General features: G+C 62.1%; 108 protein-coding genes, 1 pseudogene and 1 riboswitch (1 of these 110 running past the window's edge). Of the genes and pseudogenes, 59 read left to right on the forward strand and 50 right to left on the reverse strand.

Annotated features, from left to right (window positions below):
- The 8 genes from cobD to BHD07_RS24845 all read left to right on the forward strand — a co-directional run.
- Positions 1 to 331, forward strand: partial view of a threonine-phosphate decarboxylase CobD gene (gene cobD, locus BHD07_RS24810; protein ID WP_100673736.1) — the end only. Its footprint begins 671 nt before the window's first position; the window shows 331 of its 1,002 coding nt (coding positions 672-1,002); its start codon lies off the left edge, out of view; its stop codon occupies positions 329 to 331.
- Positions 331 to 1,317, forward strand: coding sequence for an adenosylcobinamide-phosphate synthase CbiB (cbiB, locus tag BHD07_RS24815; protein WP_338283539.1), 987 nt, complete (start codon positions 331 to 333; stop codon positions 1,315 to 1,317). The genes cobD and cbiB overlap by 1 nt, the downstream gene beginning before the upstream one ends.
- A 126-nt stretch (positions 1,318 to 1,443) precedes the next feature.
- Positions 1,444 to 1,731, forward strand: a complete 288-nt coding sequence (locus BHD07_RS24820) for an acyl carrier protein (RefSeq protein WP_010969581.1) — start codon at positions 1,444 to 1,446, stop codon at positions 1,729 to 1,731.
- Between the two features lie 170 nt (positions 1,732 to 1,901).
- Positions 1,902 to 2,378: a 3-hydroxyacyl-ACP dehydratase FabZ family protein gene (locus tag BHD07_RS24825; protein WP_338283540.1), complete on the forward strand. Its 477-nt coding sequence runs from the start codon at positions 1,902 to 1,904 to the stop codon at positions 2,376 to 2,378.
- Between the two features lie 2 nt (positions 2,379 to 2,380).
- Positions 2,381 to 3,583: a beta-ketoacyl-ACP synthase gene (locus BHD07_RS24830; protein ID WP_018095237.1), complete on the forward strand. Its 1,203-nt coding sequence runs from the start codon at positions 2,381 to 2,383 to the stop codon at positions 3,581 to 3,583.
- A 12-nt stretch (positions 3,584 to 3,595) separates the two neighbouring features.
- Complete coding sequence (locus BHD07_RS24835) at positions 3,596 to 4,879, forward strand: beta-ketoacyl-ACP synthase (RefSeq protein WP_127711084.1); 1,284 nt, start codon at positions 3,596 to 3,598, stop codon at positions 4,877 to 4,879.
- A 43-nt stretch (positions 4,880 to 4,922) separates the two neighbouring features.
- Positions 4,923 to 5,951 carry a zinc-binding dehydrogenase gene (locus BHD07_RS24840; RefSeq protein WP_338283542.1) on the forward strand — a complete coding sequence of 343 codons (1,029 nt, stop codon included), beginning with the start codon at positions 4,923 to 4,925 and terminating at the stop codon, positions 5,949 to 5,951.
- 11 nt (positions 5,952 to 5,962) lie between these two features.
- Positions 5,963 to 6,886, forward strand: a complete 924-nt coding sequence (locus BHD07_RS24845) for a lipid A biosynthesis lauroyl acyltransferase (RefSeq protein ID WP_338283629.1) — start codon at positions 5,963 to 5,965, stop codon at positions 6,884 to 6,886.
- 234 nt (positions 6,887 to 7,120) lie between these two features.
- Here BHD07_RS24845 and BHD07_RS24850 read toward each other — a convergent pair whose 3' ends face one another.
- The 4 genes from BHD07_RS24850 to BHD07_RS24865 all read right to left on the reverse strand — a co-directional run bounded on the left by BHD07_RS24850 (position 7,121) and on the right by BHD07_RS24865 (position 10,421).
- Positions 7,121 to 7,474 carry a VOC family protein gene (locus BHD07_RS24850; protein WP_338283544.1) on the reverse strand — a complete coding sequence of 118 codons (354 nt, stop codon included), beginning with the start codon at positions 7,472 to 7,474 and terminating at the stop codon, positions 7,121 to 7,123.
- On the reverse strand, positions 7,458 to 7,901 hold the full coding sequence (locus BHD07_RS24855; protein WP_338283545.1) for an SRPBCC family protein: 444 nt from the start codon (positions 7,899 to 7,901) through the stop codon (positions 7,458 to 7,460). Before BHD07_RS24855 ends, BHD07_RS24850 begins: the two co-directional genes overlap by 17 nt.
- A 112-nt stretch (positions 7,902 to 8,013) precedes the next feature.
- Positions 8,014 to 8,922, reverse strand: a complete 909-nt coding sequence (locus tag BHD07_RS24860) for an AraC family transcriptional regulator (RefSeq protein ID WP_338283547.1) — start codon at positions 8,920 to 8,922, stop codon at positions 8,014 to 8,016.
- A gap of 80 nt (positions 8,923 to 9,002) precedes the next feature.
- Positions 9,003 to 10,421, reverse strand: coding sequence for an alanine/glycine:cation symporter family protein (locus BHD07_RS24865; protein ID WP_102761299.1), 1,419 nt, complete (start codon positions 10,419 to 10,421; stop codon positions 9,003 to 9,005).
- 432 nt (positions 10,422 to 10,853) lie between these two features.
- Here BHD07_RS24865 and gndA point away from each other — a divergent pair, with 432 nt between their 5' ends.
- The gene (gene gndA / locus BHD07_RS24870) at positions 10,854 to 12,284 is read left to right on the forward strand and encodes an NADP-dependent phosphogluconate dehydrogenase (RefSeq protein WP_275597779.1); all 1,431 of its coding nucleotides are present in this window, start codon (positions 10,854 to 10,856) and stop codon (positions 12,282 to 12,284) included.
- 216 nt (positions 12,285 to 12,500) lie between these two features.
- Complete coding sequence (locus BHD07_RS24875; RefSeq protein WP_338283549.1) at positions 12,501 to 12,767, forward strand: hypothetical protein; 267 nt, start codon at positions 12,501 to 12,503, stop codon at positions 12,765 to 12,767.
- Between the two features lie 108 nt (positions 12,768 to 12,875).
- Here the strand turns inward: BHD07_RS24875 and BHD07_RS24880 are convergent, their stop codons facing one another.
- Complete coding sequence (locus BHD07_RS24880; protein WP_338283631.1) at positions 12,876 to 13,937, reverse strand: LacI family transcriptional regulator; 1,062 nt, start codon at positions 13,935 to 13,937, stop codon at positions 12,876 to 12,878.
- A 473-nt stretch (positions 13,938 to 14,410) separates the two neighbouring features.
- On the opposite strand from BHD07_RS24880, the gene BHD07_RS24885 reads away from it, so the two are divergent.
- The 9 genes from BHD07_RS24885 to BHD07_RS24925 all read left to right on the forward strand — a co-directional run bounded on the left by BHD07_RS24885 (position 14,411) and on the right by BHD07_RS24925 (position 25,908).
- Positions 14,411 to 15,646 carry an ABC transporter substrate-binding protein gene (locus BHD07_RS24885; RefSeq protein WP_018095225.1) on the forward strand — a complete coding sequence of 412 codons (1,236 nt, stop codon included), beginning with the start codon at positions 14,411 to 14,413 and terminating at the stop codon, positions 15,644 to 15,646.
- A 191-nt stretch (positions 15,647 to 15,837) separates the two neighbouring features.
- The gene (locus BHD07_RS24890) at positions 15,838 to 16,746 is read left to right on the forward strand and encodes a carbohydrate ABC transporter permease (RefSeq protein ID WP_100673725.1); all 909 of its coding nucleotides are present in this window, start codon (positions 15,838 to 15,840) and stop codon (positions 16,744 to 16,746) included.
- Positions 16,739 to 17,677 (forward strand): carbohydrate ABC transporter permease, encoded by a 939-nt coding sequence (locus tag BHD07_RS24895; protein ID WP_100673724.1) that lies wholly within the window; start codon positions 16,739 to 16,741, stop codon positions 17,675 to 17,677. The genes BHD07_RS24890 and BHD07_RS24895 overlap by 8 nt, the downstream gene beginning before the upstream one ends.
- Positions 17,678 to 17,683: 6 nt before the next feature.
- Positions 17,684 to 18,769, forward strand: a complete 1,086-nt coding sequence (locus BHD07_RS24900; protein WP_018095222.1) for an ABC transporter ATP-binding protein — start codon at positions 17,684 to 17,686, stop codon at positions 18,767 to 18,769.
- Positions 18,770 to 18,861: 92 nt separating this feature from the next.
- Positions 18,862 to 21,336 carry a beta-mannosidase gene (locus BHD07_RS24905; protein WP_338283550.1) on the forward strand — a complete coding sequence of 825 codons (2,475 nt, stop codon included), beginning with the start codon at positions 18,862 to 18,864 and terminating at the stop codon, positions 21,334 to 21,336.
- 56 nt (positions 21,337 to 21,392) lie between these two features.
- The gene (locus BHD07_RS24910) at positions 21,393 to 22,154 is read left to right on the forward strand and encodes a sugar phosphate isomerase/epimerase family protein (RefSeq protein ID WP_275599852.1); all 762 of its coding nucleotides are present in this window, start codon (positions 21,393 to 21,395) and stop codon (positions 22,152 to 22,154) included.
- A 16-nt stretch (positions 22,155 to 22,170) separates the two neighbouring features.
- Positions 22,171 to 23,304 (forward strand): Gfo/Idh/MocA family protein, encoded by a 1,134-nt coding sequence (locus tag BHD07_RS24915; protein WP_338283552.1) that lies wholly within the window; start codon positions 22,171 to 22,173, stop codon positions 23,302 to 23,304.
- A 178-nt stretch (positions 23,305 to 23,482) separates the two neighbouring features.
- Positions 23,483 to 24,511, forward strand: a complete 1,029-nt coding sequence (mgrA, locus tag BHD07_RS24920) for an L-glyceraldehyde 3-phosphate reductase (RefSeq protein ID WP_275597783.1) — start codon at positions 23,483 to 23,485, stop codon at positions 24,509 to 24,511.
- A 290-nt stretch (positions 24,512 to 24,801) separates the two neighbouring features.
- Positions 24,802 to 25,908: a TRAP transporter substrate-binding protein gene (locus BHD07_RS24925; protein ID WP_100673719.1), complete on the forward strand. Its 1,107-nt coding sequence runs from the start codon at positions 24,802 to 24,804 to the stop codon at positions 25,906 to 25,908.
- A 206-nt stretch (positions 25,909 to 26,114) separates the two neighbouring features.
- On the opposite strand, the gene BHD07_RS24930 is transcribed toward BHD07_RS24925, so the two are convergent.
- The 5 genes from BHD07_RS24930 to BHD07_RS24950 form a co-directional block, all read right to left on the reverse strand.
- On the reverse strand, positions 26,115 to 26,900 hold the full coding sequence (locus tag BHD07_RS24930; RefSeq protein ID WP_338283554.1) for an ABC transporter permease: 786 nt from the start codon (positions 26,898 to 26,900) through the stop codon (positions 26,115 to 26,117).
- On the reverse strand, positions 26,897 to 28,078 hold the full coding sequence (locus BHD07_RS24935; protein ID WP_338283555.1) for an ABC transporter permease: 1,182 nt from the start codon (positions 28,076 to 28,078) through the stop codon (positions 26,897 to 26,899). The genes BHD07_RS24930 and BHD07_RS24935 overlap by 4 nt, the downstream gene beginning before the upstream one ends.
- Positions 28,075 to 29,139: an ABC transporter ATP-binding protein gene (locus tag BHD07_RS24940; RefSeq protein ID WP_100673717.1), complete on the reverse strand. Its 1,065-nt coding sequence runs from the start codon at positions 29,137 to 29,139 to the stop codon at positions 28,075 to 28,077. The genes BHD07_RS24935 and BHD07_RS24940 overlap by 4 nt, the downstream gene beginning before the upstream one ends.
- 107 nt (positions 29,140 to 29,246) lie before the next feature.
- Complete coding sequence (locus BHD07_RS24945; RefSeq protein ID WP_338283557.1) at positions 29,247 to 30,287, reverse strand: ABC transporter substrate-binding protein; 1,041 nt, start codon at positions 30,285 to 30,287, stop codon at positions 29,247 to 29,249.
- A 117-nt stretch (positions 30,288 to 30,404) separates the two neighbouring features.
- Positions 30,405 to 30,953 (reverse strand): cupin domain-containing protein, encoded by a 549-nt coding sequence (locus BHD07_RS24950; protein ID WP_338283558.1) that lies wholly within the window; start codon positions 30,951 to 30,953, stop codon positions 30,405 to 30,407.
- 179 nt (positions 30,954 to 31,132) lie between these two features.
- On the opposite strand from BHD07_RS24950, the gene hisD reads away from it, so the two are divergent.
- The gene (gene hisD / locus BHD07_RS24955; RefSeq protein ID WP_338283560.1) at positions 31,133 to 32,431 is read left to right on the forward strand and encodes a histidinol dehydrogenase; all 1,299 of its coding nucleotides are present in this window, start codon (positions 31,133 to 31,135) and stop codon (positions 32,429 to 32,431) included.
- Positions 32,432 to 32,537: 106 nt separating this feature from the next.
- On the opposite strand, the gene BHD07_RS24960 is transcribed toward hisD, so the two are convergent.
- Together BHD07_RS24960 and BHD07_RS24965 are read right to left on the reverse strand one after the other, a co-directional pair.
- Positions 32,538 to 34,331, reverse strand: coding sequence for a TRAP transporter large permease (locus BHD07_RS24960; protein ID WP_100673714.1), 1,794 nt, complete (start codon positions 34,329 to 34,331; stop codon positions 32,538 to 32,540).
- Complete coding sequence (locus tag BHD07_RS24965) at positions 34,328 to 34,903, reverse strand: TRAP transporter small permease subunit (RefSeq protein WP_100673713.1); 576 nt, start codon at positions 34,901 to 34,903, stop codon at positions 34,328 to 34,330. Before BHD07_RS24965 ends, BHD07_RS24960 begins: the two co-directional genes overlap by 4 nt.
- Positions 34,904 to 35,251: 348 nt before the next feature.
- On the opposite strand from BHD07_RS24965, the gene BHD07_RS24970 reads away from it, so the two are divergent.
- Positions 35,252 to 36,877 carry a glycoside hydrolase family 43 protein gene (locus BHD07_RS24970; RefSeq protein ID WP_338283563.1) on the forward strand — a complete coding sequence of 542 codons (1,626 nt, stop codon included), beginning with the start codon at positions 35,252 to 35,254 and terminating at the stop codon, positions 36,875 to 36,877.
- 128 nt (positions 36,878 to 37,005) lie between these two features.
- Positions 37,006 to 37,386 carry an RcnB family protein gene (locus BHD07_RS24975; RefSeq protein WP_275597788.1) on the forward strand — a complete coding sequence of 127 codons (381 nt, stop codon included), beginning with the start codon at positions 37,006 to 37,008 and terminating at the stop codon, positions 37,384 to 37,386.
- Between the two features lie 108 nt (positions 37,387 to 37,494).
- On the opposite strand, the gene znuA is transcribed toward BHD07_RS24975, so the two are convergent.
- On the reverse strand, positions 37,495 to 38,508 hold the full coding sequence (znuA, locus tag BHD07_RS24980; RefSeq protein ID WP_338283564.1) for a zinc ABC transporter substrate-binding protein ZnuA: 1,014 nt from the start codon (positions 38,506 to 38,508) through the stop codon (positions 37,495 to 37,497).
- Positions 38,509 to 38,651: 143 nt separating this feature from the next.
- Between znuA and BHD07_RS24985 the strand changes: the two genes are divergently transcribed.
- Genes BHD07_RS24985 through BHD07_RS24995 form a run of 3 tightly spaced genes read left to right on the forward strand, consistent with a single transcriptional unit; the run spans position 38,652 to position 40,772 of the window.
- Entirely contained in the window at positions 38,652 to 39,557 is a 906-nt protein-coding gene (locus tag BHD07_RS24985) for a metal ABC transporter ATP-binding protein (RefSeq protein WP_018095205.1), read from the forward strand.
- Positions 39,550 to 40,377, forward strand: a complete 828-nt coding sequence (gene znuB, locus BHD07_RS24990; RefSeq protein ID WP_338283565.1) for a zinc ABC transporter permease subunit ZnuB — start codon at positions 39,550 to 39,552, stop codon at positions 40,375 to 40,377. The genes BHD07_RS24985 and znuB overlap by 8 nt, the downstream gene beginning before the upstream one ends.
- Positions 40,377 to 40,772, forward strand: a complete 396-nt coding sequence (locus BHD07_RS24995) for a Fur family transcriptional regulator (protein ID WP_003536852.1) — start codon at positions 40,377 to 40,379, stop codon at positions 40,770 to 40,772. The genes znuB and BHD07_RS24995 overlap by 1 nt, the downstream gene beginning before the upstream one ends.
- 9 nt (positions 40,773 to 40,781) lie before the next feature.
- Here BHD07_RS24995 and BHD07_RS25000 read toward each other — a convergent pair whose 3' ends face one another.
- From BHD07_RS25000 to BHD07_RS25015, 4 genes are all read right to left on the reverse strand, one after another.
- On the reverse strand, positions 40,782 to 41,312 hold the full coding sequence (locus BHD07_RS25000; protein ID WP_127712763.1) for a gamma carbonic anhydrase family protein: 531 nt from the start codon (positions 41,310 to 41,312) through the stop codon (positions 40,782 to 40,784).
- Positions 41,313 to 41,361: 49 nt separating this feature from the next.
- Positions 41,362 to 42,048 (reverse strand): fumarylacetoacetate hydrolase family protein, encoded by a 687-nt coding sequence (locus tag BHD07_RS25005; RefSeq protein ID WP_102761302.1) that lies wholly within the window; start codon positions 42,046 to 42,048, stop codon positions 41,362 to 41,364.
- A 187-nt stretch (positions 42,049 to 42,235) separates the two neighbouring features.
- A complete protein-coding gene (locus tag BHD07_RS25010; protein ID WP_100673707.1) occupies positions 42,236 to 42,445 on the reverse strand; it encodes a hypothetical protein in 210 nt (69 codons plus the stop codon).
- A gap of 989 nt (positions 42,446 to 43,434) precedes the next feature.
- Complete coding sequence (locus BHD07_RS25015; protein WP_003536844.1) at positions 43,435 to 43,671, reverse strand: DUF982 domain-containing protein; 237 nt, start codon at positions 43,669 to 43,671, stop codon at positions 43,435 to 43,437.
- Between the two features lie 427 nt (positions 43,672 to 44,098).
- On the opposite strand from BHD07_RS25015, the gene BHD07_RS25020 reads away from it, so the two are divergent.
- The gene (locus BHD07_RS25020; RefSeq protein WP_100673706.1) at positions 44,099 to 44,347 is read left to right on the forward strand and encodes a hypothetical protein; all 249 of its coding nucleotides are present in this window, start codon (positions 44,099 to 44,101) and stop codon (positions 44,345 to 44,347) included.
- 158 nt (positions 44,348 to 44,505) lie between these two features.
- Here BHD07_RS25020 and BHD07_RS25025 read toward each other — a convergent pair whose 3' ends face one another.
- From BHD07_RS25025 to BHD07_RS25045, 5 genes are all read right to left on the reverse strand, one after another.
- Positions 44,506 to 45,084 (reverse strand): hypothetical protein, encoded by a 579-nt coding sequence (locus BHD07_RS25025; RefSeq protein WP_338283570.1) that lies wholly within the window; start codon positions 45,082 to 45,084, stop codon positions 44,506 to 44,508.
- 485 nt (positions 45,085 to 45,569) lie between these two features.
- Positions 45,570 to 46,487, reverse strand: coding sequence for an NADP-dependent oxidoreductase (locus BHD07_RS25030; protein WP_338283571.1), 918 nt, complete (start codon positions 46,485 to 46,487; stop codon positions 45,570 to 45,572).
- Positions 46,488 to 46,678: 191 nt separating this feature from the next.
- Positions 46,679 to 47,224, reverse strand: a complete 546-nt coding sequence (locus BHD07_RS25035) for a carboxymuconolactone decarboxylase family protein (protein WP_338283573.1) — start codon at positions 47,222 to 47,224, stop codon at positions 46,679 to 46,681.
- A 34-nt stretch (positions 47,225 to 47,258) separates the two neighbouring features.
- On the reverse strand, positions 47,259 to 48,002 hold the full coding sequence (locus BHD07_RS25040) for a nitroreductase family protein (RefSeq protein ID WP_338283632.1): 744 nt from the start codon (positions 48,000 to 48,002) through the stop codon (positions 47,259 to 47,261).
- A 113-nt stretch (positions 48,003 to 48,115) separates the two neighbouring features.
- The gene (locus BHD07_RS25045) at positions 48,116 to 49,072 is read right to left on the reverse strand and encodes a cupin domain-containing protein (RefSeq protein ID WP_338283575.1); all 957 of its coding nucleotides are present in this window, start codon (positions 49,070 to 49,072) and stop codon (positions 48,116 to 48,118) included.
- Between the two features lie 210 nt (positions 49,073 to 49,282).
- On the opposite strand from BHD07_RS25045, the gene dusA reads away from it, so the two are divergent.
- Positions 49,283 to 50,440: a tRNA dihydrouridine(20/20a) synthase DusA gene (gene dusA / locus BHD07_RS25050; RefSeq protein WP_338283576.1), complete on the forward strand. Its 1,158-nt coding sequence runs from the start codon at positions 49,283 to 49,285 to the stop codon at positions 50,438 to 50,440.
- A 128-nt stretch (positions 50,441 to 50,568) separates the two neighbouring features.
- Here dusA and BHD07_RS25055 read toward each other — a convergent pair whose 3' ends face one another.
- Positions 50,569 to 50,781 (reverse strand): cold-shock protein, encoded by a 213-nt coding sequence (locus tag BHD07_RS25055; RefSeq protein ID WP_003535347.1) that lies wholly within the window; start codon positions 50,779 to 50,781, stop codon positions 50,569 to 50,571.
- Positions 50,782 to 51,282: 501 nt separating this feature from the next.
- On the opposite strand from BHD07_RS25055, the gene BHD07_RS25060 reads away from it, so the two are divergent.
- Positions 51,283 to 51,900, forward strand: coding sequence for a J domain-containing protein (locus BHD07_RS25060; protein WP_018095192.1), 618 nt, complete (start codon positions 51,283 to 51,285; stop codon positions 51,898 to 51,900).
- A 237-nt stretch (positions 51,901 to 52,137) separates the two neighbouring features.
- Here BHD07_RS25060 and BHD07_RS25065 read toward each other — a convergent pair whose 3' ends face one another.
- Both BHD07_RS25065 and uvrB read right to left on the reverse strand, forming a co-directional pair.
- Positions 52,138 to 52,740, reverse strand: a complete 603-nt coding sequence (locus BHD07_RS25065) for a hypothetical protein (RefSeq protein WP_445190499.1) — start codon at positions 52,738 to 52,740, stop codon at positions 52,138 to 52,140.
- 254 nt (positions 52,741 to 52,994) lie between these two features.
- Positions 52,995 to 55,988, reverse strand: coding sequence for an excinuclease ABC subunit UvrB (uvrB, locus tag BHD07_RS25070; RefSeq protein ID WP_338283579.1), 2,994 nt, complete (start codon positions 55,986 to 55,988; stop codon positions 52,995 to 52,997).
- 212 nt (positions 55,989 to 56,200) lie between these two features.
- On the opposite strand from uvrB, the gene BHD07_RS25075 reads away from it, so the two are divergent.
- Positions 56,201 to 56,554 carry a DMT family protein gene (locus BHD07_RS25075; RefSeq protein WP_100673067.1) on the forward strand — a complete coding sequence of 118 codons (354 nt, stop codon included), beginning with the start codon at positions 56,201 to 56,203 and terminating at the stop codon, positions 56,552 to 56,554.
- Between the two features lie 29 nt (positions 56,555 to 56,583).
- Here BHD07_RS25075 and BHD07_RS25080 read toward each other — a convergent pair whose 3' ends face one another.
- Both BHD07_RS25080 and BHD07_RS25085 read right to left on the reverse strand, forming a co-directional pair.
- Positions 56,584 to 57,174, reverse strand: a complete 591-nt coding sequence (locus BHD07_RS25080) for a hypothetical protein (protein ID WP_275597798.1) — start codon at positions 57,172 to 57,174, stop codon at positions 56,584 to 56,586.
- Positions 57,175 to 57,185: 11 nt separating this feature from the next.
- On the reverse strand, positions 57,186 to 57,575 hold the full coding sequence (locus BHD07_RS25085; protein ID WP_029956838.1) for an acyl-CoA thioesterase: 390 nt from the start codon (positions 57,573 to 57,575) through the stop codon (positions 57,186 to 57,188).
- Between the two features lie 210 nt (positions 57,576 to 57,785).
- On the opposite strand from BHD07_RS25085, the gene BHD07_RS25090 reads away from it, so the two are divergent.
- From BHD07_RS25090 to BHD07_RS25110, 5 genes are all read left to right on the forward strand, one after another.
- A complete protein-coding gene (locus BHD07_RS25090) occupies positions 57,786 to 59,600 on the forward strand; it encodes a methyl-accepting chemotaxis protein (protein WP_338283580.1) in 1,815 nt (604 codons plus the stop codon).
- A 421-nt stretch (positions 59,601 to 60,021) separates the two neighbouring features.
- Positions 60,022 to 60,576, forward strand: coding sequence for a Kazal-type serine protease inhibitor domain-containing protein (locus BHD07_RS25095; protein WP_338283581.1), 555 nt, complete (start codon positions 60,022 to 60,024; stop codon positions 60,574 to 60,576).
- Between the two features lie 249 nt (positions 60,577 to 60,825).
- Positions 60,826 to 62,022: an extensin-like domain-containing protein gene (locus BHD07_RS25100; RefSeq protein WP_338283583.1), complete on the forward strand. Its 1,197-nt coding sequence runs from the start codon at positions 60,826 to 60,828 to the stop codon at positions 62,020 to 62,022.
- A 347-nt stretch (positions 62,023 to 62,369) separates the two neighbouring features.
- Positions 62,370 to 63,296, forward strand: coding sequence for an ABC transporter ATP-binding protein (locus BHD07_RS25105; protein WP_275597802.1), 927 nt, complete (start codon positions 62,370 to 62,372; stop codon positions 63,294 to 63,296).
- Positions 63,293 to 64,054, forward strand: coding sequence for an ABC transporter permease (locus BHD07_RS25110; RefSeq protein ID WP_338283585.1), 762 nt, complete (start codon positions 63,293 to 63,295; stop codon positions 64,052 to 64,054). Before BHD07_RS25105 ends, BHD07_RS25110 begins: the two co-directional genes overlap by 4 nt.
- A gap of 18 nt (positions 64,055 to 64,072) precedes the next feature.
- Here the strand turns inward: BHD07_RS25110 and BHD07_RS25115 are convergent, their stop codons facing one another.
- From BHD07_RS25115 to BHD07_RS25125, 3 genes are read right to left on the reverse strand one after another with little or no spacing between them, the layout of a single operon-like run.
- Positions 64,073 to 64,774, reverse strand: coding sequence for a TIGR02281 family clan AA aspartic protease (locus BHD07_RS25115; RefSeq protein WP_338283587.1), 702 nt, complete (start codon positions 64,772 to 64,774; stop codon positions 64,073 to 64,075).
- Entirely contained in the window at positions 64,771 to 64,992 is a 222-nt protein-coding gene (locus BHD07_RS25120; protein WP_020487477.1) for a DUF1289 domain-containing protein, read from the reverse strand. Before BHD07_RS25120 ends, BHD07_RS25115 begins: the two co-directional genes overlap by 4 nt.
- 47 nt (positions 64,993 to 65,039) lie before the next feature.
- Positions 65,040 to 65,828, reverse strand: a complete 789-nt coding sequence (locus BHD07_RS25125) for an adenosylcobinamide-GDP ribazoletransferase (RefSeq protein ID WP_338283589.1) — start codon at positions 65,826 to 65,828, stop codon at positions 65,040 to 65,042.
- 139 nt (positions 65,829 to 65,967) lie between these two features.
- Here BHD07_RS25125 and cobT point away from each other — a divergent pair, with 139 nt between their 5' ends.
- Together cobT and BHD07_RS25135 are read left to right on the forward strand one after the other, a co-directional pair.
- The gene (gene cobT / locus BHD07_RS25130) at positions 65,968 to 66,984 is read left to right on the forward strand and encodes a nicotinate-nucleotide--dimethylbenzimidazole phosphoribosyltransferase (RefSeq protein ID WP_018095176.1); all 1,017 of its coding nucleotides are present in this window, start codon (positions 65,968 to 65,970) and stop codon (positions 66,982 to 66,984) included.
- Positions 66,985 to 67,215: 231 nt separating this feature from the next.
- Positions 67,216 to 67,629: a diacylglycerol kinase gene (locus tag BHD07_RS25135; RefSeq protein WP_100673072.1), complete on the forward strand. Its 414-nt coding sequence runs from the start codon at positions 67,216 to 67,218 to the stop codon at positions 67,627 to 67,629.
- A gap of 74 nt (positions 67,630 to 67,703) precedes the next feature.
- Here BHD07_RS25135 and BHD07_RS25140 read toward each other — a convergent pair whose 3' ends face one another.
- Entirely contained in the window at positions 67,704 to 69,239 is a 1,536-nt protein-coding gene (locus BHD07_RS25140) for a sensor histidine kinase (RefSeq protein WP_338283591.1), read from the reverse strand.
- Between the two features lie 150 nt (positions 69,240 to 69,389).
- Between BHD07_RS25140 and BHD07_RS25145 the strand changes: the two genes are divergently transcribed.
- The 6 genes from BHD07_RS25145 (at position 69,390) to BHD07_RS25170 (ending at position 72,273) form a co-directional block, all read left to right on the forward strand.
- The gene (locus tag BHD07_RS25145; protein ID WP_338283592.1) at positions 69,390 to 70,109 is read left to right on the forward strand and encodes a thermonuclease family protein; all 720 of its coding nucleotides are present in this window, start codon (positions 69,390 to 69,392) and stop codon (positions 70,107 to 70,109) included.
- On the forward strand, positions 70,102 to 70,731 hold the full coding sequence (locus tag BHD07_RS25150; protein WP_338283593.1) for a uracil-DNA glycosylase family protein: 630 nt from the start codon (positions 70,102 to 70,104) through the stop codon (positions 70,729 to 70,731). The genes BHD07_RS25145 and BHD07_RS25150 overlap by 8 nt, the downstream gene beginning before the upstream one ends.
- 64 nt (positions 70,732 to 70,795) lie before the next feature.
- Complete coding sequence (locus BHD07_RS25155) at positions 70,796 to 71,284, forward strand: Lrp/AsnC family transcriptional regulator (RefSeq protein ID WP_003535303.1); 489 nt, start codon at positions 70,796 to 70,798, stop codon at positions 71,282 to 71,284.
- A 307-nt stretch (positions 71,285 to 71,591) separates the two neighbouring features.
- The gene (locus tag BHD07_RS25160) at positions 71,592 to 71,864 is read left to right on the forward strand and encodes a type II toxin-antitoxin system VapB family antitoxin (RefSeq protein WP_275597807.1); all 273 of its coding nucleotides are present in this window, start codon (positions 71,592 to 71,594) and stop codon (positions 71,862 to 71,864) included.
- Entirely contained in the window at positions 71,864 to 71,971 is a 108-nt protein-coding gene (locus BHD07_RS25165) for a type II toxin-antitoxin system VapC family toxin (RefSeq protein ID WP_338283595.1), read from the forward strand. The genes BHD07_RS25160 and BHD07_RS25165 overlap by 1 nt, the downstream gene beginning before the upstream one ends.
- A gap of 23 nt (positions 71,972 to 71,994) precedes the next feature.
- Entirely contained in the window at positions 71,995 to 72,273 is a 279-nt protein-coding gene (locus BHD07_RS25170) for a type II toxin-antitoxin system VapC family toxin (RefSeq protein WP_338283597.1), read from the forward strand.
- A gap of 95 nt (positions 72,274 to 72,368) precedes the next feature.
- Here the strand turns inward: BHD07_RS25170 and BHD07_RS25175 are convergent, their stop codons facing one another.
- From BHD07_RS25175 to BHD07_RS25185, 3 genes are all read right to left on the reverse strand, one after another.
- A complete protein-coding gene (locus BHD07_RS25175; RefSeq protein WP_338283598.1) occupies positions 72,369 to 73,067 on the reverse strand; it encodes a DNA alkylation repair protein in 699 nt (232 codons plus the stop codon).
- Positions 73,064 to 73,933, reverse strand: a complete 870-nt coding sequence (locus BHD07_RS25180) for an NAD(P)-dependent oxidoreductase (protein ID WP_018095168.1) — start codon at positions 73,931 to 73,933, stop codon at positions 73,064 to 73,066. The genes BHD07_RS25175 and BHD07_RS25180 overlap by 4 nt, the downstream gene beginning before the upstream one ends.
- 68 nt (positions 73,934 to 74,001) lie before the next feature.
- On the reverse strand, positions 74,002 to 74,829 hold the full coding sequence (locus BHD07_RS25185) for a class I SAM-dependent methyltransferase (RefSeq protein ID WP_338283600.1): 828 nt from the start codon (positions 74,827 to 74,829) through the stop codon (positions 74,002 to 74,004).
- Positions 74,830 to 75,115: 286 nt separating this feature from the next.
- Between BHD07_RS25185 and BHD07_RS25190 the strand changes: the two genes are divergently transcribed.
- The gene (locus BHD07_RS25190) at positions 75,116 to 75,841 is read left to right on the forward strand and encodes a DUF2270 domain-containing protein (protein WP_018095166.1); all 726 of its coding nucleotides are present in this window, start codon (positions 75,116 to 75,118) and stop codon (positions 75,839 to 75,841) included.
- Positions 75,842 to 75,959: 118 nt separating this feature from the next.
- Positions 75,960 to 76,664, forward strand: coding sequence for an SDR family oxidoreductase (locus BHD07_RS25195; RefSeq protein ID WP_018095165.1), 705 nt, complete (start codon positions 75,960 to 75,962; stop codon positions 76,662 to 76,664).
- Positions 76,665 to 76,692: 28 nt separating this feature from the next.
- On the opposite strand, the gene BHD07_RS25200 is transcribed toward BHD07_RS25195, so the two are convergent.
- The 4 genes from BHD07_RS25200 to BHD07_RS25215 all read right to left on the reverse strand — a co-directional run bounded on the left by BHD07_RS25200 (position 76,693) and on the right by BHD07_RS25215 (position 79,745).
- A complete protein-coding gene (locus BHD07_RS25200) occupies positions 76,693 to 76,959 on the reverse strand; it encodes an usg protein (protein WP_026168618.1) in 267 nt (88 codons plus the stop codon).
- A gap of 177 nt (positions 76,960 to 77,136) precedes the next feature.
- Positions 77,137 to 77,967 (reverse strand): ABC transporter permease, encoded by an 831-nt coding sequence (locus BHD07_RS25205; RefSeq protein ID WP_018095163.1) that lies wholly within the window; start codon positions 77,965 to 77,967, stop codon positions 77,137 to 77,139.
- Complete coding sequence (locus BHD07_RS25210) at positions 77,964 to 78,767, reverse strand: ABC transporter permease (protein ID WP_100673080.1); 804 nt, start codon at positions 78,765 to 78,767, stop codon at positions 77,964 to 77,966. The genes BHD07_RS25205 and BHD07_RS25210 overlap by 4 nt, the downstream gene beginning before the upstream one ends.
- Positions 78,768 to 78,962: 195 nt before the next feature.
- The gene (locus BHD07_RS25215) at positions 78,963 to 79,745 is read right to left on the reverse strand and encodes an ABC transporter substrate-binding protein (protein ID WP_275597814.1); all 783 of its coding nucleotides are present in this window, start codon (positions 79,743 to 79,745) and stop codon (positions 78,963 to 78,965) included.
- Between the two features lie 406 nt (positions 79,746 to 80,151).
- Here BHD07_RS25215 and BHD07_RS25220 point away from each other — a divergent pair, with 406 nt between their 5' ends.
- The gene (locus BHD07_RS25220; RefSeq protein WP_338283602.1) at positions 80,152 to 82,404 is read left to right on the forward strand and encodes an OmpA family protein; all 2,253 of its coding nucleotides are present in this window, start codon (positions 80,152 to 80,154) and stop codon (positions 82,402 to 82,404) included.
- A 106-nt stretch (positions 82,405 to 82,510) separates the two neighbouring features.
- Here the strand turns inward: BHD07_RS25220 and mobB are convergent, their stop codons facing one another.
- The 4 genes and pseudogenes from mobB to moaA all read right to left on the reverse strand — a co-directional run bounded on the left by mobB (position 82,511) and on the right by moaA (position 85,379).
- On the reverse strand, positions 82,511 to 83,035 hold the full coding sequence (gene mobB, locus BHD07_RS25225) for a molybdopterin-guanine dinucleotide biosynthesis protein B (protein ID WP_100673083.1): 525 nt from the start codon (positions 83,033 to 83,035) through the stop codon (positions 82,511 to 82,513).
- Positions 83,032 to 83,112, reverse strand: a pseudogene (locus tag BHD07_RS25230) (molybdenum cofactor guanylyltransferase MobA); the annotation flags it as partial. The pseudogene BHD07_RS25230 and the gene mobB, both read right to left, overlap by 4 nt.
- A gap of 48 nt (positions 83,113 to 83,160) precedes the next feature.
- Positions 83,161 to 84,069 (reverse strand): DMT family transporter, encoded by a 909-nt coding sequence (locus BHD07_RS25235; protein ID WP_338283603.1) that lies wholly within the window; start codon positions 84,067 to 84,069, stop codon positions 83,161 to 83,163.
- A gap of 260 nt (positions 84,070 to 84,329) precedes the next feature.
- Positions 84,330 to 85,379, reverse strand: a complete 1,050-nt coding sequence (gene moaA, locus BHD07_RS25240) for a GTP 3',8-cyclase MoaA (protein ID WP_100673085.1) — start codon at positions 85,377 to 85,379, stop codon at positions 84,330 to 84,332.
- Between the two features lie 158 nt (positions 85,380 to 85,537).
- Here moaA and BHD07_RS25245 point away from each other — a divergent pair, with 158 nt between their 5' ends.
- A complete protein-coding gene (locus BHD07_RS25245) occupies positions 85,538 to 85,912 on the forward strand; it encodes a gamma-butyrobetaine hydroxylase-like domain-containing protein (protein ID WP_100673234.1) in 375 nt (124 codons plus the stop codon).
- Positions 85,913 to 85,953: 41 nt separating this feature from the next.
- Here BHD07_RS25245 and BHD07_RS25250 read toward each other — a convergent pair whose 3' ends face one another.
- On the reverse strand, positions 85,954 to 86,445 hold the full coding sequence (locus tag BHD07_RS25250; RefSeq protein ID WP_338283604.1) for a MarR family winged helix-turn-helix transcriptional regulator: 492 nt from the start codon (positions 86,443 to 86,445) through the stop codon (positions 85,954 to 85,956).
- Positions 86,446 to 86,489: 44 nt separating this feature from the next.
- On the opposite strand from BHD07_RS25250, the gene BHD07_RS25255 reads away from it, so the two are divergent.
- Positions 86,490 to 87,407, forward strand: coding sequence for an alpha/beta fold hydrolase (locus BHD07_RS25255; protein WP_338283605.1), 918 nt, complete (start codon positions 86,490 to 86,492; stop codon positions 87,405 to 87,407).
- A gap of 95 nt (positions 87,408 to 87,502) precedes the next feature.
- The gene (locus BHD07_RS25260; RefSeq protein ID WP_100673088.1) at positions 87,503 to 88,111 is read left to right on the forward strand and encodes a pyridoxamine 5'-phosphate oxidase family protein; all 609 of its coding nucleotides are present in this window, start codon (positions 87,503 to 87,505) and stop codon (positions 88,109 to 88,111) included.
- Positions 88,112 to 88,157: 46 nt separating this feature from the next.
- Here the strand turns inward: BHD07_RS25260 and fumC are convergent, their stop codons facing one another.
- Positions 88,158 to 89,549: a class II fumarate hydratase gene (fumC, locus tag BHD07_RS25265; protein ID WP_338283633.1), complete on the reverse strand. Its 1,392-nt coding sequence runs from the start codon at positions 89,547 to 89,549 to the stop codon at positions 88,158 to 88,160.
- A 497-nt stretch (positions 89,550 to 90,046) separates the two neighbouring features.
- Between fumC and BHD07_RS25270 the strand changes: the two genes are divergently transcribed.
- Complete coding sequence (locus BHD07_RS25270; protein ID WP_338283606.1) at positions 90,047 to 91,942, forward strand: L,D-transpeptidase family protein; 1,896 nt, start codon at positions 90,047 to 90,049, stop codon at positions 91,940 to 91,942.
- A 32-nt stretch (positions 91,943 to 91,974) separates the two neighbouring features.
- Here the strand turns inward: BHD07_RS25270 and BHD07_RS25275 are convergent, their stop codons facing one another.
- Complete coding sequence (locus BHD07_RS25275; protein ID WP_324761871.1) at positions 91,975 to 92,658, reverse strand: HAD family hydrolase; 684 nt, start codon at positions 92,656 to 92,658, stop codon at positions 91,975 to 91,977.
- A gap of 219 nt (positions 92,659 to 92,877) precedes the next feature.
- On the opposite strand from BHD07_RS25275, the gene rpiA reads away from it, so the two are divergent.
- The 5 genes from rpiA (at position 92,878) to BHD07_RS25300 (ending at position 97,955) form a co-directional block, all read left to right on the forward strand.
- The gene (gene rpiA, locus BHD07_RS25280) at positions 92,878 to 93,573 is read left to right on the forward strand and encodes a ribose-5-phosphate isomerase RpiA (RefSeq protein WP_338283607.1); all 696 of its coding nucleotides are present in this window, start codon (positions 92,878 to 92,880) and stop codon (positions 93,571 to 93,573) included.
- 111 nt (positions 93,574 to 93,684) lie between these two features.
- Positions 93,685 to 94,227: a DUF2059 domain-containing protein gene (locus BHD07_RS25285; protein WP_100673090.1), complete on the forward strand. Its 543-nt coding sequence runs from the start codon at positions 93,685 to 93,687 to the stop codon at positions 94,225 to 94,227.
- Positions 94,228 to 94,426: 199 nt separating this feature from the next.
- Positions 94,427 to 95,818, forward strand: a complete 1,392-nt coding sequence (gor, locus tag BHD07_RS25290; RefSeq protein ID WP_338283610.1) for a glutathione-disulfide reductase — start codon at positions 94,427 to 94,429, stop codon at positions 95,816 to 95,818.
- Between the two features lie 233 nt (positions 95,819 to 96,051).
- Positions 96,052 to 97,425, forward strand: coding sequence for a class II 3-deoxy-7-phosphoheptulonate synthase (locus tag BHD07_RS25295; RefSeq protein ID WP_100673237.1), 1,374 nt, complete (start codon positions 96,052 to 96,054; stop codon positions 97,423 to 97,425).
- A 134-nt stretch (positions 97,426 to 97,559) separates the two neighbouring features.
- Positions 97,560 to 97,955: a GFA family protein gene (locus BHD07_RS25300; RefSeq protein WP_275597824.1), complete on the forward strand. Its 396-nt coding sequence runs from the start codon at positions 97,560 to 97,562 to the stop codon at positions 97,953 to 97,955.
- A gap of 31 nt (positions 97,956 to 97,986) precedes the next feature.
- On the opposite strand, the gene BHD07_RS25305 is transcribed toward BHD07_RS25300, so the two are convergent.
- From BHD07_RS25305 to BHD07_RS25320, 4 genes are all read right to left on the reverse strand, one after another.
- On the reverse strand, positions 97,987 to 98,925 hold the full coding sequence (locus BHD07_RS25305; protein WP_324761867.1) for a hypothetical protein: 939 nt from the start codon (positions 98,923 to 98,925) through the stop codon (positions 97,987 to 97,989).
- A gap of 106 nt (positions 98,926 to 99,031) precedes the next feature.
- Positions 99,032 to 100,765 carry a TadG family pilus assembly protein gene (locus BHD07_RS25310; protein ID WP_338283611.1) on the reverse strand — a complete coding sequence of 578 codons (1,734 nt, stop codon included), beginning with the start codon at positions 100,763 to 100,765 and terminating at the stop codon, positions 99,032 to 99,034.
- A gap of 1 nt (position 100,766) precedes the next feature.
- Positions 100,767 to 101,189: a TadE family protein gene (locus BHD07_RS25315; RefSeq protein ID WP_100673095.1), complete on the reverse strand. Its 423-nt coding sequence runs from the start codon at positions 101,187 to 101,189 to the stop codon at positions 100,767 to 100,769.
- A gap of 285 nt (positions 101,190 to 101,474) precedes the next feature.
- A complete protein-coding gene (locus BHD07_RS25320) occupies positions 101,475 to 103,394 on the reverse strand; it encodes an LTA synthase family protein (RefSeq protein ID WP_338283612.1) in 1,920 nt (639 codons plus the stop codon).
- 268 nt (positions 103,395 to 103,662) lie between these two features.
- Here BHD07_RS25320 and BHD07_RS25325 point away from each other — a divergent pair, with 268 nt between their 5' ends.
- Both BHD07_RS25325 and BHD07_RS25330 read left to right on the forward strand, forming a co-directional pair.
- A complete protein-coding gene (locus BHD07_RS25325; protein ID WP_100673097.1) occupies positions 103,663 to 105,345 on the forward strand; it encodes an NAD+ synthase in 1,683 nt (560 codons plus the stop codon).
- A 1-nt stretch (position 105,346) separates the two neighbouring features.
- On the forward strand, positions 105,347 to 106,174 hold the full coding sequence (locus tag BHD07_RS25330) for a TolB family protein (RefSeq protein ID WP_338283614.1): 828 nt from the start codon (positions 105,347 to 105,349) through the stop codon (positions 106,172 to 106,174).
- A gap of 9 nt (positions 106,175 to 106,183) precedes the next feature.
- On the opposite strand, the gene BHD07_RS25335 is transcribed toward BHD07_RS25330, so the two are convergent.
- A complete protein-coding gene (locus tag BHD07_RS25335) occupies positions 106,184 to 107,206 on the reverse strand; it encodes a LacI family DNA-binding transcriptional regulator (protein WP_338283615.1) in 1,023 nt (340 codons plus the stop codon).
- A gap of 97 nt (positions 107,207 to 107,303) precedes the next feature.
- Here BHD07_RS25335 and BHD07_RS25340 point away from each other — a divergent pair, with 97 nt between their 5' ends.
- From BHD07_RS25340 to bluB, 3 genes are all read left to right on the forward strand, one after another.
- Positions 107,304 to 108,497: a phytanoyl-CoA dioxygenase family protein gene (locus BHD07_RS25340; RefSeq protein ID WP_338283617.1), complete on the forward strand. Its 1,194-nt coding sequence runs from the start codon at positions 107,304 to 107,306 to the stop codon at positions 108,495 to 108,497.
- Between the two features lie 63 nt (positions 108,498 to 108,560).
- Positions 108,561 to 109,382 carry an SDR family oxidoreductase gene (locus BHD07_RS25345; RefSeq protein ID WP_338283619.1) on the forward strand — a complete coding sequence of 274 codons (822 nt, stop codon included), beginning with the start codon at positions 108,561 to 108,563 and terminating at the stop codon, positions 109,380 to 109,382.
- 40 nt (positions 109,383 to 109,422) lie between these two features.
- Positions 109,423 to 109,633, forward strand: a riboswitch (cobalamin riboswitch).
- 45 nt (positions 109,634 to 109,678) lie between these two features.
- A complete protein-coding gene (bluB, locus tag BHD07_RS25350) occupies positions 109,679 to 110,362 on the forward strand; it encodes a 5,6-dimethylbenzimidazole synthase (protein ID WP_338283620.1) in 684 nt (227 codons plus the stop codon).
- Positions 110,363 to 110,567 lie beyond the last annotated feature (205 nt).

The following is a 110,567-nucleotide window of genomic DNA, read 5'->3' on the forward strand; positions in this document are numbered from 1 at the left end:
GCTCGGCCCCTGGTCGGTCTCGGGTCCGGCACTTGCCATTTCGGCGAAGCTGATGGAAAGCGACACGCCGGGGATCAAGGCCGGCATCGCGGAACGCAAGGCCGCGCTCGACGCGGTGCTTCTCGGCGCGGGGCTCGAGGTGGTCGGCGGCACCGGCCTGTTCACGCTCGTAGAACACGAACGGGCTTACGATCTTCACGCGGCGCTCTGCGAGGCGCATATCCTGACGCGAAAGTTCGACTACGATCCGCGCTGGCTGCGTATCGGATTGTCGCCGAACGCGCAGGGCGACCGTCGTCTCGCCGAGGCTTTGAACCGGATGGGTGTGTAGTGTCGGCTGAAATACTTCTGATCCTCGTGATGGCGCTGCTGCTGGACCGCATCCTCGGCGATCCGGACTGGCTCTGGTCGCGTCTGACCCATCCGGTGGTGTTCTTCGGCAAGGCGGTCGAATTCGTGGACGAGGCGCTTAACCGCGGCGAATTCACCAAGGCCTGGCTGAAATTCCGCGGTGTCGTCGGCATTCTGGTACTGCTCGCCGGAGCCACGGCCTTGGGTGTCGTGCTCGCTCGGCTTTTCGATGTGCTTGGCGCCCTCGGCTCTTTGCTCGAGGTTGTCACGGTGGCCGTCTTTCTCGCCCAAAAGAGCCTTGCCGATCACGTTTCCCGGGTTGCCGTCGGCCTGCGACGCGATGGGCTTGCGGGTGGCCGCAAGGCGGTATCGATGATCGTTGGACGCGATCCGAACACACTCGACGAGCCGGCCGTCTGCCGGGCGGCGATCGAAAGCCTTGCGGAAAACTTTTCAGACGGCGTCGTCGCTCCCGCTTTCTGGTATGCGGTTGCCGGACTTCCCGGACTTCTTGCCTACAAGATGCTGAACACGGCCGACTCGATGATCGGCCACAAGAGCCCGAAATATCTTCATTTCGGCTGGGCTTCGGCGCGGCTCGACGACCTGGCGAACCTGCCCGCGGCCCGGCTCTCGGCCCTCCTGATTGCGGCCGGCGCCTATTTCTGGCGCGGTGCGGACGCGGCGAAAACCGCAATCGAGGTGGCGCGGCGCGATCACGGACTTCACCGCTCGCCCAATTCCGGCTGGCCTGAGGCTGCGATGGCAGGCGCCGTCGGCATTCAGCTTGCAGGCCCGAGAATCTATGGTGGTGTGAAGGTCGACGAGCCCATGATGAACGATGCCGGCCGTGCGGTTGCGGCCATCGAGGATATCGAGGCTGCGGTCACCGTCTTCTATGCGGCCTGCTCCGTGATGGCGCTCGCCTTCGCGATCGTCGCCTTGCCGCTTCTGGTTTTCTTCTAGGTAAACGGCCCTCTCCTGGCGGTTTAGCAACATCTGTTTCAAATCGCGGTGGCAAAAGCCTGTGGGGCATTGGCTTTTCCGGTGCATTTTTCTATAGGGTTCGCCAAGACTCGAATTTTAAGAGGTATGCGCGTGACAGCTACATTCGACAAGGTTGCCGATATTATCGCGGAAACGAGCGAGATCGATCGCGAGACGATCAAGCCGGAAAGCCACACGATCGATGATCTCGGCATCGACAGCCTCGACTTTCTCGACATCGTTTTTGCGATCGACAAGGAATTCGGCATCAAGATCCCGCTGGAGCAGTGGACTCAGGAAGTCAACGAAGGCAAGGTCTCGACCGAGGAATACTTCGTGCTGAAGAACCTCTGTGCCAAGATCGACGAGCTGCGGGCCGCCAAAGCGGGTTGAGGAAGCTTCAAGCGGCTTTCCGCGTGGATTACGCTTTCATCTGCGATCGGAGTTCTAGCGATCATCGCTGACACGGATCGGCCCTTTCCCGATGCCGCCTGTCGCGCCCCGCGCTTGACAGGCGGCATCGGCATTTTTACTTGAGCGCGAAACGAATGGGATGAGCCTGAATGCTCCTTGAATATTTCCAGATGATCGACCGGGTCGAAACCGTCGATCTGTCGGCAGGCCGTCTCGTGGCGCGCTCGGTCGTGCCGGAGAAGAGCCCGGTATTCGAGGGGCATTTCCCCGGCTATCCGCTGGTCCCGGGCGTGCTGCTTATCGAAACCATGGCGCAGGCTTGCGGTTTTCTCGTGCTGGCCGCCACGAAATTCGCCGCAATGCCGTTCCTGATGACGGTCGATGGTGCCAAGATGCGCAGCTTCGTCGAACCGAATGCCGAGCTTGAGATCGAGGCGCTGCTGGAGCATGAGGGATCCGGCTTTGCCGTGACGAAGGCCAGGATTGCGTCTGGCGGCAAGAAGATATGCGATGCCCAGCTGAAGCTGAGGACGATCCCGTTCGACCAGGTGCCGCTGGGCGACATCGTGCGCAAGCGTGCGGAAGAACTGGGGCTCATGGCCGCGATGGCCGGTTCGGAGAAGTGAAGATGAGGAAATCCGCGAACGATGTGGTGATCACCGGGGTAGGCATCGTGACGAGCCAGGGCGTCGGCGCCGAGCCTCACGTGGCGCTGCTCGGCGCGGCCGAGCCGCCTGAGGCCCGCATAGAGACGGAACGTTTCGCACCCTATCCGATCCATCCGTTGCCGGAAATCGATTGGTCCCAGCAGATTCCGAAAAGGGGCGATCAGCGGCAGATGGAGAACTGGCAGCGCCTCGGCGTTTTCGCTGCCGGCCTGGCGCTCGACGACGCTGGTCTCAAGGACAACCTCGAAGCCTGCGGCAGCATGGACATGATCGTCGCGGCCGGCGGCGGCGAGCGCGACATCAATGTCGACTCGCTCATCGTCGACGAGGCGCTGAAGCGCAACGACCGCGAACGGCTTTTGAACGAGAAGCTAACGACGGAACTGCGCCCGACGCTGTTTCTGGCGCAGCTTTCCAACCTTCTCGCCGGCAACATCTCCATCGTGCACAAGGTTACGGGTTCGTCGCGCACTTTCATGGGCGAAGAGGCGGCCGGCATTTCCGCGATCGAGACGGCCTTTGCCCGCATCAAGGCCGGTCAGTCGAGCCACACGCTCGTCGGCGGTGCATTTTCGGCCGAGCGTCTCGACATCGTCCTGATGATCGAGGCGATCCAGGGCCATGCGCTCGGTGAATGGCATCCGATCTGGTCGCGCAGGCCCGAGGACGGGGGCGGCATGATCCTCGGCTCCGTTGGCGCCTTCCTGGTTCTGGAGTCGCGCGAATATGCCGAGTCGCGCGGCGCCCGCATCTATGCGACGATCGATGCGATCGGCGGCGACCGCGGCAGCCGCGAGGACGGGCGGCTCGAAGCGCGCCTCAGATATTTGTCGAAACCGGCCCTGGAGCTCGATCCGCAGTCGACCGTCGTCTTTTCCGGCACCTCGGGCTTCCATGACCTTGCCGGACGGGAGAAGGCGTTTCTCGAGACCGAACTCGCCGGCCGGCCTGTCCGTGCCTATGGCGGGCTCGTCGGTCACGGCATCGAGGCGCAGTTTCCGGTCGGCATGGTCCTGGCCGCGCTCTCGCTCGGACACGCAGCCAAGGTTCCGCCTTTCGACCCCGCCGCCGAAGCCCCGATGCTGGCGCCGGCCAGGGCGGCGGTCGTTACCACCATCGGCCACTCCCGTGGCGAAGGCGTCGCCGTGCTTGCCGCGGAATAAGGAGCTCGAACTATGAGCAAGGCTTATAAGGACCACCTCGGCCGTCCGATCGTTGCTGTCACCGGCATGGGCGTCATCACCTCGCTCGGGCAGGGGCTCGACGATAACTGGGCGGCGCTCACCGGGGGCGTATCGGGCATCCACAGGATCACCCGGTTCCCGACCGATGCTCTTTCGACCCGCATCAGCGGCACGGTCGACTTCATCGAGATCCCTGCGGAGAATGCCGTCGAGCGTTCCTATGCGATGGCGCGTGAAACGACGCTGGAGGCCCTGGCGCAGGCCGGCCTTTCCGGCGAATTCAACGGCCCGCTCTTCCTGGCGGCCCCGCCGATCGAGCCTGAGTGGAATGCCCGCTTCGAGCTTGCCGACCGATCGCCGCCGTCGAGCCAGCCGGGCGACGCCTATAACCGCTTCCTCGCGGCAATGCGGCAGAAGGCCGATCCGGCCTTCCACGAGGCCGTCCTTTTCGGCTCGATCTCGGAGCGTCTTGCCGATCGATTCGGAACGCGTGGCCTTCCGGTGACGCTTTCGACGGCCTGCGCATCCGGGGCGACCGCCATACAGCTCGGCGTCGAAGCCATCCGCCAGGGAAGGACCGACAGGGCGCTCACCGTTGCGACCGACGGCTCGGTCAGTGCCGAGGCTCTCATCCGCTTCTCGCTGCTCTCGGCGCTCTCCACACAGAACGAGCCGCCGGAAAAGGCTTCGAAGCCCTTCACCAAGGATCGCGACGGTTTCGTGATTGCGGAAGGCGCCGCGACGCTCGTGCTCGAATCGCTGGAAGCGGCGGTCGCTCGCGGCGCCCGCATCTACGGCATTCTCAAGGGTTGCGGCGAAAAGGCCGACCTCTTCCACCGTACGCGTTCCTCCCCCGATGGCGGACCGGCGATCGCGACGATCCGCGCAGCACTTGCGGATGCGGGCATCGACGAAGGCGGGATCGGCTACATCAATGCCCACGGCACCTCCACGCCCGAAAACGACAAGATGGAGTATTTGTCGATGTCCGCGGTTTTCGGCGAGCGGTTGCCGTCGATCCCGGTCTCATCCAACAAGTCGATGATCGGCCACACGCTGACGGCAGCCGGTGCGGTCGAAGCGGTCTTCTCGCTCCAGACGATGCTCAGCGGCACGCTGCCGCCGACGATCAACTACCAGAACCCCGACCCCGCGATCGTTCTCGACGTCGTGCCGAACGTAAAGCGCAGCCAGCAGGTGACTGCAGTGCTGTCGAACTCCTTCGGCTTCGGCGGCCAGAACGCCAGCCTCGTCATGACCGCCGAGCCGGCTTGAGCCGCTCGAGGACCGAATACCTGCCTGCCGCAAAGGAAAAACCATGCGCGCCCTGCAATTGCTCGATGACCGCAAGCTTGAAATCACCGATCTGCCGGAGCCGGAGGCGCCCGGTGCTGGCGAGGTGACGCTGCGGGTCAAGGCGGTCGCGCTCAACCATATCGACGTCTGGGGCTGGCGCGGCATGGCTTTCGCCAAGCGCAAGATGCCGCTCGTCATTGGCGCGGAAGCCTCCGGCGTGGTGGAGAGCATCGGTCCGGGCGTCGCCAAAGTGCTCCCCGGCCAGCTCGTCTCGATCTACGGTGCGCGTACCTGCGGCCTCTGCCGCCCGTGCCGCGAGGGGCGCGACAATCTCTGCGAACATGTCGGAGGCGTCCATGGCTTCCATCTGGACGGCTTCGCGCAGGAGAAGGTCAACCTTCCGGCGCGCCTGTTGGTGCCTGCACCCCCGGGTGTCGATGAAATCGGCGCGGCGCTGGCGCCGGTCACCTTCGGTACCGTCGAGCACATGCTCTTCGACAACGCCAGGCTCGAACCCGGCGAGACGATCCTCGTCCATGCGGGTGGATCCGGTATCGGCACGGCCGCGATCCAGCTCGCCAAGAAGATCGGCTGCACGGTCATCACCACAGTCGGATCGGACGACAAGATCGACAGGGCGAAGGCTCTCGGTGCCGACCACGTCATCAATTACCGGACCGATCGTTTCGAAGGCGTCGTGCGGAAGCTGACGAAGAAAAAGGGCGTCGATGTCGTCTTCGAACATGTCGGCAAGGATACCTGGGCGGGCTCGATGCTGTCGATGAAGCGGGGCGGGCGCCTCGTGACCTGCGGCTCGACCTCCGGCGTCTCGACCGACATGAACCTGATGATGCTGTTTCAACAGCAGCTGAAACTGCTCGGCTCCTTCGGCTGCCGCATGGAGAACATGGCGAACGCCATGCAGAAGATGGGGCGCGGGCTCGTTCACCCGGTGATCGATACCGAGGTGGGGCTCAACGATATCGACCGTGCGCTGGAGCGTATGGAGTCGCGCCAGATCTTCGGCAAGATCGTGTTGCGGATGGATTGATCTTCGTGCGGATGCTGATCACACGGCTGGTGCTTGCTGCGGATCGTTTCCGTCAATGGTCGATCGCGCAGTTCGTCCTGCTGCTTCTCACGATACTCAAGCTCTTCCCCGCGGACATGGCGATCAACTTCATGGATCGCGTTGCCCGCTGGATAGGGCCGAAAACCGGTCGTCACAAGCTGACGCTGATCAATCTGCGCAATGCCTTTCCCGAGAAAAGCGATGCCGAGATCGCGGCGATCGCGCTCGAAAGCTGGGGCAATATGGGGCGGCTCGCCGCCGAATACGTGTTCCTCGATCAGCTCTTCGACTTCGATCCGGCGCGCGCGGAGCCGGGCAGGGTGGAGGTTTCGGGCATCCCTCTCTTCCTGGAGCTGCGAGACAATCCGCGGCCGTTCATCGTCTTCACGGCCCATAGCGGCAATTTCGAAATGCTGCCGGTTGCCGGCTCGGCTTTCGGCCTCGACGTGACGGTGCTCTTCCGGCCGCCGAACAATCCCTATCTCGCCGATCGGGTATTCGAATTCCGCAAGGAGCGCATGGGCAACCTCGTGCCGTCGCATGCCGGCTCCTCCTTCGCCCTTGCCAGGCAGCTCGAACGCGGCGGCGGAGTCGGCGTGCTCGTAGACCAGAAGTTCCGCAAGGGCCTGAAGACGAAATTCTTCGGGCAGCCCGTGCAGACGAACCCGCTGCTTGCCAAGCTCGTCCGCCAGTTCAATTGCGAGGTCTATCCGGCCCGTTGCATTCGCCTGCCCGGCAACCGCTTCCGGCTGGAGCTCGAGCCGGCGGTCGAAATCCCCCGCAGGGCCGACGGCAGCGTCGATGTCACGGCAACGGCGCAGATGTTGAACGACAAGGTCGAGAGCTGGGTTCGCGAATATCCGGGCCAGTGGCTCTGGTATCATGACCGCTGGCACATCAAGCGGACGATTTGAGCCGGTCTCCTGACGGACATCTTTCGCCTCGGAAGCTGCCGCCTCCTTAAATCGGTGCCGATTTAGGGATTGTCTCGAGTGCGCCGGGCATGCGCGAAGAGAACCGTGACGGCGTCAGCCGAAGGAGGAAACGAGATGGCACAGGAATGGCCGATGTTCATCCTGCAGTGCATCGTCGTCTTCGGGCTCGTCGGCGCGCTGTTCATCCGCTTCGGCGAATGAACAGGCATACGGCTACTGCGCCGACCACACCGCCAGCTCATAGCCATCGGGGTCGGCAAAATGGAACCGCCGGCCGCCCGGGAAGGCGAAGATAGGCTTCAGGATCTTGCCGCCTGCGGCTTCGACCCGTCGCTGAGCGTCCTCGATCTGGTCGGCATAGATGATGACGAGCGGACCGCCGCTGCGAACCGGACCAAGTGTGGTGAAACCGCCCGTCAACCGCCCGTCGGCGAACTCGCAATATTCCGGGCCGTAATCCGTGAAGGTCCAGCCGAAGGCGCTGCCGTAGAAGGCCTTGCTCGCGGCGATATCCGTCACATTGAACTCGACATAGTCGATGCGTTTGTCGTTACCTTTGCTGGCCATTGGCTTTGCCGCCTTCCTGCTTGTGATTACCGGTTTCCAGGATGGATTTGAGCGCGGCAAGATCCTTTTCGACCCAGGCCGCGTCATCGGCGAATTGCGCATCGGTCATGCCGGGCTGCCTGAGCAGGGTGAACATGACTTCCGCGCCGTCGCCGTTCGGCACGACGCGAAGCGCATTGTGGGCGCGCGCGCCGTTATCGAGTGTCACGAGGTGGTCGACCACACCGAATTCGTTGTCGGCGACGAAGCGGACGCGGGCATTGCCGAGAGGCCCGGGTGCGATCCACTCGTCGCCGTCGCGCGTGAGCCCGGAGGAGAGACCGGTCGCCCAGAGCGGCATCTTCTCGTGGTCTGCCATGAAGGCATAGACCTCGCGCCAGTCGCGCTCGATCGAGGTGTGGATAATCCGGGCCGTCATCGTCGCCATGCGTTCCTCCGTCCTGGAATTTATAGCATTGCTCCGGGCAACGGTCTTGAACGAAACGGCCAACCTTGCCGCCGACGGGCCCATGCACGTAATAGTCTTTTGAGTCAGTCTGTTATGTGGGAATTTCAACCCGGCCAAGGCCGAAGCGCGTGGCCAACTGTCGCTGGATTTCGCGCGGCGTGAAAGATGTGAGCCCTCTTGCCTCCCGGGCAAGATGGGCCTGATCGGCATAGCCGGCATCGGCAGCAATGTTTGCCAGCGTGTCCCCGGGCCGCGCGCGGCAGGCGGCCAGGAAGCGCTGCAGGCGCAGAATGCGGTCGAGGGTCTTTGCGCCGTAGCCGAGATGCTCGTGGCACAGACGGCGAAATGTCCGCTCGCTGGTACCGATCTCACGGACAAGGGTCCGGACGGGATCGTCTAAGGTCAGCCGGTCGACCTGAAGATGTGCGACGCAAGCCGCAATGTCCGGCGGCGGAGGCTCGGCGCCGGCGGATAGGCGTCCAAGCAGGGCCGCAGCAAGAACACCGAGCCGCTCCGGCGTGCTCGCCGCTTCGCGCATCCGCGCCTCGATCTCGTTCGCAGCCGGACCCCAGACGAGATGGAGCGGCACCGTTTGGCCGGTGATTTCGCGGAGCGGCGTGCGTAACCACGGCGCCGCCGCGCCGATCCGGAACCGAGCGCCGATGATGGTTTCGCCGGCAGGAAGCTTCGGAAAGGCGGCGACCCTGTCGGGACCGACGATGGCCAGCCCCTTCGACGACCAGATGATGTCGCTGCAACCGTCGGGGACGACGGCGATGGTCGAGGGGGCGCCGTCGGGCATGCGGTGCAGCCAGAGGCATTTGAAGTAGGAGGCGAGCGCCGCAGGGGGCGACTGCTCGCGGTAGATTCCGCTCGTCTGGGCGAGCGCGGGAGGGCAGAGCCTCGGCCTATCGACGCCTGGACAGCCGGCCGCAACCTCCTGCCGGAGCCGGTCGGCGGCGCCAGCGTCTTCGTCGTATGCGGGGCAGGACGTTCCCATTGCCCTTCTTTGCGCCGGCGAACCCGCGCGGTCAATGCCTCTCACCGAGGCAAGGAATGCCTCGGCGGTCCCGCCTGTCGCTAATCGCGCGACCAGATCTCGCCATCGATCTTTCCCTGCAGTTCCGGATAGTCGGCCGCGTGGAAAACCGGGACGGCGCCCGCTTTACGCTGTTCGAAATAATCTTTCGTCAGCTTTGCGATGGTCCCCGAAAGGAGCAGGATCGCGACGAGATTGATCGTCGCCATCAGTCCCATAGAGGCGTCGGCCGCGTCGAAAACGGTGGTGATGCTTTCGTAGGCTCCCCAGACGACCATCGCCAGCGTGGCGCAACGCATGATCATAAGCCCGAGTCGGTTGCCCCCGCCGAGATAGGTCAGCGCGTTTTCGGCGTAGGAATAGTTGCCGATGATCGAGGTGAAAGCGAAGAAGAAGATCGCGATGGCGATGAAATAGGTGCCGGCCGAGCCGATATGCGTGCTCATCGCTGCCTGTGTGAGCTGTGTCCCGGTGACGCCGGAGCCGGGTTCCAGCGTGCCCGAAAGCAGGATCATCACTGATGTCGCGGTGCAGATCAGTATCGTGTCGATGAAAACGCCCAGGGACTGCACGAAGCCCTGCGACGAGGGATGGTGCGGTACAGGGGTCGCCACGGCTGCGATATTCGGAGCCGAACCCATGCCCGCCTCGTTCGAGAAGAGGCCGCGTTTGACGCCGTTGAGCATCGCCGCAGCAATCCCGCCGGTGATGCCGCCGGCCGCTTCCTGAAAGCCGAAGGCGCTCGAGATGATCGTCCAGAGTACGCCCGGCACCGCCGAGGCATTTGCGATCAGCACGTAGACAGCCGTGAGCAGATAGGCCGCGGCCATGAAGGGGACGACAATCTCGGCGACGCGGGCAATCTGGCGGATGCCGCCGAAGATCACCACGCCGGAGAGTAGCGCAACGGCCACGCCCACTGCGAGTTTGGGCACACCGAAGGCACCCTCGACCGCATCGGCGATCGAGTTTGCCTGAACGGCGTTGAACACGAGACCGAAGGAGAGGATGAGGCAGGCCGAGAAGATCGTGGCCGCCCAGGGCGCATTGAGGCCGCGAGCGATATAGAACGCCGGCCCGCCGCGATATTGCCCGTCCTCGTTGCGTATCTTGTACAGCTGAGCCAGCGCGCTCTCGGCATAGGCGGTCGCCATGCCGACAAACGCCACGATCCACATCCAGAAGGTCGCGCCGGGTCCGCCGAGATAGAGAGCGACCGCAACGCCGGCGAGGTTACCGGTTCCGACACGTGAGGCGAGGCTGACCATAAGCGCCTGGAAGGGGCTGATTCCGGCCGCATCCTTGCTGCCGCCGCGGCTTAACACCCGGAACATTTCGGCGAAATGAACGATTTGGGGAAAACCGAGCCGGACCGTGAAATAGAGGCCGACCGCAAGCAGACCATAGATGAGCACATAGCCCCAGAAGATCGTGTTCAGAAAGCCGATGATCGTTTCCATACGGTCCTCGCTCCTATTGCATTGGAGGTTGCGCCGGCCCCTCGTTCCCGTCGCGCGGGGGACTCGGACGTGTTCTGCGGCATTAGGGCGCAAACTCGACTCAGATCAAGGCTCTACGGGGCTGGATCGGGCAGAACACGGGGCAGGAGACGATATATTCCGTGGATTCGCTTCGGACGCATTCAGAATGAGGATGTAGAGGGTGCCTTCCGGCGCGTGTTCAAGGCGTCGAACAGGGGCCGGAAAAGGTTTGATTTTGTCAGGAACGGCTTGTCGTAAATCGATTTGAATGCCAAAACAGCCTCCGCCGCAGCGTGCCGTCCGGTCCCTGATTTTCTGGGGGTGACAGACACGCGCAGATCAATTCGAAGGGCCGGCACGCGCGCGATTGCGCGCCGTGGCCGGCTCTCCCTGTCCAATGGAGGCAATCACGTGTCACAGGCGGAAATCGGCCTAATCGGTCTCGGAGTCATGGGCTCGAACCTGGCGCTCAACATCGCTGAAAAAGGCAACAGGATCGCCGTTTTCAACCGCACGGTCGACGCGACGCGCAAATTCTATGCTGAGGCCGGCGCTCTGAAGGACCAGATCGTTCCCTGCGAAACGATCGAAGAATTCGTCGCCGCCATCCGCCCGCCGCGTCCGATCATCATCATGATCAAGGCCGGCGATCCGGTCGACCAGCAGATGGAGGCCCTGAAACCCCATCTCGCCAAGGGCGACATCATGATCGATGCGGGCAACGCCAATTTCCGCGACACGATGCGCCGTTTCGAGGGTCTGAAGGATTCGGGCCTCACCTTCATCGGCATGGGTGTCTCCGGTGGCGAGGAAGGCGCCCGCCATGGGCCCTCGATCATGGTCGGCGGCACGGAAGAATCCTATCGTCGCGTCGAGAAAGTTCTGACCTCGATCGCTGCGAAATACGATAGCGACCCGTGCGTCGCCTGGCTCGGCGAGAACGGGGCGGGGCACTTCGTGAAAACGATCCACAACGGCATCGAATATGCCGATATGCAGATGATTGCCGAGATTTACGGCATCCTGCGTGACGGATTGAAGATGACGGCACAGGAGATCGGCGAGGTTTTCGGTGCCTGGAACAAGGGCCGGCTCAACTCCTACCTGATCGAAATCACCGAGAAGGTCCTGAAGGCCGCCGATCCGCTGACCGGCAATCCCATCGTCGATATGATCCTCGACAAGGCCGGTCAGAAGGGCACCGGCAAGTGGTCGGTGATCGAGGCGCAGAACATGGGCGTGCCGGCGACCGCAATCGAAGCGGCGGTCGCGGCCCGCAGCATCTCCTCGGCGAAGGAAGAGCGGGAAGCCGCCGAGAAGGTTCTCGGTCTGCCGCCGGTCGGCGAAATCAAGGTGGCCGACAGGGACGCTTTCATCAAGGACCTGGAAAACGCGCTGCTCGCCGCCAAGATCGGCGCCTATGCGCAAGGCTTCGCAGTGATGGCAGCGGCCTCGAAGGAGTTCGGCTGGAACCTGCCGATGCCCACGATCGCAAAGATCTGGCGCGCCGGCTGCATCATCCGCTCGCAGTTCCTCGACGAGATCACCACCGCCTTCACCAAGGCACCGGATGCGGCGAACCTGATCGTCACCCCGGCTTTCGCTGCCATGGTCAAGGAGAGCGATGGTGCATTGCGACGGGTGGTTTCGACGGCCGTCCTCGGCGGTCTTCCGGTGCCTGCGTTGGCCTCGGCGCTCGGCTATTTCGACAGCTACCGCCGCGGCCGCGGCACGGCCAATGTCATCCAGGCGCAGCGCGACTTCTTCGGCGCCCACGGGTTCGACCGTATCGATGGCGCAGACAGCCATCACGGTCCGTGGGGCAGCGGCCTGAACGCTTGAATTCGCATGAGTTTAGAGGGGCGGATGGCCGCCCCTCTAACGCGGGGCGAGGAAAAGTGTGTGCGGTTTTCCGCCGGCATCCAGCGTCTCAACTTGTTATCGATCACGGTCGTGATTTTAGGTCGAACCGACCTTTAATCATCGTGATCCGGCGACAAGTCCAGGCAAGCTCCGGCGTCTAAGATCTCAATAAGGGAGCCATTCGAGAAGGCAGGCATGAAATTCAAAGTGATCGAAGGGGGCAAGGCGGCGGAGGTCACGGCCGCCGGATCGATGACCATCCGCGACGAGGCGGAGAGACGCATAAAGGCGGCCGGTTATGAGCAGTGGCGGGTGCGGAGCCTGGCAACCGGCGCGCCTATCCCGGGGCCAATCCGGTACCTGAAGATGCAGATCGATTTCGTCGCCGGAAAGCTCGAGCAGCTCAATCCCGTCCCAAGCGATTTTACCGACGACAAGTACTGGCCGGCCGCGAGGATCTGAGCCCTGCTGCGTCGGCGCGGAAGCGTTCTCTTGACGCGAGGTTTTCGGCGGGTCGGCTTCCTATGGCAGGCCCAGGAATCAGGGGTGGCCTCAACAGGCACGGCAGATCTATGATACCGCCGACCTCGCCATCGGCGGCTGGAATTCCGGCTGGCTGAGGCTCTGAAGCGTCTCTGGGGGGTGGCCTTCGATATGGCCGATCACAGCCTTTGCGAGCTCGCGCCCGGCAATGCGGATGTCCTCATACATCGTCATGACTTCCGGGCGCAGCCAGCGCAGGAAGTCGCTCGGCACTTTCGACACCATTTCGGCGTCCTCCCCGACCTTCTTGCCTGCCGCTTCGATCCCGGCGATCAACGCGATCGCGCCCGAACCGCTGCCGGACACCACGCCGTCGGGGGCGTCGGGGGAACGCATCAGCTTCTCGAACGCATCACGGATGGCAACCAGGCTGTGGTCGATGTTGACCTGGTGAAAGCTTACCGCTTCCGCGCCGAAGTCTTTCAGGCCCCGCTCGAAGCCGGTGCGCATGTGCGAATGGAAGGTCAGATTCGGCGGCGGTTCGAGGAGCACCAGCCGCCGCCTGCCGCGGTCGACGAGCTTGCGGACCGCCTCGTAGGCGAAGCGTTCATTGTCGAAGTCGTGATAGGGATGGATCAGCCCCATTTTGGTTCGCCCATGGGTGGCGAAGGGCAGGTGGCGCTCGGTTAGAAGCGTTACCCGCGGATCGTTGGGCTCGGTCCGCGAAATGATCACCCCGTCCGCCGCGCCGGTATCGAGAATGTAGCGGATCGGGCCGAGCGGATCCTTGGCCGAACTGTAAGGCGTCACGACCAGGTGGTATTGCGTGCCGGCGAGAATTTCGGTGATGCCGATGACCATGGGGCTTGTAATGCCCATGATCTCTTCCTCCAGCGTCAGCACGAGACTGATGACATTCGTCTTGCCCGTCCTGAGGCGGACGCCCGCCCGGTTGGGCTGATAACCGATCTGTTTTGCTACCAGGCGGACGCGCTCCTTGGTTTCCGCACCGATGTCCGGAGCATCCTTCAGGGCACGCGAGACGGTGGTAACACCGAGCCCGGTCATGAAGGCGATCGTCTTAAGGGTCGGTCTGCCGCCTTCGACCGGCGGCGCCGTCGTCGCTCTGTTCTTCGTCTTGCCATCCATGCCCGTCACGCCAATCCGCTCTCCTGAATCGCGGCCCTCGTCGCTACCCTTCAACCGGAGGCCGCGTCGCCCCGCCTTATATACGAACTACGGCTGCTGGCCACATCCGTCTACGCCTGAGTTCAACCCAAAATCTGTAACGATACAGGAGCGATGTCGAGCATTTTCGTTGCTGCAATGCGAAGGGCGTAACCCTCAGGTTGAGTTGCGCTGCAGAGAGCGTCGATGTGGCGTATGGGAGGCCATGAAAGGTTACGCCGAAATGAGAGATCTGGGAAAACGGCAGGAAATCAGGGAGATTATCACGAGTTTGCCGTCGAATTTCTTGCCTCCCGACAGGCGTTCCGCCTACAGGTTATCGCTATCTATGATTGTATTTGTGGATTTATCGTGAATTGCCCGTTGTAGGTGTTGCGCAGGGAAATTCTTTGATCTAAGTTTTTCCGGCAACGTTACAGTGAGGGAGGACACTCATGAAATTGCGTTTTCTAGCTGCCGCTTTGGGCGCAGCCACTGCCTTGCCATTCGGCGCTGCCAACGCGACCGATCTCGAGGTCACGCATTGGTGGACTTCGGGTGGTGAAGCCGCGGCGGTTGCCGAGCTGGCGAAAGCTTTCGATGCGACCGGCAACAAGTGGGTCGACGGTGCGATCGCCGGCTCCGGGGGCACCGCACGCCCGATCATGATCAGCCGCATAACCGGCGGTGACCCAATGGCCGCCACCCAGTTCAACCACGGCCGTCAGGCGGAAGAGCTGGTGCAGGCGGGCCTGATGCGTGATCTCACCGACATCGCCACCAAGGAGAATTGGAAGGAAGTCGTGAAGCCCTCGAGCCTGCTCGACTCCTGCACGATCGAAGGCAAGATCTATTGCGCGCCGGTCAACATCCATTCCTGGCAGTGGCTGTGGCTTTCGAATGCAGCCTTCAAGCAGGCGGGCGTCGAAGTTCCGAAGAATTGGGACGAGTTCGTCGCTGCGGCCCCGGCGCTCGAGAAGGCCGGAATCGTTCCGCTCGCCGTCGGCGGCCAGCCGTGGCAGGCGGCGGGCGCCTTCGACGTGCTGATGGTTGCGATCGCCGGCAAGGAGAACTTCGAGAAAGTCTTCGCCCAGAAAGACGAGGAAGTGGCAGCCGGGCCTGAAATCGCCAAAGTCTTCAAGGCTGCCGACGATGCCCGCCGCATGTCGAAGGGCACCAACGTCCAGGATTGGAACCAGGCGACCAACATGGTCATCACCGGCAAGGCTGGCGGGCAGATCATGGGGGACTGGGCCCAGGGCGAGTTCCAGCTTGCGGGTCAGAAAGCCGGCGTGGACTACACCTGCCTTCCGGGTCTCGGCGTCAACGAGGTGATCTCGACCGGCGGCGATGCGTTCTACTTCCCGCTTCTGGAGGACGAGGAGAAGTCGAAGGCGCAGGAAGTGCTGGCGTCGACCTTGCTCAAGCCGGAAACGCAGGTGGCCTTCAATCTGAAGAAAGGCTCTCTGCCGGTACGCGGGGACGTCGATCTTGCGGCTGCGAACGACTGCATGAAGAAGGGGCTCGACATCCTCGCAAAGGGCAATGTGATCCAGGGCACGGACCAGCTTCTGTCGGCCGACAGCCAGAAGCAGAAGGAGGACCTTTTCTCCGAGTTCTTCGCGAACCACTCCATGACGCCGGAAGATGCGCAGAAGCGTTTCGCCGACATCATCGCGGCTGCGGATTGAGCGGCGCTCCAGGCCCCGCACTTTGACGGGGCTGATCTTCCCTCGCCGGGAGCACGGTGAAAACGCGCCGCCTGCGCTGATTTTGTCGGCGCAGGCGTGGCGGGCGAGGGAGGCAAACGGGCCTCAGCCGCCGGCGCATTGCCGCAGGTGCCCGATTACGTGAAAACCTTTTGCAGTTCGGAGGAGGAAACATGACAGGTCTAACACGTGGTTCGGCGCGGCCGAACCAGTGGCTGCGAAACCTGAATGCGAAGATCGCCTCTATCCCGATGATCCTCACGGCCTTGGTCATCTTCGTGGGCGGTACGGCCTGGACGGTCGTCTACTCCTTTACCAATTCCAAGCTCCTGCCGCGGCTCGCCTTTGTCGGCTTCGACCAGTACGAGCGGCTGTGGGCCGCGCCCCGCTGGCTGGTCTCGATCCAGAACCTGGCGGTCTTCGGCTGCCTCTCGCTGATTTTCAGCCTGGTGATCGGCTTCGTGCTGGCCGCCCTGATGGATCAGAAGATCCGTTTCGAGAACACGTTCCGGACGATCATGCTCTATCCGTTCGCCCTGTCGTTCATCGTCACCGGCCTCGTCTGGCAATGGCTGCTCAATCCGCAATACGGGATCCAGTCGATCGTCAGGTCGCTTGGATGGACGAGCTTCTCCTTCGACCCGCTCTACAACTCGAACATCGTCATATACGGCATTCTCATCGCCGCACTGTGGCAGGGAACGGGCCTCGTCATGTGCCTGATGCTCGCCGGGCTGCGTGGGATCGACGAGGACATCTGGAAAGCGGCGCGGGTCGACGGCATCCCGATGTGGAAAACCTATGTGCTGATCATCATCCCGATGATGCGCGGCGTCTTCATCACCACTCTGGTGATCATCGCGAGCGGCATCGTCAAGGTCTACGACCTCGTCGTGGCGCAGACGAGCGGCGGCCCGGGGATCGCCTCCGAAGTGCCGGCCAAATACGTCTACGACTACATGTTCCAGGCGCAGAACCTGGGCCAGGGCTTTGCCGCCTCCACCATGATGCTCGTGACTGTCGCGATCATCATCGTGCCGTGGGCATATCTGGAGTTCGGAGGAGGCCGCAAGCGTGGATAACATCGCAAATAACAGCATGGCCGCGGCTTACGAGACTGCTCCCGGACTCGTGGCCGGCCCTCGCGGCAGAAAGCCGCGCAGGACGCTCTCCCGCCGCAATATCATCGTCTACGGCACTTTGATCGTCGTGGCGCTCTACTATCTTCTGCCGCTCTACGTGATGATCGTGACCTCGCTCAAGGGCATGCCCGAGATCCGCGTCGGCAACATCTTCGCTCCGCCGCTCGAGATCACTTTCGAGCCCTGGGTGAAGGCCTGGGCGGAGGCCTGCACCGGACTGAATTGCGACGGGCTTTCCCGCGGCTTCTGGAATTCGGTGCGCATCACCGTGCCGTCCGTGATCATCTCGATCGCAATCGCCTCCGTGAACGGCTACGCGCTCGCCAACTGGCGCTTCAAGGGCGCCGATCTGTTCTTCACCATCCTTATCGTCGGCGCCTTCATCCCTTACCAGGTGATGATCTATCCGATCGTGATCGTGCTCAGAGAAATGGGCGTCTACGGGACGCTGACCGGCCTGATTATCGTGCACACGATTTTCGGCATGCCGATCCTGACCCTGCTTTTCCGCAACTATTTCGCCGGGCTGCCGGAGGAGCTCTTCAAGGCCGCACGCGTCGACGGCGCCGGGTTCTGGACGATCTATTTCAAGATCATGCTGCCGATGTCACTGCCGATCTTCGTGGTTGCGATGATCCTCCAGGTGACCGGGATCTGGAACGACTTCCTTTTCGGCGTGGTCTTCACCCGGCCGGAATACTACCCGATGACGGTTCAGCTCAACAACATCGTCAATTCGGTTCAGGGCGTGAAGGAATACAACGTCAACATGGCGGCCACGATCCTGACCGGCCTCGTGCCGTTGACGGTCTACTTCGTCTCCGGCCGCCTGTTCGTCCGCGGCATCGCAGCCGGCGCAGTGAAAGGATAAGCAAGCATGACAAGCGTATCTGTCAGGGATCTGTCGTTGAATTTCGGCGCCGTCACCGTGCTCGACAGGCTCAATCTCGACATCGATCACGGGGAGTTTCTCGTCCTGCTCGGCTCATCCGGGTGCGGCAAGTCCACGCTGCTCAATTGCATTGCCGGGCTGCTCGACGTCTCCGACGGGCAGATCTTCATCAAGGACCGCAACGTCACCTGGGAGGAGCCGAAGGACCGCGGCATCGGCATGGTGTTCCAGTCCTATGCGCTCTATCCGCAAATGACCGTCGAGAAGAATCTCTCCTTCGGCTTGAAGGTCGCCAAGATCCCGCCGGCCGAAATCGACAAGCGCGTGACGCGTGCCGCGGAGATCCTGCAGATCCAGCCGCTGCTCAAGCGCAAACCCTCGGAGCTCTCCGGCGGTCAGCGGCAGCGTGTGGCGATCGGCCGGGCGCTGGTGCGCGACGTCGACGTCTTCCTTTTCGACGAGCCGCTGTCGAACCTCGACGCCAAGCTGCGCTCCGAACTGCGCGTGGAGATCAAGCGCCTGCATCAGTCGCTGAAGAACACGATGATCTATGTCACCCATGACCAGATCGAAGCGCTGACGCTGGCCGACCGGATCGCCGTCATGAAAAGCGGCGTGATCCAGCAACTCGCCGATCCGATGACGATCTATAACGCCCCGGAGAACCTCTTCGTCGCCGGCTTCATCGGTTCGCCCTCGATGAATTTCTTCCGGGGCGAGGTAGAGGCAAAGGACGGACGCAGCTTCGTTCGGGTCGGAGGCATCGCTTTCGACGTGACCGACTATCCGGCGCACACCAGGCTGCAGCCCGGCCGGAAGGTCGTTCTCGGTCTGCGGCCGGAGCACGTGAAGGTCGATGAGGCGAGGGACGGCGAGCCGGCGCACCAGGCGGTCGTCGACATCGAGGAACCGATGGGGGCCGACAACCTCCTATGGCTGACATTTGCCGGCCAATCCATGTCGGTGCGGATTGCCGGCCAGAGGCGCTACCCGCCGGGCAGCACCGTGCGCCTTACCTTCGACATGGGCGTGGCGTCGATCTTCGACGCCGAGAGTGAAAACCGCCTCTGACGAGCCGAGAAGGGGACCGGGATACCAGACTCGGTCCGTATCGATGAAACGGCGCCGGTGCAGGCCGCCCGGTGCACGAATGGATCATGGAAATGCCTTCCGAAACCCCGAACCGCGATTCCATCCGTATCGACCTTTCCGGCGATTGGCTGCTTGCCGCCGCCGACAACAGCCACGCCCTGACGATCGCGCTGCCGGGCGACGTGCATAGTGCGTTGCAGCGAGCCGGCATCATCGCCGATCCCTATCGCGGCCGAAACGAGGCCGATATCCAGTGGGTCGCCCGGAAAGACTGGGTGCTCGAGCGCACCGTCGTCATCGATGCCGACGATCTGAACGGGGGATGGTATCTCGACTTCGAAAGCATCGACACGGTCGCCTCGGTCTACGTCAACGATGAGCGCGTATTGCAGTCCGAGAATTGCTTCCGCCGTTATCGGCCCGACGTATCGGACGCGATCGTCGCCGGCGAGAACCGCATCCGCATCGTGCTCCATTCGGCAATTGCCGAGGGAGCGCGGCGGCAGGCGGCGCAACCCTTCTACGTGCCCTACCATGACGGCAATTCGCCGATAGCCAACGGCAACATGCTGCGCAAGCCGCAATGCCATTTCGGCTGGGACTGGAATATCGCCATCGCGCCGCTCGGGATCTACGGCTCGCTGGCGCTCCGCCGGCTGGAAACGGCTCGCATCGAACATGTCACCACGCGCCAGATGTGGCTGGATGACGGCTGCGTCGATCTGCAGGTGACGGTCCAGCTTTTCGCCCGCGATCCCGGTATCGTGCCGGTCCACTTCATGCTCGACGGCGTGCGCGAACGACTGGATTGCGCGGTCGGCGCCGGGGAAACGCGCCTTACCCATGTCTTCACGGTGCAGGAGCCCAGGCACTGGTGGCCGGCCGGCAGCGGCGATCAGGCGTTCTCGACGCTCAAGGTGGAGGTGCCCGGCGAAACCGTCACGCGGCAGATCGGCTTCCGCACGATCGAGCTCGTCACCGATAAGGACGAGGCGGGAAGCCGCTTCGCCTTCCGGGTAAACGGCAGGGAGATCTTCTGCCGCGGGGCCAACTGGATACCGGCGGATGCGCTGATGTCGCGCGTCACGCCCGAAAGTGTCGAGGACCTTCTCCGCTCGGCGGTGGACGCGAACATGAACATGATCCGCGTCTGGGGCGGCGGCTTCTATGAGCCCGACTGGTTCTACGATCTTTGCGACCGGCTCGGTCTGCTCGTCTGGCAGGACTTCATGTTCGCCTGCAATCTCTACCCGTCGACGCCGGATTTTCTCGAGAACGTTGCGGCCGAAGTGGACTATCAGGTCAGGCGGCTTTCGACCCATCCGTCCCTCGCGCTCTGGTGCGGCGACAACGAGCTTGTCGGCGCGCTTACCTGGTTCGAGGAGAGCCGCAGGGATCGCGACCGCTATCTGGTCTCCTACGACCGCCTGAACCGGACGGTCGAGGCGTCGATGAAGCAGGCCTGCCCGGAAGCGATCTGGTGGCCGTCCAGCCCCTCCGTCGGATACCTCGATTTCGGCGACGCCTGGCACGCCGACGGGGCCGGCGACATGCACTACTGGTCCGTCTGGCACGAGAACAAGTCCTTCGACAATTACCGCACCGTGCGGCCGCGCTTCTGCTCGGAATTCGGATTCCAGTCCTACACCTCGATGCCGGTCATCCGGCAGTTCGCCGAAACGCGCGACCTCAACATCGCCTCGCCGGTGATGGAGACGCATCAGAAGAATGCCGGCGGCAACGAACGCATCGCCGGCACCATGTTCCGCTACTTCCGGTTCCCCAAGGATTTTCCGAGCTTCGTCTATCTGAGCCAGATCCAGCAGGGCCTGGCGATCCGGACGGCCGTCGACTACTGGCGGTCGCTGAAGCCCCATTGCATGGGCACGCTCTATTGGCAGCTCAACGACACCTGGCCGGTCGCGTCCTGGTCGAGCCTCGACTATGGCGGACATTGGAAGGCGATGCACTACATGGCGCGCCGCTTCTTCCAGCCGGTTGCCGTTGCCGCAATTCCCTCCACGGATGGGCGGGAAATCGCCTTCTCGATGGTGAACGACACGGCCGAGCCGGTGACGGTCGAGTTGCAGGCGTTCCTGGTTTCGCTCGACGGCACTCGGCAGCCGCTGCTCGCCGCCGCGGGGACGTGCCCGGCCGATCGCGCGTCGACCCTCGTGACCATCGCCGCGAAGGATATTCCACCCGACACGCTGCTCTTCTGGTCTTTCGAAGCTTCGAACGGGGCAACGGGCGAAGGACACTATGTCCACGGTACCTATAAAGCGCTCGATCTCGTGCCTTCCGGCCTGACCATCGAGACAGCGCCTCGGCCGGACGGTTCCTTCGATGTCGCCGTAACGGCCGCCGGGCTGGCGCTGCACGTCATGATCGAGGCCGATGTCGAGGGACGCTATTCCGACAATGCCTTCGATCTGACCGCCGGCGAGACGAAATCGATCCGATTCACGCCAAGGCTGCCGGTCGACGCGGGCGTGAGCCCACGCTTCAGCGCCTACGATCTCGAATCCTGCCAGGGAAAAGGGTGAGTCCCATTTTACGCGCACTCCCAGGCAACCGTTCAACGAACCACCAGGAGATTTCCATGAAAGACGTCAGCTTCCAGCTCTACAGCGCCCGCAATTTCCCGCCTTTTGCCGAAGTCCTCTCTGCTGTCGGCTCCGCGGGCTACACACAGGTGGAAGGCTACGGAGCCCTTTACGCGGCCCTCTCGGATGCGGAGATCGCCGATTTCAAGGCCGGGCTCGATCGTAACGGCCTCTCCATGCCGACCGCGCATTTCGGCCTGGATATGCTGGAAAGCGACGCGCCCCGCGTGCTCGAGATCGCCGAGGCGCTCGGCATTCGCGCTATCTATTGCCCTTACCTGATGCCGGACCAGCGCCCGATGGATGCGGGCGGATGGCGAGCATTCGGGGCACGGCTGCAGGCGGCCGGCAAGCCGTTCCGCGACGCCGGGCTCGACTTCGGCTGGCACAATCACGACTTCGAGTTCCATGCACTCGCCGACGGCTCGGTGCCGCTCGACCAGATTTTCGCCGGCGGCCCGGACCTTTCCTGGGAGGCGGATATCGCCTGGATCGTGCGCGGCGGGGGAGACCCCTTCGCCTGGATCTCGAAATATCCGACCCGCATCACGGCCGTCCATGTCAAGGACATCGCGCCCAAGGGCGAGAATGCGGACGAGGATGGTTGGGCCGACGTCGGGGAGGGAACGCTCGACTGGAAGGCACTGATCCAGGCGCTTTCCAGAACTTCGGCCAAGTATTTTGTCGCCGAACACGACAATCCCAGCGACTTCAGGCGTTTCGCCAAGCGCTCGCTGGCTTCGATTCAATCCTACTGATCGACGGAAAACTCCCATGACAAAAGAACTTGGTGTCGGCATCGTCGGATGCGGCAATATCTCCACGACCTATTTCAAGCTTGCTCCACTGTTCAAGGGCATTCGGATCGCCGCCTGTGCCGACATCAATCCGGCGGCGGCGGAAGCACGCGGCGCCGAATTCGACGTGACTGCGCAGAGCATCGATGCGTTGCTCGCCAATCCGGAAGTTGACATCGTCGTCAATCTGACGATCCCGGAGGCGCATTTTCCGGTCTCGAAAGCCATTCTGGAAGCCGGCAAGCATGTCTATTCCGAAAAGCCGCTCGTGCTCTCGCTGGAGCAGGGGGAGGAGCTAAGGAGAATTGCCAGCGGAAAGGGGCTGACGGTCGGTTGCGCACCGGACACTTTCCTGGGTGGGGCGCACCAGCTTGCCCGCGCCTATATCGACTCCGGCAAGATCGGGCAGGTCACCTCCGGTACATGTCATGTCATGAGCCCGGGCATGGAGATGTGGCATCCGAATCCGGACTTCTTCTTCCTGCCGGGCGGCGGGCCGATTCTCGATCTCGGACCCTATTACATCGCAAACCTGATCAACCTGATCGGACCGGTGAAACGGGTCGGCGCACTCTCCTCCATGGCGAGCACGACGCGGACCATAACCAGCGAACCCAGAAACGGCGAGGTTATCCCGGTCAAGACACCCACCAACATTCACGCCCTGCTCGAGTTCCAGAACGGCGCAACCATCACGCTTTCGGCAAGCTGGGATGTCTGGTCGCATCGTCATGCGAATATGGAGCTTTATGGCACCGAAGGCTCGCTCTTCGTTCCGGATCCGAATTTCTTCGGCGGCACGGTCGAGGCGAGCGGGCGGAATAAGGACATCCAGCCGCTCGAAATGTGGGAACACCCCTTCGCCGTCAACAATTGGGACCATCCGCTCGGCCCGATCGCCAATTATCGGACGGCGGGGCTCGCGGATATGGCGGACGCAATCCTCAAGGGGCGCGATGCCCGCTGCTCGCTGGAACGCACGCTGCACGGTGTCGACGTGATGGTGTCGATCCTCAAATCCGGCGAGGAGGGAAGTTTCGTCACGCTGTCGACAACCTGCACCCAGCCGGCGGCGCTCGGCATTGAAGAGGCGCAGGCGTTGCTGCGCTGACCCTCCTCCGTTTACCGGAGCCTCGCGGGTGCCATCCGCCTGCCGCCACCTTCTCCCATTTTGATGGCGAGAAGGGGCCGCCAGGCGGATCAAGGGCCCTTCATCGATCTGCTGCCCCTTGAGGACCCTCGTGGGGAGGGGTATTCAACGCCACCGAAGCGAACGAGGAACATGAGTCATGGCCTGGAAACCGGCGGAAAACAGATACGAGAAGATGAAGTACAATCGCTGCGGCCGGAGCGGCTTGAAGCTCCCGGCGATTTCGCTCGGTCTTTGGCACAATTTCGGTGGCGACACGCCGCACGACCGCAAGGTGGACATGTGCCGCACGGCCTTCGACCTCGGCATCACCCATTTTGATCTGGCGAATAATTACGGTCCGCCGCCCGGCTCGGCCGAAATCGCCTTCGGCGAGATCATGCGCACCGATTTCGCCGGTCTGCGCGACGAGCTCATCATCTCGTCGAAGGCGGGTTATGACATGTGGCCCGGCCCCTATGGCGAGTGGGGCAGCCGGAAATATCTTGTCGCCTCTTGCGACCAGAGCCTCAAACGCATGGGGCTCGATTATGTCGACATCTTCTATTCCCATCGCTTCGATCCGGAAACGCCCCTTGAGGAGACATGCGGTGCGCTCGATCACATCGTCCGTTCGGGGCGTGCGCTTTATGTCGGCATCTCGTCCTACAACTCGCAGCGTACCCGCGAGGCGGCGGCGATCCTGAAGGAGATGGGCACGCCCTGTCTCATCCACCAGCCGAGCTATTCGATGCTTAACCGTTGGGTCGAGGACGACGGCCTCGTCGACACGCTGGAGGAGCTCGGCATCGGCTCGATCGTCTTTTCGCCGCTCGCGCAGGGCATGCTGACGACGAAGTACCTGAGCGGCATTCCCGAGGACAGCCGCGCCGCGCAGAACCACTTCCTCAAGAAGGATTTCATCCGTCCGGGGATCATCGACAATATCCGCAAGCTGAACGCGATCGCCGAACGGCGCGGCCAGACGCTCGCTCAGATGGCACTCGCCTGGGTGCTGCGCGGCGGCCGCATCACCTCGGCGCTGATCGGCGCCAGCCGTTCCGCACAGATCGTCGATTGCGTCAAGGCGCTGGAAAACGACGCTTTCACATCAGAGGAACTGAGCGAAATCGACCTTTACGCACGCGAGGCCGACGTCAATCTCTGGGCCAGATCCGCCGAGCTCTGAATCGGTTCGAATGCATTGATTTGCCTCGATTTTGGGCAATTTCCAACCGCTTGCGACGTCTTATACAAAAGTCGAAGAAGACGCCGCGACACGGTCGCTGGACATGCATTATCGATTATGTATGGTGCACGTGTGCCGCGGTGCGCGAAGCCTTCGCGGGCTTCGGCGTTGTCGGCACTAACGAGGAGGAAAGAGACCTTGCGACGTCCCGGATGGGCGGACGGGGGCTCGATGGGCAGTGACGCGGCCGATCCGTGTCGCACTGCTCATGGCGGGAACAGGGAGGAACCATGGATCGCCGTTCATTCATCAAACATGCGAGCATCGGCGGCCTGGGTGCGGCTGCTGCATCGACGCTGGCTGCGCCGGCCGTTGCGCAGACCAATCCGAAGGTCACCTGGCGCTTGACGTCGTCCTTCCCGAAATCGCTGGATACGATCTATGGCGGCGCGGAAGTGCTGTCGAAATACGTGTCCGAAGCTACCGACGGGAATTTCCAGATCCAGGTCTTCGCCGCCGGCGAAATCGTCCCGGGCCTGCAGGCAGCGGATGCGGCGGCTGCCGGGACCGTCGAGGCGTGCCATACGGTAGCCTATTATTACTGGGGTAAGGATCCTACCTGGGCGCTGGGCGCAGCCGTGCCCTTCGCACTCAATGCCCGCGGCATGAACGCCTGGCATTATCATGGCGGCGGCATCGACCTCTTCAACGAGTTTCTCGGAACCCAGGGCCTGGTCGGCTTCCCGGGCGGCAATACCGGCGTTCAGATGGGCGGCTGGTTCCGCAAGGAAATCAAGACTGTGGCCGACATGAAGGGCCTGAAGATGCGCGTCGGAGGGTTCGCCGGCAAGGTCATGGAACGCCTCGGCGTCGTTCCGCAGCAGCTCGCCGGCGGCGACATCTATCCGGCTCTCGAAAAAGGCACGATCGACGCGGCCGAATGGGTCGGTCCCTATGACGACGAGAAGCTCGGTTTCTACAAGGTCGCGCCCTATTACTACTATCCCGGCTGGTGGGAAGGCGGTCCGACCGTGCATGCCATGTTCAACAAGGCAGCCTTCGACGGCCTGCCGAAGGCTTATCAGTCGCTCCTGCGGACGGCCTGCCAGGCGACCGACGCGAACATGCTGCAGAAGTACGACTATCTCAACCCGTCCGCGATCAAGCGCCTCGTCGCGGCGGGGGCGAAGCTGAGCCCGTTCAGCCCGGAAATCCTCTCGGCCTGTTTCGACGAGTCCAACAAGGTTTACGCGGAAATGGAAGCGTCGAACGCGCCATTCAAGAAGATCTGGGAATCGATCAAAGCCTTCCGCGCGGAGTATTTCCTCAACGCACAGATTGCGGAATACAACTACGACACCTTCATGATGATCCAGCAGCGGAACGGCAAGATCTGACGCTGCGCTGAGGGGCACTTTTTCGAAATTGCCCCTCATCCCGCTGCCGCGACCTTCTCCCCGTTTGACGGGGAGAAGGGACTAGCTGCAGGTGAGTTGCTTCCCATTAAGCCATTTGAGGACCGGAACATTGCCGCGGGTCCCCTTCGGCCCGCTTGCGTGCAGGCTTTCCGTCGTGGCCTTTTATGAAAGTGCGCCGATCCAGCTCACGCGACCTGCCGCTTCTTTCGAAGGAAGTAAGCCAAGGCTGCAATCAGGACGGTGCCTACGATGAACAGGAATGCGGCGGCAGCAATGGCGGGGCTGATGTTCTCGCGGATCGTGGAGAACATCTGCCGTGCAACGGTTCTCTGGTTGGGACCCGCGACGAACAGCGTCAGCACCACCTCATCCAGCGAGGTCGCAAACGCGAAGACTGCTCCTGAAATGATTCCGGGCATGGCCAAAGGCAGTGTAACCGTCTTGAGGACGACCGTCGGCGACGCCCCGAGGCTGGCCGCAGCGTTTTCAAGCCGACGGTCGATGCCCTGTAGCGCGGCCGTGACGTTCACCACCACGAACGGGATGGCGATCACCGTATGAGCTATGATCACTCCCAAATAGGTATTCGCGAGCCCATACTGGGCGAACATCAACTGCATACCGACGCCCAGCACCACCGCTGGAACCACCATCGGAAGCAGGAACACCGTGCGGAAAAAGCCGAACAGGAGCGATACGGATTTTCCGCGAAGCCCAAGCGAGGCGACCGTGCCCAGCGCGGTGGCAAGCACCGTCGTTCCTGCTCCGATGATCAGGCTGTTGGTAATCGAGCGCCGCCAGGCATCGGCAGTGAACAATTCATCGAACCACCTCAACGAAAAGTCAGGGATCGGATAGTTGAGGAACACGCTGTCGGTGAAGGCCAGCGGCAGGATCGCAAATAGCGGGGCCATGAGAAAGATGACGACGGCCGAGCCGAATATCGCCTTGGACAGGGAAAGCGTCCTCATGCCCTGGCCTCCTCGGATGAGAGCCGCAGGTAGACGACGTAAAGGATGATCGTTGAGGTCAGGAGAACGATCCCGAGCGCCCCTGCCATGCCCCAGTTGGCCGCGCCCGTTGCATAGTAGGCGATCACGGCGCTGATCATCTGATCCTTTGCGCCGCCGATCAGTGCAGGTGTGATGTAGTACCCAAGAGCGCTCATGAACACGAGCAGCGATCCGGACACGACGCCTCGCAGGCTGAGTGGCAAAAGCACCGAAAGGAATGATCGGAAAGGTGACGCGCCAAGTGAGGCCGCGGCTGGCATCAGGTTCTTGGGAATGCCGATCAAAACACTGAAGATCGGCAATACCATGAAGGGAAGCAGGACATGGGTCATGGCGATGACGACGCCTAACCGATTAAAGATCAAAGGCAATGGCCCGTCCGTCAGGCCGATTGCCTGGAGCGTCATATTGATCAGACCATTGTCTTGCAGAATGATGTACCAGGCGGCCGTTCTGACGAGCAGCGATGTCCAAAGCGGGAGCAGAACCGCTCCAAGCAGGAGTTGACGCCTCCAGCCAGTGGTCGAGGCGGCCACCATCGCGAAGGGCAATCCGATCAAAACGGTGCAGACGGTCACCATGCCCGCCATGACCATGGTGCGAAGCAGCGTTTCGCGGTTTGCCGAGGTACCGGCCGGCGCGTCGACCACGTTGCCATTCTTGTCACGCGTCAGGTCGACAGCCGCAAGAAGATTTCGGTCGGTGACAGGCGAGCTTGCGGCGTCCTGCACTGCAATCCAGAATGCCGGGTCGTTCCATCGCCGATCGACGGAGGTGAGGTCACCGAGGCTAGGGTCATCGGCAACGGCCGTCCTGGTCTTGCTCATCAATGTTCGAAAACCCGACTTCGCGCTGTTCAGCCGGCGAACGAGGTCACCAAACAATTCGTCGTCCTGTATTCCCTGAATGTCGACGACCAGCGCTCTCTGCGCCTCCACCGGCGGAGCGCTCGAGCGGTCCCATCCGTCGAGGGCAGCAGCTACGGTAGGTAGCGCGCGAGACGCGACGGGATCGGAAACGGCGGTCTTCATCATGGTTCCCAAAGGGACGACGAAAAAGAACAGAAGGAATAGCGCAAGGGGCGCAATCAGGACGAACGATTTGGCATGCTGCAGGAACCGGGAGCGTTGCTTCATGCGACGATCCAGCATTGTTCGGGTGAGAACGAGGCGACCGCCTCATCACCGATCCGAGGCGTGGTTGCTTTCCTGGTAGACTTGATGACGAGAGACCCGTTTGCCGCCTCGACGACGACCTGCAGGTGGTCACCGCGATAGACCACGTCAGACACCCTGACCTTCAATTCATTCCTCGACCCGTCGGAAGAACCGAGTTCGATGCGCTCGGGCCGGACCGAGACTTTCACGTGCTTGCCCGGTTCGTGCTTTGCGGCTGACGCGACCTGGAGTTGCTGGCCGCCATCGACCGCAATACCCAGCAAACCGTTTTCGGACGTCGTCACTTTGCCGCTGAGCAAGTTGGTTTCGCCAATGAATTCGGCGACGAATTGCGTCGTCGGACGGTCATAAATTTCGGAAGGCGTGCCGATCTGCTCGATCTTTCCGTGATTGAAAATGGCGATTCTGTCCGACATCGTCAGCGCTTCGGCCTGATCATGTGTCACGAAAACAATGGTCAGACCCAATCGATGATGGATATCGCGAATATCCATCTGCATCTGCTCGCGAAGCTTTTTGTCCAGGGCCCCGAGCGGTTCGTCCATAAGGACCACTTCAGGTTCGAAGACGAGCGCTCGCGCCAGCGCTACACGCTGCTGCTGACCGCCCGACAGCTGGATCGGCCGCCTGTCGTGGAACGCCCCGAGTTGGACCATATCGAGAGCCTTGCCGACGCGATCGACGATTTCACCGCGGGACACCCGACGCATCTTGAGCGGAAACGCTACATTCTCCGCAACTGTCATATGGGGGAACAGAGCGTAGTTCTGGAAAACCACGCCCATGTTCCGTCTGTGGGGCGGCAGTGCATCGACCCGCTTGCCCCTGACGGAAATTGATCCGCTGGTGGGGGCCTCGAAGCCGGCCAACATCATCAGAAGTGTAGTCTTGCCTGAACCGGATGGTCCGAGCATGCTGACAAACTCGCCCTTCTCGATAGCCAGGTCCAGTTTATCGACGACGGTCATGGCGCCGAACGCTTTGCTGACTTTGTCGAAGTGAATGAATGCGTTGCCCATCGTCACCTACGCAAAATGGAGGAGGGCCACCCCCCAAACGATCAAAGGGTTATGTTGCCCCATCGATCGGGGCAACAGAGCGGCGGTAAATTAACTGAGACGATCGCCTACTGAGCCAGCCAGGCGTTGAAACGCTGGGTGAGCTCTTCCGAGTTGTCTGTCCAGAAGTCTACGTCGAGAGCGACGGCACCATTCAGGTTCTCTTCCGTCGTCGGCAGCTCCTTCTGGAACTGTTCCGGGACGAGCTTGGTCGCACCAAGGTTCGGAAGCCCGTATGCGATATACTCCGGAAGCTTCGCCTGATTTTCGGCCTTGCTCGCGTAGGCGATGAAGTCCATGCCGGCGTCCTTGTTCGGGCTATCCTTCAGGATTACCCAGCTGTCGATTGCATAGACGCTGCCGGGGAAAACGAAACCGAACTTCTTGCCCTCGCTGCGATTGATCCCGCTGATGCGGCCGTTATATGCGGACGTCATGACGACCTGGCCGGAAGATAGCAGCTGGAGTGGTTGTGCCCCAGCGTCCCACCAGATGATATCCGCCTTCAGTTCATCTAGTTTCTTGAATGCGCGATCAACGCCGCCTTCGCCGCTCAGAACGTCGTAAACCTGGTCCGCAGGGACGCCATCTGCCATCAAGGCGAACTCAAGCGCATATTTGGGTCCCTTGCGCAGGCCGCGTTTACCCGGGAATTTCTTCGTGTCCCAGAAATCGGCCCAGGTCTTCGGAGCTTCCGCCAGCTTGTCACCATCGTAGGACAGGCCGGTAGACCAGACGATATTGCCGACACCGCAGTCGCTGACGGCCGCGGGGAGATAAGCCTCCTTCCCGCCCATCTTCTGCCAGTCGATCTTTTCGTAGATGCCGTCGGCGCAACCAAGAGCCAACTCTTCGGCTTCGACTTCGACGACATCCCAGTTCGGCACGCCGGCTTTCACCTTGGCCTGCAACACGCCGTATCCGCCCTCCCAGCTTTCATCGAGAACGGGCTTTCCAGTTTCCTTCCCGAATGTCTCGAAGAAGATTTTTCTTTGCGCGTCCTGGAAATTCCCACCCCAGGATACGACCGTCAGGTCGCGTGATTGCGCACCGACGACGCTCGTCAGCAGGACGCTAGAGGCAATGACAGCAGCTTTAAGGATTTTCATCGAGCCCTCCCCATTAGTGTTTTCGACTGCACGATACAAAGCAGTTTTCAGGGGTTTGGGAAGGGCACTAACCGCTTTGGTCACTATTCTCACCACTCGGATCGAGTGACGCGTGCGTCAATAGGTTGGCGGCGTAATCGCGCTCACTATTTCGCTCGGGCCATCGTGGACGTTGCGGAATCGATGCGGAAGCCGACTATCGAAATAGTAGCCGTCACCCGCGCCCAAGATACGCTTCTGGTTGCCCACCGTCACCTCGACGGCTCCGGACAGAACCATGCCGGCCTCCTGTGCCGCATGGGTGAATTCCTCTCCGGTATCTGCGCCGATCGCGTAACGCTCATGGAGCATAAGCATCTGCCTGTTCGGATGGTCCAGACCAATGACGCGGTAGGAAATTGTGTCAGCCTTTCCGATCTCGATGAGGTCGGCCGAGGAATAGAACGGCGTATATGGAAGACTCGATTGCAGGTCGGAAAAGAAGCCGGGCAACGTCGTGCCCAGGGCGTCGAGGACCGCGCCGAGCGTGTCGATCGACGGGCTCATTCGGTCTCGCTCGATCAATGAGATCGTAGAATGTGAAATGCCCGACCGCGCAGCCAGTTCTCTGACACCCAAGTCTCGCCTCCGGCGCAGTTCACGAAGTTTGCTTCCGATTTTCGGCATTCGTCGATTCCTTAATCTGATCGGTTCGCCCCAGCATGGCACCCCCGGCGCGCGCTTCCTACGTCCGGAGATCGTCGGGCGCGCAAAGTGGTGAGAATACTGAACGAGTGGTTTGCGGGCAATTGCCCGTCTGCCGCGGTTCCACGATGCTGAGACACCACCGCACACAGGAGATTTTAATGACATCGCGTCTCGCCGCATTGAATGACAGGTTCGTCCAGATCAAGAAGCCTACCCGTGACGCAGTCTCCGACACGGCTCCGGTCGAGAAGACGGTCAAGGACATCATCGCAAATGTGCGTGAGCGTGGTGACGCCGCTGTTCGCGAATACTCCGCAGCCTTCGATAAAGTGGAGCTTGAAAAGTTCGAAGTAAGCGAAGAAGAGAGGCTGAAGGCCGTAGCGGAACTCGATCCGCAGACCCGCGAAGACACCGAATTCGCCATCGCGAACGTCCGCGCCTTTGCCGAAGCTCAGCTCAAGACCATCCTCCCGCTTGAAATCGAGACACTGCCGGGTCTGCACCTCGGCCACCGCGTCATCCCGATCGAAGTCGTGGGGTGCTACGTGCCTGGCGGTCGGTATCCTCTCCTGTCGGCGCCGGTCATGACCATCGTACCGGCTAAGGTCGCCGGCTGCGACCAGGTAATCGCCTGCCTCCCGCCAAACGCACACCCGGCCATGATCGCGGGCTGCCATCTGTCAGGTGCCGATCGCATCTTCCGTGTAGGCGGAGCCCAGGCAATCGCGGCAATGGCATCAGGCACCGAGTCAATCCCGGCGGTCGACAAGATCGTTGGCCCCGGCAACGCATTCGTCAACGAAGCCAAGCGCCAGGTGTTTGGTCAAGTCGGCATCGACCAGCTTGCCGGCCCGAGCGAAATCTTCATCGTCGCCGACGAAACCGGCAATGCTGCTATGATCGCCACCGACCTCCTTGCGCAGGCAGAACACGATGTTCGCACCCGCGTCGGTCTGATCACGACCGACCGCAAGCTCGCGGAAGCTACCCTGGTCGAAGTCGAAAGGCAGTTGCAGGACCTCTCGACTGCCGATGTCGCGTCGGTAGCCTGGAAGGATTATGGGGAGATCACCGTCTGCGAAGACGAAGCAGCGATGATCGCCTATTCAGACTACATCGCAGCCGAGCATCTTCAGGTTCACACCCGTGATCCGCAGGCCACCGCCAAGAAGCTCCGCAACTACGGTTCACTCTTTATCGGCGAACTGGCCAGCGTGGTTTACTCCGACAAGTGCTGCGGCACCAATCACACCCTTCCGACCATGGCCGCTGGCCGGTATACGGGTGGGCTCTGGGTCGGCTCCTACGTCAAAATCTGCACGCATCAATGGTTGGATGAACGCGGCGTTGCCGCGGTCGCTCCTGCCGCTGTACGGCAGAGCGCTACAGAACGGCTCGAAGGCCATCGCCGCGCAGCCGCTCTGAGGCTCAGCCCCCGGCAATTCGCTGCCGATTGATCCGTCCTTCCAAATGGAACGATGCAAAGAAGCCACCCGGCCGGTGCCGGGTGGCTTCTTTTGTATCGGCCAACGGTAAGCCGTCGGCCTGCTTGTGGAACGCACTTCAGTTGAACGACGGCGGTGCGCTGAGATCGGGAGCCGGGTTGTTCTGCTGCGGCGCCGTATTCGGTTGGGCCGGCTGCTGGCCAGCCCCGTCGAGCGGGCTGCCGCTTGGTAGCTGCAAGCCGCCGGGAAGACCGAGGCCGCCGCCGTTGTCGGGCAAGGTCAGGCCGCCTCCGCCGTTGCCGAAGCCCGGAACTTCGATCTTTATCGTTGACGGATCGACGCCGGTGCCGCTGCCTTTGTAATGCAGCACCATCTGCGGGAACATGAGTGTGAGCGCGATCATGATGATCTGTATGCCGACGAAAGGCACTGCGCCCCAATAGATCTGCCCCGTCGTCACCGGCTCCATCTTCTTGCCGGTCACCTTGTCGAGATAGGGCACCCGGGCTGCGACTGAGCGCAGGTAGAAGAGTGCGAAGCCGAAGGGCGGATGCATGAAGCTCGTCTGCATGTTGATGCCGAGCAGCACGCCGAACCAGATCAGATCGATGCCCAGCTTGTCGGCCGCCGGTGCGAGCAGCGGCACGATGATGAAAGCGAGCTCGAAGAAATCGAGGAAGAACGCCAGAAAGAAGACGAGCACGTTGACGGCGATCAGGAAACCGATCTCGCCGCCCGGGAGCGCGGTCAGCAGATGTTCCACCCAGAGGTGTCCGTTGACGCCGTAGAAGGTGAGCGAAAAGACCCGGGCGCCGATCAGGATGAACAGCACGAAGGCGGAGAGCCGTGTCGTGGAGGCGAGCGCGGCGCGGACGACCTCCATGTTCAGCCGGCCCTTGGCCGCAGCCATGACAAGGGCGCCGACGGCTCCCATGGCTCCGCCTTCGGTCGGGGTGGCGATGCCGAGGAATATGGTGCCGAGAACCAGGAAGATCAGGGCCAGCGGCGGGATCAGCACGATAATCACCTGCTGGGCCAGACGCGAAAGCGCGTTGATCTTGAGCGCCCTGTCGGCGAGGGCGACCAGATAGATGAATATGATACCCACCGTCGCTCCGAGGATGTCCGCGTTTTCGCCCTGTGTCGGCGAAAGATAGACGTGGGCCGCATAGGCGATTGCGCAGGCGACCAGGAGCGCGATCGCAAGCGAGGTGACGCCGGACCCGAGCGTGCGCGCTTCCAAAGGCAGCGCCGGCATGGAGTGCCGCTTCACGAAGGTCATCAGCAGGATGTAGCCCATATAGAGCCCGGTCAGAACGAGACCGGGGATGAGGGCGCCGGCATACATGTCGCCGACCGAGCGGCCGAGCTGGTCGGCAAGAACGATCAGCACGAGCGACGGCGGGATGATCTGCGCGAGCGTGCCGGATGCAGCAATGACGCCGGTGGCGATGCGGCGGTCATAGCCGTAGCGCAGCATGATCGGCAGCGAGATCAGACCCATGGCGATCACGGAAGCCGCAACGACGCCGGTGGTGGCTGCAAGAAGCGCGCCCACGAAGATGACAGCATAGGCGAGCCCCCCGCGCACGGGACCGAAGAGCTGGCCGATCGTGTCGAGAAGGTCCTCGGCCATGCCCGACCGTTCGAGCACTATGCCCATGAAGGTGAAGAAGGGGATGGCGAGAAGCGTGTCGTTCGACATGACCCCCCAGAACCGTTCCGGCAATGCGTTGAGCAGGGGCCAGGAGAGATTGATGGAATCCGACAAGGGCGCGAGTTCGACGCCGATGATGAAGAAGAGGAGACCGTTGGCGGCAAGCGAGAAGGCGACCGGATATCCGAGCAGCAGGAACACGATCAGCGACACGAACATGATCGGCGCCAGGTTTTCAGCGACGAACTCGATCATGAGCGGGCCTCCGGCGATACCGTGTCATCGAGCGGTGCATGAGCCGGAACGTAAGGCGTCGGATCGTCCATGTTTCCGGTCATGATCGCGATCTTCTTGATGATTTCGGATACGCCCTGCAGGGCGAGAAGAACGAAGCCGATCAGCAGGATCGCTTTCGCCGGCCATAGGATGAGCCCGCCGGCGCTCGAGGAAAGTTCGCCCGAAACATAGGACATCCGTACGTAGGGCACGAGGTAATAGAGCATGAGAAGCACGAAGGGCATCAGGAAGAAGACGTGTCCGAAGAGGTCGATCCAGTGCTGCACGCGGCGCGAGAACATTCCGTAGACGACGTCGATGCGGATGTGCTCGTTCTGGCTCAGCGTGTAGGCGGCAGCGAACATGAAGGCGGCGCCGAAGAGATACCACTGCGCCTCCAGCCATGCATTGGACGACATGTTGAACACTTTTCGGATGACGGCATTGCCGGCGCTCACGAGCACGGCCACCAGAATAAGCCAAGAGACCGCCTTGCCGATCTTTTCGGTAATGGCGTCGATCAATCGGCTGAAGCCGAGTAACGGTTTCATCGAGTTCCTCCCCGCAATGGTTTTTGTTTTTTTGCCAAGCACAGGCAGAGTGCCCATTTCAAGCCTGCTTTCAAGTGCGATGGCCGATTTTCCGGGATAGGGGCGGGGTCTCAGACGAAAGTCGAATACCGTCCACCGGCGAATGATCAAAACTTAGGCACGCAGGCGCGCTTCCCGCCGATGTTCCGCCGCAGCTTTCGTGGAAAATGAAGCCCGCGCAGGGGATTTCAGGCGATTCGACAGGTGGCAATCTGCCGGGATGCCGGTCTGGGAACGTTGCGCGAAAGGTCTTGAAAAGACGGTGAGCTTGGGGCTGGATGCGGCACCGCGAAGAGGGAGATGCAAGAGATGAACGCGACGATCCGGAACCCGATCCTGCCCGGTTTCAATCCGGACCCGTCCATCTGTCGGGTCGGCGAAGACTATTACATCGCGACCTCGACATTCGAATGGTACCCCGGCGTGCAGATTCACCATTCGCGCGATCTCGTGAACTGGCGACTCGTGCGCCGTCCGCTCGAACGCGCAAGTCAGCTCGACATGCGCGGCAACCCCGACAGTTGCGGCGTATGGGCTCCGTGCCTCTCCTATTGCGACGGGCTGTTCTGGCTCGTCTATACCGACGTCAAACGCCTGGACGGCAACTTCAAGGATGCCCACAACTACATCGTGACTGCGGAAGCGGTCGAGGCCACCTGGTCCGATCCGGTCTATGTCAATTCGTCGGGATTCGATCCGTCGCTCTTCCATGACGACGATGGCCGCAAATGGTTTCTCAACATGAAGTGGAACCACCGCTCCGAAAGCTTCGGCGGCTCGCCCAAGAGCCCCGCTTTCGACGGTATCCTGCTGCAGGAATGGGACGAGCGAACCCGCAAGCTCGTGGGCCCAACGAAGAACATCTTCGCCGGCAGTCCGCTCGGCCTCGTCGAAGGGCCGCATCTCTTCAGACGCGACGGTTGGTATTACCTGACTGTCGCCGAGGGAGGAACAGGTTACGACCACGCCGTGGGCATGGCGCGGTCCCGCACGATCGACGGACCTTACGAGATGCACCCGAATGTTCATCTCATCACATCCAAGGGTCACCCGGAGGCGGCTCTGCAACGCGCGGGGCACGGGCAATATGTCGAGACGCCGGACGGCCAAGCCTATCATACGCATCTTTGCGGCCGGCCGCTGTCGCCGCAGCGACGCTGCACGCTCGGCCGCGAGACTGCGCTGCAGAAATGCGTCTGGCGGGAGGACGGATGGCTCTATCTCGAAAATGGCGGCCCGGTTCCCGAGGTGACCGTGCCCGCGCCGGGAGCCGCAGGAACCGTCGCTGAGCGTGTCCTTTTTGAAACGGACTTCGACGAGCAGGTGCTTCCGCCGGAGTTCCAGTGGCTGCGCACCCCGGTCCCGGAGCGGATATTCTCGTTAGCCGCCCGGCCCGGGCATCTCCGGCTCTTCGGCCGCGAGAGCATCGGCAGCTGGTTCGAGCAGGCGCTGGTGGCGCGGCGGCAGGAACATCATTCCTTCCGCGCGGAAGCCGTCGTCGATTTCGCTCCTGACACCTATCAGCAGGTCGCGGGTCTCACGCATTATTATAACCGGCACAAGTTCCATGCCCTCGGCGTCACACGGCACGAAACCCTCGGACGTACCCTCACCGTACTCTCCTGTCCGGGCGATTTTCCGAACGGGCGGTTGACCTATCCGGTCGGCAGCGGGATCGCCGTACCCGACGGTCCAATTCATCTCGCCATGGAGGTGAGAGACAACGATCTCCAGTTCTTTTGGCGGGGGGCGGACCAGGCACAATGGCTGACCATCGGGCCGGTGCTCGACGCCGGCGTGATTTCGGACGAAGGTGGGCGCGGCGAGCACGGTTCCTTCACGGGGGCGTTCGCCGGCATCTTCGCTTTCGATATCTCGGGTTGCGCGATGCCTGCCGATTTCGACCGGTTCCGTTACCAGGCGCTTAGCGTTTGAAATGCGGAAAGTTTATGAGAGAACTCTTATAAGCATCGGTAATCATTACTTGTTTGTAATGTCAGGCTTCATATTCGGTTCAGGAAGGAAGGCTTAGTTTCGGGGGGTAATAACGAAAGGAAAACCCCATGAAACGCCTTCTGATCGCGCTCGTCGCCAGCTCGTTCCTCGCCACTCCGATGGCGCTTGCTCAGCCGGCCGGCTCCTTCGAGCTTGCGCAGGCGCATGATCGCAATCGCCACAGGCACATCGATCGTCATGTCGAGAAACGTGTCGACCGACACGTCGAGAAGCATGTCGAAAAGCGCGTGATCGTCAAAAAGCACCGCTGGGCGCGCGGCCACAGGCTGAGCCCGTCCGAGCGGCGCCACATGGCCTATGTCCGCGACTACCGTCGCTACAAGCTGCGGCCGCCGCCACGGGGCCAGCAATGGGTGCGCGTCGACAATGACTTTCTGCTGATCAGCCTCGCAACGGGCGTGATCGCAGGCCTCGCATCGGCCTATTGACCTTGCGTGTTCCTTTTTAACGACCCCGATTTTTCCCTCATCCCTGTGACGAGCACAGGGATGAGGCGAGCAAACAAGCGGCGGCGGTGCCCCGAATCTCAACAGGCCTTAGCTCGCCGAAGAAAGGCATTCCTTCAGCGAAACGCCGATGTTTTCCATCATCTGGAAGTAGAGATCCGGTCCGGCCTCGAGGGTGCCGGCTTCCGGATCGAGCGTGCCGGATTTCGCCGGCGTGCCTTCGATGACGACACTGACGAGCTTAGGCTCGAACTGCGGCTCGGCGAAGACGCAGGTCGCGCCCAATTCCTTGATCTTCGCGCGGATCTCGGAGAGCCGTTCCGCGCCGGGCAGCACTTCCGGGCTGACGGTGATCGAACCGGCGACGCGCACCTGGTAACGGTTCTCGAAATACTGATAGGCATCGTGGAAGACGACGAAAGGCTTGTCCTTGATTGCAGCCACCGTCTCGGCGAGACCCTTGTCGAGAGCGTCGATCCGCTCGTTGAACCTCTCCAGATTGGCCTTGTAGGTGGCGGCGTTGGACGGATCGGCGGCGGCCAAAGTCTTCTCGATCTCCGTCGCCATGGCCTTGGCGTTCATCGGATCGAGCCACATATGCATGTCGAATTCGCCTTCGGCATGATGATGATCGTCATGCTTATCGGCATGCTCGGCACCGTCCGCTTCGCCGGCATGGGCATCGCCGTGATCTTCGTGGCCGGCTTCCCCGCCGTGCCCCTCTTCCCCGTGATCATGCCCCTCGAAGGCGCCGCCCTCGCGGAACTTCAGCTTCTCCAGCCCGGGAGCCTCGCCGAGTTCGACCACCTGGGCACCTGTGCCGAGCGTATCAAGCGGCTTGTCGAGAAAAGCCTCAAGGCCCGGTCCGACCCAGAACACGACCTTTGCCGCCTGCAGTGCCGCGGCGTTCGACGGCTTCATGGTGTAGGTATGAGGGGAGGCGCCGCCCTCGACGATGAGCGAGGGTTCGCCGACGCCCTGCATGATCGAGGCGACCAGCGAATGGACCGGCTTGATCGAGACGACCACATTGGGCGCCTCCGCAAATGCGGGGGAGGCAAGGAGAAGCGTCGAGGCGAACAGGAGGGCAGTCGTCGAATTCATCGTTTTCTCCGAATTGTCCGGTTGCTGCAGCCGGCGTTTACGGCCGGACATTGCTTGAAACGGCGTTGTTATGTTATTACATCAATTGCGTTATGCTATAACGTGTGCGATAGCCAGTGGCAACCACCAGCCGGAACTTTTTGATGTTGAACTTCCGATCACCAGAAACGACGCCCTTGGTCAGCCTCGCCAATGCCGGAGTGCGGCGAAACGGCAGATGGCTGGTGCGCGGCGTCGATTTTTCGATCAGCCGCGGCGAGATCGTCACCCTCATAGGGCCGAACGGGTCGGGAAAATCGACGACGGCGAAGACGGCGATCGGGGTTCTCAAGCCGGATGAGGGACACGTCGACCGGCTCGCAGGGCTGAAAGTCGGCTATGTGCCCCAGAAGCTTGCCGTCGACTGGACGCTGCCGCTGACGGTGGAGCGGCTGATGACGCTGACTGGCCCACTCAAGGGGCGAGAGATCGAAGAGTCGCTCGCAGCGACGGGCATGCTGCACATGGCGAAGGCCGAGGTGCAGCACCTTTCGGGTGGCGAGTTCCAGCGGGCGCTGCTTGCCCGCGCAATCGCCCGCAAACCCGACCTGCTGGTCCTGGACGAGCCGGTGCAGGGGGTCGATTTTTCCGGGGAGATAGCCCTCTACGAATTGATCAAGCAGATCCGCAACCGCACCGGCTGCGGTATCCTGCTCATTTCCCACGATCTCCATATCGTCATGGCGGAAACCGATACGGTCGTCTGCCTCAACGGCCACGTCTGCTGTCGCGGAACGCCGCAGGTGGTGAGCCAGAGTCCGGAATATCTCAAACTCTTCGGCCGCCGGGCCGCCGGCGCGCTTGCGGTTTACAGTCATCACCACGACCATACGCACCTCCCGGACGGGCGGGTGCTGCATGCCGACGGCAGCATCACCGAAAGCTGCTTCCCGGACGACGGGCACCATCATGACGAAGAGGCCGACAACATTCACGATCACGATCCGGACTGCGGCTGCGGCCATCACGCGCGGCTCCAGGGTTACGGGACGGAGAAGCGCGATGCTTGACGATTTCTTCATTCGCGCGCTCGTCGCCGGAATTGGCATCGCCATGGTCGCCGGGCCGCTCGGTTGCTTCGTCATCTGGCGTCGCATGGCCTATTTCGGCGATACGATGGCACATTCGGCGCTGCTCGGGGTGGCGCTCTCGCTGCTCATGGACCTCAACCTCATGGTAAGCGTGTTTATCGTCGCTTCCGTCGTCTCGGTGCTGCTTCTCTTCCTGCAGAAGCGCGGCGCGCTCTCCACCGACGCGCTGCTCGGCATTCTCTCGCACTCGGCGCTGTCGATCGGCCTCGTCATCGTCGCCTTCATGACCTGGGTCCGGATCGACCTCGTCGGCTTCCTCTTCGGCGACATCCTCGCGGTATCCCGCGCCGATATCGACATTGTCTGGGGCGGTGGCATTCTGGTCATCTTCGCACTGGTCTATCTCTGGCGGCCGTTGCTCGCATCGACCGTCAATCCGGAACTGGCCGAAGCGGAAGGCCTCGAGCCCGAGAGGGCGCGGTTCTTCTTCATGCTGCTGATGGCTCTGGTGATTGCGATCGCCATGAAGATCGTCGGCATCCTGCTGATCACCTCGCTGCTGATCATACCGGCGGCAACCGCCCGTCGCTTCGCCTCGTCTCCGGAAGTCATGGCTGTCTACGCCTCGCTGATCGGCGCGGTCGCCGTTGCCGGCGGGCTTTTCGGCTCGCTTCACTGGGATACGCCGTCGGGACCGTCGATCGTGGTTGCCGCGCTGGTCCTTTTCGTGCTGAGTCTGCTGCCGGTCGGCCGCCGGATCGAGAGCGCCTCGCATACTTCGGATGGAGGACATCACTGATGGTTACGCCCCAACTGACCAAGAACCAGTCGCTGGTGATGGGGGCGCTGGCCCATTCGGACGGTCCGATGAGCGCTTACACCATTCTCGACAAGCTGCGCGACAATGGCTTTCGTGCACCGCTGCAGGTCTATCGCGCGCTCGACAAGCTGCTCGAATACGGGCTGGTTCATCGGCTGGAGAGCCTCAACGCCTTCGTGGCCTGCAGCTGCCCGCATGAACACGAGCACGACCACGGTGTCACGGCCTTCACCATCTGCGAAGGCTGCGGCCAGGTGACCGAGTTTCATGACGAGGTGATCGAGGATCGGCTTTCCACGCTCGTGCGCGCGCAGGAGTTCAAGACCGAGAAGACGACGATCGAGATCCGCGGACACTGCAAGAGCTGCGCGTGAGGCCGCGTATCAATCCAGCAGCGTAAGTTGGGCGGCGTAACGCTGCCAATTCTTCACATAATGTTCGGCCGAACGCTTCAATCCTTCGACGGCGGCGTCATCGAGGGTCCGCACCATCTTGGCCGGGGCGCCGACGATGAGTGAATTGTCGGGGAATTCCTTCCCCTCGGTGACCAGCGCGTTGGCGCCGACGAGGCAATTGCGGCCGATCTTCGCGCCGTTCAATATCGTCGCTCCCATGCCGATCAGCGAATTGTCGCCGATGGTGCAGCCGTGAACGATAGCCCGGTGACCGATGGTGCAGCCTTCGCCTATGGAAACCGGGTGACCGGGATCGACATGGATGATGACGGCCTCCTGGATGTTCGTGCGCGCGCCGATGCGGATCGGCTCGTTGTCGCCGCGCAGCGTCGCGCCGAACCAGATGCCGACGTCCTCGCCGAGCTCAACCTGCCCGATGATGGTTGCGTCCGGCGCTACCCAGTAGCTGCCTTCGGTCGGCGTCTGCGGTCTGAGCGGTCCTAGAGCGTAAAGCGGCATGGCGGCTGCGTCCTTTGGTCGAAGGCGGTGAATTTCGCCCTTCCGTTTCTCAAACGATGTTGACGGAGATCGCGCCGATCCCGTCGATGCCGCAGGCTACGACATCGCCTTGCGTGACGGCACCCACACCTGACGGCGTTCCGGTCATGATGATGTCGCCCGGCGCGAGAGTGAAGAGGCGGGAAAGCTCGGCGATGATCTCGGGCACCTTCCAGATCATCTGGTCGAGGTCGCCCTGTTGGCGCAGTTCGCCATTGACCTTGAGCCATATATTGCCGCTTGCGGGATGACCGATCGCGGTGACCGGGACGATCGCGGAAACCGGCGCGGAATGCTCGAACGCCTTGGCGGCCGTCCACGGCTTGCCTGCCTTCTTGGCTTCCGCCTGCAGATCCCGACGGGTGAAGTCGATGCCGACGGCATAACCGAAGATGTGATCGGCGGCCTGCTCGACGGGAATGTCCGCGCCCCCGGTGCGCATGGCGACGACCAGCTCAACCTCGTGATGAACGTCGGAAGAGCGCGTCGGATAGGGAAAATCCTCGCCCGGCGGCAGAAGATTGTCGGCGTTTTTCTGAAAGAAGAAGGGCGCCTCACGGTCCGGGTCGTGACCCATCTCGCGGGCGTGGGCCGCATAGTTGCGGCCGACACAATAGACCCGGCGCACCGGAAACCCGACGGAGCTGCCGGAGATCGGCAGCAGGACGAGGGGCGGGGGTGTCAGGGCTGTCTGCATGATCGTCCGGCTCCATCATTCGGTCTCGGTCTGGCCCGAGCGGTTCGTTCGCAGAAATCGACGCACCAGCACCGCCCCCTAGGTCAGGGCGACGCCGAAGCGAATCTGGAGAGAAGGACGTTAGCAGCCGGACGGGCTGCTGCAATAGGCAGGGCGTGAGAATGATGCCTGAGCCGTGCTCTCGGGGTCAGGCGCAGCGCGCATAGGCCTCGAGTTGGTCACGCGTGAGGAAGCGGCCGTCGGACCGCGAGTTGAGTTCCGGATGACTGTATTCGAGGCTTGGTACCTGGGGAAGCTCAAGGGCCTGGCGCACGGTCATGATGCCGATTTCCTTCCGGCCGCTTTCGCGCCTCATGCTGACTTCGACGATACGATAGAGATTACGCTCTCTCATCATAGCTCTCCCGTATTATTTCTTATGTCCCTCTTTTGATGGGACCTTAAACATTCGATATTGGTTTTTGTAAGACGGAATAGAATATAACGGCGCCAGATGAAGCCTTCACGACAGAAATCGGGCGAATTCGCGAAGATTTCACACTCATTTCGAGGCTGGACCGCGCGATTGCAAAGATCGCATTCTCATATTCGCGGATTAACACACGGGAACGGTTATATTAGAGGTTTCTTTGTTTTTCAAGCCGACCGGCCGGGTGTGACCGAATATTGCGCCGCACAAGAATTGTATTACCAATACACGGGGTCCAACTGGAGGCGCCCAGCATCGATCCACCCAGGCGGCGGAAAATCGGCGCCAATCAGCCATCGTCATCGACAACCTCTATAACCGCACGCGCAAGGATCGATCAGTGTTGCGGTCGTTTGCCCGGCATATCGTGAGCTAAGGCCTGCTGAGATTCGGGCCGCCCCGCCGCGGCTTGTTTGATTTCCTCATTCCTGTGCTTGTCACAGGAATCCAGCCAGACCAAGTCCTTGGGCTGAAAGAACGTTTCCCGCGCCGCAGACGCGGCGCTGCTGGTTCCCTGTGACGAGCACAGGGATGAAGACGGAGGAGAGATTGCAGCCCTCCGATACCTTCCTGAGGCCTGTTGAGATTCGGACCGCCCGCCGCCGCCTGTTTGATTTCCCTCATTCCTGTGCTTGTCACAGGAATCCAGCCAGACCAAGTCCTTGGGCTGAAAGAACGCTTCCCGCGCCGCAGACGCGGCGCTGCTGGATCCCTGTGACGAGCACAGGGATGGGAGGGAGGAAAGTTTGTAGTCCTCTGAACAGTTTCCTACAGCGCCGCGCGTCTTATGAGACCGCAAAGGTCGCTGGAGCACTTTGAGCTGCATCGCCATGTGTGCCGACGAAACCGAATAGAGCTTCAACGCCATTATCCATCTCTCAGCAGCCGTCATAAACTCAAAATGAATCTCAACAGCCCTAGTGCGCTTTAAGACGCGCCTCCTCAGCGGCGGAAAGAAAGAGTCTGCGTGCTTCCTCGCAGGTACGACGCCCGTCGATCGCGGCGCGGCACGCGCTGCGCGCGGCGACATAGTAGGGGCCGCGATACGGCCAATGGTCTGCGAGGCAACGGAGCGCGTCGGACGGTCCCTTGACCATGCGCACGTCACCCCCGGTCATTCCAAGCTCGATGGGATTGCTCCACAAGACCTGCATGCTTCTCCTCCTGGATCGCAGCGACGCGGCAATCAGGCCGCGTCAGGGTATGTTCGGTTCCAATCGGGCGACAAAGCGACGGACACCGGCTTCGATCGCCGCTTTCCCGTTCCCGGGATCATGTACAAGAACGCTGTCGGGCCTGCCGGGTTCCCTCCCGAGAAGCCCGGAGAACGAGCCGAGCGCTTCAATGTAGCTCAGGGAATCCGGTTTGTCCGCAATTTTGCTGGAACACGATTTTCCTCCTGCCCGCCGCCGCGGCCGATCAGATATCTTCGCCGCAGCGACGCTTTGCTCATGGTCGAAGGAGCCCTTATCTGGAGTTGTCCTTTCCCTCGCCACCCGTATTGCGCTGCATCCCCTCAAAAGGCGGGGTTTCAAGCACTTGGCCCCCATTCTATACCTTTTCTGCTGTTGGAGGGCTCGAATGGTGAGGGTTGCAGAGATCCGTTTGACTTGGTTGCCGCTGCAGAATGGGACTTTCTGCGCGATGCTTGGCAGACATGAAGTCGCCTTCGTCATGAAACGTCAGGCCATGAGCGATTGGGCCTGGCGCATCTCCCATTGCAACGGTACCGGTGAAACGGGCTTCCGCTACGCGCCGACGCTCGAGGGCGCCAAGGCGGAGGTTCTTGCCGGCATCCAGGAGTGGTTCCGCCAGGCGGGATTTCAATGAGCTTCGACCGCGTCTGATTGCGGCAGTAGAGCGGGATGAGGAGAAAAGTGTGCCGTTTTCCGCCCGCATCCCGCTCTAACTTCGTAGAGTCGATCACGTTCATGATGTTAGGTCGACCCGACCTGAATCACCGTGATCCAACGACTATTGGTACCGTGTCAGTCGCTCGACGTGGAAGCGGGAGTTTCGCCGCCGCCGGAGCCGCTATCCTGGCCACCGCCTGAGCCGCTGTCCTGACCGCCGCCGGAGCCTTCGCCGCCACCGGAGCCTTCGCCGCCACCGGAGCCGCTGTCCTGACCGCCACCGGAGCCGCTGTCCTGACCGCCACCGGAGCCGCTGTCCTGACCGCCGCCTGAGCCGCTATCCTGACCGCCGCCGGAACCGCTGTCCTGGCCACCGCCGGAACCGGTATCCTGACCGCCGCCGGAGCCGCTGTCCTGGCCACCGCCGGAGCCGGTATCCTGACCGCCGCCGGAGCCGCTGTCCTGGCCACCGCCGGAGCCGGTATCCTGGCCGCCGCCGGAGCCGCTGTCCTGACCGCCACCGGAGCCCGTCTCCTGACCTCCGGCTGGCGCGCTCCCGGCGTCGGCAACGACAAGGACGTCACCATGAGGACCGGCAAGCGCTGTACTCTGACGCAGGCCGTCATCGAACGACGCGAGTGAGGCAAATGGCGTGGCAACGACATAGGCGAGACCAAGCAATGAGCCGATGATAGTTTTTCCTGTTCTACGCATTGTCCTGCTTCCTTCCCTAAAGTTTAGGACATGTTTCGAACCTCAGCCTCCAGCGCGGCGCAGGATGGCACAGAAAGTGATGCCTTACGCAAGAATATTATAACCGTCTGATCTTCAACAGAATATCCAGTTACAGCCCTCAGGAGCCGCCCGAATTTTGCCACAAGATACAATCGACAGTATTAGTTGCGAAGGAACAATACATCCGAACATCTGTTTCGGATCTGTTTCTTCTATCGGTTATATTAACGATCCCTCTTTCACTCGGCGATTGTGCACGTGATTTGCTACAAGCCTCGGACCGCTGCCGTATGTAGCAATGAGCTGACGAGACAGGGCGGAATCGGGCCACAGACGAGAAGACGGAAAGTCGGTATTTCAAGGCACCCGTCTTTGCGGTGGCCGCCGTCGCATGGAGGCCTATCCGGCAGGAAGATGCGGCTGCTTCGAGTCCCCCGCGAATATCCTCGGTTCTCGCCAAGTCCTCACGGGAGAACGCGGATGACCGTCTTTCCGGCGCGTCGCTCCGTAGAATTAAAGGTGGCGATCGCATCGTCCAGACTTGAAATCTTGCCGATGTTCGTCCGCAGTCTTCCGTCCCGGACGCGCTGAACGATCTCCGAGAGCTGGCCACGATCAGCCTCTACGACGAAGTCAACCACCAGGCCATCCACAGGTCGGATATCCGTCGGTCCGACGGCTGTCACAAGCGTTCCTCCGGCCCGGATCAGCGCTACGGACCGCCTCTGAACATCGCCGCCGATAACGTCGAATACCAGATCGACGCGGCCGACGTCTTCCAGGGTGTCGTTTCCAAGATCGACGAATTCATTTGCACCGAAGTCCAGAGCTCTCTGGCGGTCAGCGGCGCGTCCGGTGCCGATGACATAGGCGCCGGCTTCCCGCGCAAGCTGCGTCACGATCGAGCCGACGGCGCCAGCTGCGCCGTGTGCGAGGACGCTCTGCCCCGCCTGCAGGCGGCCATGCTGAAACAGTCCCTGCCATGCGGTCAGGCCGGATATTGGCAGGCTTGCGCCCACCGTGAAGTCGACGTTGCCGGGCAATGGCGCGAGGTTGCGGGCCTCCATGGCGACGTACTCAGCGAGTGTGCCGTCGCGATACCAGTCAGACAGGCCGAACACCCGCTGGCCGATCGACAGCCCCGTGGTGCCATAGCCCAGCGCGGTGATCACACCGGCCAGCTCATGGCCGAGAATCGATGGCGTCCGGTCACGAAAGGCCCGATCCGTCCAGGTTGAAGGCCAATCCAGTTCGGTGTTGACGAAACCCGCCGCATGGACCTCAACGACGACGTCGTTTATCGCGGCTTGCGGCTCGGGTCGCTCCACCAGCTTCATTCCGGCTGTTCCCGCAGCCTGGTCGGTCACTACGATCGCTTTCATGGGAATTGTCTCCTCAGATATTTGTTGGTTTGGATAAATTCAGGCGTGGAAGATGTTTTCGACCTCCCGCGCAACTCGTTACCGGCTTGACGCCTTTTCGAAGACCTTGTTGTCGAGTTGCTGTGTGATGTCGCGCGGCGAGCCCGGCTTATTTCGGGTTCAACCGCGCGGAGATTGCGGCAGGACCGGGCTTAGATAGAGCCGGCCGAGGTAACGGCGGGAAAGTCCCGCTCGGGGTCGAACACGTTGTTGAAGAAGTTCGTCAGGGAGTACATGGCGACCAGCGCAACGATCTCGATGATGTTCGCATCGGTGTAGCCGACATCGCGGACGGCTTTCAGATCGGCATCACCAACGTGCCCTCGGGCCTTGATGACTTTGCGCGCGAACTGGACTGCGGCGTCTCGTTTCGGGTCGTTTGCATGACCTTTCCGGGCGAGAATGATGTCATCCGCCGATAACTTTGCCATATGTTCCGCGGTGTAGCTGTGGACCGTCAGGCAATAATTGCAGCCATTCACCTCCGAGACGGCAAGGCCGATACTATCGCGCGTCCTCACATCGAGCGCCTTGCTGAGGGAGCCAAGCAGCGTGGCCCATGCGTTGAACGCGATCGGGCTCTGCGCGAAGGCCGCCATCATATTTGGGGTGAACCCGATGCTCTTCGTGAATGCATCGAGAGTTGGTTTCGATTCTGCCGGTACATGTTCGGGTTCCAGGGCAATAGTTCTAGACATCATACTCTCCATAAGTAACTGTTTGGACTGTGGATTATGCAAAGGACAGGACGTCGGCCACCGGCAGGCGCGGCTTCTGCGGCCAGTTGCCGGTCCGCTCCGGCCCGACGGTCAGAAGCATGACCGGCACTTCGTCCTCGGTCAGGCCGAACTCGCGGTGCACGGCTTCCGCGTCGAACCCGATCATCGGCGTCGAACCCAGGCCGAGGGAGCGAGCTGCATAGATGATGGCCGCGGTGCCGAAGGTAGCGGAACGTACCGCCTCGTCGCGCTGCCGTTGGGGTTGACCGTCATACAGTCCGCGAGCGGGGATTTCCCATTCCGGCACCAGGTGCGCTGGCATGATGCCGGCTTCCACTACCGGCGCCAGGCGCTCCGGGACGGTGCTGGCATCGGCCAACCTGCCGACGATGATGAAGGTAACGGCGGCGTCGGTGATTGCGGGCTGGTTCCAGGCGATCGGACGTAGCCGTGCCTTGGCGTCAGGCGTACGGACTGCGATAAACCGCCAGTTCTGCAGGTGGAACGATGTCGGCGCGGAGGTGCCGATCCGCACCAGGTCGCGGATCTCACCATCGCTCAGGGTGGCGGCTGGGTCGTAGTACTTGGCAGCACTACGGCTCAGAATGGTTTCGATGACGGCATTCGTCGGCGTTGGCTGCGCGTGCGAATGGGACGGTTGGGGGGCGAGAGCGATTCCGGGGATCTCGGTCCGTGCGTGGATTTCGGCGTCTGTGTCGGTTGCGGTTTCGTTGGCGGCGATACTGATGCAGTTCATTGGATGGCTCGAACCCAATTTACGAATGACGATGCAAACATCGAGACTGGATTGGCTCAATATAATGCGCGAAAGGATCAATCTGGCGGATATCAGCTAAGATCGTCCTGGGCCTACGCGCCATTGTGCGCCAGTCGGCGCCATTCCCCCGGCGTCATCCCCATCCTTTCCGCAAACACCCGTCGGAATGCGGAAACGGATTGATATCCCACCGTCTCGGCCACGGCTTCAGTGCTTATTGCCGGCTTCTTGAGTTCGTTGGCTGCCAGACTCATGCGGAGATCGGTCAACAAATCGAGCGCGGAGCAACCTAGCCTGTCTTGAAAGTGCCGCATGAACGTGGCGCGTGACATGCCGCACAAATCCGCCAGATCAGGCAGTTTCCATGGATGGGCCGGATCGCCAAGCATGGCCGCAATGGCTGGAGCAAGTCGCGGATGGCCGGCCAGGGCCAACAAGCCTTCGGGGGCTTTCTCGGATTCGCTCGCCGCTCGCAGTACCAGTGTGAACAGGGCCGAAGAAAGGGCGTTGAGAACGGCGCGTCCTCCCGCTCGGTCGCCGGCGGACTCCATACGCATCAGCCTCACCAGACTGGCCAGTTGGTTGGAAGCGGAACCGATACCATCTTCTCCACGGCTGTCCGTGGCCCGCGCCACGAGATTTGTGGGGAGATAGTTACGGATCAGTCGGTCATGAGGCGGCGCGATGAAAAATCGACCGCACAACAGATCGAGTTGCTCGCCCTGGCTATCGTTCTCGCTCAGCATCCATCCGGCAGACCTCCGGTGTTGCCGGGTATGGATAGGAGTTTGCCCGCTACCGTCGTGCAGTACATGCGCCGCACCATGAGGTAGCAGCACGATATCTCCGCTCACCAACTCCCTCGTCGTTTTCGTCTCCGGATCCTCGAAAATGGCCCGACCCTGGACGATTGCGTGGTAGGGGATTTCGTTCGCCGCAGCCCGGCTCCAAGCCACGCGCCATGGCGCACCGTAGGTACAGCGGACCTCGAGCTGACCGGTTACGGTGACGATTTGCAGGAGATGGCTCAACCAATCGACTTCAGACATTGAACCTCGAGACTTTCAGGAAATCGCCATGTGATTGAAGCAGTCGCGGCAGACATCCTCGACCGGGATGATCGCCTTTCTGCCCATTCCGGCGCTTTCGCTAGAGGATGGTGCCCATGTTTTTGCTATAAGCCTCCGGCCATTTGCTACATTGTAGCAGTAGCACAGCAGGAACGGGCTAAAAACGCGTCAAACGAGAGCCAACAGGATATGAAAGAAACAGCGCAAACCGCTGGTAAGCAAGATAAAAACAGGTACTTCAAGGCACCCGTCTTTGCCGTTGCGCCGATGATAGATTGGACCGATCGTCATTATCGGTTTTTCGCGCGCCTGCTCTCGAGGCATGCTTTGCTCTATACGGAAATGATCGTCGCGGATGCGATTCTGCGCGGCGATCGGGAAAAGCTGCTCGGCCACGATGCCTCTGAACATCCGGTCGCCCTGCAGCTCGGCGGCAGCGATCCGACGAAGATGGCGGAGGCGGCGCGGATCGCAGAAGGCTTCGGCTACGACGAGATCAACATGAATGTCGGCTGCCCGTCAGACCGGGTGCAGTCCGGCACCTTCGGCGCTTGTCTGATGCAGGAGCCGGCGTTGGTCGCCGACTGCATCGCGGCGATGAAGGCGGCGGTCAAGATTCCGGTCACGGTGAAATGTCGTATCGGCGTCGACGATCAGGATCCGGAAGTAGCGCTTCGCGACCTCGTCGGGCGCGTCAAGGATGCCGGAACGGATGCCGTGTGGGTGCATGCGCGAAAGGCATGGCTCAAAGGACTGAGCCCGAGAGAGAACCGCGAGGTTCCGCCACTCGACTATGGCCTTGTACACCGCCTCAAGGCGGAAAATACGAATCTTTTCATTGGTCTCAATGGGGGTCTTCAAAAGCTGGATCAGGCGCTGTCCCACCTCGATCCGCGGTCGCTACCGACGGGAGGAGCCGCCGGGACTGCGGCAGAGGCCGCATGCGGCGCTCCTCTCGACGGTGTGATGCTGGGCCGTGCGGCCTATCACGACAGCGGCCTGCTGACTGCCGCCGACGGCTATTTCGTCCACCCGCTGACGGGGGCCGCGCCCATGCCGATCGACCCCGACGGCTTTTCCGATCGTAGCCATAATCTGTCGCTGGAATTCTGGTCCGGTATCCGCGATGCCATGGCGAACCATGCCGCTGCGCATATCGAGAATGGCGGCCGGCTGATCCACGTTACGCGGCACATGGTCGGGCTCTTCCAAGGCTGGCCCGGCGCGCGGCGCTATCGTCAGATACTCTCTGCCGACGCCACCCGCAAGGACGCCGGTCCGCAAGTCATCCACACTGCTTTCGACGCGGTGTTCGAGGCGGTAACGGCAAAGCAGGCGGCAGAGTAACGCGACTGCGCCGCCAGTCTCCTTCGCCGGCGAGGGGAAGGTGGGCGGCAGGTGGGATGGGGTGCTCTCCAACGAAAAGCGGCGCCTCTTGCGAAGCGCCGCTCTTCACGCTTTGTCGAACGCCAGGCTTAGAGAGCCTGGAGGTTGACGGCCTTCGGGCCCTTGCCCATGCGATCCGGCTCCGTGTCGAAGCTGACCTCCTGGCCATCGTTCAATGTCGTGAGGCCTGCGGCCTGGACAGCGGTGATGTGGACGAAAACGTCCTTCGAACCGCCTTCCGGCGTGATGAAACCAAAACCCTTGTCCTGGTTGAAGAATTTGACGATGCCTTTGGTGGCCATGGAAGAAGTCCTTTTCCTTCAGTCTGTCTTTGCCGCAACCCTGCGCTTCAATATCACGCATCGGTTGCTTTAGGTAGTGTGTCCGCGCCCCCGGAAGGAAGCGAACGTGTCGTCTTCAGCGAAATGCGCTGAAAGGCGTCGAGTGGTCACGATATCGGGGAAAAGACGTCTACGATGCCGCTTGCGGCTGTCCCGGCGTCAAGCCAGGCTCAAAGCGAAAGTCCAGTCTCCGGGATTGAAAACGCCCGAACGGCAATAGGATTGGCAGTATTCCGTGAAAAAGGCAAGGGGAGTTCTTGCGGTCCCGCACCTGCGGGCAATGCCTTATGCCGAAGCGCCCGCGTGACCTCGCGGTGCCGTGTGTCGCGAGGCAAATGTCGTGGATTGCCTCGTTTCGACCACATTTTCGTCGCGGCACTAGGTTGAGCCTGCACTCTCCCCGTGAGCCTCGCGGGCTTGCTGCTGCCGCGGCGAACCGGTAGGTCTGTACCGGAAACGAATATGCGAGTTGACGATGAGCAGGTGGCCGGCGTGATCGATCCCTATGCCCTCCTTGGAATTGAGCGCGACGCCGACGAGCGGGCGGTCCGGACGGCCTATCGCCGGGCGGTGAAGACCGCGCATCCCGACCGCGGCGGTGATGCCGAGCAGTTCGGCAAGCTGCAGGCGGCCTACGATCTCTTGAAGGATCCGGTGCGCCGCAAAGTCTACGATGACACCGGTTACGATCCCCAGCTCGCCGACCCGAAAGACCTCAAGGGCCTCATGATGCTGGAGACCCTCGTCAACGACTTCATACTCGATGAACGCGAGCCCGGTAGTTTCGATCCGGTGGCGGCGATGCGACGCAAGCTTTCCGATGATATCGTCAAAAACCGCTTCCACATTTTGGAACTGGAACGCCACCGCTCCCGCGTGCGCAAGCATCTCGACCGCATCGGCAGGCGGCCCGAGACAGACGTGCTCGGCTCCATGCTGCGCGCCCGCAGCCAGTCGATCGCCGAGGCGATCAGGAACGCCGAAGCCCAGATCGAGGCGATCGAGCAGGCCTACTCCATGCTCGAGGGATATTCCTACGAGTTGGAAGCGGTGGAGGCGAAGGCGCGCGCGGCGGAGTAGAGCAGGTGCGGTCGTCGGTCGATGGCAGGGTGACCGCTCGTTGGAGCTGTGAAACGCGAAGCGCATAGCCTCAACAAGCCCGACTTTCTCCGAGACGCGCCGGGAGCCGGACTGGCCGTGCCGGCTATGAGAGCCGGCCACGGCGCTCTCGTCATTTGCCATCGGCGCTGTCGAGCGCTCCTGCGAGCAATCCTTCAGGCGCCCGACCCGCCGTCATCGCTGTTATCGTCGTCCTGGTTAGTCCTGGTTACCTTTAAGGCCGCGATCTTGGCTGCCTTTGCCGTTGTCCTGGTTACCCTTGCCGTTGTCCTGGTTGCCCTTGCCGTCGTCCTGGTTACCCTTGCCGTCGTCCTGGTTACCCTTGCCATGGTCCTGGTTACCCTTGCCATGGTCTTGGTTACCCTTGCCGGTGTCTTGACCACCGCCACCGCCGGGATCGCCACCGCCGCCGCCGCCACCGCCGCCGCCGCCGCCGCCGCCGCCACCGCCGCCACCGCCGCCACCGCCGCCGCCACCGCCGCCGCCACCGCCGCCGCCACCGTCATCGCCATTCAGGTTGCGAGGACCGCTGTCGGTGGAGGTCGTGGAAAATGAATTGCCGATGGCCGCCGTGGAGAGGGGCGGGCATTGCTCTATTTGCCCGGTCGTGAGGATTTCCGCTCTGTTCTGAGCCATGCAGCAAGCTTCGTAGTTGGCGTCGGTCAGAGGGCTGCACTGCTCGGCCATGAGCATGGGGCCCGTAAGGTTCTGGGCGTGCGCGGGAATCGTTGCCGAAGTTGAAAAACCGACTGACATAAGAGCCAGACCGGTGCTCGTAAGAAATACATCCAGGGTTTTCATATTTTCCTCCCTAAATTAGTGACAACTTAAATTCGTGTCGGGAAGGAAATGTTCCGTAAAAATTTAAGGGTTCTGCGGGTATGTCGGGCTAATCCTTCCGGATTACCCGTAAAAAAATGGGGTGCGATGGCGTCGTTGCACTCGCCTTCCGGTCGCTCTCGCAGCGACCGCTTCGGTCGATTCGATGTCTGGATAGCCCCGGCAAGGGCCCAGCGTCCGAGATTACGGGGTCCTTGGATCCCGATACGACTGGCTCAGCGTCCCGGACGCCCCGTCTTGCCCTTCGTCCGGCTCTTGCGCCGCTTTTCCTCCGCCGGCTCCTCGTAGGACCCTACGCCCGGCTTGGCGCGGGTGAGGGTCGGCTTCTCCGGTGCCGGTCCCGGTACCGGCTTCTCCGTGCGGCCGACGGTCATTTCGTCCAGGGTGTTTTTCCTGAAAAGCGACTGCCCCTCATCTGCCTTTCGGGCACCTTCTCCCCGGCCGCGGGAAGAGGGGATCGCCACGTCGCGGCCCATTTCATCGAGTTCGGGTTTGCGGAAGAGGGGACGTTCGGTGTCGGTCCCCGGGCCCATATTGTCGAGCGAGGGCTTCTGGAAGTAGGATTCTGTCTTTCCCTCCCCCTTGTGGGAAGGGTGGCCCGAAGCTCCGGGAGGGGTGTCGCCTTGCCCCTCCGCAACCCTCCCCACAAGGGGGAGGGTGTCCGTTGTGCCGGGCATGCCCTTGCTGGCCCGCTTGCTGCTCTCCTGCGATTTCGCTTCCTCTCGCGCCATCGGGTCGTCCAGCACGGCCAGTTCGGCCGCCTTGAGGCGCTTGATCTCGTCGCGCAGGCGTGCGGCCTTTTCGAAGTCGAGATCCGCGGCGGCGTCGCGCATCTGTTTTTCCAGTGCGTTGAGGTGCGCCTGGAGATTGTTGCCGACGAGGTGGCCGCCATCGGCAAAGCCCTTGCCGGCGACGCTGGAAATATCGGCGCGGACATGGTCGCGTTCGTAGACCGAATCGAGGATGTCGGAGATCTTCGCCTTGACCGATTCGGGCGTGATGCCGTGCTCGGCATTGTAGGCCATCTGTTTCTCGCGGCGGCGGCTGGTCTCCTCCATCGCCCGCTGCATCGAGCCGGTGATCGTGTCGGCATAGAGGATGACCTTGCCGTCGACGTTACGGGCGGCGCGGCCGATCGTCTGGATGAGCGACGTTTCCGAGCGCAGGAAGCCTTCCTTGTCGGCATCGAGAATGGCGACGAAGCCGCATTCGGGAATATCGAGACCCTCGCGCAGGAGGTTGATGCCGACCAGCACGTCGAAGGCGCCGAGGCGCAGATCGCGGATGATCTCGATGCGTTCGAGCGTGTCGATGTCGGAATGCATGTAGCGCACCCGCACGCCCTGTTCGTGCAGATACTCGGTCAGGTCCTCGGCCATGCGCTTGGTGAGCACGGTGACGAGGGTGCGGTAGCCCGCTGCGGCGGTCTCGCGGATCTCGCCGAGCACGTCGTCCACCTGCGTCTTGGCGGAGCGCACCTCCACCGGCGGATCGATGAGGCCGGTCGGACGGATCACCTGTTCGGCGAAGACGCCGCCGGCCTGTTCCATCTCCCAGGCGCCGGGCGTTGCCGACACGGCGATGGTGTCGGGGCGCATTGCGTCCCATTCCTCGAAGCGCAGTGGCCGGTTGTCCATGCAGGAGGGCAGGCGGAACCCGTACTCGGCGAGCGTCGCCTTGCGGCGGAAGTCGCCGCGATACATGCCACCGATCTGCGGAATGGTGACGTGACTCTCGTCGATGAAGATCAGCGCATCGTCCGGAATATATTCGAACAGCGTCGGCGGCGGCTCGCCCGGCCTGCGGCCGGTGAGATAGCGCGAATAGTTCTCGATGCCCTGGCAGGAGCCGGTGGCCTCGAGCATCTCGATGTCGTAACGGGTGCGCTGCTCCAGCCGCTGCGCTTCCAGAAGGCGCCCGGCGCGTTCCAGTTCGGCGAGACGCTGGCTCATTTCCTCCTTGATCGCCTTGATCGCGGCGTTCAGCGTCGGCCGCGGCGTCACATAGTGTGAATTGGCGTAGATCTTCACCGACTTGAGGTCACCGGTCTTCTGGCCGGTGAGCGGATCGAACTCGGTGATCGAGTCGATCTCGTCTCCGAACATCGAGATGCGCCAGGCGGCATCCTCCAGGTGGGCGGGAAAGATTTCGATCGTGTCGCCGCGTACGCGGAAGGAGCCCCGCTGAAAGTCCATGTCGCGGCGCTTGTATTGCTGCGCGACCAGGTCGGCCAGCAACTGCCGCTGGTCGAGCCGGTCGCCGACGCTCATCTGGAAGGTCATTGCCGTATAGGTCTCGACCGAGCCGATACCGTAAATGCAGGAGACCGAGGCGACGATGATGACGTCGTCGCGTTCGAGCAGCGAACGCGTCGCCGAGTGGCGCATGCGGTCGATCTGCTCGTTGATCGACGATTCCTTCTCGATGTACGTGTCCGAGCGCGGCACGTAGGCTTCCGGCTGGTAGTAGTCGTAATAGGAGACGAAATATTCGACCGCATTGTCCGGGAAGAAGTTCTTGAACTCGGAATAGAGCTGCGCGGCAAGCGTCTTATTCGGAGCCAGAATGACGGCCGGGCGCTGCGTCGCCTCGATCACCTTGGCCATGGTGAAGGTTTTTCCCGAGCCGGTGACGCCGAGGAGCACCTGATTGCGCTCGCCCGAGGTGAGGCCGTCGACCAGGTCCGCGATCGCCGTCGGCTGGTCTCCGGCCGGCTCGTAGTCCGATTGCATGCGGATCGGGATGCCGCCTTCGGACTTTTCAGGCCGGGCCGGGCGGTGAGGCGTCCAGAGCTTGCCGTCCTTGAACAGCGGATTGCCGCTCTCGATGAGCTTGGCAAGCGCCTCGACGGTGGCGGTGACGCCCGAACCGGAGGTGAGCTTGTCGGCATCCTCCAAGGCGACATCGAGGCCGGCCACGGGATTGAGCCCCGCGGCCGCACGCGTCTTCGGATCGGTCGTTCCGCCCATCGATGTGCCGCGGGCCGATTTCGACGCGGAGATCTCCACCTTCTTGCGATGCCTGCCGGCCTTGGACGCAACTTCGCGCCGGCTCTCGAAGGTGCTCGCTTCCGCTTCCGATTCGAGCTGCTTCACCCAGTCGGAGACATTGCCGGAAAGGGGCGTACCGGAAAGCGGCGCCTGCGGGGCTTCTTCGAACCCGCCGGGTGCCGACGATTTCTTGGGGGAATTCTTCGGTGATCTGGCCATGCCGGGAATATGGACAGAGTCCGGTCGAAAGTGAAGGGGGAACGAGTACAAAAGGGAAACGGAAGACCGCGATCCTCACTCGTTTCCCGGACCTCCGAGGCGACGGCTTGAACCGACGGTCGCATCGCTGCACCGGGAGCCGAAGGCACTTGCAACGCCGGCACTCGGCGGAGCATTCTCGGCTTGCGATTCGCGCTCTTCCCGAGGTTTCCATGCCATTTGCCATCAATCCTGCCTATGTCTGGCCGGTCATCCTGCTGCTCCTCTCCAACGTCTTCATGACCTTCGCCTGGTACGGCCACCTGAAGTTCACTTCGTCGCCGCTCTACATCGTCATCGCCGCAAGCTGGGGGATCGCCTTTTTCGAATATTGGCTGGCCGTGCCGGCAAACCGCATCGGACACTCGGTCTATTCGGCCGCGCAATTGAAGACGATGCAGGAGGTGATAACGCTCACCATTTTCGTCCTCTTCTCGATTTTCTGGCTGAAGGAACCGATCGGCTGGCATCAGTTCATCGGCTTCGCGCTGATCGCGCTCGGGGCGTCGTTCATCTTCAAGGGGTGAGACATCGCCACGAGCGGCATCTGCCCCCGTCAATCGAGAAGGTCGAAGGCGCGATACATCCATGTGAGCTGGTAAAGAACCGCGCCCACCAGAAAAGACGCATGGAAGCGCCGGTCGGGCGTGACCGCCGCGATGATGCAGAACGCGATATAGGCCGCGTTGCGAAGCGGATATTCGATCCCGAAGGACTGGAAATAGGCCTTGCCCTTCAAGGCGGTGTCGATGAGGTCGACAGCGAATGCGATGGCGAGGAAGCCGAAGAACCAGGCGCGCCTGGACATAAAATAATGTTCGTAGCCGCTGTACTCGTCGAGAGTCGTCGGAAAGAGGAAGACGCAGAGGAGGAAGAAGACGCAGCTATAGAGGATGACGAACAGGTAGACGCTGACGTCGATCACCGCCAGCGAGTGCAGATGATACTCCCACCACCAGAAATGGACGAGGAAGAAGAACATGAACAGCACCCAGCCGAGGTGTATCCAGTAGACCTTCGTCTTGCCGGGGTGCTGCACGAAAAGCGCAACGCCGCTGAGGAGCCGCGCAAGCGAGAGGCTGATCACCATGCCCATGACGACGCGTATGTGCGAAAAGATCGCCGGATCGGGCTGCACCTGCTCCATGAACTAAGCCCTTATTGCTCGGCCGGAACCGGCGTCGGCTTGCCGGTCGAGTCGAGCGCGACCATCACGAAGATCGCGTCGGTGACCTTTTCCATGACATGCGAGAGGTAACGCTGTGCCCATGCCTCGACCTTGAGCGTCATCGACGTCCGCCCGACCGTAACGATGTCGGTATAGATGCAGAGTGTGTCGCCGATCTTCACCGGCATGGCGAAGGCCATTTCCTTTACCGCCGCAGTCACGACGCGGCCCCTGGCGCGCTCGGCGGCCCGGATGCCGCAGGAAAGGTCCATCTGCGCCATGACCCAGCCGCCGAAGATGTCTCCGGCGGCATTGGCGTCGCCGGGCATTGCGAGGGTGCGCAAGGTCAGTTCGCCATTCGGCTTGCTTGCTGCGTTCATGCGGCCTGTCTCCCTGTTGACGAACAAGGTTTAACGCACTGCCGTCAGGCGAGCAAAGAGGCGCCGGAACAATTCCACGCTGAAGAAGCAAAAGGCGGCACACGTGACGGTGTTATCGTTAATTTGATCACCCTCAAATCTAGTGAGCGTTTGTTAGGAGCTTTGCAAATAGCCGCTCATATTCTGCATGCCTCGAAATGGAGGCAGGGGATGAGAAGAATTCGAATTTCGGCGCGTCTTTACGCGCTGGTCGCGTTTGCGCTTTTAACGATGGCGGCGGCGCTGACCTTTGGACTGATCCAGGCGCAGGACAAGCTGGTTGCCGAGCGCAAGGCCATGCTCGCGGCGATGAATGAGAACGCGATCAAGGTTTTCGACGCCTATCACGGCCAGGAAAAGGCCGGCACGCTGACGCGCGAGGAGGCGCAGGGCCGCGCACTGGAGGCGATCCGGGCGATGCGCTATCAGGACAGCGGCTATTTCTGGGTGAACGATATGCATCCGAAGATGGTGATGCATCCGATCAAGCCCGAACTCGACGGCGCCGACCTGACGCAGAACAAGGATCCCAACGGCAAGTTCCTGTTCGTGGAATTCGTCAAGACGGTTCAGGCGCACGGCAAGGGCTTCGTCGATTATTACTGGCCGAAGCCCGGCGCCGACCAGCCCGTGCTGAAATATTCGCACGTGGCCGGTTTCGAGCCCTGGGGATGGGTGGTCGGTACCGGTGTTTATGCCGACGACCTGGCCGCCATGTTCCGCGAGCGCGCCTGGCAGATGGCCGGCATTCTGGTCGCGGCTGCGCTCGCGATCCTCATGGCGGCACTGGCGATCGTGCGCAGCGTCGTTCGGCCCATCGAAAAGCTGAAGGTCTCGATGCGGGCGATCGCAGACGAGGACCTTTCCTCGGATGTTCCGGAAACCGATCGCGGCGACGAGATCGGGCAGATGGCACAGGTGCTCGTCGTCCTGCGCGACTCCGTCAAGGAGCGCCTCGAACTGCGATCGCGCGAGGCGGAGCAGCAGGACCGCCTGGACGCAGAACGGCGCGGCAACGAGGAGCGCCAGCGTACGACTGCCGCTACCCAGGCCGAGGCGATGGAGACGCTCGGCGGCGCGCTCGAGCGGCTGGCAAACGGCGACCTCACCGCCGCGGTGGCCCGGATCGCGCCGGAATACGCCAAGCTCAAGGACGACTTCAACACGGCGGTCGCCGCGCTTCGCGACGTCATCGGCGCCATTTCCCAATCCACCGAAATCGTCCATGGCAGTGCCGCCGACATTTCAGAGGCGGCCAACAATCTTTCGCGCCGGACCGAACAGCAGGCGGCGGCACTTGAAGAGACGGCCGCAGCTCTCGACGAAATCACCTCCACCGTACGCCAGGCGTCGGATCGTGCCCTGGAAGCGCGCGACATGGTCGACGAGACGAAGGCGAGTGCGGCGAAATCCGGTGGTATCGTGCGCAATGCGATCGATGCGATGGGGCGGATCGAAGCCTCGTCCAGCCGGATCAGCCAGATCATAGGCGTGATCGATGAGATCGCCTTCCAGACGAACCTGCTGGCGCTGAATGCAGGCGTCGAGGCGGCGCGGGCAGGGGAGGCCGGCCGCGGCTTCGCCGTGGTTGCCCAGGAGGTCCGTGAACTTGCGCAACGCTCGGCCGGCGCAGCAAAGGAGATCAAGGAGCTGATAGGCACCTCGGTGAAGGAGGTCGGCGCCGGCGTCGAACTCGTCCGCTCGACGGGCGATGCGCTGATGGAGATCGAGTCTCTGGTCAACCGCGTCAACGAGCAGGTGGCCGCAATTGCGACCGCTGCTCGGGAACAGGCGACCGGACTGCAGGAGGTCAACACGGCCGTCAACAGCATGGACCAGATGACGCAGCAGAACGCCGCAATGGTCGAGGAGACGACCGCGGCAAGCCAGACGCTGGCGCAGGAAAGTCGCGAGCTGAAGGCGCTGCTCGAACAGTTCAGGCTCGGGGAACGGGGCGCACAGCCGGCGTTTGGCAGGGCAGCCTGAGACCTGTTGAGATCGTAACCGATCAGTGGACAAAATATGCAGCACCACAGCGCCGCGCGTCTTATAAGATGCGCGGCGCTGTGGGAAATTTTTCGGAGGGCTGCATCTCTGTGCTTGTCACAGAGATGAGGGCAGCGCTGCGTCTGCGGCGCGGGAAGCGTTCTTTCAGCCCAAGGACTTGGTCTGGCTGGATTCCTGTGACAAGCACAGGAATGAGGAAATCAAACAAGCGGCCGCGGGCCTCTTCGTTCAACCGATGTCGTTCGGGCGGGTGAGCCTGCTCCTGTCGGTGGTGCGTGGATGGCGCATCTCGCGGGAGTTGACGCCTGGCCGTAAGACAGGCGAGATGGTGCGACGGGAGGACGGTCGCTATCGCGCGCCGATCCGGCCGCATCCGAGATGCCAGCCAAGGGGGAGACCTGTGTTGCCTTTCAAGCGTTTCATCATGAAGTCTGCCGCCATTTTCCTGTCCGCCGCCGGCTTTCTTTCTGCCTGTACCGTGGTCGTCGACGAGCCGCGCCCCGGTCCGGGACCGATCCGCCCGCCGGGTCCGCAAATGTGCACGATGGAATTCGCGCCGGTCTGCGGCGAACGCGGCAATCGCATTCGGACCTTCCCCAATGCCTGCCAGGCACGCGCCGACGGCTTCCGTGTCGTTCATCGCGGCGAGTGCCGTCCGGCATCCCGTCCGCCGGAAGAGCGGGCCTGCACGCGCGAGTTTTCGCCGGTTTGCGGCCAGCGCGGCCCGCGAAGGCAGACCTTCCCAAATTCGTGCATGGCGCGCGCCGAAGGCTTCCGCGTCGTCGCACGCGGAGAATGCCGCCGTGAGGATGATCGCCCGCAGCAGCCGCAGTTCTGCACGCGCGAATTCGCGCCGGTCTGCGGCGAGCGCAATGGACGATCAAGAACGTTCCCGAATGCCTGCGAGGCACGAGCGGACGGGTTCCGCGTCGCCCATCCCGGGGAATGCCGTTAGCAGGACAAAAACCCACAACGAAAATGGCCCGCACCCGTAAGGATGCGGGCCTTTTCTTTGTGCCCGCTCGCCCGATTTAGCGTGCGGCCGGCAAGGCTTCGTTTACCACGTTTGCTTAAATTGCTTTGCAAAGCCGACTTTCTCGACCGAGCGCCCGTTTGGCGACATTCCGCAGGTTCATTCTCGGCTGTGGGCAGGCGGCGCACGGACAAGGCCGAAGCTTTGTCATGGATGAAGGCGGCAATCAGTATGGCGTGTGTTTCTCTTCTTCATCGTCCACTGGCGGCGCTGCTGTTGTCCATTCCGCTCGTTGCCTGCACGACCGACGTGCTTGCGCCACCGGCCCGAATCGACGGGAGCTCCCGTGTCGGCGCGATCAGGCCGGCGCCTGCAGCCATGCCGGAGCAGGAAGTCGCTGCCTATCCGTCGTCAGAGCCGGTCGCCATGGCCAGCCAGACCTCCGTTGCCCCGGCTTCCAGTAATGCGGCCCTTGCGCCGCAGGGCCAGGTCGCCGGGGCCGGATCGATGACGGTTCCGCGCGAGGGGGTGAACATGGACGCCATGCTCGGCGTCGAACCGGTGGTCGGCCTGGCGCAGGAGCAGGCCGGTGAGATCGCCGAGGGGAATACGACGCAGCCGGTCGTGGCCGGTATCGGCGACAGCGATGTGCGCCAGCTTGCCGGAGCGCCGCAGCCTATGCCGATGCCTGAGGCGAATCCCGGCTATGATCCCGACCTGCCGCCCCTTGCGCCCGCGCAGAGCGCGGCCGAGGAAGTGAATAGAAGGCGTGTTCTCGAGCCGCAGCGGGCGACGCGCACTGAGCAGCCGCAGCAGATCGCTTTCATACCGCGCGCCCGCAGCCCCCTGTCCACGCCGGAATACACCGGCGAAATGCCGGGCTCGGAGGTCGCGTGCCGGCAGCGGTTGAAGAAGCTCGGCGTCGTCTTCCGCGACGTTCCGCGAGTCCGTAACGGACCGTCCTGTGGCATCGACTACCCGATCGAGCTCAGCGGCCTGTCCGGCGACATCGCCGTCAAACCTGCGGTGAAGCTGAATTGCCAGGTAACGGAAGCCTTCGCCAAGTGGGTGAAATACGAGCTGGCGCCGTCGTCGCGCTACCGTTACTGGTCGGGCGTCAAGACGATCAAGCCCCTCGGCGGCTATTCCTGCCGGACGATGAACTCCCGCCGCGGCAATCCCATGTCGGAACATGCGCGCGGCAACGCGATAGACGTCGGCAAGTTCGTGCTGAAAAACGGCAAGGAAATCGATGTGCGCAAGAAGGGCTTCTTCGCTTTCCGTGAGCGGGGGCTCCTGAAAGCGGTGCGCACGGACAGCTGCAAGTATTTCCACACGGTGCTCGGACCAGGCAGCGATCCTTTCCACAAGGACCATTTCCACTTCGATCTGCGCACGCGCAAGTCCGGTTACCGGCACTGCGATTAGCACGCTGCACAAGCGGACCATCGGTTGGACGGCCCGGCTGACGCCGCGATGGCCTCATGTCGGGCGGCAGTCAAGGTCACACATTGCCGCCTTTCGAGATTGTCCGGCATCGTTACGACGCGGCGCGACGCGAGAAAATTTTCTATCGGCTCGCCGAGGAGAAGGCGGCACGCTGGTGACCGCAGTCCAAGAGATCTACTACCGCATGGGCGGCAGCCGGTAAGCGGAGCGGCGGCCCTTGACAGAGCGTCAACGTAAATTTGGCTTGGACGGGCTGCAAATCCATGTGAATCGGCCCATATAGAGCAGCACCCTGCCGTCTTTGCACCTCTTCCCGGATATGTTTCATGGCGCCAATCGTTTCCATCTCCAATCTGTCGAAGACCTATGCCTCGGGGTTTCAGGCCCTGAAGGGCGTCAGCCTCGATATCGAAGAGGGCGAAATTCTTGCCCTCCTCGGTCCGAATGGTGCCGGCAAGACGACGCTCATCTCGATCGTCTGCGGTATTGTCAATGCGACGGGCGGCCAGGTTACCGTCGGCGGCAACGACGTCGTGCGCGACTTCCGCCAGACACGGGCGATGATAGGCCTTGTGCCGCAGGAACTGACGACCGATGCTTTCGAGACGGTGTGGAACACCGTTTCCTTCTCGCGCGGGCTTCACGGCAGGAAGCCGGATCCGGCGCATATCGAAAAGGTACTGAAGGACCTCTCGCTCTGGAACAAGAAGGACAGCACGCTGCGCGAGCTTTCCGGGGGCATGAAGCGGCGCGTGCTGATCGCCAAGGCGCTCTCGCACGAGCCGCGCGTCCTTTTCCTCGACGAGCCGACGGCCGGTGTCGACGTCAGCCTGCGAAAGAGCATGTGGGAGGTCGTCCAGCGGCTGCGCGCTTCGGGCGTGACGATCATCCTCACGACCCACTACATCGAGGAAGCGGAGGAGATCGCCGACCGGATCGCGGTGATCAACAGCGGCGAGATACTGCTCGTCGAAGACAAGAATGCGCTGATGACGAAACTCGGACGCAAGCAGCTGCGCGTCGATCTGGCCCAACCTCTGGAGCGGGTTCCCGATTCTCTTGCCTCCTACAATTTGTTGCTGGAGGGCGAAGGCGAACGCCTGATCTATGAATACGACACGAGCGCTGATCGGACGGGCATCACGTCGCTGCTCGCGGCGCTGGCCGAGGCGGGCATCAGGCTCCGGGACATTTCCACGAGGCAGAGTTCGCTCGAGGATATTTTCGTTGAGATCGTGGAGGCGGGGCGATGAATATAGAAGCAGTCAAATCCATTTATTTCTTCGAAATGGCGCGCACACGCCGCACGCTTCTGCAAAGCGTCGTGTCACCCGTCATCTCCACTTCGCTCTATTTCATCGTTTTCGGCGCCGCCATCGGTGGACGCATCCAGGAAATCGACGGGATTTCCTACGGCGCCTTCATCACGCCCGGGTTGGTGATGCTGACGCTTCTGACGCAGTGCATCGGCAACGGTTCATTCGGTATCTATTTCCCGAAATTCACCGGCACGATCTATGAGGTGCTGTCGTCACCGATATCCATGCTTGAGATTGTGCTCGGTTATGTGGGAGCAGCGGCGACAAAGGGGATGATGATCGGCACGATCATCCTCGTCACGGCCTCGCTGTTCGTCGATCTCAGCATCGCCCATCCCTTCGTGATGCTTTTCTTTTTCGTTCTGACGGCGGTGACCTTCAGCCTGTTCGGTTTCCTGATCGGCATCTGGGCGAAGGATTTCGAGCAGCTCAACCTCATTCCGATGCTGGTGGTCCCGCCGCTCGTCTTCCTCGGCGGCAGCTTCTATTCGATCGACATGCTGCCGCCATTCTGGCGGGCAGTAAGCCACTTCAACCCGGTCCTTTACCTGATCAGCGGCTTCCGCTGGAGCTTCTTCGAGATCTCCGACGTAAATCCGCTCGCCAGCGCGGCAATCATTCTCGTCTTTCTCGCGCTCTGCATGTCCGCACTGACATGGATATTCCGGACCGGGTACAAGTTGCGCAACTGAGGTTGGATCGGCGGGGGCTCAGTCCCTGAGTCGGAGCTCGTCGCTGCGCATCTGCAGGAAGTCGAGGGTCGAGAGGAAGCTCATGCCGAGCAGGCTGCTGTCCAGCCGCCCCTCGGCCGCGACCATGGCGCGGATATTCGTCCGCCGGATCGGTCCGATCGCGATCTCCGGCAGGATGACCGGTGCCGCAAGCGCCGGTCCGTTCGCGGTCATGACAGTGATCGTGTAGCCGAGATCGGCGACGTCGAGACCGACCATCGCCGCGTCCTCATGGGTGAGCACGATACTGCTCGCGCCGGTGTCCACAAGCATGCTGACCTCATGCCCGTTGATTGTCGCATCGGCGGCAAAGTGGCCGTCGATCCGCTTGTGAAGCACCACCTCCTGCTGACCCTCGCTGTCGGTGATGACCATGGCCCTGCCGGGCATAAGTCCTGCCAGCACCCGGTCGCCGACGGACCGAAGGTCGAAGCGGTAGACATAGAGTGCAACGAGGACGAACGCGATCAGCAGCCAGATCGCAATCTGTGTCAGGCCTTCGCCCAGAGTTCGGCGGCTTCTGACGATACCGGCGGCGAAAAGCGTCGCCAGCGCGCCGAGGGCTACGAGCTGTCCGAAATCGTCGTTGTTCATGCCGAACGTTCGGCCGGAATCGTGATTGATGATCAGCAGTACGAGGCCGATGCCGAGTATTGCGAGGAGGACGATCAGTCTGCTCATGAGCCGTTTTGTTCTCGCGCCATGCGCGACCGGCGCGTCTCCCGCCGCGGTTTGCGCTCGACCGTTTCCAGTCGCGCCGGCAAGGCCTGCATGATCGTGTGCCGTTCGGTATCGGTGTAGAGCGTCCAGGCGCCGATCTCCTGACGTGTGCGCCCGCAGCCGAAACAGTAACCGGTCCTATCGTCGATCGTGCAGACGAGAATGCAGGGAGATTCCATGATCGGGACGATGCTCTGCTGTTTCGTTCGAAAAATATATCGGCCTTTCAGATGGCCAGTGCAAGAGCGCCCAGAACGGCGATCTCCGTCAGTTGCTGGGTGGCGCCGATGGTGTCGCCGGTATGGCCGCCGACCTTGCGTAAGGCAATCCGCGTGAAGGCTGGCACCGCAAGCCCGAAGGCAGCGAGCGAAAGCAGGACGGCGACGGTCGGGATGTCGGCCAGGAAAAACAGCACGAGCGCGAGGAGCACGCCCGAGCCGAGCGCAACCGATGTCGCCTGCGGCTCGGGTAAACCGGCCGAGGCGGCGACCCCGCCGCGGCGGGCAGGCGGGAGGCGGGACCAGTGCCAGACCATCGCGGCGCGGCTCAGCGCAGCGGTGGCAAGCAGCGCAATTCCGCCGCCTGTCGGCGTCAGCAGCGGCAGGAATGCAGCCAGGGCCGAGACGCGAAGGCCGAAGGAAAGAATGAGGGCAACCGCGCCATAGGTGCCGATCCGACTGTCCTTCATGATCTCCAGGGCGTTTTCCCGATCGCGCCCGCCGCCGAAACCATCGGCCGTATCCCCAAGGCCGTCCTCATGCAGGGCGCCGGTGACCATCGCCTGCACCGCGACGACGAGGGAGGCGTTGAAGAGCGAGCTCGCGTGAAGCGCGCCCAGAAGGACCGCTATCACGGCGGCAGGAAGGGCGATCAGGATACCCGCAAGAGGGAAGGCGCGCACGGCGCGGCCGAGCCCGCCGTCATAGCCGCGGAAATATCGATCCGGCACGGGAATGCGGCTCAAAAAGGCAACCGACCGTGCGACGTCGTCCCAGAGCTCGCGAATATCTGCCATCTCGTCTCCCGCATCCCGAATCGCCCGGCGTTCCGCGGGATCATGCGAGACGACGGCAAATGGCGCAAATGCCGTTGCCGCGGGCGGCATCACACTCTATGACGAGCCCCGAACGAGTTTCACGTTGCAAGGATGATCCATGAGCGCCAGCGGCCTGCCGTTTGATGATTTCCGCGAACTACTGCGCAACCTGCCGGGGCCGGATACGGCGGCACTCGTTGCGGCGCGCGAGCGGGACGGGCAATTGACGAAGCCGCCCGGCGCTCTCGGGCGCCTCGAGGAAATCGCCTTCTGGCTTGCCGCCTGGACGGGACGTCCGCCGGCGGTCAACCGACCGCTCGTCGCGATCTTCGCCGGCAATCACGGCGTGACCCGTCAGGGAGTGACGCCCTTTCCCGCTTCGGTGACGGCGCAGATGGTCGAGAACTTCGCCGCCGGCGGTGCTGCCATCAACCAGATCTGCGTGGCACACGATCTCGGCCTCAAAGTCTTCGATCTGGCGCTCGACTATCCGACCGGTGATATCACCGAGGAACCGGCTCTCTCCGAGCGCGACTGCGCCGCCACCATGGCTTTCGGCATGGAAGCGATTGCCGGCGGCACGGATCTGCTGTGCATCGGCGAAATGGGCATCGGCAACACGACGATCGCGGCCGCCATCAACCTCGGCCTCTATGGCGGCACGGCAGAGGAATGGGTCGGTCCCGGCACCGGTTCGGAAGGCGAGGTGCTCGCGCGCAAGATCGCCGCCGTCGAAAAGGCCGTGGCGCTGCACCGCGATCACTTGTCCGATCCGCTCGAAGTCATGCGGCGGCTCGGCGGCCGCGAGATCGCGGCGATGGCGGGCGCAATTCTCGCGGCGCGGATGCAGAAGGTGCCCGTCATCATCGACGGCTACGTCGCGACCGCGGCCGCGGCGATCCTCAAGGCCGCCAACCCGGCGGCGCTCGACCATTGCCTGATTGGCCATGTTTCAAGCGAGCCCGGTCACATGCGGGCGATCGAGAAACTCGGCAAGACACCGCTCCTGGCTCTCGGCATGCGGCTTGGCGAAGGCACGGGCGCGGCTCTTGCAGCAGGCATCGTCAAGGCGGCGGCTGCCTGCCACAGCGGCATGGCGACCTTTGCGCAGGCTGGCGTAAGCAACAAGGAGTAAGGCAGGCCCGGCCCGCCCACGCGCGTCAGCACGCTCGGAGCTTGCTGTCGATCGGCCGTCATGCGTGCTATGCTCGTGCCGTGCAGCTATTGATGCGGGGCGGCTTCTCGCATATCGGGGATAAGTCGGGTCATTCGGTTCGGGTGGCCTCGCAATGCGGCATTGCCACCGCCTTTGATTCGCCTCAATAGGAACGTCGAAGCTGTGCCCTCTCCCAACCCGCGAGAAGAAATGGACGTCAAGAACACTACCTCCCGCAACGGCGCCACCGCGCCCGTTCAGAAGCATCGTGGCTTCCGGCACCTTTTCGCGGCGGCCAGCTATTCCTTCGGCGGTGCGAAGCGCCTGATCGGCGAGGCGGCCTTTCGGCACGAACTCATCGCATTCGCCGTAGCGATGGTCGCGTTCACGATCGTCGGCGCGAACCTGTTCCAGTATGTCGCGATGGCAATCCTGTTTCTGCTGATGATGGCCTTTGAGGCGATCAACACCGCGATCGAGGAGATTGTCGACCGCGTCTCGCCGGAGATCTCGGAGATGGGCAGGAACGCCAAGGATCTCGGCTCCTTCGCGTGCCTTTGCCTCATTCTCGCCAATGCGGCTTATGCGCTGTACGTGATATTTCTCGCTCGCTTCCTGGGCTGATCCGCGACGCCGGCACCACCCTCATTTCCGTGACAGGCACGGGAATGAAGAAGTGGAGCACGCCCGGCAAGCGTTCACGCGAAGCTCCTTCGCCGGCGGGTGAGGGACGGGACGTCCTCGACCGGGGGCAAGCTCTGCAGAACGCGACGCGGCGGCAGGATAGCGATCGCCTCGGTACCTTCCCGGAGTTTCGAGCGCAGGATGAACTGGCCGCCATGCTTGGCGAGGATCGCCTGGACGATCGGCAGACCGAGGCCGGTGCCCTGTTCGGCGCTCTTGATGGCGATCGAACCCTGGCCGAAAGCGGAAAGGACGATCGGGATCTCCTCTTCCGGAATGCCGGGGCCGTTGTCTCTGATCGAAAGATATTGCCCGCCGCCGGCGGTCCAGCCGACCTTTACGCTGACCTCACCGCCCGACGGGGTGAACTTGACGGCATTCGAAAGAAGGTTGAGGGTCACCTGGCGCATGGCTTTTTCGTCTGCCCAGACGGACGGCATCGCCTGTTCGAACTGATGGGCCATGGTTATGTTCTTGCCGCGCGCGCGGAGCTGAACCATGCCGATGCAATCCTCGACGATCTCCGCCAGGTTTACCGCATCCTCGCTGAGCTCGTACTTGCCGGCTTCGATACGCGAAAGATCGAGAATTTCGTTGATGAGATTCAAGAGGTGTTCGCCGGAGCGATGGATGTCCAGCGTGTATTCCTTGTAGGTCGGGTTGGCGAGCGGTCCGAGCACCTCTGTCGACATGACCTCCGAGAAGCCGAGGATGGCATTGAGCGGCGTGCGCAGCTCGTGCGACATCGAGGCCAGGAAACGGGATTTGGCGAGATTCGCTTCTTCGGCGCGGCGGCGAGCCTCGTCCGACATGGACTTCGCCACCTCGAGTTCGGCGATGAGATCGTCCTTCTCGGACTGTACCGAAAGGATATGAACGTTGGCGCGGTTCATCCTGTCGGTCATGAACGCCAGAAAGACAAGCGAGAGCGCCAGAATGCCCGTGAGGCCGACATCGACCGCATCACCGGTCGTGAGTGAGGAGAAGCCGAGCGCGGCCATGACAGGCAGAAACGTGTAATAGAGGGCGTTCCGCAACAGAAAAGTGCCCATGGCGGTGACCGCAAGGGCAATGAAGAGCACCGTTCCCTCGAAGAGACCGGAAGCGATCTCGCCGCAGGACGCACAATCCGGGAGCGTGAAGATCGCCCAGCAAAGGCCGGTCAGCATCTGGCCGGCGAAGAAGCGGCGGCGCCAGACGGACACTTTCTCGGCGACCACATCCTCGCGCTTGGCCTTTCGCGCGAGAAAGATGGTGACCGCATGCGCGGAAAGCGCCAACAAGGCCCAGGCGAGAAAATGCGGGTCGCCCGAGAGGTAGATGCCGCTGGCGGCGATCAGGATCACGAGGAGGGGCAGGGCCATCGCGCCGTGGAGCACGGACTCGATGTGTAGCAGGAGCATTTCCCGTTCGAAGCCGGAGGGTGCCGAGGAACCGGTCTGCAGCCGCTGACGCGTCGCGCGAACGGTCTTCGAAACAGCCTTGTTTCGATGGCTCCGCGACTTGTCCACGATGATCTTGTCGGTCGATGTGCTGGCGGCGATGCTCATGCTTCTGGTCAGGATTGGGTTCAGCTTGCACTCTAGGATGCAATCCTTAAGAAGTTGCTGCCCCCATGAAGGATTCGGCAACCATTGTGGCGCGATTGCGGTTTTCGAGGCCGGGATGGGCAGGAAGAACAACACGAGGAGGCGTGGGGCGTGAAGTCGCAAAACCGCAGATTCCGGATCGTCGGCGGCAGCGGCGCAGGCCCGGGCTCTTCCGGAAGGCGCTTTGGATTTGGTCGCTCCGGGTTTCCCGAGCGGCGCAGGAGGCCGTCCGGCAGCGGCGGCATGGCCGGCGGTTGGATTTTCCTGATCCTGCTCGGCATCGGCGCCTACATAGCCGCGCAGCTGCCGCCGTCGGAACGCCCCGTGACCGGCGAGTTGCGCGGCTCGGCGTCGGCGAGCGATGGCGACAGTCTGCGGCTCGACGGACGCCGCATACGCATCGAAGGCATCGATGCCCCGGAGATCGGCCAGATGTGTCGACGCGGGGAAACCGCGTGGGACTGCGGCGCCCAGGCGCGGCAACGGTTGATTGCTCTCATCGCGGGAACGACGACCGTCTGCCGGCTCCATGGCCATGATCGCTATGGTCGGGAACTCGGTGTCTGCGCGGCTGGCGGGACGGACCTCGGAAGAGAAATGGTCCTCTCCGGTCATGCGGTCAGCTATGGGCTCTACCGTGCGGAAGAGGAAACGGCGCGAACGGGTCGGCGAGGGCTCTGGGGCGGCGATTTCGTCAGGCCGCAGGAGTGGCGGCGTTCGAACGGCGGTGCGGAGGAGACCCCGCACCGGGCGGGTGACTGGTTGGAGACCATTATTCAATGGCTTCAGGAGTATTCGAGCGCGATCATGGCGAGGATCGGCGGTGACTGAGGAGCGGCTGCAGGCGTTGAGGGCGGCGATCTCAATCTGTCGCCGGTGCCGTGACGAGCCGGCGCGCGGCGAAGACCACCGGCTGCCGCACGAGCCGAGGCCGGTGGCGGTGCTTTCCGCGTCGGCGCGGATTCTGATCGCCGGGCAGGCACCCGGATTGCGGGTCCATGAAAGCGGCCTTCCCTTCAACGATGCCTCTGGCGATCGGCTGCGGCAATGGCTGTCGGTGGACCGGGTGGCATTCTACGATCCGCAAAATTTCGCCATCGTGCCGATGGGTTTCTGTTTCCCCGGCTACGACAGCCACGGCAGCGACCTGCCGCCGAGAAGCGAATGCGCGCCGCTGTGGCGGCAGAAGGCGATGGACGCGATGCCGCAGATCGAGCTGGTGCTTGCGGTCGGTCATTATGCGCAGCGCTGGCATCTTGGAAGGGACTGTCCCAAATCCATGACGGAAACCGTGCGCAACTGGCAACGCTACGCGAAACGCAATTCCGGCGTCTGCGTACTGCCGCTGCCGCATCCGAGCTGGCGCAATACCGGCTGGCTCCGGCGTCATCCCTGGTTTGAGGCCGAGTTGCTGCCCTTCCTGCGTGAACGGGTGAGGGCGCTGACGGCGTGAAACAATTTTCTTTATTTTCACAATTACCGCGCTATAGAGGGAAAAATATTCGAGAGGATTTTCCATGGATCGCCTAGACCGCAAGATCCTGCGGCTGTTGCAGGAAGACTCGACCTTGGCCGTAGCCGACCTCGCCAAGAAGGTCGGGCTTTCCACGACGCCGTGCTGGCGGCGCATCCAGAAGATGGAAGAGGAAGGTGTGATCCGCCGCCGTGTCGCGCTTCTCGATCCGGTGAAGGTCAACACCAAGGTCACCGTATTCGTTTCCGTGCGCACCAATTCGCATTCGATGGAGTGGCTGCGGCGGTTCTCCGAAGTCGTGGCGGATTTTCCGGAAGTGGTGGAATTCTATCGCATGAGCGGCGACGTGGATTATCTCCTGCGCGTGGTCGTGCCGGATATCGCCGCCTATGATGCCTTCTACAAGCGTCTGATCGCCAAGATCGAGATCCGCGACGTTTCCTCGGCCTTCGCAATGGAGCAGATCAAGTATACGACGCAGCTGCCGCTCGATTACATGGTCATCGACCAGGCGAAGTCGAGCGAGGACTAGAAGACCGGGTCGTTATCCTCGCTCAAGCCGGGTATGACGCGGAGGGATGCTGCGATAGGTCCTCAAGACATGCGGCTGCCCAGCCGCGTGCAATGCCGATCTCGATGGTTCGGTACGGCTCCCGCTACTCTTTCTCCGGCGCGAACCTCTCCACCCGCCATCCACGGGCAGGTTTGACGACTGCGTGCCGCCATAGAGGCCATTCAACCGGTGATGACGATTAGTAGCGGCCGGGATTTCGACCCTTTCCGTTGAAACATCGGGTCGCAAATGCTATCTAGATTGCATATCTAGATAGGTGGTTGCCATGGCCCTGAGCATCAAGACAGAGGAAGCGGACCGGCTGGCGCGGGAGTTGTCTCGCCTGACCGGCGAAACCATGACCGACGCCATCACGCAGGCCATGCGCGAGCGGCTGGAACGGCTGCGTGCCGAGCGGGAGGCGCAGGCCGACTATGTTGCGCGCATGAAGGCCTTCGTCCGCGAGCGCGCCGGCCGCTACGATCGCCGTCCGGTCACGAAACAGGAATGGGATGAAGCGGTTGGCGATACGGCTGAAGAACTCGGTGTTCCCCGTTGATGGTCGTGGACGCGTCCGCCATCATCGCGATCATGTTCGAGGAGGCGGAAGCGCCTGACTGCATGGCCGCTCTTCAGACAGAGGCCCTGCGCCTCTATCGGCTGTGAACTATGTCGAAGCCGGTACTGTCATGGCCGGCAGGATCAAGGATGGAGACTGGCATGAGGCGATTGCCGATCTCGACGCGTTTCTGTCCGACTTCGGCATAGCGATTGCGCCCATAGACGATAACCTTGCCCGTGCCGCCATGAGGGCGCGTCTGGATTACGGCAAGGGATTCGGCACGCGGGGCGGCCTGAACTTCGGCGATTGCTTCGCCTACGCCCTGGCCAAACGGCATTCCGCCCCTCTTCTCTACGTTGGCGACGATTTCGCGCTCACCGACGTTCAATCTGGACTGGCGCGCTAGACGCAGAGAGTCCGGGTGGAGATGAAGAGTGGCGAGGCCTCGAGGAACGAGGTTTGTCAGGCTCGGTTAAACTCGGGCTTCACCCGAGAAACCATTCACGAGCCGCTGGAAAGCCGCCGGCGGACCCTGCTGTTCGTCAGTTCGCGCAACGCGTCCTTGCCCGTCCATCGTGCCGTACGGTCCGTGCTCGCCGCGAGCTTTTGCGCGAGCGCCAGGGCCGGTCCGTGGCAGGCGGGGCTGCGCTTGCCGATCTGCCTGAGTGCCCAATTCACCGACTTCTTCACGAAGTTGCGCTCGTCGGCGGCGTGAGCCTCGATCAGCGGCAGCCAGGCAAGCAGCGTCGAATCAGGCTCCTTCTTGAGATGCACGGCGGCTGTTGCGATCATCGCGAAGGCCAGGCGGCGGACGAATTCCCGCTCATCGGCGGCGAATTCAGGGATGAGCACTTGCTCGAAGCGCGCTCCGACGAAGAGGTCGGCAACGGTATCGACCACCTCCCAGGAGTCGCAGGCATTCGCCCATTGCCGCGCTTCAGCGAGCGTCAGCGCCTTCGGGTCCGCGGTGAACGCTGCCAGCAGGCGTGCTTCGCGGATGCCGGAAGTCCAGAGGTCGAGCGCACGGGCATGGTCGGTCTTTACCGTGCGCGCGACGCGACGAAGCTCAACGTTCGAAACGCCCAAGGCGGTTTCGGTCGCAATGCCGAAGCGCGCCATGCCGGCGATGTTTTCGTCCGAGCCGAGGGCGCGGAGATATTCGATGATCTCTTCCGCCGTCGACGCCGGGGCCGGCGTCATTTTTCGAGCCGGGCGAGCAGGGAAGACGTATCCCAGCGATTGCCGCCGACCGCCTGGATGTCGCCGTAGAACTGGTCGACGAGGGCGGTCACCGGGAGCTTGGCGCCGTTGCGCCTGGCCTCGGCAAGGACGATGTCCAGATCCTTGCGCATCCAGTCGACCGCGAAGCCGAAGTCATATTTGCCTTCGTTCATGGTCTTGTGCCGATTTTCCATCTGCCAGGAACCGGCCGCTCCCTTGGAGATGACCTCGATCACCTTCTCGATGTCGAGCCCTGCCTTCTTGCCGAAGTGGATTCCCTCTGCGAGCCCCTGGACGAGGCCAGCGATACAGATCTGATTGATCATTTTGGTCAGTTGGCCGGCGCCGGCGGGGCCCATCAAGCCGACCATCCGGGCATAGGCGTCGATGACGGGCCTGGCCTTGTCGAAGGCTCCCGCATCGCCCCCGCACATGACGGTGAGCACGCCGTTTTCCGCTCCGGCCTGCCCGCCGGAGACCGGCGCGTCGATGAAATGCGCCCCCTTCGCCGCCGCCGCCGCGTAGAGCTCGCGGGCAACCGCGGCCGATGCCGTCGTGTTGTCGATGAAGATCGACCCGGCTGCCATCGTTTCGAAGGCGCCGTTCTCTCCCGTCGTGACGGAGCGGAGGTCGTCGTCATTGCCGACGCAGGCGAAGACGAAATCCTGGCCCTTGGCCGCTTCGGCCGGCGTTGCGGCGGTCCGGCCGCCGAATGCCGCTGCCCATTGCTCCGCCTTGGCTGCAGTCCGGTTATAGACCGTGACATCGTGCCCGCCGCGGGCCTTGAGATGACCGGCCATCGGATACCCCATGACGCCGAGACCGATGAATGCGACTTTGGCCATTTCCTTGAGACTCCCTTATCGATGGCGTGTTGGCGGCCGACGATAGCGGCGGCCGCAGCAGCCTGCAATCAGGGTTTGAAGCGGGCGGTCACCAATTGGCCGGCAATCGGCTCGCCTTCCTCCATGCGCACCGTGATGTCGGTGATGTCGACGATGTCGAACCCGGTCGCCGCCAGGCGCTCGCGCAGGTAGGTTTCCGAGTGGGCGAAGCGCTGGTGCGGTCCGACGGCGAAGCCTTGTCCCGCCGGGGTCCCGCCCGGCAGGCTCTCGCTCGAGAAAATCAGGAGCCCGCCCGGCACCAGATTGTCGACTGCGCCGAAGAACAGCGGCTCCAAGGCGCCGATATAGGGCAGGACGTCGGTTGCGGCGATCAGGTCGAAGGGTTCGTCGTCATTGTCGTCGAGGAAATCGACCGCCTCTGCGACATAGAGCGTCTCGTAGAGGTCCTTCTCATGGGCGATCTCAACCATATTTTCCGAAAGGTCTACGCCGGTTATGTCTTCCGCCATGTCGCGTAGCGCGCCTCCGGTCAGCCCGGTGCCGCAGCCGAGATCGAGGATCCGCTTGAACGGTCCGAGCCCGAGCGCCTGAAGCCGCTGGCGCACGAGCAGTGGCACGCAATAGTGGAGCTGGTCGACGAGAACATTGTCGAAGACGTCGGCGTGCTGATCGAAGAGCGTTGCCACATAGGCGTCCGAAGCCTTGAGCGGCGTCTCGCCGCGCCCCATCGATGCAAGCCGAACGGCGGCGCCGCCGTGGTCCTCCGGGTCGATTTCCAGGACTTCCCGATATGCGGCGGCCGCCGCGTCGAAATGCCCGGACTTCTCCAAGGCAAGCGCGCGGTTATAGGCCTCTGCGAGGGCCTCCTCGTCGATCTTCTTGATTTTCTGCGTCATGGGCGCTTCATACGACCCCCGGCGGCCTTTGACAATCGCCGGTCGCGGCCGTCCCCGTCACTGACCGTTTCAGCTCGATAATAAACTGTTCTTTGGCGGAACGGCGACGGTTTCCGTCAATGTGGGATTAAACCACCTCGCGGCCCGAGGAGAGGTCCCGCCGAGGCGGCGACGGGAACATTCGCCTGCGGTAAAGATTTTGAGCAGGTCGGGGACACGCGCCATTTAACCTTGATCGAAAAGGAGTCATCATTCCTAAAAGAATGAAAAATCAGGAGGAATGCCGATGTCTGCCGAATTGAGCCCGTTGACATTGGAAACGGAGATGCCGGAGCGGCAAACGCCGCCTCTGCCGCAGACACCGCAGGAGACGATCAACGCGATCATCCACTATTATCGCGGCGAAATTGGGCGGATGGCCGGTTGGCGGGACCGCATAGACCGAACATCGAACTGGGCGATCACCGTGGTCGCAGCGATGCTTTCGGTCTCGCTCTCGACGCCGTCGTCCCATCACGGTGTTCTTCTCTTTGCCATGCTGCTCATCAGCCTGTTGCTGCTGATCGAAGCGCGGCGTTACCGTTTCTTCGACGTCTATCGCGCCCGCGTGCGCCAGATGGAACGCGGCTACTTCGCGCAGATCTTGTGTCCTGAAGGCACGCCGAGCTTCAAATGGTCGGTGTCGATCGCCAAGAGCCTGCGCCAGCCGGCTTTCCTGATGGGCTACAGGGAGGCCCTCTGCCGGCGGTTACAGCGCAATTATTGCTGGATGTACCTGATCCTGCTCCTGGCATGGGCGCTGAAGATTTCCTCCCCGAAGATTTCGAGCACGGGAGAGCCTTTCGGCCATGTCCGTTCCTGGGCCGATGTTGCCGAGAACGCCGCTCTTGGTCCCGTGCCTGGCCTTGCCGTGGCGATCGGCGTCGCGCTCTTCTATGCGGTCGTGCTCTACGGCTCGCTCCACAGGGCGACAGGCGCCGGCGAATTGGCTCATGGCGAGGTCCATGTCTGAGACCTGCGTGCACCGCTGCGCCGTATTGCTGATCCCGCCTTCAGAAATTCTCAGTTGATGCGGGCGCGCAGGCCTGCTTCAACTGCGCTTCTCTCGGTCATGCCAAAAGGAGCACAAGATGAGCGAACAGAAGGTGGCGATCGTCACGGCCGGCGGTTCCGGCATGGGGGCCGAGGCGGCAAGGAGGATGGCGGCAGAGGGTTACAGGGTTGCCGTCCTCTCTTCGTCCGGCAAGGGCGAGGCCCTCGCCAAGGAACTCGGAGGAATCGGCGTTACCGGATCGAACCAGTCGAACGACGATCTGAAGCGGCTCGTCGACGCAGCCTATGATGCTTGGGGGCGCGTGGATGCGCTGATCAATTCGGCCGGGCATGGCCCGCGGGCTCCGGTGCTCGAACTCACCGACGAGGAATGGCACCGGGGTATGGATGTCTATTTTCTCAACGTCGTGCGGCCAACCAGGCTGGTGACGCCGATCATGGTGGAGCAGAAATCCGGCAGCATCGTCAATATTTCCACCTACGCCGCCTTCGAACCCGACCCCTTGTTTCCGACGTCGGGGGTCTTCCGTTCCGGGCTTGCGGCTTTCACCAAACTGTTCGCCGATCGGTATGCCGCCGACAATGTCCGCATGAACAATGTTCTGCCCGGCTTTATTGACAGTCTGCCCGAAACGGAGGAACGGCGTCAGCGGATTCCGATGGGACGTTACGGCGCATCGGAGGAGGTGGCCGAGTTGATCGCCCTGCTCGCAAGCGATCGCGGAGGCTATATCACCGGCCAGAACATCCGGATCGACGGCGGCATCACCCGATCCGTCTGACATATCCGACAACGACGTGCGCCGGAACCTAATGGACGATAAACTCTCCCTGGAGAGCCCGCCATTCGGAGGCCGAAATCAGCTTTCGGTGCACATAGCGTACCGAATGCAGCGGGCCGTCCAGCTTCTCCTGCCAGAATTTGAGGAAGCTGTGCATTTCCGGAAAGTCCGGCGCGATGTCGTAGTGTTGCCAGATGTATGTCTGCAGGAAAGCCGGGTGGTCGGGCATCCGATAAAGTATCTGAGCCGTCGTCAGCCCGTAACCCTTGAGCTGCAGTTCCATGTCGTTCGTCATGCGGACCTCACTTTTCACAAAGGTTGGTCTCTATGATGGAGCGCTTAATTGCTTAATCAAGCGTTAATGTAGGTGAGTGAAGCGAGAAATCACCTACAAAAACAAGCGCTTGGCAGCAGATGACGGCGAGTGCTGCCAAGCCGGCCACCTGAGTCCGGCTTGCGGCCCGAGGCGCGTTCAGCGCTTCAGATGGCGGGTCAGGCGGGCTTCGAGCCAGCCCCAGATGTTGCGCAGCAACTCCACCATCAGCAGATAGAGGATCGCGGCCCATATATACATCTGGTAGTCGAAGGTCCGGGAAAAGGCGCGCCGAGTCTCACCCATGAGGTCGAAGACCGTGACGATCGCCACGATTGCCGAGCCCTTGATCATCAGGATGATTTCGTTGCCGTAGGGGCGCAGCGCAACGATCATCGCCTGGGGCAGAATGACCTTGAAGAAGGCTACGCGCTCCGGCAGGCCGAGCGCGGCCGCCCCCTCGCGCTGGCCGCGCGGCACGCTTTCGATGGCGCCGCGCAGGATTTCCGCCTGATAGGCGGCGGTGTTCAGCGTGAAGGTGAACAGCGCACAGTTCCAGGCATCCCGGAAGAACCACCACAGTCCCGCGGATTCGAGCTGCGGACGGAAGCTGCCGAGCCCGTAATAGATGAGGAAGAGCTGGGTGATGAGCGGCGTCCCGCGGAAGAAGTAGACATAGGCGTAGGCAAGCCAGCCCCATAATCTGTTCTTCGACATGCGCCCGAGCGCCACCGGCAGCGAAACGACGGCGCCCATGAGGATGGAGGAGGTGACGAGTGTCAGTGTCACCCCAAGACCGGAAAGGAAGCTCGGCCCATAGCGAGAGAATTTCTCCGGGTCCCAGCCGTTGACGACCGTCAGGAAAATCCCGACACCGAGCGCCAGCCAGATGCCGAGCGCCACGCTGCCGAAAAAGCGCGAGAAGGTGTAGGGCTTCGGCGGCGCCGGCGGGGGCGCCTGCGGCGGGATCATGGTTTCGGCAATGCTCATCGGCGTGCCTCCGCGCGCTTGGTCGAGCGCTCGAGCGCCGAGAATACGACCGAGGAGATCATTGCCAGGACGAGGAACAGAACGCAGGCGATGCCGAAGAATTCGAAAGCGTGCTTGGTCACCCGGGCCGCGACGCCGGTTTGGCGCAGGATATCCGGCAGCCCGATGACCGAGACGAGGGCGGTGTCCTTGAGCAGCGCCATCCAGAGATTGCCGAGGCCGGGCAGCGCGATGCGGATGAGCTGAGGCAGAATGATGAGGCGCATCGTCTTGCCCCGGTGCAGGCCGAGCGCGTCACCGGCCTCGTACTGACCGTGGGGAATCGCCTTGAAGGCAGAAAGCAGCACTTCGGAACAATAGGCCGAAAAGACCACGCCCAGAGCGATCATCCCCGCAACGAAGGCGCTGATCTCGACGGCGCCCGTATAACCGATCGTCGCCAGGAACTGCTGGGCGAGGATCTGCAGGCCGTAATACACGATGAAGAGCGTAAGGAGCTCCGGCAGGCCTCGGAAAATTGTCGTATAGATGTTGCCGGCCAGCCGCAGGGATCTTTCCTCGGATTGCTTGGCGAGCGCAATGAAGAAGCCGATGATCAATCCCACTGGAAGGGTCGCGATCGCCAGGCTGGCGGTGACGAGGAATCCATAGGCGATTTCATCGCCCCAGCCTGCGTCTCCGCACGCGAGAAGGGTATCCGATCCGAACCACCGAAATACCCCGAGAGGACCGCATAGCGGATCGATGATCGCGCCGATCCAGGAGAGACCGGAGGAAAGGGCGGCAAACAGTCCGCTCATGCCAATAGTTCCCGTTGCGTATTCTGGCGTCTACCGCGTTTTTGTTCTTCAGCCGCGCCGCGCGCTAGACGCTTATTTTCGTGATTCCTTGTCAAACAAAAACGGCGGAAGGGCAAGCCCGTCCGCCGTTGCATTTTCTTCATCAACCGAGATTATCCCGGCATAAAGCCTCAAGATGTGCAGGAATCGCCGAGATTAGCTGCCGTAGACGTCGAAGGGGAAGTACTTTTCGTTGATTTCCTTGTACTTGCCGTTCGCGCGGATGGCGTCGATCGCCTTGTTGAACTTCTCGCGCAGAGCGTTGTCGCCCTTGCGGAGCGCGATACCCGCGCCTTCGCCATTGATGACCGGATCGATCGGCAGGGTGCCAAGCAGCTTGCAGCAGGCGCCATCGTCCGTCTTGAGCCATTCCGAAAGCACGACGACGTCGTCGATTGCCGCGTCGATGCGACCGTTGGCGAGGTCGAGCTTGTATTCATCCGCGGTCGGGTAAAGCTTCAGTTCCGACTCTTTCATATGCGCTTCCGCATAGTTGGAGTGCGTGGTCGAACTTTGTGCGCCAAGCATTTTGCCGGAGAGGGCTGCTGCCGTCGCCTCGGTGATCGGCGAATCTTTCGGCACCGCGATGGCCGGAGGCGTGTTGTAGTACTTGTTGGTGAAGTCGACCTTTTCCTTGCGTTCCTCGGTGATCGACATGGACGCGATGAACGCGTCGAATTTCTTGGCGATCAGCGCCGGAATGGCGCCGTCCCATTCCTGGGTCACGAAGGTGCAATCGGCTTTCATCTCTTCGCAAAGCGCCTTGGCGATGTCGATGTCGAAGCCGGTCAGCGTGCCGTCGGACTCGAGATTGTTGAAGGGCGGGTAGGCGCCTTCGGTACCGATGACGATCTTTTCGCCGTCAGCCATGGCAGCGCCGGCCATAAGCACGAAAACGGCAGCCGATACCGTGGCTGCCAGACGTCTGGAAATACGCATGATGTCCTCTCTGTTGGCTCGGCATCCGGTTCTTCTTGTTTCGCGGATGCCAATTGGCGCCGGAGCTTCAAGCCGCCGGTTGCGGCGATATTCGTACGGATTTCCTGCAAAAATCAACTGGAAAGCTTTGCTTCCCACTACTTGACGCGAATCATGTCCTTCGATTGTCGCATAAGTTGCGCTAGAAGATGAACGGGCCGTTCAGGACCGGTTAATGTCGCCTTCGATAGGCCTTGCAGCGGAACCGATCCGCAGTTGCGGCGTTGCGGCTACGGCATTTCGGCCGAGGCAAAAAAGGCCGGGACCGCGGATCATGGCCCTGTGACGAGGGCGCCATGGTGGGCGAGGCGATTGGAGTCGCGTCTGCACACCAGCGTCAGGACCTCCGAACAAGAGGAAGAAAAAAATGTCGATACGATCCAGACTTTTCGCAACAGTGGCCTTGCCCGTTCTTTCGGCGTCCCTGATGATCCAGCCGGCCTTCGCTGACAGCCTGACTGCTCCGTTCGAAGTCGCTCAGGAAGGAGAGGGCCAACAGTCGCCCGAGGATCTGCTGTTGCTGAAGCGCAAGCAGCGTCAGGCCGAGGAATCGCAGGGGCAGGCGGAGGAGCAACAGCCGCAGGCCGAGGAGCAGCAAAAGCCGCGCAGGAAGCGCCAGCAGCAGGCCGAAGAACAGCCGGCAGCCGAAGAGGGCGCCCCGCAGCAGGCCGAAGAAGAGGCTCCCCGCCGCAAGAAGCGCCAGCAGCAGGCGGAAGAGCAGCCCGCAGCCGAAGAGAGCGCTCCGCAGCAGGCCGAAGAAGAGGCTCCGCGGCGCAAGAAGCGCCAGCAGCAGGCCGAAGAGCAGCCCGCGGCTGAAGAGAGCGCTCCGCAGCAGGCCGAAGAAGAGGCTCCCCGGCGCAAGAAGCGCCAGCAGCAGGCGGAAGAACAGCCCGCAGCCGAAGAGAGCGCTCCGCAGCAGGCCGAAGAAGAGGCTCCCCGGCGCAAGAAACGCCAGCAGCAGGCCGAAGAGCAGAAGCCTGCGGCCGAGGAGAGTGCTCCCCAGCAGGCCGAAGAAGAGGCCCCCAAGCGCAAGAAGCGTCAGCAGCAGGCGGAAGAGCAGCAGCCCGCAGCCGAGGAGGGCGCGCCGCAGCAGGCCGAGGAACAGGAGCCTACGCGTAAGAGACGCCAGCAACAGGCCGAGGAGCAGCGGCAGACGGAAGAACAGAAGGCCGCCGAGCAGCCGAGCGCCGAACCTGAGAGCGGCACGACCGCCAAGCAGCCCGCGACGGAGACGCCCGCCGAGCAGACGGGCGAGGGCGAGCAACAGTCGATTCCCGGCGCCGAACAACCCGCAACCGCTGAACAGCAGGGTGAGCAGCCCGCCGGCCAGCCGGCTCCCGAAGTCGTCGATGAGCGCTCGACGGAAGAAAAGCAGAAAATCGCGGAGGACCCCGCAGCCTCCGACGAGACCGTCGTCTTGCCTGTCGAGAAAGGCGCGGCTGTCCTCGACAGCGACAAGGATGCCGACATTTCCGGCGGCAACCGGGCGCGAGAAACCCGGCGGAAGCAGCGCGAGGAATTGCGTGCGACTCAAGAGAGCGTAGAACCGCCTGCAGACGATGCAGCGGCACAGGCTGCGATCCCGGCCGAAGCCAGGGAAGAAATTCCTCAGAAGATCGAGGCTGCGCTCAGCGAAGAGGGCGAGCGGGTTGAGGAGGCGCCGACCTTTGCGGTGCCGCAGACGACCAACATCATCAACAACACCGTCATCAACAACACAACGGTCAACAACACGACCGTCAACAACACCACCGAGAACAACGTCACGGAGGTGAGGGTCGTCGAAGAAAACGAGGACCGTGTCATCCTCGGGGTCGGCGATCGCATCTTCGTGCGCGGTGACGACCGGCCGCGCCTGCGCAGGAATTCGGAAGAGAGCTATTATGAAAATCTCTCGCGAGGTCGCGTCCGTGAAACGATCATCCGCCCGGGCGGCTATCGGATCGTCACCATCTACAACGAGTACGGAGACATCCTGACGCGCACGCGCGTCGATCGTGACGGCGAGGAATACGTCATGATGTACGCGCCGGAATACGAAGAAGACCGGCCCGCAATCATAGACGTGGGCTACGACCTGCCACCGATGCGTCTCACGATACCGGTGGACGAATATATCGTCGATGTCGCCGAGGATCCGAACCGGGATTACTACGAGTTCCTGTCCGAACCCCCGGTCGAGTCGGTCGAACGCGTTTACACCATCGATGAGGTGCGTCACTCCGCCCGCCTGCGCGACAAAGTTCGCCGAATCGACCTCGACACCATCACCTTCGCGACGGGAAGCGCCGAGGTATCGATGTCGCAGGCGAAAACCATGCGCAACGTCGCGGAGGCAATGAACAAGATCCTGGAGAAGGATCCGGGTGAAACCTTCTTTATCGAGGGTCACACGGATGCCGTTGGCGCGGACCAGTCCAATCTCGTCCTTTCCGACGAGCGTGCCGAATCCGTCGCAGTGCTCCTGACCGAGGTCTATGGCATCCCGGCCGAAAACCTCGTCACCCAGGGCTATGGCGAGCGGTTCCTCAAAATCCGCACGGACGGGCCGGAGCAGGAGAATCGCCGCGTCACCATTCGCCGCGTCACGCCGTTGGTGCGTCCTGTAGCGCAGCGGTAGGTCAACGAGGCGTGCGAACTGACATCGGGGCCGGGAAACCGGCCCCGATTATTTGTCGGTTCTGCAAGCTGCCTGTGCGCTTGGATTGATGCCGTCCGCTCGACCGTCAGTCACGCAGTCCGATGACCTTCTCGATGAAATCGGCGATCGCCTGCGTGTCGTCTAGGTCGAATACGGGGAGGCCGGCGTCCGCGACCGGATGATCGGCAGCGATGGCCAGGATATGCGGATCGTTCGGTGCGAGCGGTTCGCGATTGGCCGATTCCTCGCGGCGCGCCTCGATTTTCGGGACAGGCTCGCGCTTGTAGCCTTCGATCAGTACCAGGTCGCAAGGGGCAAGCCGGGACAAGATCTCTTCGAATGTGGGCTCCGGCGCCCCACGCAATTCATGCATAATAGCGAAGCGCGTCGACGAAACGATCGTTACCTCGTGCGCGCCGGCCTCGCGGTGGCGGTAGCTGTCCGCGCCGACCTTGTCGATGTCGAAGTCGTGATGCGCGTGCTTGATCGTGGAGACCATATAGCCGCGCCGGGTCATTTCGCTGACAAGGCGGACCATCAGTCCGGTCTTCCCGGAATTCTTCCAGCCGGCGATGCCGAAAATCTTCGGTGGGCGCAAGGGGTCGTTCATGGTTCGCGATCCTCGATATAGGGCAACCAGGCCTCAGCCCGCTGAAGCTCTTCGGGGGTGTTGATGTTGACTGCCGGAGGGAAGGTGGCATGGGAGGGGCCGCCTGTCATCGAGAACGTCCTCAGCTATTCCAGGGGTCCGCCGAGTGCGCGCTGCGCGACCGCCTGCCGGCCGCGCTTGCTCTCGCGGTAGAACGTATAAAGGCCGGAACCGATGATAATGGCGACGCCCGCCAGCATCCAGCGGTCCGGCGTCTCTGCGAAGAAGACGACCCCGAGGGTGACCGACCAGAGAAGACTCATATAGCGAAATGGCGCGATCACGGAGATCTCGCCCTCGCGCATCGCGAGTACGATCGTCTGGTAACCGAGCATCAGAAGCACACTGGCGCCGGCGATATGGCTGAGCGACGTGGTAGACATCGGTTGCCAGCCGCCGAGCGGGACGATGAGGGCCGCACCGACCAGTGTCGTCACGAGAGAGGTCGTCACCGTGATGTACAGCGACGGCACGTCGGTGCCGATGCGGCGGGTGCAGAGGTCGCGGGTCGTAGTGAAAAAGACGCAGGCGACGACGGTCAGGGCCGCCGCGGTGAAGCCCTCGGGACCAGGACGCAACACGACGAGGACGCCGGCGAAGCCGACGACGATCGCCGCCCACCGCCGCCAGCCGACGGGCTCGCCGAGGAACAGCGCGGCGCCGAGCGTGACCGCCAGCGGAAGTGCCTGCATGATCGCCGAAGCGTTGGCGAGCGGGATCTGGCCGAGCGCGGAGATATAGGTCACCGATGCAAGCGCCTCCATGGCGATGCGCAGCAGGATGGCCGGCCTGAAGATCGTCCGAACCGGCCGGAAGGCGCCGAACCGGTATGCGACTACGACCACCATCAGCGTCGTCAGCAACCCGCGGATGAACATGATCTGGCCGGTATTCATGGCGCCGGTGACCGATTTTACCAGCGCATCGTTGCAGGCGAACCCGATCATCGCGAGGCACATGAAGACGATGCCGCGGAAATTGGCTGACGAGCGCATTCTCATTCCTGATAGTGTGGCCGAACGGCGCGAGGCTTCCCGGCGTGGCGAATCCCTACTGCATGTTCCTTAAATCCTATCCGATTAAAGGACAAAAACATCCGGAAGATCAAAGATCTGAGCGCTTCAAAACCGATGCGGTAGGAGATGTCGCGCATCGCCCGCAGCACTCGTGCCGAGCAAGGCGTTGCCGCTTGTCCCTTCGCCCCGCTTGCGGGGAGAAGGTGCCGGCAGGCGGATGAGGGGCAGAACTGTCGCCGTTATCCCCCGGTGACGCTCATGTGCCGGGCGACGGCGGGGCGGTTGTGTTCGCGGTCGATGATGAAGTCGTGGCCCTTCGGCTTGCGGCCGATCGCCTCGTCGATGACCTGCCCGAGATAGGCGTCGTCGTCGGTGGCGCGCAGTGCGGCGCGCAGATCGGCGGCGTCGTTCTGGCCGAGGCACATATAGAGCGTGCCGGTGCAGGTCAGCCGGACGCGATTGCAGCTTTCGCAAAAATTGTGCGTGAGCGGCGTGATCAGGCCGAGGCGCCCGCCGGTCTCCGCGACCTCGACATAGCGGGCCGGGCCGCCGGTGCGGTAGGGAATGTCATTGAGCGTGAAGTCGGCCTCGAGCCGCCTGCGCATCTCCGAGAGCGGCAGGTAATGGTCGGTCCTGTCCTCGTCCACTTCGCCCATCGGCATGGTCTCGATCAGCGTCAGATCCATGCCGCGGCCATGCGCCCAGCGCATCAGATCCGGTATCTCGGCATCGTTGAAGTCCTTGAGGGCAACGGCGTTGATCTTCACCTTCAATCCGGCTGCCAACGCCGCGTCGATGCCTTCGTGCACCCTTGCCAATTCGCCCCAGCGGGTGATCTGGCGGAACTTGTCGGGATCGAGCGTGTCGAGCGAGACATTGATCCTCCGCACGCCGCAATCGACGAGTTCGGCGGCGAATTTCGAAAGCTGCGAGCCGTTGGTGGTGAGTGTCAGTTCGTCCAGCCGTCCCGCTTCGATCTCCTTGCCGAGTTCGCGAATGAGGAACATGATGTTCTTGCGCACCAGCGGCTCCCCGCCGGTGAGCCTCAGCTTGCGTACGCCCTTGGCGATGAAGGCGGAACAGAGCCGCTGGAGTTCCTCCAGCGTCAACAGGTCCTTCTTCGGCAGGAACGTCATGTGCTCCGCCATGCAATAGGTGCAGCGGAAGTCGCAGCGGTCGGTGACAGAGACGCGCAGATAGGTGACCGCGCGGCCAAATGGATCGACCATCGGGGCAGTCGTGGTGTCGAGCGGTCTGGCGTGGGTCTGGTCTATAGCGGCCGTGTTCAAGTCTTTTCTCCCTGCGCTTTCAATGTCGTGGTCAAAAAGGGTCGCGTCAAGGCGCATCCTGTCGCAAACTGTTTCAAATATCTGGAAAGCCTTCTGGGGGCGATTTCCGGCCGTTCAATTCTGCTTTACTGAACGGGGACGAACACGGAGCAATGACGATGAGCGAATTCTGGCCGACCGAACTGCGGATATCCAGGGACCGCCACCGCCTGTCCGTCACCTTCGACGACGGCGTGGCCTTCGACCTATCCGCGGAACTCCTGCGGGTCCTCTCGCCCTCGGCAGAGGTGCAAGGGCACGGGCCGGGCCAGCGGGTGACGGTTCCGGGCAAGCGCAACGTCCAGATCATCACGGTCCAGCCGACGGGAAATTACGCGGTGCGAATCGGTTTCGACGATTCTCATGACACCGGCATCTATACCTGGACCTACCTGCGGGAGCTCGGCGAGAAAGGCGAAGAGCTGTTCAAGGCCTATGAGCAGGAGCTCGCCGACAAGGGTATGTCGCGCGACAAGGCCGAAAAGCCGCGCTGACGTCTCGCAGCCTTTGGTGACCGCCGACCGGGCAGCCTCGGTCAGCTTCCCGCCGCCAATTCATCTTCCTTGAGCAGGGTGGCGATGATCCGCTCCATCGACTCGGCGACCTTGACGCAGTCCTCGATCGGCTCCCCGCCGTGCGAACTCTCGATGAGCGCCGTCTGAATTTCCATTGCTTCCTCGGTCAAGGTCCTTCCGGCTGAGGTCAGCGACAGACGCAATACGCGTTTGTCTCTTGCGTCGCCTCGCCTTTCGATGAGGCCGCGCTTTTCGAGCTGCGGCAGCAGCATGCTCATGTTCGAGCGGCCGACGAGCAGCTTGCGTGCAAGCTCCTGCTGGGTGATGCCGTCGAAGCGGTAGAGATTGACCAGGATGTCCAGGTGCGGCGGCTTCACATCCAGATGGCTCAGCCGCCGCGTCAATGTCTGCTGCATCAGCTGACAGGCGCGGGCAACGGCGATCCAACTTCGAAAACGAGGATGATCCCAGGGAAAGTGGTGGCTTTCGATCTGTGCTTGCTTTTTGTTCATCGTTGTACAATTATGTTCATGGTTGAACATTAGAAAGCTCCACTATGCCATCCTTTGCGATCAAGGTCATCCGTCTATCGCTGAAGGCCGTTTCCGCGTTTTCGGCCGACAAGGCAGGCAAGTCCGCATTCTGGATCTTCTGCCGCACTCCGAGCCGGAAGCCAAAAAGCGGCAAGGAGGCGGCGCTGCTCAAAGCGGCAGTGCCGATCATGCAACGGTCGCGGAAGGTCACGTTGTCCTTTGCGGGCGGCTGGGCTGCCGCTCGCCATTTCGAATGTCGCAACGGCGGTCGCGGGCCGCGGGTACTGGTCGCGCACGGCTGGGGATCTCGCAGCGACTATCTGGCAACGCTGATCGATGGCCTGCTCTCCTCGGGCGCGGAGGTGGTGGCGCTCGACTTGCCGGGTCATGGAGCGTCGCCCGGGCGGACACTGACCATGCCGCAAGCGGTGAGGGCGATCGATGCGGCGTGGCGCCATTTCGACGGGTTCGATGTCGGTATAGGCCATTCCTTCGGCGGCGCGAGCCTCGCCTGCGCGGCCGGGGCAGTGCTCTGCGACGTCCCCGCGCGCATTCCGGGGAAACTGGTCCTGATCGGTGCGCCAAGCGAAATGACTTGGCTCTTCAGGGGCTTCGGCCGGATGTTGGGGCTCGCGCCGAAGGCGCAGGCAGCTTTCGAGGGCATGGTGGAGCGGCTCTCCGGGCGTCGCATCGAGGGTTTCGATGCCACCCGCATCCTGGCGGCACTCCGCAAGCCGGTTCTGGTCATCCATGCCGAGGACGACAAGGAGGTCCCCGCCGATCACGCGCGCCGCTACGGCGCTGTCGGACCAAATGTGGAATTGCACTGGGCGAACGGTCTCGGGCATCGCCGCATCGTTTCCGCCGCTCCGGTCATCGAGAAGATCAACGAATTTCTCTGGGAGCGCAGGAAAGAGGCTCCCATGTCAAAAATCGCCTGATGGCGTCATCAGGTCGTCATGCTATTCCTCGAAACGGGCGCGCAGAGATCGCGATTTCGGCGTGACAGCCGCAGCACCGTTGGAGGAGGGATGAGATGACGATTATCGGAACGGTCGAGGAGTTGCAGGCGCTCTATGGCGGAGCGAGCGAGGCATCGATCGTCAAGGTAACGGCTGCACTGACGGCCGAGTACCGGGAAATGATCGAAGCGTCGCCCTTCGCAGCGCTCGCCACCGTCGGTCCTGAGGGACTCGACTGTTCGCCGCGGGGCGACGATCGATGCGTCGTCCGCGTCGCGGACGACAAGACCGTGCTGATGCCCGACTGGCGCGGTAACAACCGGGTGGACTCGCTTGCAAATATCGTGCGCGATCCGAGAGTGGCGCTGCTCTTCCTCGTGCCCGGATCGAATACGACCATCCGCATCAACGGCACCGCCGTCGTCAGCGTCGACCCGGCTTTGACCGGTTCCTTCGAGATCGATGGGAAGCACCCGCGCAGCGTCGTCGTGGTCACGATCGGCGAGGTCTATTTCCAATGCGCCCGGGCTCTGATCCGTTCACAGCTCTGGAATGCGGAGCGCTTCGCCGATGCGGCCTCGCTGCCGACGCCGGGCGCGCTGCTGAAGGCTGCCAAGGCCGATTTCGACAAGGAAAGCTATGACCGGGAGTGGCCCGGCCGCGCCGCGAAGACCATGTGGTAGGCGGCCGCGGCGGCTACATGTCGAGCCGCGGCCGCCTGAAGTCCGATCAGGCCGGGCCGATCATGGTCTCGGGGCGGACGACGGCGTCGAACTCCTCGTCGGTGACGTAGCCGCCGCCTACGGCCTCTTCGCGAAGCGTGGTGCCGTTCTTGTGTGCGGTCTTGGCGATCTTGGCCGCGTTGTCGTAGCCGATCTTCGGCGCAAGCGCAGTCACCAGCATGAGCGAACGGTCGAGCGCCGCCTTGATGTTTTCCTCCCGCGCTTCGATCCCGACGACGCAATTATCGGTGAAGGAGATAGCCGCATCGGCGAGCAGCTGCACCGACTGCAGGAAGTTGTAGGCCATCAGCGGATTGTAGACGTTGAGCTCGAAATGGCCCTGGCTGCCGGCAAAGGTCAGCGCCGCATGATTGCCGAAGACCTGGACGCAGACCTGGGTGAGCGCTTCGCACTGAGTCGGATTGACCTTGCCCGGCATGATGGACGAGCCCGGCTCGTTTTCCGGCAGCGAAAGCTCGCCGAGGCCGGAGCGGGGGCCGGAGCCGAGAAAGCGGATGTCGTTGGCGATCTTGAAGAGCGCGGCGGCGGTGGCGTTGATTGCGCCGTGGCTGAAGACCATCGAGTCGTGTGCGGCCAGTGCTTCGAACTTGTTCGGCGCGGAAGTGAAGCCGATGCCGGTGATGCCGGCGATTTCCTCGGCGACCTTCTCGGCAAATCCGACGGGCGCGTTGAGCCCGGTGCCGACGGCGGTCCCGCCCTGGGCGAGCTCGCAAAGGCCGGGGAGCGTCATCTCGATCCGTTTGATTGAGGAGGCGACCTGCGCAGAATAGCCGGAAAACTCCTGTCCCAGAGTCAGGGGCGTTGCGTCCTGCGTGTGGGTGCGTCCGATCTTGATGATGTGATCGAAAGCCTTCACCTTCTCTTCGAGCGCCTTGTGCAAGTGCTTGAGCGCCGGCAGCAGATCGTGGATCACGCGCTCCGCGCAGGCGATGTGCATGGCGGTGGGATAGGTGTCGTTCGACGACTGGCTCATATTGACGTGATCGTTCGGATGAACCGGCTTCTTCGAGCCCATGACGCCGCCGAGCAGCTCGATCGCACGGTTGGAAACGACCTCGTTCGCATTCATGTTCGACTGGGTTCCGGAGCCCGTCTGCCACACGACGAGAGGGAAGTGCTCGTCAAGCTTGCCGTCGATCACCTCCTGCGCGGCCCTGACGATCGCGTCGCCGATCGTCGGGTCGAGGCGGCCGAGCGCCATGTTGGCGCGGGCAGCCGCCTGTTTGACGATGCCGAGTGCACGCACGATTGCCAGAGGCTGCTTTTCCCAGCCGATTTTGAAATTGCCCAGCGATCGCTGGGCCTGTGCGCCCCAATAGCGGTCGCTCGCCACTTCGATGGGGCCGAACGTATCTGTTTCCGTGCGGGTCGATGTCATCGCGATACCTGCTTTCGTCATGCGGTTCATGAAGCCGAGGCGGGGAACCGGGTCCAAAGCCGATCTTCCTCCCCGCTGCCGGGCATTTCTCTGCCTCGGCCATGACGCCTTGTAAAGGGGCCGCGGGGGCTTGGAACGCCTACAATCGTTTGAATTGCCGCCGAGCGGCAAGCCGCGATCAGGCTTCGCTCACAAGGGTTTCCGGCCGGCACGATGTGTCCTTTCCGTCACATCCGCAATCTTCCGTTGCGCATCTTCCCAGTGTCGCAGGGAACATCGGCATGGCGCCGCGGCGTTCAAAGTGGATGCAAATCAGATTTTTAGACGAAGGGTCATGGCTGAAAACGGGACGCGGCGATACGCGGGGCGCGGATTCGGGAGGCTTCGTTTCCTTTTCATTCACCATCCTTTTCTATAACTCTCGGAGCACGAGGGCGTGGCGAGAATCTGGCGGCGACTGCATTCGGCGGCGACGCAATACGGGGACGTTTATATCTATGAGAACTATCAAGTCGGCAGCGATTGTCGCGCTCATGAGCGGCTGTGCGGTTGCAACCATGGATGTGCAGCCGGCGTCTGCAATCACCTTCATGGACTTCATCCGCGGAGGCAAGAAGCGCGATGCGCAGGAGCAGGTGCAGCCTCGCCAGCAGGTTCCGGGCGTGGACATGTTCGCGCCGCAGCGGCTTGATCAGAAGGTGGCGAAGCCTCCGCGCATCACCGGCCCGCGCTATTATACCTATAAGGCGGATCCGCTGCGCCGGATCGCGACGGACCGTCTGGTCGATCCCGTCGTTACCGGTTCGGTGCTGAACGGAGCCCTGCCGCCTATGCTGCGCTCGCCGCTTTCCGATGCGCGCCAGTTTCTTCCGGAAATCAATGTGCGCGCGCCCGGAGAAGTGGCGAAAGCTGTCGAGAATTTCTACGGCACCCGGTCGGATTTCCTGTGGATCGAGAGGACGGGCGTCAACGGCCGTGCCAAGGCGGCGCTGGCCGTCCTGTCCGACGCTGCGAAGGTCGGTCTCGACCCGCTCGACTACGCCGTCGTCATTCCTCCGGAAGATTTCGACCGCGGCGACATGATCGCCCGCGAGAAGGATTTGGTGCGTTTCGAAATCGCGATGTCCGCAGCCGTGCTCACCTATGTCCAGGATACCGTGCGCGGCCGTATCGACCCGAACAGGATATCCGGCTATCACGACTTCAAGCGGAAAAACGTCGATCTTCTTGGCTTTCTGGAGAAGGTCGAGACAAGCAGTGACGTCGCGGCGCTTGTCGAAAGTCAGAATCCGAAAAGCGCACAGTTTACGGCATTGAGGCAGGAACTCGAGCGGCTTCGGACGCAGGTGGAAGCTGTGCCACGGGTGGAGATCGCACCGGGGACGTTGCTGAAGCCCGGCGAACGCAATCCGGAACTCGCGAATGTCATCGCCGGAATCAAGTTGAAAGCCTCGGAAGCGTTGAAAACGGAGCATGCGGTCGTGCTCGCGGCCTATGACGGGACGCCGGACTACACGCCCGAATTGGTGCCGGTCGTCGAGGCCTTCCAGAAGGAACATGGCCTGAAGGCGGATGGGATTGTCGGGCAGGCGTCGATACGTGCGCTCACCGGCGGCGATACGACCGAAGGGAAGATAGACAAGGTCGAAATCGCGATGGAGCAGGCGCGCTGGTTGCCCGATGGGCTTGGCGAGCGCTATGTCTTCATCAACCAGCCGGCCTTCACCGCCTCCTATACGGAACAGGGCACCGAGCAGTTCTCCATGCGCGTTGTCGTCGGTTCCAAGGCCAACCAGACATATTTCTTCCAGGACGAAATCCAGACGGTCGAAGTAAATCCCTATTGGGGCGTGCCGCAGTCGATCATCGTCAACGAGATGCTGCCGAAGCTTAGAAGCGATCCGGGCTACCTGGATCGGATGGGTTATCAGGTGGAAGTCGGCGGCCGCGTTGTTCCTTCCACCGCGGTGAACTGGTACGGGTCGACGAACTCGGTCGCCGTGCGTCAGCCGCCGAGCAGCGACAATGCGCTTGGCGAACTGAAGATCCTCTTCCCCAATGCGCATGCGATCTACATGCACGACACGCCGTCGAAGAGCTTCTTCAAGCGTGATCAGCGGGCGCTCAGCCATGGCTGCGTGCGTCTTGCCGATCCCCGGCGGATGGCGGCGGCGGTTCTGGGCGTAAGTGTCGACGAGGTCGGCGTGGAAATATCAGGCGGCCGCAACAAGGCGCTGCCGGTCTCCGCCAAAGTCCCGGTCTATGTTTCCTACTTTACCGCCTGGCCGAACAAGGACGGAACCGTCGAGTATTTCGACGACGTCTACGAGCGCGACATGTATATGAATCGCGCATTCGAGGCGACGCGCAAGGCGCGGAGTTTGGAAGGATAAGGAGGTGGGCCGCGTTACACGAGCGGCCCCTTTCACTTCGGCTTGCGGGAGAGCACGGTCTCGACCAGATTCGGTGTCAATTCGTCGAAGTGCCCGATGATCTGGTCGGGCAGCAAGCTTTCTATCGGCACGTCTGAATAGCCGAAGGGCACGACGATCGACGGAACGGAGGCATTTCGGGCGACGAGAACGTCGTTGAGACTGTCGCCGACCATGACCGCCCGTTCGGCCACCCCACCGGCATTCGAGACCGTCGACAGCAGGTGATCGGCATGCGGTTTGCGGACGGTGAAGGTATCGCCGCCGGATATCGCCGCAAAGCGGCCAAGTAGCCCCAACCCCTCCAAAAGACGCTTTGCCAGCATTTCCGGCTTGTTGGTGCAGACGGCGAGTTTCAGCCCCGCATCCTGCAGGCGGTCGAGCGCTTCGATCAGCCCCGGATAGGGCAGGGATTCACCCGGCATCGATCCGTGATAAAAATCGACGAACTCTTTCATCTGCCAGGACAGTTCTTCTTCGGCAATCGTTCTGCCGCGAAGCGCGAAGGTCCGCTCGATCATGGCCCGTGCGCCGTGGCCGACCAGATGCGTGAGGTCCGCGTAGGTCACCGGCTCGATACCGGCTTGCGTCACCGCATGGTTCAAGCTGGCGACGAGATCGGGCGCTGTGTCGACGAGCGTACCGTCGAGATCGAAGACGACTAGGGGCAGGGACACCGGCAACCTCGTTCTGCAAAACCTTGTCCGACCGGGTAGGCGAAGTCGGCGTGGAATGCAATGGCGACCTAGGTCGTAGCGCTGCCGGAATCCGGCTCAGGCCGTGCATTTTGACTTTTGTTTGCCGCGGCGGGCGTGTAAGTGTCTCAGCGGAATTGGACGGTGGCGGCCGAGGGCGACGCCCCCGCCTGACGCGGATCGAGAGGGAGCGAGTGGCGCATGGACGCCCGCCAAATGAAGATCAAGGCCGCCGAAGCGGCGCTTGAACATGTCGAAAACGGCATGCGGCTTGGAATAGGCACAGGCTCGACGGCTGAAGAATTCGTCCGATTGCTGGCCGAGAAAGTGGCATCCGGCTTTCAGATCTCCGGCGTCCCGACGTCCGAGCGGACTGCGCGCCTCTGCCTCGAGCTCGGTGTGCCTCTGAAGTCGCTCGACGAACTGCCGGAACTGGACCTGACGATCGACGGGGCCGACGAGGTCGACGGAAGGCTACGCCTCATCAAGGGTGGCGGTGGCGCGTTGCTGCGCGAGAAGATCGTCGCGAGCGCCTCGGCGCGGATGATCGTCATCGCCGACGAATCGAAGGTCGTGGACGTGCTCGGCGCTTTCAAACTGCCGATCGAGATCAATTCTTTCGGCCAGGTCGCCACGAGGCTCGCGATCGAGAAGACCGCTTCGCGTCTGGGTCTGGCAGGAGACATCGTCGTGCGATCCTCCGGCGACGGAGCCTTCACGACCGATGGCGGACACCTCATTCTCGACGCATCTTTTGGCCGTATTCCTGATGCAGATGCGCTCGCGGTGGAGCTGAACGCCATCCCGGGCGTCGTCGAGCACGGGCTTTTCATAGAAATGGCGTCGATGGCGATCATTGCCGGTCCTGAGGGAGCGCGCACGCTTACGGCCTCTTGAACCGTTCCGGCCAGCGGCGCGGGGCGTATCGAGAGACAGACTTTTGCACAGGTCAGCCAGGCGGCGGCTATCGGCCGGGCGGCAGGTGCCAACACAGGAGCATGGAAAAATATGAACAAATTCGCAGGTCTTGCCCGCACTTTCGCTACTGCTGCGATCCTCGTTTCGGTTGCGGTTCCGGCGGTACGGGCGCAGGACGTGACGGAAGATCAGATCAAGGCTGCGCGTGCGACGATCGCCGCGCTCGGCGTGACCAACAGCTTCGACAACATTCTGCCGAACCTCGCCGAACGCCTGAAGAACACCCTCATTCAGGCTTCGCCGAACCATCAGGAGCTGATCACCGCGACCGTGGACGAGAAGGCGCTCAGCCTCGCCGGACGGCGTTCGGATCTGGAGCGCGAAGCCGCCACCATCTACGCGAAGACCTTCACCGTCGAAGAACTGAACGCCATCGCCGACTTCTACAACTCGACCGCGGGCAAGAAGCTTCTGAATGACGGCCCGATCGCCTCGCGTGAGATGCTGAAGGCCGCCGACATCTGGGCTGCCGGCGTTTCGCGCGACCTGACCAGCGAAGCGACGAAGTCGCTCGACGAGAAGATCGGCAATGCGCCGGCGGCAAATGCCGGCACCGCGGCGCCTGCGCAATAACGACGGGTCGAACCGGCGGTCTGGCCGCCACCTGACGGCACGAGTTTAACCGCAAGACAGGAGCCCGGAGCGATCCGGGCTTTTCTTTTTTTGCGCCGCAATACTATATCAGGGGCGAAAGGCGACTCCGTTTGCGCTTTCCAGCCCGACGTCTCCGGCCGACGGCCTATTCGACATTTCACTTCCTGCAGGAGTTCCCATGAGCGCTTTCGACTATGACCTCTTCGTGATCGGCGGCGGTTCGGGCGGCGTGAGAAGCGGGCGGCTGGCTGCGGCGCTCGGCAAGAAGGTGGCGATCGCCGAGGAGTTCCGTTACGGCGGGACGTGCGTCATCCGCGGCTGTGTACCGAAGAAGCTTTATGTCTATGCCTCGCAGTTTGCGGAACATTTCGAAGATGCCGCCGGCTTCGGCTGGGTCGTCGGCGAGAGCCGTTTCGATTGGGCCAAGCTCGTTGCCGCGAAGGAACAGGAAATCGCCCGGCTGGAGGGTCTTTACCGTAAGGGCCTGGCGAATGCCGGCGCCGAGATCCTGGATACGCGCGCCGAACTCGCCGGTCCGAACACCGTGAAGCTGCTTGCTAGCGGCAAGACCGTCACCGCGGAGCGCATCGTTATCGCGGTCGGGGGGCATCCGAGTCCGCATGACGCGCTGCCGGGCCATGAACTGTGCATCACCTCCAACGAAGCCTTCGATCTTCCGGCGCTGCCGGAATCGATCCTCATTGCCGGCGGCGGCTACATCGCCGTGGAATTCGCCAATATCTTCCACGGGCTGGGCGTGAAAACGACGCTGATCTACCGCGGGAAGGAAATTCTGTCCCGCTTCGATCAGGATATGCGGCGTGGTCTGCACGCAGCCATGGAGGAGAAGGGAATCCGCATCCTCTGCGAGGACATCATTCAGTCGGTGTCGGCAGATGCGGACGGGCGGCGGGTGGCCACGACGATGAAACATGGTGAGATCGTCGCCGACCAGGTGATGCTGGCGCTCGGTCGTGTGCCGAACACGACGGGTCTCGGGCTTGAGGCCGCCGGCGTCAGGACCAATGAACTCGGTGCAATCATCGTCGACGCCTTTTCGCGCACGAGCACGCCGGGGATCTACGCACTCGGCGATGTGACCGATCGCGTGCAACTGACCCCGGTGGCGATCCACGAGGCCATGTGCTTCATCGAGACGGAATACAAGAACAATCCGACCTCGCCGGACCACGACCTGATCGCGACTGCCGTCTTCTCGCAACCCGAGATCGGCACGGTCGGGATCACGGAAGAGGAAGCGGCCCGGAAATTCCAAGAGATCGAGGTCTATCGCGCCGAGTTCCGGCCGATGAAAGCGACGCTCTCCGGCCGTAAGGAGAAGACGATCATGAAGCTCGTGGTCAATGCCTCTGACCGCAAGGTCGTCGGGGCGCATATTCTCGGCCATGATGCCGGCGAGATGGCGCAGTTGTTGGGGATTTCGCTGAAGGCCGGCTGCACGAAGGACGATTTCGACCGGACGATGGCGGTTCACCCGACGGCGGCGGAGGAGCTCGTCACGATGTATCAGCCGAGCTATCGCGTGAGGAACGGAGAGAGGGTCGGCTGAGCCTTGTCCGCCAGCGTCGTGGCAGTCCACGTTTTCTGGTAGGATGGCTTTCCAAGCCCCCTGTTAACGTTTATAAGCCCGCATCCGCGAAAGTAGTCCGCCCCGGGCGTTGTGGCAGATCGCAGGTATCGGCGGGGCTGCCGACGCGGACGCATGCAAATCCGGATGCCGGGCGGCGTGACGGCCGCAGGGCGCGACGCGGGCCGATCCGCGTCAGACAACAGGTGATGGAAATGGCACAGACTTGGACTCCGAACAGCTGGCGGCAAAAACCCATTCAGCAGGTGCCGGACTATCCGGACCTCGCAGCGCTCGATAGCGTGGAGGCGCGTCTTGCCAAGTATCCGCCGCTTGTCTTCGCCGGAGAGGCGCGCCGTCTCAAGAGCGCACTTGCCAATGTCGCCGAGGGCCGCGGCTTCCTGTTGCAAGGGGGCGACTGCGCCGAGAGCTTCGCCGAGCATGGCGCCGATACGATCCGCGATTTCTTCCGCGCCTTCCTGCAGATGGCCGTCGTCCTGACCTTCGGTGCGCAGCAGCCGGTCGTCAAGGTGGGCCGCATTGCCGGCCAGTTCGCCAAGCCGCGCTCGTCGGGCGTCGAGAAACAGGGCGATGTGACGCTGCCGAGCTACCGCGGCGACATCATCAACGGCATAGAGTTCACGGAGGAGGCACGCGTGCCCAATCCGGAGCGGCAGGTCATGGCCTATCGCCAGTCCGCGGCCACGCTGAACCTGCTTCGCGCCTTCGCCATGGGCGGTTACGCCAATCTCGAGAACGTCCATCAGTGGATGCTCGGTTTCGTCAAGGACAGCCCTCAGGCAGAGCGTTACCGCAAGCTCGCCGACCGGATCTCCGAGACGATGGATTTCATGAAGGCGATCGGTATCACCGCTGAAAACCATCCGAGCCTGCGTGAAACGGATTTCTTCACCAGCCACGAAGCTCTGCTGCTCGGTTACGAGCAGGCGCTCACGCGCGTCGATTCGACCTCGGGCGACTGGTACGCGACGTCCGGCCACATGATCTGGATCGGCGATCGTACGCGCCAGCCCGATCATGCGCATATCGAATATTGCCGCGGCATCAAGAATCCGCTTGGCCTGAAGTGCGGCCCGTCGCTGACGGCGGACGGCCTTCTCGAATTGATCGACATCCTCAATCCCGCCAACGAGGCGGGACGTCTCACGCTGATCTGCCGCTTCGGCCACGACAAGGTCGCCGAGCATCTGCCGCGCCTCATCCGAGCCGTCGAGCGGGAGGGCAAGAAGGTGGTGTGGTCCTGCGATCCGATGCATGGCAACACGATCACGCTCAACAATTACAAGACCCGACCGTTCGAGCGGATTCTGTCCGAAGTCGAGAGCTTCTTCCAGATTCACCGCGCCGAAGGTTCGCATCCGGGCGGCATCCATATCGAGATGACCGGCAACGACGTCACGGAGTGCACCGGCGGCGCGCGTGCGCTTTCCGGCGACGATCTTGCCGATCGCTACCACACCCATTGCGATCCGCGCCTCAATGCCGACCAGGCACTTGAGCTGGCCTTCCTGCTCGCCGAGCGGATGAAGGGCGGCCGCGACGAGAAGAAGATGGTCGTCAACGGCTGATCGCTTCGATAAAGCCATCGGTTCAATATTTCTGAACCTGCGGCGCATTCTCTGAATTTGACTTTGGCCGGGCCAGCTTGAAAGCTTGCCCGGCTTTTTATGTGTCGAAGTGCACAGGTTCGAAGGGGCAGACGATGGAAATAAACGAGGGCGGTTGCCTTTGCGGCGCTGTGCGTTTCAAGACGCGCGGAAAGCTTCGCGAGCTGATCTTCTGCCATTGCTCTCAATGCCGAAAGCAAACCGGGCTCTACTACGCGGCCACGAATGTGCTCGACAGTGAAATGGAAGTGGAAGGCGTCGAGAACGTGACCTGGTACCGTTCCAGCGATGAGGCGCGACGCGGTTTCTGCCGGCATTGCGGATCGGCCCTGTTCTGGAAGGCGGATGGACTGGACTACACGTCCATTCTCGCCGGAACGTTTGACGGGGCGGTGGCGCTCGAGCCCGGCTATCACATCTTTTGCGCGGACAAGGGGAGCTATTACGATATCGGCGACGACCTGCCGCGCTTTCCAGGATCGCGGCCGTAGCGTCATCAGGCGTGCAGCGAATGCTCGGCAGTCAAGCAGGCCAATCGGAGGCTTGATCATAGGCGCTGGCCAAAGCCTCTATCTTGACCGCCTGCCAGGAGACATATTCCTCGATCAGCCTTGCGCTCAGCCAGAACCGTCCGCGTCGTCCATCCTCGGATTTGCCAAGGAACCCGGCTGCGTCGGCGCTGGCGAATATCCGGCGGACATGGGTATTGGATATCAGGTAGTGCTCGGCGAGTTTCGCCAGGCTGACATCGACCCATACCTTGCCGTCCATCGGCACGAATTCGCAGACGCGCGTCATGAGATCGTCGAGGATCACGCCGCCCGATTCGGACCAGACAAAGATGGCGACACCCTTCGGCGGCGTCGTCCATCTGCCGTCGGAGAGGAGGCGCCGTGCCGCGAGCGGCTGGGCGCGTTCGAAAATCGATTTGTCCGCCTCGACGCGTGAGACTCTGGTTCCGCCGTCGAGGAGATCGATCGTGCTCATCTGACTCTTGAACCAGAGTCGCATCGCGGTCTCGCTGACCTCGGTCGGCTCGAGAGGGCGCGCTCTCTTGGTACGTCCGCCGGATGCCGGCTGAAGCAGCTTGTAAGCGACCAGTTCCGCCAGGAATGCGGCCGCCGTGTTGCGGCTGGCGCCTCCGGTATCCCGCATGAATTTGAGCAACCGCGCGGCAGTGATGCCTGATTCCGGGTTGTTGGCATCCCGTTCGAGATGCAGGGAATAGGCCGCTTGGGTCAGCATCCACTTCTGGTGTGACGCCACCAGCCGCGCAACGCGCGGGAAGAGGTCATTGACGGCGATCAGCGTTCGCGCGCCTGCCTGCAATATTTGCGGGAAATTTGGATTTTGCACCAAGTCGCTAACCGTCAAGCCGGTTGGTACCTGCTGCTCAGAGCTGCCCTTCTCCGCGACCCGCTGCATCTGCTGCGCGCGCCCCCACTCCTGCGCTGGGGGCACTGCAATGGTCCCTTCGCCCCGCATTTACCATTCACGCGTAATGAACAATGCGCAAGGCCTGCGATTTGTTTCACACGAAATTGAAATCGGCACGTGTGCGAGCGCTTTACTGAACAAGAACGGGCCGTTGGCATTTGACGCCGGTGACGCGCACGTCGGCCTCGCCGATGCGTACGCCGACGAGGAGCAGTAGATTGTAGAGCAATTGATCGACGGGTGCGGTCACCGCGCCGAGTGTTTGCGCCAGGGCCTGCTGCAATAAAGTCGGACTTCCGATCGAGAGGAGACCGCCCACATTGATCTGGGCGTCGAGATTGCCTAGCAGGGTCTTGGTCGTGGAAGAGAGGATATCCCTGGTCGAGACGCTCTTGATCGTCCGCGAGGCAACCTCGGTGGGGCTGAACGCCAGGCGAGAGGGTTGCAGGTTCTTGGACTCGACATGGGCGATGCCGTCGATCTTGATGAGACCGTCGAGGAGCCGCGCCCGGGTCACCCGGGCGTCGGACGAAAAGCTCGACAGGACGGTGGGATCGACATCGCCGAGGGCGATCTCCGCCACGCCGGGAACCGCATCTATGATCACCGCCGCATTCTCCGGCGTTCCGCCGTAGCAACGGATATCCGAGAGCTTTGCTTCCGCATGGGCGAGTTCGACATAGATCGGCAGCCGAATGCGGGTCCCGGCGAGAGCCGCGAGACCGTCGATGACGACTTCGACGGCGAGGCGCGTCTGTGCCGTTCTTACTGCCGCGCCCGGTGAACCAAGGCGATGGCTCGGCGTTTCCACGGGCGGTTCACCGATCGCGAGCCTGACCTTTACCGAGGCAATACCTGGCAGGCCCGCAACGGCGTCGAGCGCGATCTGATGTTCGCCGTTGGCAATCACCGCAGCGGCAGAGACGATTTGCAATGCACTGACTTTCATCGACCAGTCCGAGCCCGCATCTATGCTGAGGCTCTTTTTCGGGTCGATGTTGAGGATCTGCGCCAGAGTGAATGTCTGCCTGTTCCCGGCTGTTGCGAGTTCGACGGACTTGAGCGCTGAAGTCACCGTTCCGGAAAGCCCCTGCACGAGCCGCAGCGATCCGAGCAGTTGCGGCATCGTCAGCTCCGTCGCCAGCACGTCTTCATAGGAAGCGGCCGTGAGACTGAGGCGGGTGGCGATGATCTTGAGGAATGGCTGGATATCGATGTCGGCGTCAATCAATGCCTCGTAATCCATGACCTTCAGCGCCACATTGGTGCCGAGCATCTGGCCGAGGATCGCGTTCAAGAGGCCACCATTGAGGCTGGCAAGGCGGGAGCCGACGGAGAAGGCAGCGATTTTCGAACTCGCCGCGGTGCCGATGACGCTCATATCGGGCGAGTCACTGAACAGCGCCGCAAGATAGATGTCGCCCTTCTTCTCAAGCGTAACCTGGACGGCGTCGGCGGGCAGGGCCCCCCTGATGAACCGTTGGCCGGCATCGATCGTCGGGTCGGGGACATAGCGCCCGCGCACGATCGTAGCCACCCCCTTTGCGGCGGTCTCGACATCGTTGGGCAGGAGCTTGCCGTCCACAGTCAGCAGCCCCGAGGGAGTCGAGACGGCGAAGCCGAGACCGTTGCTCCGGAAGTGGGCGAGCACGGCCTCTTCGGCTGAACTTACATTGGCGGCGGCCGCGATCGAGGCGAGGTCCGCAACAGACTGCAGCTCGCGCCGCTGAAGGGTGAGATAGCCGTAATCGATGCCGAGCCCCATCGACGCGACCACCAGCGGCATGACGAGGGCCGCCGAGACGCCGATATTGCCGGTGCGGGACTTCAGGCATCGCCGGAAGACGGATGTCGCTCCCTGCATCTCAGATGCCTCCCACGCGTATCGTCGCGTAACGCTCGATCTGCTCACCCGGCAGGGCAAAGGTGAAGAGCTTCCAGATGGGGAGGTCGCTTGCGTCATAGGAGATGGTGACGGTGAACTGGTTGGTATTGTTGGCGTCATCGCGCACGGTGACGTTCATGCGGGAGGAGTCGATGAAGGTCTGGCTCATCGTCGTGCGCCGGATGTAATCGGTCGCAAGGCGCTCCCGCTCCTCTTCGGAAAGGCCCGCAATCGCCGTCCGTGCCGCATCCGCGGCTATCTGCTGGATCGAATGTGCGGCGCTCAGATAGATCCCGTAGGCTATCAGCGTCAGCACGCACATGAAGAAAAGCGGCGCAATGACTGCGAATTCAATGGCGGCAGCACCCTTCCGACTGCCGAGCAGGCGGTTGAAAACGGACATGCGGCACCTCCGAAGTATTCTGAGTATTTGTTTCCCATTGTCTCTGCAGCTTCAGGCTGCGCCACAATCGTTAATTATTCTATACGCCTGCAAGTATTTGTTTTTGCTTGTGGAAAATTGAAATTTAGGAAATATTTATTCGCGTTTTAATTGAATTCGGTGGCGTCTGCCACATTTTCCCGAGGGGGCACGGTTCGCCCGGAATCAAGAAGCGCTTCACTGCTTGTCGAAAGCAGTGAAACGCTTCGTGGAGCCGGGGGGATTGGCCGTCCTAGCCGAGTCCGTTCACAAACCAGCGCTGTAAAGCTCGGCGTGGGACTTGAAGAAGCGCTCGGTGCTGTAGCGCTTGCCGAACATCATGTCGTGCTGCAGGAAGCGGTAGTCACGCAGCGATGCGGGAATCTTCGGCTGGCGCAGCCAGTCGGCGACCTCCTTGCCGTTCTTGCGGATCAGCATGTAACGGTCGAGGACACGGTAGTGGTCGTAGACCTTGCCGAGGAACCCCGTGTAGTAGGGATGCTCGTAGCCCGCCTGTTTCAGGATCTGGTAGGAAAGGAAGGCCGGGCTGATCGTGCCGATGTTCTTCTTCGGCCCCGTCTTGTTCGACCAGACGACGAGCGGCGTCTCATGCTCGGCCTTCATCTGATCCTTCGGTCCCTTGCGCTCGGCCGTAATGCCCTTCATGTAACCGGTGCTGGAATAGACGGTGTTCAGCGGTGGGAGGTGGTCGCCGAAGAGAACGATGATCGTCTCCCGGTCGCGCTCTTTCGCCCAGTCCATCAGCATCTTGAGGCTGTCGTCGGCTTCCTTCACGCCTTGCGCATAGGTGGCGAGCACCTGGCGGTCGGCCTCGGGAAGATCGCCCTCGACTTTGATCGTGTTCTTCGCATAGCGGTTGGCCTCATAGGGACCATGGCCCTGCAGGGTCACCGCGAAAAAGAAGAAAGGATCCTCCACCTCGTCCGCCTGGCGGATGATTTCCTCCGTCAAAGACTCGTCCGACGCGAAGATGCCGCGCTTCTGCATGGCCGGCATGTTCTCTTCCGACCGGAACATGTCGAAACCGAAGGCCTTGTAGACGGCTGTGCGGTTCCAGAACCATCCCTGGAAAGGATGAATGGCGCGCGAAACATAGCCTTCGCCGCGGAAGAAGGTGGCGAGCGAGGGAATCGGATTGCGGATATATTGCTGGTAGGGGATGCTGCCATAGGGCAGGAACGCGTTGGAAAAACCGGTCAGCGCTTCGAATTCGACATTGGCGGTCATGCCGCCGAATTCCGGAGAAAAGACGTTGCCGCCCTGCAGTTCACGGATCGTCGGCATGGGATCGGGCGTGAGCTTCACCTTGGGAAGCCGCGTAGGATCCCAAAAAGACTCGCTCATCAGCACGATCACATCCGGTTTGCCGCGATGGGTCGTGCCGGCGGGAAGCGACTTTACCGGAATCCGGTCGATCGCGTCCGCCATATAGCCGGCCGGCGCGTTTACGTTGGCCATCGGGAGGTTGATGGCAAAAGCAAGCGCGAAGCCGTTGTGGCGGTAGTTCTCGGTCTGGTCCCACATGATGGGGATGACACGAAGCCGGTCACGGATCCACGAGAACTGGTTGTAGTCCATGATGTTCCAGAATGCGACCAGCAGCGGCAGGGCGAATGCGATCCGCATCAGCCGCTCCCGACGTGTCAGCTTGGGAAAATTCCGCCAGGCGAACCGCAGCAGGAGCGCGCCAACGACGATGGCCGCGATCAAACCGGCGACGACGCCGACTGCGGTCCACGGCCTGTCCTTCACGAGTACCGGCATCAATTCCATGATCTGCCGGCCGAAAAGGAAATCGGTCGGATAGAGCGGATCGGACAGGAAGACCTGCTTCTGCTGACTGATGAATGCCGGCACAACGGCGAGCGGCGCGACGAGCAGCGCGGCCTTGTGCTCGCGGCCGAACACGGCATCGACGCCGAGCATGGCGAGGAAGAACACGGCGACCGTGGTCCAGGCCGGGCGCATGGGATCGGTGAAATAGGCGACGGTTTCGGGCAAGGACCAGCGCACGATCAATTCGACGGTGAAGACGAGCGCCGTCGCAATGAGAAGCGTGAAGAGCGCACTGCGGGCGCCCGACAGGGTTCTCGTATATCTTGCGGAAGAGCCTTGCCCGTCGGCGTAGACTTGAGAGCTGCTCACGGCGGAATCGATACGGGCCAACGGGCGTCTCCAGTTTCACAAATATTTCACTCTACCGTCATACGACTGTCATCTTGAACAGGGGATGAATGGCGGAAACGGCGCCGCCGCTGCCAGGTTCCTGTGGCGGCTAAAGAATTTCTGCGCTGCGCTTAACGGTCCGAAAACACGAAGCTTTTCGGATTTTTTCAGCCGGATCTCGATTGAGTGCGGGTTTTTTTCTCCCGGATGCGGTAAGAACAGCGCGAACGACACATGCATTCGCTGACGAGAGACGACGGGCCCGCTCATGACTGCACAGAAAGCCGCTCCCTCAACGCTACGGATCGCCGTGGCACAGCTCAATCCCACGGTCGGAGACATTGCCGGCAACGTCGCGAAAGCACGCGAGGCGCGAACGGCGGCGGCGCGCGAAGGCGCCGATCTCCTGCTTCTGACCGAGCTCTTCATCTCCGGCTATCCGCCGGAAGACCTCGTCTTGAAGCCCGCTTTCCTGAAGGCCTGCGAGCAGGCGGTGGAGAAGCTTGCGGCGGAGACGGCAGATGGCGGGCCGGGCGTGGTTATCGGCTTTCCGCGGCAGGCCGCCGGCCTCCGGCACAATTCCGTTGCAGTTCTCGACGCTGGGACGATCATCGCCATCCGCGACAAGGTCGACTTGCCGAACTACGGCGAATTCGACGAAAAGCGCGTCTTCGACGCGGGTGAGATGCCGGGCCCGGTGAACTTTCGCGGCGTGCGGATCGGCATACCGGTGTGCGAGGACATATGGGGCGATCTCGGCGTCTGCGAGACCCTCGCGGAGAGTGGCGCCGAAATTCTCCTGTCACCGAACGGTTCGCCCTACTACCGAGGCAAGGTCGACGTGCGCCATCAGGTGGTGCTGCGGCAGGTGATCGAGACCGGTCTGCCGATGATCTATGCCAACCAGCTCGGCGGCCAGGACGAGCTGGTTTTCGACGGCGCGAGTTTCGCCTTCAACGCGGACAAGTCGCTGGCATTCCAGATGAGCCAATTCGAAGAGGCGGTGGCCGTCTCCGAATGGAAAAGGGGCGCGGGCGGCTGGACCTCGACCAACGGGCTCAAGTCGCGCATACCGGAAGGCGAAGAGGCGGATTACCGCGCCTGCATGCTGGGCTTTCGCGATTACGTCAACAAGAACGGCTTCAGGAACGTCGTTCTCGGCCTGTCCGGCGGCATCGATTCGGCGATCTGCACGGCGCTTGCGGTGGATGCGTTGGGCGAGGAGCGGGTTCGCACGGTCATGCTGCCCTACCGCTACACCTCGCGCGAGTCGTTGCAGGATGCCGAGGCATGCGCCAAGGCGCTCGGCTGCCGCTACGACATCGTTGCGATCGAAGAGCCGGTCGAGGGCTTCCTCAGCGCGCTCTCCGACATGTTCGAGGGAACCGAGGCGGGCATTACCGAGGAAAACCTTCAGAGCCGTACGCGCGGGACGATCCTGATGGCGATATCCAACAAATTCGGCTCCATGGTGGTGACGACGGGCAACAAATCCGAAATGTCGGTCGGTTACGCCACGCTTTACGGCGACATGAACGGCGGCTTCAATCCGATCAAGGATCTCTACAAGATGCAGGTTTACGCGCTGGCACGCTGGCGAAACGGCACCGTTCCGCCGGGAGCGCTGGGCCCGTCTGGCGAAGTCATTCCGCAGAACATCATCGACAAGGCGCCGTCGGCCGAACTCCGCCCCGACCAGACGGATCAGGATTCGCTGCCGCCTTATCCGGTGCTGGACGACATTCTCGAATGCCTGGTCGAGAAGGAAATGAGCACGGAGGAGATCGTCGCGCGCGGGCATGAAGAGGCAACCGTTCACCGGATCGAGCACCTGCTCTACATCGCTGAATACAAGCGCCGCCAGTCGGCGCCGGGCGTGAAGATCACCAGGAAGAATTTCGGCCGCGACCGGCGTTATCCGATCACCAACCGCTTCCGCGACAGGGGGTAGCATGCGCAGTTCGGTGGAGATCTTCGACATCGCGACCGGCGAGACGCGCGTCGTCTGGCAGACGGAGCGGCTGGTCGAGGCACCGAACTGGTCACCCGACGGAAAATTCCTCATCATCAACGGCGACGGCAGGCTTTATCGGCTTGGCTTCGACGGTTCCGAGCCCACGGAGATCGATACCGGCTTTGCCCGGCGCTGCAACAACGATCACGGGATTTCGCCCGACGGCAGCACGCTCGTGATCAGCGACAAGACGGAATTCGGCAGTTCGGCAATCTATCTCCTGCCGGCAGAAGGCGGCACGCCGCGGCTCGTCACACGCAACCTGCCGTCCTACTGGCACGGTTGGTCGCCCGACGGGCGCATGCTGGCCTATTGCGGAATCCGCGATCAGGTCTTCGACATCTACACGATCCCGGTCGAAGGCGGGGAGGAACGCCGCCTGACGCAGGGGCAGGGCCGCAATGACGGGCCGGACTGGTCTGCGGACGGGGAGTGGATCTATTTCAATTCAAGCCGTACCGGCCGCATGCAGATCTGGCGGGTGAGGCCGGACGGCGCGGATCTACAGCGTATCACCGACAGCCCTTACGGCGACTGGTTTCCGCATCCGTCGCCGGACGGCAGGCACCTGCTCGTGCTCTCCTATGACGGCGATGTCTTCGATCACCCGCGCGATCTCGACGTGCGTCTCCGCCTGATGGATGCGGACGGCGGCAATGCGCGCGTACTGTTCGAACTCTTCGGCGGGCAGGGGACGGTGAACGTCCCGAACTGGTCGCCCTCGGGCACCGCCTTTGCCTTCGTACGTTATCAGCCGGAGGAATAGCCTGCGGGGTCAGACACGCGGCAGGTTGTAAGGGGTGATTACTTCGACGGCGGAAAGATGCCGCTTTTCGGAGGCGCGCAGCGCGCCCCGGCGCTCCATGACCGCGTGGAAAGCCATGCGGACGTCCGTTTTCAGGTCGTGGTGAAGAACGAACTGGACAAGGCCCTGACGCAGGAGGTCCAGATTGTCCTCGTCGAGGTCGTGAGCGACGAAAAGAAGGCAGCCGCGCTGCAACTGTCTGAAGGCGTCGAGCACGGCGGGATTGCCTCCGCCGATCGAATAAACAGCATTGATCTCCGGATGGCTGCCGATTGCCTTGAGGGCAAGTGCGCCTGTCTCCTCGTTCCTGCCGTGGCCCTCGCTGATCTCGATCACGCCGATATGCGGATATTTTTCCCGCAGCACGCGGCGAAAGCCGATCTCGCGTTCCTCTTCGCCGCGAAAGCGGCTGCTCGATATGGTGACCAGCACCGTCGCAGGACGGTCCGCGAAGCGCTCGCCGATCAGGTAGGCTGCGGTTTCCCCGGCGGCGCGGTTGTCAGCCCCCGCATAGGCCGTCCGCGATGAATGCGGCAGATCGGTAACGAGCGTGACGACCGCAACTCCCGCTTCTTCGAGCCGCGCTACGGCGCCGGCAATCTCCGGCACGTCGGGCGCCTTGAGGACTACTCCGTCGGTTCCGCGAAGCCGAATACGGTCGAGCAACTGGCTGATGTCCTGCGGCCGCATGGTCTCGGCGAAATGGAAGCGGGACCGGAAAACGGTAGGCATGAAGGTCGCGGCTTCGCTTTCGAATGCCTTGCGAACCGCTTCGGTAAAGCGTTCCGGTGCCTCCATCACCACGTCGACGGCAAATTTGCGTCCCTGTACCTCAAGGCCGGCCTGCTGCCTCTCGAGTTCACGAATGGCTGCATTGACGCGCATTACCGTTTGCTGGCGCACGCCCCTCCGGCCGTTGAGGACGCGATCGACAGTCGCCGTACTGAGTCCCGCCTGGAAGGCGATGTCCTTGACGAGAAACGGATGTGCCACCGATCCCTCCTGATGGCTTTTTGATGGATTCCTGCTCTATATCAGAAGCGGGCAAGCCGTATAGTCGGATCATCGTCGTCCTTGAGGAGGAGAACTGATGAAGACGGACAATCCCGCGAGAGCGCGTCTGGAACGCGTCTGGCTCAGTGAGGCGGCCTGCGATATCGAGGAATTTCGCGCCGCGGTCGAGCACCGTGTCGGCCTGGCGGACTATCCGCACGCGGCAGACTGCCAGAAGAACGTCCTGATCTATGACAGCGCCCGTCTTATCGGTGATTGCGGCACGCAGGACGGCAGGCGGTCGGTGCTTGCGGAGATCTGCGAAGTGCTTGCGACGGGGCCGGGGGTCGCGGTCTTCAAGCGCGCCTTCACCGATACGCATGTGGTCGATGAAGCGAGCCGCATCTTCGATGAGATCATCGAGGAGCAGCACCGCACCAACAGCGGCGGCGGCGATCATTTCGCCAAGCCCGGCGCCAACGACCGGATCTGGAATTCTCTGGAAAAGCACTGCCTGAAGAACCCTGAGAATTTCGCCGCCTACTACGCCAACGCCATCATCGCGCTTGTCAGTGAGGCATGGCTTGGTCCGAGCTACCAGATGACGGCGCAGGTCAATCGCGTCAATCCGGGCGGCGCGTCTCAATCGCCGCATCGCGACTACCATCTGGGCTTCCAGACCTCGGCCGTCATAGAGCAGTATCCGGCGCATGTGCACAGGCTCTCGCCGGTCCTGACGCTCCAGGGCGCGGTCGCTCATTGCGACATGCCGGTCGAAAGCGGGCCAACCTTGTTCCTGCCCTATAGCCAGACGTATCTGCCTGGATATCTCGCTTTGAGACGGCCGGAGTTCCGCGCCTATTTCGAAGAGAATCATGTGCAATTGCCGCTGGAGAAGGGCGATGTCGTGTTCTTCAACCCGGCACTTTTCCACGCCGCGGGCAGCAACCGGTCTGCGGGAATCAAGCGTGTGGCCAATCTTCTGCAGGTATCCTCCGCCTTCGGCAGGGCGATGGAAACGGTGGATCGCGAACACATGTGCGCCGTGCTCTTTCCGGCTCTGAAAGTCCTTGCGGCCGGCGGCAAGCTCAAGCAGGACGAAATTGCCCATGCGGTTGCCGCGTGCGCCGAAGGCTATTCATTCCCGACCAATCTCGATCGTGATCCGCCGGTTGGCGGTCTGGCGCCCAGGACGCAGGCGCAGCTGATGCACGAAGCGCTTGCCGGTGAATGGAGTGCCGAGGCGTTTGCCGAGGCGTTGGCCGATCAGGCGGCGAGAAAGCTAAGCTAAACCACCTGGCTCAATGTACGGTCACGAAGCCATATTCACCAACATATCAAAGGGAGGAACAGGATGAGCACGGACCACGCCCGTTTGGACGGGAAGATCGCCATCGTGACCGGTGGCACGCAGGGGCTCGGTGCCGCTATCGCCGCACTCTTTGCCGAGCGTGGCGCCGCCGGCGTCGTCATTTGCGGGCGCAACGCGGCGAAGGGCGAGGCGAAAGCTGCCGAGATCGCCGCGGCGACCGGTTCGAAGGTCGTCTACGTACCGGCGGATCTCGAGCGGGTGGAGGATGCCCGTGCGGTCGTCGCTGCTTGCGACCGCACTTTCGGCCGTGTCGACGCGCTGGTCAACGCCGCGGCGATCACGGATCGCGGCACGATCCTCGACACCAGCCCGGAACTCTTCGACCGGATGTTCGCGGTCAATGTGCGGGCGCCATTCTTCCTGATGCAGGAGGTGATAAAGGTGATGCGGCGGGAGAAGACGGAGGGCACGATCGTCAATATCGGTTCCATGTCGGCGAAGGCGGGCCAGCCCTTCATCACAGCCTATTGTGCGTCGAAGGGGGCGCTGGAGACGCTGACCAGGAACACCGCCTATGCCGTCCTGCGCAACCGGATACGGGTCAACGGCCTCAACATCGGCTGGATGGCCTCGGAAGGCGAAGACCGGATCCAGCGCGAATATCACGATGCGCCTGCGAACTGGCTGGAAAAGGCGGCGGCGAGCCAGCCCTTCGGCAGGCTCGTAGACCCGGCCGAGGTCGCGCGTGCCTGCGCCTATCTCTCATCGGCAGAATCCGGCCTCATGACGGGTTCCGTCATCTGCTTCGATCAGTCGATCTGGGGTGCCTATGACGCCTCGCCTCACCCGGAGGCACCGCTCTGAAGCTCCCCTCTTGCTCGCCTTGCGTTTCGAGGGGAGCTGTGGCCATATGCCGCCGTCAGGTGCCCGCGAAATGCGGGAGAATCGGGAAGCCGGTGCAGTTCCGGCACGTGCCCAACGCTGTGACGGGGACGTTCTCGCCAGGTTGGTCTGAATCTTTTCAGACCTTTGCCACTGAATCTTCACGTGATTCGGGAAGGCGGCGCGAACGGATGATCCGAAGTCAGAAGACCGGCCTGGCGAGATAGACCGGCCCCGCGCGGACGGCGGGAGGTTTCCGCATTGTTGGGGATCGAACGATGCTGCCTGACCAGAACGGCTGCCTTGCGGCGGCCGGAGCTTTTTCGCCGGACGAGCGCGCCGCCGTCTATCGTGCCATAGAGACCCGCCGCGACGTGCGCGACGAATTCCTGCCCGAACCACTGCCTGAGGATCTGGTCGCGCGACTGCTCGCTGCGGCGCACCAGGCGCCGTCCGTCGGCTTCATGCAACCTTGGAACTTCGTGCTCGTTCGTCGGGACGAGACGCGGGAGAAAGTCTGGCAGGCATTCCGGCGCGCCAATGACGAGGCCGCAGAAATGTTTTCCGGCGAAAGGCAGGCGAAGTATCGCTCGCTGAAGCTCGAAGGCATTCGCAAGGCGCCGCTCAGCATTTGCGTGACCTGCGACCGGACGCGCGGCGGAGCGGTCGTCCTGGGCCGCACCCATAATCCGCAGATGGATCTGTACTCGACCGTTTGCGCCGTCCAGAACCTCTGGCTTGCCGCACGCGCCGAGGGAGTGGGCGTCGGCTGGGTCAGCATTTTCCATGAGAGGGAGATCAAGGCGATTCTCGGAATTCCGGAGCATATCGAAATCGTTGCCTGGCTTTGCCTGGGTTTCGTCGACAAGCTGTACCAAGAGCCGGAACTCGCCGCGAAGGGCTGGCGGCAGCGCTTGCCGCTCGAAGATCTCGTTTTCGAGGAAGGCTGGGGTGTCCGTTAGATCACGATGTTAGGGTCGATCTCAGGCCTGTTGATATTCTAGATACCCGACGCGGCTTGTTCGATACCCTCATTCCTATGCTTGTCACAGGAATCCAGCCAGACCAAGTCCTTGGGCTGAAAGAACGCTTCCCGCGCCGCAGACGCGGCGCTGCTGGATCCCTGTGACGAGCACAGGGATGAGGTGAGGAGAGAGTGCGGTCCCT

Source organism: Sinorhizobium sp. KGO-5 (assembly GCF_036245905.1).
In the GTDB taxonomy this organism is placed as follows: Bacteria; Pseudomonadota; Alphaproteobacteria; order Rhizobiales; family Rhizobiaceae; genus Sinorhizobium; species Sinorhizobium meliloti_A.

Excerpts from the sequence above, each read along its gene's own strand:
- BHD07_RS24820 (WP_010969581.1), top strand. The coding sequence starts at position 1,444 with ATGCGCGTGACAGCTACATTCGACAAGGTTGCCGATATTATCGCGGAA.
- BHD07_RS24825 (WP_338283540.1), top strand. The coding sequence starts at position 1,902 with ATGCTCCTTGAATATTTCCAGATGATCGACCGGGTCGAAACCGTCGAT.
- BHD07_RS24830 (WP_018095237.1), top strand. The coding sequence starts at position 2,381 with ATGAGGAAATCCGCGAACGATGTGGTGATCACCGGGGTAGGCATCGTG.
- BHD07_RS24835 (WP_127711084.1), top strand. The coding sequence starts at position 3,596 with ATGAGCAAGGCTTATAAGGACCACCTCGGCCGTCCGATCGTTGCTGTC.
- BHD07_RS24840 (WP_338283542.1), top strand. The coding sequence starts at position 4,923 with ATGCGCGCCCTGCAATTGCTCGATGACCGCAAGCTTGAAATCACCGAT.
- BHD07_RS24845 (WP_338283629.1), top strand. The coding sequence starts at position 5,963 with ATGCTGATCACACGGCTGGTGCTTGCTGCGGATCGTTTCCGTCAATGG.
- BHD07_RS24850 (WP_338283544.1), bottom strand. The coding sequence starts at position 7,474 with ATGGCCAGCAAAGGTAACGACAAACGCATCGACTATGTCGAGTTCAAT.
- BHD07_RS24855 (WP_338283545.1), bottom strand. The coding sequence starts at position 7,901 with ATGGCGACGATGACGGCCCGGATTATCCACACCTCGATCGAGCGCGAC.
- BHD07_RS24860 (WP_338283547.1), bottom strand. The coding sequence starts at position 8,922 with ATGGGAACGTCCTGCCCCGCATACGACGAAGACGCTGGCGCCGCCGAC.
- BHD07_RS24865 (WP_102761299.1), bottom strand. The coding sequence starts at position 10,421 with ATGGAAACGATCATCGGCTTTCTGAACACGATCTTCTGGGGCTATGTG.
- BHD07_RS24875 (WP_338283549.1), top strand. The coding sequence starts at position 12,501 with ATGAAATTCAAAGTGATCGAAGGGGGCAAGGCGGCGGAGGTCACGGCC.
- BHD07_RS24880 (WP_338283631.1), bottom strand. The coding sequence starts at position 13,937 with ATGGATGGCAAGACGAAGAACAGAGCGACGACGGCGCCGCCGGTCGAA.
- BHD07_RS24885 (WP_018095225.1), top strand. The coding sequence starts at position 14,411 with ATGAAATTGCGTTTTCTAGCTGCCGCTTTGGGCGCAGCCACTGCCTTG.
- BHD07_RS24890 (WP_100673725.1), top strand. The coding sequence starts at position 15,838 with ATGACAGGTCTAACACGTGGTTCGGCGCGGCCGAACCAGTGGCTGCGA.
- BHD07_RS24900 (WP_018095222.1), top strand. The coding sequence starts at position 17,684 with ATGACAAGCGTATCTGTCAGGGATCTGTCGTTGAATTTCGGCGCCGTC.
- BHD07_RS24905 (WP_338283550.1), top strand. The coding sequence starts at position 18,862 with ATGCCTTCCGAAACCCCGAACCGCGATTCCATCCGTATCGACCTTTCC.
- BHD07_RS24910 (WP_275599852.1), top strand. The coding sequence starts at position 21,393 with ATGAAAGACGTCAGCTTCCAGCTCTACAGCGCCCGCAATTTCCCGCCT.
- BHD07_RS24915 (WP_338283552.1), top strand. The coding sequence starts at position 22,171 with ATGACAAAAGAACTTGGTGTCGGCATCGTCGGATGCGGCAATATCTCC.
- mgrA (WP_275597783.1), top strand. The coding sequence starts at position 23,483 with ATGGCCTGGAAACCGGCGGAAAACAGATACGAGAAGATGAAGTACAAT.
- BHD07_RS24925 (WP_100673719.1), top strand. The coding sequence starts at position 24,802 with ATGGATCGCCGTTCATTCATCAAACATGCGAGCATCGGCGGCCTGGGT.
- BHD07_RS24930 (WP_338283554.1), bottom strand. The coding sequence starts at position 26,900 with ATGAGGACGCTTTCCCTGTCCAAGGCGATATTCGGCTCGGCCGTCGTC.
- BHD07_RS24935 (WP_338283555.1), bottom strand. The coding sequence starts at position 28,078 with ATGAAGCAACGCTCCCGGTTCCTGCAGCATGCCAAATCGTTCGTCCTG.
- BHD07_RS24940 (WP_100673717.1), bottom strand. The coding sequence starts at position 29,139 with ATGGGCAACGCATTCATTCACTTCGACAAAGTCAGCAAAGCGTTCGGC.
- BHD07_RS24945 (WP_338283557.1), bottom strand. The coding sequence starts at position 30,287 with ATGAAAATCCTTAAAGCTGCTGTCATTGCCTCTAGCGTCCTGCTGACG.
- BHD07_RS24950 (WP_338283558.1), bottom strand. The coding sequence starts at position 30,953 with ATGCCGAAAATCGGAAGCAAACTTCGTGAACTGCGCCGGAGGCGAGAC.
- hisD (WP_338283560.1), top strand. The coding sequence starts at position 31,133 with ATGACATCGCGTCTCGCCGCATTGAATGACAGGTTCGTCCAGATCAAG.
- BHD07_RS24960 (WP_100673714.1), bottom strand. The coding sequence starts at position 34,331 with ATGATCGAGTTCGTCGCTGAAAACCTGGCGCCGATCATGTTCGTGTCG.
- BHD07_RS24965 (WP_100673713.1), bottom strand. The coding sequence starts at position 34,903 with ATGAAACCGTTACTCGGCTTCAGCCGATTGATCGACGCCATTACCGAA.
- BHD07_RS24970 (WP_338283563.1), top strand. The coding sequence starts at position 35,252 with ATGAACGCGACGATCCGGAACCCGATCCTGCCCGGTTTCAATCCGGAC.
- BHD07_RS24975 (WP_275597788.1), top strand. The coding sequence starts at position 37,006 with ATGAAACGCCTTCTGATCGCGCTCGTCGCCAGCTCGTTCCTCGCCACT.
- znuA (WP_338283564.1), bottom strand. The coding sequence starts at position 38,508 with ATGAATTCGACGACTGCCCTCCTGTTCGCCTCGACGCTTCTCCTTGCC.
- BHD07_RS24985 (WP_018095205.1), top strand. The coding sequence starts at position 38,652 with ATGTTGAACTTCCGATCACCAGAAACGACGCCCTTGGTCAGCCTCGCC.
- znuB (WP_338283565.1), top strand. The coding sequence starts at position 39,550 with ATGCTTGACGATTTCTTCATTCGCGCGCTCGTCGCCGGAATTGGCATC.
- BHD07_RS24995 (WP_003536852.1), top strand. The coding sequence starts at position 40,377 with ATGGTTACGCCCCAACTGACCAAGAACCAGTCGCTGGTGATGGGGGCG.
- BHD07_RS25000 (WP_127712763.1), bottom strand. The coding sequence starts at position 41,312 with ATGCCGCTTTACGCTCTAGGACCGCTCAGACCGCAGACGCCGACCGAA.
- BHD07_RS25005 (WP_102761302.1), bottom strand. The coding sequence starts at position 42,048 with ATGCAGACAGCCCTGACACCCCCGCCCCTCGTCCTGCTGCCGATCTCC.
- BHD07_RS25010 (WP_100673707.1), bottom strand. The coding sequence starts at position 42,445 with ATGATGAGAGAGCGTAATCTCTATCGTATCGTCGAAGTCAGCATGAGG.
- BHD07_RS25015 (WP_003536844.1), bottom strand. The coding sequence starts at position 43,671 with ATGCAGGTCTTGTGGAGCAATCCCATCGAGCTTGGAATGACCGGGGGT.
- BHD07_RS25020 (WP_100673706.1), top strand. The coding sequence starts at position 44,099 with ATGGTGAGGGTTGCAGAGATCCGTTTGACTTGGTTGCCGCTGCAGAAT.
- BHD07_RS25025 (WP_338283570.1), bottom strand. The coding sequence starts at position 45,084 with ATGCGTAGAACAGGAAAAACTATCATCGGCTCATTGCTTGGTCTCGCC.
- BHD07_RS25030 (WP_338283571.1), bottom strand. The coding sequence starts at position 46,487 with ATGAAAGCGATCGTAGTGACCGACCAGGCTGCGGGAACAGCCGGAATG.
- BHD07_RS25035 (WP_338283573.1), bottom strand. The coding sequence starts at position 47,224 with ATGTCTAGAACTATTGCCCTGGAACCCGAACATGTACCGGCAGAATCG.
- BHD07_RS25040 (WP_338283632.1), bottom strand. The coding sequence starts at position 48,002 with ATGAACTGCATCAGTATCGCCGCCAACGAAACCGCAACCGACACAGAC.
- BHD07_RS25045 (WP_338283575.1), bottom strand. The coding sequence starts at position 49,072 with ATGTCTGAAGTCGATTGGTTGAGCCATCTCCTGCAAATCGTCACCGTA.
- dusA (WP_338283576.1), top strand. The coding sequence starts at position 49,283 with ATGAAAGAAACAGCGCAAACCGCTGGTAAGCAAGATAAAAACAGGTAC.
- BHD07_RS25055 (WP_003535347.1), bottom strand. The coding sequence starts at position 50,781 with ATGGCCACCAAAGGCATCGTCAAATTCTTCAACCAGGACAAGGGTTTT.
- BHD07_RS25060 (WP_018095192.1), top strand. The coding sequence starts at position 51,283 with ATGCGAGTTGACGATGAGCAGGTGGCCGGCGTGATCGATCCCTATGCC.
- BHD07_RS25065 (WP_445190499.1), bottom strand. The coding sequence starts at position 52,740 with ATGAAAACCCTGGATGTATTTCTTACGAGCACCGGTCTGGCTCTTATG.
- uvrB (WP_338283579.1), bottom strand. The coding sequence starts at position 55,988 with ATGGCCAGATCACCGAAGAATTCCCCCAAGAAATCGTCGGCACCCGGC.
- BHD07_RS25075 (WP_100673067.1), top strand. The coding sequence starts at position 56,201 with ATGCCATTTGCCATCAATCCTGCCTATGTCTGGCCGGTCATCCTGCTG.
- BHD07_RS25080 (WP_275597798.1), bottom strand. The coding sequence starts at position 57,174 with ATGGAGCAGGTGCAGCCCGATCCGGCGATCTTTTCGCACATACGCGTC.
- BHD07_RS25085 (WP_029956838.1), bottom strand. The coding sequence starts at position 57,575 with ATGAACGCAGCAAGCAAGCCGAATGGCGAACTGACCTTGCGCACCCTC.
- BHD07_RS25090 (WP_338283580.1), top strand. The coding sequence starts at position 57,786 with ATGAGAAGAATTCGAATTTCGGCGCGTCTTTACGCGCTGGTCGCGTTT.
- BHD07_RS25100 (WP_338283583.1), top strand. The coding sequence starts at position 60,826 with ATGGCGTGTGTTTCTCTTCTTCATCGTCCACTGGCGGCGCTGCTGTTG.
- BHD07_RS25105 (WP_275597802.1), top strand. The coding sequence starts at position 62,370 with ATGGCGCCAATCGTTTCCATCTCCAATCTGTCGAAGACCTATGCCTCG.
- BHD07_RS25110 (WP_338283585.1), top strand. The coding sequence starts at position 63,293 with ATGAATATAGAAGCAGTCAAATCCATTTATTTCTTCGAAATGGCGCGC.
- BHD07_RS25115 (WP_338283587.1), bottom strand. The coding sequence starts at position 64,774 with ATGAGCAGACTGATCGTCCTCCTCGCAATACTCGGCATCGGCCTCGTA.
- BHD07_RS25120 (WP_020487477.1), bottom strand. The coding sequence starts at position 64,992 with ATGGAATCTCCCTGCATTCTCGTCTGCACGATCGACGATAGGACCGGT.
- BHD07_RS25125 (WP_338283589.1), bottom strand. The coding sequence starts at position 65,828 with ATGGCAGATATTCGCGAGCTCTGGGACGACGTCGCACGGTCGGTTGCC.
- cobT (WP_018095176.1), top strand. The coding sequence starts at position 65,968 with ATGAGCGCCAGCGGCCTGCCGTTTGATGATTTCCGCGAACTACTGCGC.
- BHD07_RS25135 (WP_100673072.1), top strand. The coding sequence starts at position 67,216 with ATGGACGTCAAGAACACTACCTCCCGCAACGGCGCCACCGCGCCCGTT.
- BHD07_RS25140 (WP_338283591.1), bottom strand. The coding sequence starts at position 69,239 with ATGAGCATCGCCGCCAGCACATCGACCGACAAGATCATCGTGGACAAG.
- BHD07_RS25155 (WP_003535303.1), top strand. The coding sequence starts at position 70,796 with ATGGATCGCCTAGACCGCAAGATCCTGCGGCTGTTGCAGGAAGACTCG.
- BHD07_RS25160 (WP_275597807.1), top strand. The coding sequence starts at position 71,592 with ATGGCCCTGAGCATCAAGACAGAGGAAGCGGACCGGCTGGCGCGGGAG.
- BHD07_RS25165 (WP_338283595.1), top strand. The coding sequence starts at position 71,864 with ATGGTCGTGGACGCGTCCGCCATCATCGCGATCATGTTCGAGGAGGCG.
- BHD07_RS25170 (WP_338283597.1), top strand. The coding sequence starts at position 71,995 with ATGGCCGGCAGGATCAAGGATGGAGACTGGCATGAGGCGATTGCCGAT.
- BHD07_RS25175 (WP_338283598.1), bottom strand. The coding sequence starts at position 73,067 with ATGACGCCGGCCCCGGCGTCGACGGCGGAAGAGATCATCGAATATCTC.
- BHD07_RS25180 (WP_018095168.1), bottom strand. The coding sequence starts at position 73,933 with ATGGCCAAAGTCGCATTCATCGGTCTCGGCGTCATGGGGTATCCGATG.
- BHD07_RS25185 (WP_338283600.1), bottom strand. The coding sequence starts at position 74,829 with ATGACGCAGAAAATCAAGAAGATCGACGAGGAGGCCCTCGCAGAGGCC.
- BHD07_RS25190 (WP_018095166.1), top strand. The coding sequence starts at position 75,116 with ATGTCTGCCGAATTGAGCCCGTTGACATTGGAAACGGAGATGCCGGAG.
- BHD07_RS25195 (WP_018095165.1), top strand. The coding sequence starts at position 75,960 with ATGAGCGAACAGAAGGTGGCGATCGTCACGGCCGGCGGTTCCGGCATG.
- BHD07_RS25200 (WP_026168618.1), bottom strand. The coding sequence starts at position 76,959 with ATGACGAACGACATGGAACTGCAGCTCAAGGGTTACGGGCTGACGACG.
- BHD07_RS25205 (WP_018095163.1), bottom strand. The coding sequence starts at position 77,967 with ATGAGCATTGCCGAAACCATGATCCCGCCGCAGGCGCCCCCGCCGGCG.
- BHD07_RS25210 (WP_100673080.1), bottom strand. The coding sequence starts at position 78,767 with ATGAGCGGACTGTTTGCCGCCCTTTCCTCCGGTCTCTCCTGGATCGGC.
- BHD07_RS25215 (WP_275597814.1), bottom strand. The coding sequence starts at position 79,745 with ATGCGTATTTCCAGACGTCTGGCAGCCACGGTATCGGCTGCCGTTTTC.
- BHD07_RS25220 (WP_338283602.1), top strand. The coding sequence starts at position 80,152 with ATGTCGATACGATCCAGACTTTTCGCAACAGTGGCCTTGCCCGTTCTT.
- mobB (WP_100673083.1), bottom strand. The coding sequence starts at position 83,035 with ATGAACGACCCCTTGCGCCCACCGAAGATTTTCGGCATCGCCGGCTGG.
- BHD07_RS25235 (WP_338283603.1), bottom strand. The coding sequence starts at position 84,069 with ATGCGCTCGTCAGCCAATTTCCGCGGCATCGTCTTCATGTGCCTCGCG.
- BHD07_RS25245 (WP_100673234.1), top strand. The coding sequence starts at position 85,538 with ATGAGCGAATTCTGGCCGACCGAACTGCGGATATCCAGGGACCGCCAC.
- BHD07_RS25250 (WP_338283604.1), bottom strand. The coding sequence starts at position 86,445 with ATGAACAAAAAGCAAGCACAGATCGAAAGCCACCACTTTCCCTGGGAT.
- BHD07_RS25255 (WP_338283605.1), top strand. The coding sequence starts at position 86,490 with ATGCCATCCTTTGCGATCAAGGTCATCCGTCTATCGCTGAAGGCCGTT.
- BHD07_RS25260 (WP_100673088.1), top strand. The coding sequence starts at position 87,503 with ATGACGATTATCGGAACGGTCGAGGAGTTGCAGGCGCTCTATGGCGGA.
- fumC (WP_338283633.1), bottom strand. The coding sequence starts at position 89,549 with ATGACATCGACCCGCACGGAAACAGATACGTTCGGCCCCATCGAAGTG.
- BHD07_RS25270 (WP_338283606.1), top strand. The coding sequence starts at position 90,047 with ATGAGAACTATCAAGTCGGCAGCGATTGTCGCGCTCATGAGCGGCTGT.
- rpiA (WP_338283607.1), top strand. The coding sequence starts at position 92,878 with ATGGACGCCCGCCAAATGAAGATCAAGGCCGCCGAAGCGGCGCTTGAA.
- BHD07_RS25285 (WP_100673090.1), top strand. The coding sequence starts at position 93,685 with ATGAACAAATTCGCAGGTCTTGCCCGCACTTTCGCTACTGCTGCGATC.
- gor (WP_338283610.1), top strand. The coding sequence starts at position 94,427 with ATGAGCGCTTTCGACTATGACCTCTTCGTGATCGGCGGCGGTTCGGGC.
- BHD07_RS25295 (WP_100673237.1), top strand. The coding sequence starts at position 96,052 with ATGGCACAGACTTGGACTCCGAACAGCTGGCGGCAAAAACCCATTCAG.
- BHD07_RS25300 (WP_275597824.1), top strand. The coding sequence starts at position 97,560 with ATGGAAATAAACGAGGGCGGTTGCCTTTGCGGCGCTGTGCGTTTCAAG.
- BHD07_RS25310 (WP_338283611.1), bottom strand. The coding sequence starts at position 100,765 with ATGCAGGGAGCGACATCCGTCTTCCGGCGATGCCTGAAGTCCCGCACC.
- BHD07_RS25315 (WP_100673095.1), bottom strand. The coding sequence starts at position 101,189 with ATGTCCGTTTTCAACCGCCTGCTCGGCAGTCGGAAGGGTGCTGCCGCC.
- BHD07_RS25325 (WP_100673097.1), top strand. The coding sequence starts at position 103,663 with ATGACTGCACAGAAAGCCGCTCCCTCAACGCTACGGATCGCCGTGGCA.
- BHD07_RS25330 (WP_338283614.1), top strand. The coding sequence starts at position 105,347 with ATGCGCAGTTCGGTGGAGATCTTCGACATCGCGACCGGCGAGACGCGC.
- BHD07_RS25340 (WP_338283617.1), top strand. The coding sequence starts at position 107,304 with ATGAAGACGGACAATCCCGCGAGAGCGCGTCTGGAACGCGTCTGGCTC.
- BHD07_RS25345 (WP_338283619.1), top strand. The coding sequence starts at position 108,561 with ATGAGCACGGACCACGCCCGTTTGGACGGGAAGATCGCCATCGTGACC.
- bluB (WP_338283620.1), top strand. The coding sequence starts at position 109,679 with ATGCTGCCTGACCAGAACGGCTGCCTTGCGGCGGCCGGAGCTTTTTCG.